The sequence below is a fragment of the Limnohabitans sp. Rim28 genome, from assembly GCF_000293865.2.
Classification (GTDB): domain Bacteria; phylum Pseudomonadota; class Gammaproteobacteria; order Burkholderiales; family Burkholderiaceae_C; genus Limnohabitans_A.
This window is the reverse complement of sequence record NZ_ALKN02000004.1, coordinates 1-114956: the sequence shown is the minus strand read 5'-3', so window position 1 is coordinate 114956 and position 114956 is coordinate 1. Positions and strand designations below refer to the sequence as shown.

Here is a 114956-nt window from a genome sequence, read left to right as displayed (position 1 = left end):
GCCCAAGAGATCGCGGCCAAGCATGCGCTGCGTCCCCGTTCGCAGGCCGTGCTCAGAAAGCATGCCCAAACCTTCAAACCCTTGCAGCTGTTCACGGTGGACGAAGTGTTTGGCTCCTTTGCCGAAGCGCAGCGGGTGCACTTCAACGACGGCGGTCAGTTCGACAAGATTTACACCGTCAAATAAGTTCCCGCCATGACCGCATTGCCCATCGCGGCGCCCGCCAAAAAGCGGGTGCCCGCCAGGGTCTTGCCCGGGTTCAACCTGACCCTGGGCTTCACCCTCTTTTACCTGTGCTTGATCGTGCTGATCCCGCTGTCGGCGCTGGTTTTCAAAACCTTCACCCTGAGCTGGGACCAATTCTGGGTCGCGGTGACAAGCCCTCGCGTGATGGCGTCTTACCGCTTGACCTTTGGCGCATCGCTGATTGCGGCGCTGGTCAATGTGGTGTTTGGTTTGCTGGTGGCTTGGGTGCTGGTGCGCTATGACTTTTTTGGCAAAAAGATCGTGGACGCGCTGGTGGACTTGCCCTTTGCGCTGCCCACCGCGGTGGCGGGCATTTCGCTCACCGCGCTGCTGGCAGGCAATGGCTGGATTGGCCAATACCTGGAGCCACTGGGCATTCAGCTGGCCTTCAACCCCAACGGCGTGGTGATCGCTTTGATTTTCATCGGCCTGCCCTTTGTGGTGCGCACGGTGCAGCCGGTGCTCGAAGACACCGAAAAAGAACTCGAAGAAGCGGCCACCTGCCTGGGCGCCACACGCTGGCAAACCTTCAGCCGGGTCATTTTCCCGACCATTGCACCGGCACTGCTGACCGGCTTTGCGATGGCATTTGCGCGGGCCATCGGTGAGTACGGCTCGGTCATCTTCATCGCGGGCAACATGCCCATGGTGTCCGAGATCACGCCGCTGATCATCATCGGCAAACTCGAGCAATACGACTACGCGGGTGCCACCGCTGTGGCCTTGGTGATGTTGGTCATCTCGTTCATGTTGCTCTTGGTCATCAACGGCTTGCAAACCTGGCAACGCCGCCGTTCGGGAGCTTCGTCATGAGCCCAACCCTCACCGCCAACAAGGTCCAGGCGGGCACCACCGTGGCCCGCTGGATTCGCCGCAGCCTGATTGGCCTGGCCCTGGCTTTCATGTTTTTGTTTCTGGTCTTGCCACTGGCTGCGGTGTTCACCGAAGCCCTGCGCAAAGGTCTGGACGCTTACCTGGAGGCGCTCAAGGAGCCCGATGCCTGGTCGGCCATTCGCCTGACGCTGATCGTGGCGGCCGTGGCAGTGCCGCTCAATTTGGTGTTTGGCGTGGCGGCAGCCTGGGCCATTGCCAAGTACGAGTTCAAGGGCAAGTCGCTGTTGACCACGTTGGTGGACTTGCCGTTTTCGGTGTCGCCCGTGGTGGCGGGCCTGGTCTATGTGCTGGTGTTTGGGGCCCATGGCTGGTTTGGCCCCTGGCTGCAAGCCAACGACATCAAGATCGTGTTTGCGGTGCCCGGCATCATCCTGGCCACCGTGTTTGTGACCTTTCCCTTCATTGCGCGCGAGCTGATTCCGCTCATGCAAGCGCAAGGCAGCGAAGAAGAACAAGCGGCCATCGTGTTGGGTGCCACAGGTTGGCAAACCTTTTGGCGGGTCACTTTGCCCAACATCAAATGGGGTCTGCTGTACGGCGTCATCTTGTGCAACGCGCGCGCCATGGGCGAGTTCGGTGCGGTGTCGGTGGTGTCGGGTCACATTCGGGGGCAGACCAACACCATGCCTTTGCACGTGGAAATTCTCTACAACGAATACCAGTCGGTGGCTGCTTTTGCCGTGGCTTCACTTTTGGCTTTGCTGGCACTGGTGACCTTGGCCATCAAGTCCTTCATTGAATGGCGTCATGCCCAAGAAATTCAAGCATCGGCCAACACCCCGCCCGAGCAGCCCGCCCACTGACTTCACCTTGAGATTCTGGTTTGAAACATGAGCATCGAAATCCGCAACGTCCACAAACAGTTTGGTGACTTCACCGCGCTGAACAACGTCAGCCTCGACATCGAGTCGGGCGAACTCGTCGCCTTGCTGGGGCCATCCGGCTGCGGCAAAACCACCTTGCTGCGCATCATCGCGGGGCTGGAGACGGCCGACCAAGGCACCATCGCCTTCAGCGGCGAAGACACCACGCATGTGCATGTGCGCGAGCGCCAAGTGGGTTTTGTGTTCCAGCACTACGCCTTGTTCCGCCACATGACGGTGTTCGAAAACGTGGCTTTTGGCCTGCGCGTCAAGCCGCGCAACCAACGCCCCCCCGAAGCCGAAATCAAACGCAAAGTGCATGAACTTTTGGGCTTGGTGCAACTCGACTGGCTGGCCGACCGTTACCCCTCGCAATTGTCGGGCGGTCAACGCCAACGCATTGCGCTGGCCCGTGCGCTGGCGGTTGAGCCCAAGGTGCTGCTGCTGGACGAGCCCTTTGGCGCTCTGGACGCCAAGGTGCGCAAGGAACTGCGCCGCTGGCTGCGCCGTCTGCACGACGAGCTGCATGTGACCAGCATCTTTGTGACGCACGACCAGGAAGAAGCGCTGGAAGTGGCCGACCGCGTGGTGCTGATGAACAAGGGCCACATCGAGCAAATTGGCTCGCCCCAGCAAGTGTGGGACCACCCGGCCAGCCCCTTTGTGTATGGCTTTTTGGGCGATGTGAACTTGTTCCATGGCCGCGCGCACGAGGGCGAAATGCTGATCGGTGCCGACCAGCATGCCATACGGCTGGAGAGTCCCGAGCACGGCCAAGTGCAAGACGCCAAAGCCTTTGCCTATGTGCGCCCGCACGACTTGGATGTGACGCGTTACACAGCGGGCATGGCCCACACCGGCATCGTGGCCAAGCTGACCCGCGCCATTGTGGTGGGCCCCGTGGCCCGTTTGGAACTGGAGCCGGTGGAGACGGGCATGTTCGGCAAAGACGCGGTGATCGAGGCGCAGTTGTCGGCATCGCAATACCGCCAGCAAGACTTCAAGGAGGGTGAGACTTTGGTCTTGACACCGCGCAAGGCACGGGTGTTTGTGGAAGGCTGAGCCTTGGGTAAACCCGTTGGGCGGGGCGTAACGGTCGAGTGCGCAAGCGTCTTCGGGTAAGCTTTGCAGATCACTTTCAAGGATCTGCCATGAGCGAACCTTCTGCCTTTGGCTTTGGCCAATTCGTGCCGGGTTTTGATTTTTTACAAAACCTGTCCAAAACCGCCTCGGCCGCCCAGCCCGCAGCGGCAGCTGGCATGCCCGGCATGGCCAGCTGGGTGGCCCCCACGCTCAGCATTGAAGACATCGACAAGCGCATCCAAGAGTTGAAATCGGTGCTGTTTTGGTTGGAACAAAACACCACCGCACTCAAAGCCACCATCCAGGCGATGGAAGTGCAAAAAATGACCTTGACCACCTTGCAAAGCATGAACGTCAACATGGCCGATTTGGCCAAGGCGTTCACGGCCAAGCCCCCGGTCAGTGAGCCTGCACAGGCCACACCTGACGACACCGCCGACACCGCCAGCGCATCCAAATCTTCGCTGTTCAGCCCCAAGCCTGCGCCGCAAGCGGCACCCGCACAACCCACACCCAGCGAAACGCCCGAGGAAGAGACCCGGCAAACCCTGGAAGCCAAGACCGCTGAATCGGCGAGTCAGCCGGCCGTGGACCCGATGCAATGGTGGGGCGCATTGACCCAGCAGTTTCAGAGCATTGCCTCCGCCGCTTTGAAAGACGTGGCGGGCGAAGCCATGAAGGCCGGCATGAACGCCAAAAACACCACGGCCAAAGCGCCCCGCAAGCCCGGCGCGTCATCCACCGCTCGGGGGCAACGCGCCAAGCCCTCATCTGCGAAACCTGCCAAACCCGCTGCGACGGCCAAATCGGTCAAGCCCGTCTCGGTCAAAAAATCTGTGGCCAAGCCAGTCACTCGTGCTGCACGCAAAACCGCTCTGAAGTAAGTTAGCCATGAAGTTGTTTCCTTGTGGCCATGCCACGCACCCACAGTGGCGCATGGCCGCAGGCTTGGTCTTGGCGCAATTACAAGCCCAAATGGCGCTGCCCGATTACGCAACGCAACCCCGCTTGGGCCTGCTGTACATCACAGACCATTACGCACCCCATGCGCAGGCGCTGCTGGACCATTTGCGGCAGGCCTTGCCCCAAGTGCCCGACTGGGCAGGCACGGTAGGCATCGGTGTGGCGGTCAACAACGCCGAGTACTTTGATGAACCGGCCATGGCGCTCATGCTGTGCGACCTGACGGCCGAGCAGTACAGGGTGTTTTCTGGCGTGTCACCCCTGCCGACAGATTGGGCGAGTGCGGCACTGGTGCACGCAGATCCGAACACGCCCGACCTGGCCGAGCTCCTCCAAGAGATGGCGAGCCGCACCCAACAAGGCTATTTGTTTGGTGGTCTCAGTGCCAGCCGCACACGCAGCGTGCAGTTCGCAGTGCGCGCCGAAGAGGCAGGCGGAGCAGAAGTACACGGCGGTGTGCTGGAAGGCGGTCTGAGCGGGGTGGCTTTTGCGCCAGATGTCTCTTTGATGTCGCGCGTCACGCAAGGCTGCCAGCCTGTGGCACCTGAGCGCGAAATCACCCAATCCGAAGGGCATGTGGTGCTGCAACTGGCGGGCGAACCGGCACTCGATGTGATGCTGGCCGATTTGGGCATCAGCCTGCGTGAACCTCAAAAGGCCATTGCTGTCGTGCGGTCCACCTTGGTGGGCTTGAGCGCGGCAGGGCATTCGGGCGTGGGTCGGACCGGCCATTTGGGCAACGATGTGCGGGTGCGGCACATCATTGGGCTTGACCCTCAGCGCCAAGGCGTGGCCGTCGCAGAAAACCTAGAGGCCGGCATGCTGCTGACCTTTTGCCGCCGCGATGTGCAAGCGGCGCGCGCTGACTTGGTGCGCGTGTGCGCCGAGATTCGAGAAGATTTAGAACCCGAGACGCTGTCGATCGAAGCCATCCATGCGATGAGCGACAACCCTTTGCCCACCTTGCCCACGCCGGGTTTGCGCATCGCCGGGGCGGTGTATGTGAGCTGCACCGGCCGAGGCGGCCCGCATTTTGGGGGCCCTAGCGCCGAGTTGCAAATCATTCGCCACGCTTTGGGCGATGTGCCCTTGGTGGGGTTTTTTGCGGCAGGAGAAATTGCCCGTAACCAGCTGTACGGCTACACCGGGGTCTTGACGGTGTTCACGACACCTTGAGGTCGCGTACAAGCGCAGGCCCAAGAAGCATCAGCTCACGCCTGTGGCCATTTGCGCCGGCCCACTTCTTGAATCATGTGCTTTTTAAAAGCCAAAGCCAACGGTGACAGTTTTTTGCTGGCCGGGTGGACGATGTGCCATGCCGACGACACCGGGAAACCCTCGATGTCAATCACACTCACACCGTTTTCTTTTTTGTGCCCGTGTAAAGCATGACGTGACACCACGCCCAAACCCAAGCCCCCAGCAACCGACTCCTTGACCGCTTCGTTGCTGCCCAGCTCCAAGCGAACGTCTGGGCGAAACTTCATCTTCCGGAAAAACTGGTCAGCGGCCATTCGCGTGCCCGAGCCTTTTTCTCGGACGATGAAACGGCGCTGCGCCAACTCGTGCAAACCCACCTGCGTGCGTTTGGCCAAAGGGTCGGCGTTGGGGGCAATCAGCACAATCGGATTGGGCATGAAGGCCTCGTCACCCAAATCCATGTCTTTGGGGGGCATCGACATGATGTACAGGTCGTCCAGGTTTTCGCGCAATCGGTGCACCACCCCGTCGCGGTTCAAAATTTCAAGAGACACGTCGATGGCCGGATGTTTGGTGCAAAAGCTGCCTATCAAATGCGGCATGAAGTACTTGGCCGTGCTCACGACCGCCACCCGCAACTTGCCCCGCGACAGGCCTTTGGCTGCATCAACGTTTTGCTCAAACGCGTCCCAGGTCTGGGCCACGGCTCGGGCCGTAACCGCCAGCTCCTTGCCCACATCGGTGAGGTAAATCTTTTTACCAATCACCTCGTAAAGCGCCAGACCCACCGACAAACTCATCTCCTTGAGTTGCATCGAGGCGGTGGGTTGCATCACATGCATCACTTTGGCGGCGGCACTCACGCTGCCCGTTTCGGCCAAAGCCAAAAACAAACGCAATTGACGAAACGTGACATTCATAGATTTTTACCTATAGCTGACTGCATAAGAATCGATTTTACAAGACACCGCCAAGTTTTTAAGATCGCATCAAGGAATAACAAATGCAAAACCTGATCGATCCCGCCATTCTCTTTTTCATCTTTGGCGTGCTGGCCGGCACCGTCAAATCGAACCTTGAAATCCCACCTGCCATTTCGCGCTTCTTATCGCTTTACCTGTTGATGGCTTTGGGCCTCAAGGGCGGCTTTGCACTTTCACAATCGGGCTTGACCGCCAACGTGGGCATCAGCTTGGCCGCCGCCGTCGGCCTGGCCATCGTCATTCCCTTGATCGGTTACACCATCTTGCGGCGCTTCGTGTCTGGTTTTGATGCTGCTGCGGTTGCGGCCACTTATGGGTCGGTCAGCGCGGTGACTTTTGTCACCGCTGTTCAATTCCTGGAAAACCAAGACATTGCCTATGGTGGCCACATGGCAGCGGCGATGGCCTTGATGGAATCGCCCGCCATCATCTTGGCCGTGGTGTTTGCCAACTCGCTGCGCCAAAAAGCAGCCAAGGGTGCCGTGGCCTCTGTCGACGGCACACCGGCGCCCAAAAACGGTGTCTCGGTCGGCAAGATCCTGCACGAGTCCTTCACCGACGGTGCGCAATTGCTGCTGTTGGGCGCCATGGCGATTGGCATGATCACCGGCGACGAAGGCAAATCGGCCATGCAGCCGTTCTCGGTTGACCTGTTCAAAGGCATGTTGGCGTTCTTCTTGCTCGACATGGGTTTGATGGCGGCCCGCAACCTGCCGCAGGTCAAAGGCAAGTCGCCGGTCCTCGTCGCTTACGCCATCGTGGGCCCCATGGTGCACGCCACCATGGCTTTGGGCCTGGCATTTCTGCTAAATTTGTCGGCTGGTGATGGTGCCCTGCTCATGGTCTTGGCGGCCAGTGCGTCTTACATCGCGGTTCCGGCGGTGCTGCGTTACGCACTGCCAGAGGCCAACCCCTCGCTTTATTTCGGTCTGAGTCTGGGCATCACCTTTCCCTTGAACATTGTGTTCGGAATCCCCATCTATGTGGCTGTGGCCCAAGGGGTTCTCATGTAAGGTTGGCATGGACAGATTGAAAGAGCGCACTGATCTGGCTCGCCGCGTTGCGTTTCTCACGCAACACGGCAAACAAGATTTGGTCAAAGCCCCCCTAGAGTCGGCATTGGGCTGTGAACTGGTGCATACCGACGCCTATGACACCGACCAATTGGGCACCTTCACCCGCGAGATCGCTCGACCAGGCTCACAACTCGATGCGGCACGTCGCAAAGCCCAGATCGGCATGACCCTGACGGGCGCTCCTGTCGGCCTCGCCAGCGAAGGCACTTTCGGCACAGACCCATTTGGCGGCTTCATGCCGTGGAACACCGAACTTCTTTTATGGGTCGACCCCGCACACCCACTGGAAGTGACCGGCATAGCGCACGGCCCTGCGCAAAGCTTACACAGAACCGTCAACAGTCTGGACGAATTGATGCGGTTTGCCCAAGACGCCAAATTCCCCGAGCACCATTTGGTGATGCGCCCGGAACACGAGGACCATTTGCAGATCGTCAAAAACATCCATGACGAACAAACATTGGTGCGAACATTTGCACAACTTCAAGCTGCATCGGCCAACGGCTTGGTGTTTGTCGAAAACGACTTGCGCGCCTTTTGCAACCCCACAAGGCAAGCGCTCATCCGCAAAGCCTGCGACGATTTGATCCGCAAATTGCAGTCGCTCTGCCCACAATGCCAAAGCCCTGGCTTTTGGGTTCAATCGCGAACAGCAGGTTTGCCGTGCAGCGCCTGTGGCCAAAAAACACGGCTCCCCATTGCAGAAGTGTGGCACTGCAAGCCGTGCCAACACGAAGAGCAACGTCCTTTGGCTTCAGCGGCTTGGGCTGACCCCAGCCGCTGTGACTTTTGTAACCCTTGATGCCTGGCGCCCAGGCCACGTTCAAAGCGAACGCATCAGGCCGCCGTCGATGCGAAGGCTTTGGCCCGTGATGTAGGCCGCCCCCTCTGACGCCAAAAACGCAATGGTGGCCGCCACTTCTTCGCTCGTGCCATAACGCTGCATGGGCACACTTTGGCGGCGCTGTTCCTGAGCGGGCAGGCTGTCGATCCAACCGGGCAGCACGTTGTTCATGCGCACGTTGTGCACGGCATGCTCGTCGGCAAACAGTTTGGTGAAGGCGGCCAAGCCCGCACGGGCCACGGCCGAAGTCGGGAACATCGAACTGGGCTCGACCACCCAGGCGGTGGAGATGTTGACGATGGACCCCGCCTTTTGCTGAACCATGATGGGCGCCACCAGACGCACAGCGCGCACCACGTTCATGAAATACATGTCCATGCCCAAATGCCACTGCGCATCGGTCAAGTCCAGTAACGGACCCTTGGGGCCGTGGCCTGCGCTGTTGACCAACACATCGATCCGGCCCCAACGCGCCATGGTTTGATCGACCAGCTTTTGCAGGTCTTCGGGCGATTGGTTGGAGCCGGTCAGGCCAATGCCGTCCAACTCGCGTCCCAGCGCCTCGCCCTTGCCGGACGAGGACAACACCGCCACATGAAAACCGTCTTGCGCCAGCTTGCGCGCTGCGGCCGCACCCATGCCACTGCCGCCCCCCACCACCATGGCCACTTTGTTGCTCATGCTTTGCTCCTTGTTTGTGTGAATTTTCGAACCATCCGGCCAGACCACTGGCCCAAATCATCCAGGTAAGTGAACACCACCGGGATCACCAGCAAGCTCAGGACCGTGCTGGTGAGCAGGCCACCGATCACGGCAATCGCCATGGGCGAGCGAAAGCTGCCATCGGCCGCACCCCAGCCCACGGCAATCGGCAGCATGCCCGCACCCATGGCGATGGTGGTCATGACGATGGGGCGTGCGCGCTTGTGGCAGGCGTCTAGCAGCGCATCCCAACGGCTCATGGCCGGCACAGCAGGGCGGTCGCCCTCGGCGGGCTTGCCACGCCGCGCTTCAATCGCGTACTCCACCAGCAAGATCGAGTTTTTGGTGGCGATGCCCATGAGCATGATCAGGCCAATGAGGGAGGGCATGGAAAAACTCTTGTCCGCGATCAAGAGCCCTACAAACGCGCCCCCCAGCGACAGCGGCAATGCCGCCAAAATCGTGATCGGGTGCAAGAAGCCTTTGAAGAGCAACACAAGCACGATGTAGATGCACAACACGCCGATCATCATGGCCAGGCCAAAGCTGGCGAACAGTTCGCCCATGACTTCGGCGTCGCCCACCTCCACGATCTTCACCCCCGGCGGCAGGCTTTGCAAGGCCGGCAGTTTTTGTACCGCCTGCGTCACGTCACCCAAGGGCATGCCCGACAGCTCAATCTCGAAGTTGATGTTGCGCTGGCGGTCATAGCGGTCGATCACGGCCGGGCCGCCGGCCACCTCAAGGCTGGCCACTTGGCTCAACATGACGGGGCCACGGCTGCCAGGCACCATCAAGCGCTCCAGCGTGGCCAGGTCTTGCCGTGAAGCATCGCCTAACCTGACCACGATGGGCACTTGGCGCTCGGACAAATTGAGTTTGGGCAGCGCTTGGTCATAGTCGCCCAAGGTGGCGACGCGCAAAGTGTCGCTGATGGCGGCGCTGGTCACGCCCAAGTCGGCGGCCTTGGCAAAGTCAGGGCGCACCGCGACCTCGGGCCGCACCAAACTGGCCGTAGAGGCAATGGAGCCCAGGCCTTGGATGGTGCGCAGGTCACGCTCGACCGCCATGGCGGCGGTTTGCAGGGCCTGCGGATCTTCGCCGGTGAGCACCAACACGTATTTCTCACCCGAGCCGCCCAGGCCCACCTTGGTGCGCACCCCGGGCAGTTGTTGCAAGACGGTGCGGATGTCGTTTTCAATCGCTTGCTTGCGCGGACGGGTCCCGCGCTCGGTCAGTTGGATGGTGAGGGTCGCCTTGCGCACTTCGGCAGCGCCGCCAGCGGCAAACGGGTCAGCGCCTGCACTGCCGCCACCAATCGTCGTGTAGACGCTGGTCACGTTGTCCACCGTCATGAGCAAGTTGCGCGCATGCTCGGCGCTGGCCTGGGTCTGCGCCAGGCTGGCGCCCGGAGGCAACTCCACATAGACCTGGGTTTGAGAGTTGTCGTCAGGTGGAATAAAGCCCTTGGGCAACAAAGGCACCAGCATGATGGAGCCGACGAAAAACAAGGTGGCCAAAACCATGGTGACCCAGCGGTGGCGCATGCACCAAGTGGCCCAGACCATGTAGCGTTTGAGCCAACCGGGCTCGTGCGCCGCCGTGACGATGGGCTTCAAGATGTAAGCCGCCATCATGGGCGTGAGCACCCGCGCCACCACCAAGGAAGCAAACACGGCCAGCGATGCCGTCCAGCCAAACTGCTTGAAGAACTTGCCCGGGATGCCGCTCATGAAAGCCGTGGGCAAGAACACGGCGATCAAGGTGAAGGTGGTGGCGATCACCGCCAAACCGATTTCGTCGGCCGCTTCCATGGCCGCCTGGTAGGGCGACTTGCCCATGCGCAAATGGCGCACGATGTTCTCCACCTCGACGATCGCGTCATCCACCAGCACCCCGATCACCAGGGACAGCGCCAACAATGTCACCACGTTGATGGAAAAGCCCAGATACGCCATGCCAATGAAGGCCGGGATGACCGAAAGCGGCAGCGCTACGGCTGAAACAAAAGTCGCCCGCCAGTCGCGCAAAAACAGCCAAACCACCAGCACCGCCAAAATCGCGCCCTCGTAGAGCAAGACCAAAGAGCCTTGGTATTCCTCTTCCACCGGGGTCACGAAGTCAAAGGCTTCGGTGATCTCGATGTCAGGGTTTTGCAGTCGGTAATCGGCCAAAGCCTGGCGCACCAAACGCCCAACGGCCACTTCGCTCTCGCCCTTGCTGCGCACCACTTCAAAACCCACCACGGCTTGACCGTTCAGGTTGGCGGCAGAACGGGGATTGGCCAGCGTGTCACGCACTGTGGCCACTTGGTCCAAACGGATATGGCCGCCGCGCGATGTGGCCAGCTCAATCTGGCCAAGCTCTTGCGCCGTCTTCACGGTGGCCAAGGTACGAACAGGCTGCTCACCCACGCCCAGATCCATGCGCCCGCCAGAACCCTCTTGCTGCACTTGCTTGAGCTGACGCGAGACCTCGGCCGCGGTGATGCCCAGCGCCTGCAAACGGTTCACATCCAAGGCCACCTGCACTTCGCGCGTCACACCGCCCACACGGTTGACGGCACCCACACCACGCAAGGACAAAAGCTTGCGGGTGATGTCTTTGTCAACCAGCCAGGACAAGGCCTCGTCATCCATCCGCGCCGAGCGCACGGTGTAGGCCAGCACCGGGGTGCCCGCCAGGTTGAGTTTTTTGACCACCGGGTCGCGCAGGTCACCCGGCAAATCGGCCCGCACGCCCTGAATGGCCGAGCGCACATCGTCCACCGCTTCTTGGCTGGGCTTTTCCATGCGGAACTCGGCGGTGATCGACACCACGCCGTCTTGCACCTTGGTGGTGATGTGCTTCAAACCCTGCAGCGGCGCCAACGCGTTTTCGAGTTTGCGCGCCACATCGGTTTCGAGCTGCGAAGGCGCAACACCCGGCAAACTGGCGGTCACCGTGATGGTGGGCACATCCAGGTCTGGAAAGTTTTGCACTTTCATCGATCCGAAAGCGATGAAGCCAGCCACCGTCAGCAGCACAAAGAGCATGACGGCCGGAATCGGATTGCGGATCGACCAGGAAGAGACGTTGAGCATGACGTCCCTTTATTGGCTGGCGGGCTGGGTGGCAGATGCTGCCTCGACCACGCGCACCGTGTCGCCGTGGTTCAAGAAAGCGCCACCACTGGCCACAACACGGGCATCTGCTTTGAGACCACCCATCACCTCGACACGGTCTGCACTTTGGCGTCCGATTTGCACCTTGAGTTGACTCACCTTTTGATCGGCCCCAACGGTGTAGACATAACTGAACCCATCTCGCACCACCACGGCAGTTTGGGGCACGGTCAGGGCCTGATTTTGGCCCAGCACAATCTCGCCTTGGGCGTACATGCCGGCGCGGGCACTCCCGGTTTGTGCTGGCAAATCGACATACACCAGCGCATTGCGGGTTTGCGCGTCCACCGAAGGCGCGATCATGCGCACCTTGCCTTGCAGCGCCTGACCGCTGGCGGCCTTGATGTGAACGGGCGCGCCGACCTGAATGCGACCGATCTCCGCAGCGGTGACCTCAGCCCGCCACTCGATGCGACCCTGGCGAATCAGCCGAAACAACTCCACGCCCGCGCCCACCACGCTGCCCACCGTGGCCTGGCGGGCCGAGATGACGCCCGCATCGGGTGCCAGCACTTGGGTTTGCGACAAACGCACGCCTTGCAACTGCACCATGGCACGCGCCGATTGCATGCGGGCCACCGAGGCAGCTTCCGCGGACAAGGCTTGGCTCAGCTGCGCACTGCTGATAAATCCTTGTTGTTGCAAACTGCGGGCTCGCTCGGCTTGGGCTTTGGCCTCCTGGCTGCTGGCCGTGGCTTCGGCCAAAGCCGCTTCAGCCTGCGCGAATTCAGCGCGCAATGTGTCGGCCTGCAAAACAGCGAGGACATCGCCGCGCTGTACGCGGTCGCCCACGTTCACACGCACTTCGGTGATCTTCAGGCCGTTGGCCTCGGCGCCAACAATGGCCTCTTGCCAAGCCGCCAAGTTGCCGTTGGCTGTGATTTTTTGGGGCATATTGCCCATTTGTGGCGTCACCACCACGACGCTCAAAGAGGGCTTTGCCAACGCCTGAGGTCGCGCGTCTTGGGCAAGCCCTGCCAACGGCCATCCCCCCGCCAAAGCACCCACTACGACCCAAATTCCAACATCGTTTCTCGTCATGACTCTTCTCTTGATGGCCAACCTGGCGCCTGGCGCTCAAGGCTTCAAGGGTTGGCATTTAAAAACCCAGGCAAAGTTCAGGCGTTCATTCCATCACAGTTCGCCACAAGGTCAATACCGCCTCGCGCTGCTCAGCCAAGGTGGCCATGGGCACATCGGTGGGCTCTTCGTTCAAACGGGCACGGTGCTGAACACGGCGCAGTTCACGGTAAGCGTTGGCGGCCGCTTCACCAACGCCCGAAGGCAACAAGCCAGCCTGTTCAGCCCTTTGCAGCAATGCGATATTGCCCACGTTGTCCGCCAACTCAGGATGCTGTTTGGTGTGCAACAAAACCAGATATTGCACGGCAAATTCGGCATCGACCATGGCGCCAGGGCTGTGCTTGACATCAAATCGGTCCGCCTTGACCGGATGGCCTTGGTGAACGCGTTCACGCATGGCCACGATTTCTGCTTTCAAACTGAGGGCATCTCGCGGTGAGCCGATCACCGAATGGCGTACTTGGTCAAACTGGGCCGACAAACTGGGCAAGCCCATGACAAAGCGAGCACGGGTCATGGCTTGGTGCTCCCAAGTCCATGCGGTGTTGCTGCCACGTTGTTGCTGGTAATCGGCATAGGCCTGAAACTGCGTGACCAACATGCCTGCACTGCCATTGGGGCGCAGGGCGGTATCGATCTCATACAGATCACCCTCACCGGTTTTGACGGTCATCCAATTGATGAGCTTTCGCACATAGTTGGCATAGATTTCCTGAGCCCGCTCATCGGTGTCTTCGTACACAAACACAATGTCCAAATCGCTGCCATAGCCCAGCTCCTTGCCCCCCAACTTGCCATAACCAATGATGGCAATTGCGGGCGTTTCGCGGTGACGATTTTTCAGCCGATCCCAACACCAGCGGGCGGTCACGCGCAACACCGCATCGGCCAAGGCGCTCAGGTCATCGGCCACTTGCTCCACCGTGAGCACCCCCTCCACATCGCGTGCCAAGGTGCGAAACTGCTCGGCATGATGCGCGCGCCTCAACAGGTTCAGCAAGCTTTCTTCGTCGTCCTCGCCTGTGCGTTGCAAGGCGATCAAACGCGCTTGCAACTCGCTCTCAAACTCTTGGGCATCAAAACGGCTGCTGAAAAGATTGCCCCCGGCCAATTCGTCGATCACGCCAGGGTGTTGCAAGAGATAACGGGCTGGCCATTTGGCCGCACCCAACAGGCGCAGCAACCGCTCATGCACCGATGGACGCTCAAGCATCAGCGCCAGATAGCTTTCTCGGCGCAACAAGGGCTCAATCCACTCCAGCATGCGCAAAACGGCATCTTCGGTCACGCGTCCGACATCCAGCCATTGCGCCGTGCGCTGCAACAAACGCACAAGGCGTCCACGGGCATCATCGCGCAAGGCTTGCACCCGTGCGTTGTCCACCCACAAAGCCAAACGGGCGCGCACTGAACCGCTGAAATCGGTCAGTACCGCATCCAAGTCGGCGTGCTCTCGGGCACTTTTCCCGGTTTTGCCGTTGCAACCCTTGCAATCTCGGTCACCACCCAACAGGGTGTCAAACTCTTGCGCGACCACCTCACGGTGGGCGTCCAGTTCTGACAAAAATGTACACGTGCTGTCATGGCCCAGCGTTTGCGCGATCCAGGCCAGGTCGTCGTCTCGGGTCGGCAAAACATGGGTTTGCTGGTCATCCAGGTACTGAATTCGGTGCTCGACTTGGCGCAAAAACACGTACGCTGCACTCAAGGCCTCGGCGGTGGCCTGTGGCATGAGGCCCGCCTTGGCCACGCGCTGCAAAGCATCCAAAGTTGGCCGTGTGCGCAACTCGGGGAACTGCCCACCACGCACCACCTGCAAAAGCTGCACGGTGAACTCGATCTCACGGATACCGCCACGCGACAGCTTCACATCGTTCGCACGTTCCGGGTGACCGGCGCTGCGCTTGGCTGCGTGGTCGCGAATTTGCTGGTGCAAGGTCCGCAAGGACTCAAACACGTTGTAGTCAAGGTAACGGCGGAACACAAAGGGCAAAACCACCGCCCGCAGTGCTTGGGCAGAACCATTGCGTGCTGCGCTGCGCGGGGCCACCACACGGCTTTTCATCCAAGCAAAACGCTCCCACTCGCGCCCCTGCACCAGCAAATACTCCTCCAGTGCGTCCAAAGACACCACACTGGGTCCAGAATTGCCGTTGGGGCGCAGTGCCAAATCGACCCGGAACACAAAGCCGTGCTCCGTGGTGTCGCCAATCAGGGCATACATGCGCTTAACGGCACGGGTGAAATACTCCTGGCAGGAGACCTTGTTGCGACCTTCGCTATTGCCAAGGGTCTGACCGTCTTCGTCATACACATAAATCAGGTCAATGTCGCTGGAGACGTTGAGTTCGCGTGCCCCCAACTTGCCCATGCCAATGATCCACATCTCTGCGCGCTGACCACCGTCCTTGGTGGGCGCACCGTGCAAGGCATCCAAGTCGGCAGAAACTTGCTGCCATGCCATGTCCAAGGTCACTTCGGCCAACCAGGTCATGCTGCGGGTCACGCTGTCTAAGGACGCCTGCCGCGCGCAATCGAGATGGGCCAAACGCTCCAGTGTGAGTTGGCGCAAAACCCGAAGCGCGGCGTTGGTGTCGAATCCTTTGCGCACCAAGGCCTCAAAGCATGCCTTCAGGGTCTCCCGGGTCGGAGCACCCGGCTCAAGCAGCGGCAAAACATCGGCATAACGACGGTGCAAACGCTGGACAAAGCGGGAATACTGGTGCGCATCGGTCAGGGTCAGCGGCGAAGCGCCATGACCCAACGGGGCCACAGCGGGGACACTGACATCCATCGATTGGCTGCGGGTCATAATTCCTGCTGACTTTCTAATTCGTATGTTTGTGCCGCAACCACCCGCTTTGTCCTCCATCGAACCCCGTCTTCAGCGCTGGCTGACCAGACTGGTTCGACTGTTTTTGTGGAGCTTGCTGGTCACAGGTCTGGTGCTGGGCATGACCTGGGCTGGCTTGCATTTTTGGATTGTGCCGCGAATCGACGAATTCCGCCCCGCCATGGAACGCCTTGCCCGTCAATCTCTGGGTATACCGGTTCGGATCGGCGCCGTGACTGCGCAAAGCACCGGTTGGGTGCCCTCTTTTGAGATGCGCGACATCGAATTGCTGGACAGCGAAAACCGTCCTGCATTGCTTTTGCCCAAAGTCATCGTGGCGCTGAGTCTGCGCTCAGCACTGCTTTTAAAACTGGACCAACTGGTGATGGATGCCCCCGAATTGGACGTTCGGCGAACGGCTGATGGGCTTTGGCAGTTGGGTGGCATCACTTTAGGACGAACCGGGGAGATTGATTCTGCCGCGGCAGACTGGCTCTTTTCTCAACGCGAGCTTGTGGTGCGGGCAGGCGTATTGCGCTGGCATGCGGGTGATCTCACAGACCACAACAGCGCCCCTGCCGTTTTGAAGGACATGGATCTGGTCATCCGCAACTCGTCACGAACGCACAGTTTGCGCTTGGATGCGACGCCGCCGGCCGCCTGGGGGGAGCGTTTTGTCCTGATGGGTCAATTCAAGCGAAAGGTTTTGTCGACACATGCCAGCCGATTTGCCGATTGGTCAGGACAAACGTATGCGTTTTTCCCAAAGATCGATTTGGCCCCCATACGTTCAGCCATCGAAGCTGATTGGACCGGCGACTTGGGTCAATTGCAGGGCCAGGGGACTTTGCGGTTTTGGGCGGACCTGGACAAAGGGCTGTGGCAAAGTGCGATGGCCGACGTCAGCCTGGTGGGACTGCAAGCGCGACTCAGTGCACAGGGTTTGCCCTTGGCTTTTGAGCGCTTGTCTGGGCGCTTAGGCGTTCAGGTTCACAAAGAGGGGTTTTTCGCCCACACACAAGGCCTGTCCTTCGTCAACGACGAAGGCCTGCAATGGCCGGGTGGCAATGTCTCGCTGGACTACACCGCGGCTCAGGGTCCACGTCCGGCCAGAGGTCTTTTGCAGGCCGATCAACTGGACTTGCACGCGCTGCGTGAACTGGCCCTGCGTCTGCCACAGGCCTCCGCCATTCACCCGGCTTTTCAAGCGCGCGATCTGTCGGGCTTGGTCTCACAGCTTCACCTGCGATGGCAAGGTCAATGGCCGCAACCCGAGACCTACGAAGCCAAAGCCAGCATTCAAGCGCTACGCTGGCAACCCGATGCACAGGGCTTGGCCACCTCGCCCACCTCGTCCACCTCGCTATGGGCCAAATGGCCTGGGGTTCGCGGCGCCGATGTGAACTTGGATGTGCGCCACGATGGCGGACAAGTGGATGTGCGCATGGGCCAGAACAGCGCGATCTGGCTGCCGGGTGTTCTGTCACCGGCTGAGGTGCCCCTGCAAAACCTTCAGGCCAGTGCACGCTGGACACGCTTGTCGCGTCCAGAGGGCAACGCTTGGGAGGTGCCGTCATGGACGCTGAAGATGACCAATGCCGACCTGCAAGGCGAATGGCGCGGCCAGTGGACCAGCTCGCCCGATGGGCCTGGCGCATTGACGCTGGACGGCAAAATTGACAAGCTGAATGCCGCCGCCGCCCACCGCTATTTGCCAGTCGGACTGCCCGCCTCGGTTCGGGACTACCTGCGCGACGCCTTGCTCAATGGCACTTATGCCGACGTCAACGTCAAAGTCAAAGGCGACTTGGCCAAGCTCCCGTTCAAAGACCCCAAAGACGGCGAATTCCGTTTTTCAGGACGCATCAAAGACGTGTCCTTGGACATGGTGCCCCCCGCCTTGCTGCCCCCTGGCGGCGCCCCGTGGCCACGCCTCGTCAACTTGCAAGGCCGACTCCAATTTGACCGTGCGGGCATGCGTTTGAGCGAAGCCAGCGCCCAAGCCGGCGAGGGGGGGCAAGCCGTCATGCTGACCGCGCCGCTGGTGGAAATCGCCGACATGACCCAGCAAGCTTTGCTGCAGGTGCGCGCCGAAAGCACCAGCAGCGCGCCCCAAGTCTTGAGACTGATTCAACAGTCGGCGCTCAACGCCTTGCTGTCTGAGGCGCTGGCCGAAGCCCAGGTGCGCGGGGACATGCAAACCCGGTTTGAGCTGCGCTTGCCTTTGCTGAGCCTGAAAGAAACCCAGGTGAAAGGCAACGTGTTGTTCAAGGGCGTCGATTTGCGCATGCAGGCCGAAACCCCTTGGCTGGAAAACATGCAAGGCCAATTGCAGTTCCAAGAAACAGGCTTTGATCTGCGCCAATTGCAAGCCCAGCTTTGGGGTGGGCCTGTGTCACTGGAGGGCGGCATGCGCCCGTCCAGCAGCAACCCCGCTTCGTCAGCACGCATCGAGTTTCAGGCCCGTGGCCGTGTGAGTGCAGAGGGGATGAGAACAGCCAAAGAGTTCTACCCACTGGACTGGCTGGCGCAACATGCGCAAGGCAGCGCCAACTACACCGCGCAGCTGGCGTGGCGGGACGGAAAGCCTGATTTGTCCGTCAACAGCAACTTGGAGGGCATGGCGGTTCATCTGCCTGCGCCGCTGGGCAAATCTGCGGCCGGCACCCGGCCGCTGAACATCGTTTTGCGTTCACAGCAGGAAAAGTCCGGTCCACATGACCACATCCAGGTGACTTTGGCCGACACAGTGCGTGTGGCCTATCTGCGCAATTTATCGGGCAAAGTGCCTCAGGTGGTGCGCGGTGTTTGGGGTGTTGGCATCCCTGCCCAGCAAATGCCAGCATGGCCGGATTCGGGCGTCTCGGCCCAAGTGGTGCTTGACCAACTGGACGTGGACGAATGGCTGGCTCTGATGCCTGAAACCACCAGCTTGCCCGCCAATGCACCCAGCGGCAAGTCGCCCAGCTCAGCGCCGGCTTGGCAAAGCTACCTGCCCAACCGCATGGGCCTCAAAGCCAACACGCTGACGGTGAACGACCGCAGCTTGCACAGGGTGACCGCGGGCGGCACCCGCGATGGCGCGCAATGGCGTGCCAACATCGAAGCCCAAGAGGTATCCGGCCACATCGGTTTCCTGCAGTCGTACACCGGCCAAGCGGGTCAGCTCTTTGCCCGCTTGAGTCGCTTGAACCTGCCACCCGCAGAGGTCGCCAAAGTCGAAGCGTTGCTGGAAGCACCACCCACCAAGCTGCCTGCTTTAGACGTCGTGATTGACGCGCTGGAGCTGCGGGGCATTCCACTCGGCCGCGTAGAAATTGAGGCGGTCAACCAAGAGTCCAGCCCCAGCCGCCAGCAGGCTGGACAAGAATGGCAGCTGAAAAAGTTCAACGTGCTGTTGCCCGAAGCGCAGCTGAAAAGTACCGGTCGTTGGTTGGCCACCCCAGACGCCAATGCACGGCGCAAAACCGAAATGAATTTTGTTCTGGACATTCAAGACGCCGGCGCCTTGCTCACGCGCTTGGGCACGCCCAATGCCTTGAGGGGTGGCGTGGGCCAACTGGCGGGCACGGTCAGTTGGCAGGGCTCCCCTTTGGCGCTGGAGTACCCCAGCATGAATGGTCAATTCGAAGTCCGCATGGGGCGCGGACAGTTTCTCAAGGCCGATGCAGGCGCCGCCAAATTACTGGGTGTTCTGAGCCTTCAGGCATTGCCCCGACGCTTGTTGTTGGATTTCAGGGACGTATTTTCCGAGGGTTTTGCTTTTGACGCTGTCCGTGGCGATGTGGGCATCACCCAAGGCACGGCTCACACGCGCAACTTGCAGATCAAAGGCGTCAACGCCTTGGTCTTACTGGACGGTCAAGCCAACATCGCGCAAGAAACTCAAAAGCTGCGCGCCCAAATTTTGCCGATGGTTGACACCAACACCACCTCGTTGCTGGCGGGCCTTGCATTGAACCCCGCTGTGGGGCTGACCGCCTTTGTGGCCCAATGGCTTTTGAAGAACCCCTTGTCTCGGGCTTCAAGTCAAGAGTTCATCATCGACGGGAGCTGGGGCAATCCCCGCGTCACCCGGATAGACAACCGCCCATGACAACCACCACACAGCCTGACTTGGCGGATTCTCCTCTGCGGCGAATCACCTCTTGGTGGCACGCCTTTGAAGAAGCCTTGCCCGGAGGGCGCGGCCGACGCACACTGTGGTTGGCCTTGATCGCTTTGGTGATGGGGGTTTTGATCACTTTGGTCTGGTTGGCCGGACGTTACGAAGCCAGTCAACTGCAAGCCGAACTGGAAGGCGACACGACGGAAGCTGTGAGTGATTTGCGGCGACAACTGACGCGCCAAACCCAAAGCCTGCAAGGCTTGCAATCCAATACGCCCCTTGAAACGTTCTGGAACACCGAAGCCCAAGCGCTTTTGCGTGAGCACCGGGAGTGGCTTCGGATTGAAGCACGCGACCCCGAGCTGAACCTGAAAAACCAGGTGGACTCCCCCCTGCACAAACCGATCTTTAAACGTGTCTCGCGCACAGATTCGCTCAATGAAACCGTGCAAGCGTGTGCCAAAGCACGTCGTATCAATGGTCCCAGTTATTCCAGCTCCTACTTTTTGCCGCAAAACGATGGCATCGGTTTTGAAGTCATGGAAATGTGTTTGCCCGCGACACAAGATGGTGTGTTGGTCGGCTTCACCATCGTGACCTATGGCTTGCAAGGCCTGCTCAATGAGCTCTTGGGTGACAGCTTTGGCCGCCGCAACGAAATCTCGTTCACCGAGCCGGATGGCACCCGTCTGGCCATTGCGGGCAGCCAAAGTCGAGGTCTGCGGGTCTTCACTTCACAACAATTGGTGAACCTGCCTGGCAACACCTTGGTGCTGCGCATGGACGGGCGACGTGGCGAGGCCAGTATTTTTCCGAATGTCTTGACCGCCTTGGTCACCGCCATGTCCATCGCCTTGCTGACGGTGATGGTGCTGTTGGTCAAAGACTCCAGGCGGCGCTTGAAGGCGGAGAGGGACTTGGCAGAGGCCTTGGCTTTTCGCAAAGCCATGGAGGACTCGCTGGTGACCGGCCTTCGGGCGCGCGACCTGGAAGGGCGCATCACTTACGTGAACCCGGCCTTTTGCCAAATGGTGGGGTTTGAGGCCGAGGCACTGACGGGGCGCAATGCACCCATGCCGTACTGGCCCCCCGAAATGGTGGACGAATACAAGCAGCGCCAAGCCATTCGTTTGGCCGGCAACGTGCCGCCACGCGAAGGTTTTGAGTCGGTGTTCATGCGCCAGGATGGCACGCATTTTCCGGTGCTGATCATCGAGGCACCTTTGATCAGCGTACAAGGCGAACAAACCGGTTGGATGGGCGCCGTGATTGACATCAGCGAGCAGCGTCGCATCGAAGAGGTCTCTCGCGCCAGCCAAGAGCGCCTTCAGGCCACCGCCCGCTTGGCCACGGTCGGCGAAATGGCCTCTTTGCTCAGCCACGAACTGAACCAACCCTTGGCCGCCATCGCCAGCTATGCCAATGGCTCTTTGAATCTGCTGCAAAACCCATCGGCCGTGCCGCAAACCCTGGACGATGTGCACATGGCACTGCGCCGCATCGCCGAACAAGCCGACCGGGCTGGTCGGGTCATCAACAGCGTGCACGATTTTGTTCGCCGTCGCGATCAAGACCGCGAAGCCTTAGCGCCAAAAATGTTGTTTGACGCTGTGGCCCCCTTGGTTCAACTGCAAGCCCGCAAACTGCGTGTCACCGTCCATACCCACATCGATCCTCAGTTGCCTGAAGTGATGTGCGATCGCACCATGGTTGAACAGGTTTTGTTGAACCTGGCACGCAACGGCATGCAAGCCATGGACAAGCCCGATTGCTCAGACCGAAGGCTGTTGCTCAAAGCGCGCCGAGCAGCCTCCAACGCCGAACAAGCCTGGGTCGAATTTTCAGTGACCGATGTGGGCGAAGGCATCAGCGAAACCGTCGCCAGCCAATTGTTCACCCCCTTCTTCACCACCAAAGCCGAAGGCATGGGCTTGGGTTTGAGCCTGTGCCGGACCGTGGTGGAGCAGCACGGTGGCCATTTGGAGTTTGAAGCGCTGGCGCCCAAAGGGACTGTTTTCCGTTTCACCTTGCCCGTCAAGGCCGCCTTGCTTTTGGATAAGATCCCCGCATGAATTTCACCGACACGCCCACCGTTTTCATTGTGGATGACGACGCGAGCGTGCGTGAAGGCATGGCATGGCTGCTGCGCACCCGCCGCTTGCTGAGCGAGTCCTTTGAAAGCGCAGAGTCCTTTCTCAACATGCTGCAAAGCAACTTTCAAGACACCGGCAATGGTCCATCCTCTGGACAACACTGGCCTCGCCAAGCGGCCTGTGTTTTGTTGGATGTGCGCATGCCCGGCATGAGTGGATTGGCCTTGTTTGAGCAGCTTCTGAGCAGTGGCATGGCCCAAGCATGGCCTGTGATTTTTTTGACGGGTCATGCCGATGTGCCCACCGCTGTCGACAGCGTCAAACGCGGCGCTTTTGACTTTTGCGAAAAGCCGTTTTCAGACAACGCTTTGGTCGACCGGATCGAACAAGCGCTGCATTTGTCACAAGAGCGTTTAACGGCCCGAAAAGAACAGCAACGCCTGCAATCGCGCTTGCTGGAATTGACCGAGCGTGAACGGGATGTGATGCACCTGGTGGTCGAAGGCCTGCCCAACAAACTCATTGCCGACCAACTCGACATCAGCGTGCGCACCGTAGAAGTCCACCGCGCCCGCGTGTTTGACAAGATGGAGGTCAAATCAGCGGTTGAGCTGGCCAATTTGATGCGGAGCCTGTCGTGAAAAGGGCGCGCGCCTCAGACCCCTTGACGCTTCGCCGGCACCTGATAACTGGCTTGGGGCTGACTTGGCTGAGCCTGATCACCGCTTGCTCGACAGCACCGGTTTCGCGGCCTGCCGAGCCTGCAGCTCAAACCCCTGCGCCCTACAACAAGGTGCGCAACGACTTGGCCTTGTTTGCTTTGTCTTTGCTGGACACCCCCTACAAATGGGGCGGTCGCGGCCCGGCCACTGGCTTTGATTGCTCAGGCTTGGTGGCACACATTTACCGTAAAGGCGGCGGCATCGCCGTCAAAGGCACTTCGGCCGAGCTGGGCCGCAAATCAAGGCCGATTGATCGATCAGCCCTTTTGCCGGGCGATTTGGTTTTTTTCAACACCTTGGGCGCGCGCCATTCACATGTCGGTGTGTATGTGGGTGGCGGGCGATTTGTGCACGCCAGCAACCCGCGCACAGGCGTTCGCGTAGACCACCTCAGCAGCCGATACTATGCGCAGCGCTTTGAAGGCGCGCACAGCTTGCTGGAGTGAGCTTGCGCCCTGTCTGAAGCCTTGACGGCTTGCGTCTTTAAGGCTTCGGCCCTTTGGGTGGTGGCGTTTTGGCCTCTTTTTCAGCCTCAGGCAATTCACCTTTGTTGCGGCCGGAAAACATGGTCCACCAGACAATACCCACCAAAATCACCAAGGCCAGCAAAGCTTCCAACAAAATCAGACCCATGCAAGCACCCCGTTATTTGTCCCGCCGCCCGCCATGGTTCGGCTTGTTTGTGGCCGCGATTGTAGGCACCCTGAGCGCTTGCTCTGTGGCCCCTGTGCTGCATGCCCCTGAACCTGCAAGTCCATCGGTTCAAGCACCCGCCCCCGCTGAGATCCCCCGCACTTTGCCCGAGCCCACTTTGCCCGCGCCCATCCTGCGCGAACAAAGCCGCTGGGTCCCTGTTCAATGGTCGGAGTTGCCTGGCCTGAACACCGATGCCATCCACGAAGCCTGGCCCGCCTGGCTGCAAAGCTGCCAACGACCCGGCCCCACTTGGAAAGCCCTGTGCCCCGAGATCGCCCAACTGGCCAACGCCCCGATCGAGCAGCAACGCCGATGGATGCGCGAAAACCTGCAGCCCTACCGCGTGGAGTCGCATGAACAACGTGCTGCGGGTTTGCTGACGGGCTATTACGAGCCCGCCTTGGTCGGTTCGCGCCAAGCGCAAGGCCACTTCAAAGTGCCCTTGTATGCGGTGCCCAGCCAATTGGGCCAACGCAAGCCTTGGTACACGCGCCAAGAGATCGACACCTTGCCCGCCGCCCGCGCCGCTCTGCGCGGCAAAGAGTTGCTGTATTTGGCCAACCCGGTGGATGCGATGGTCCTGCACATCCAAGGCTCCGGCTTGGTGAATGTGACGGAACCCGATGGCCGCCAGCGCTGGGTGCGCATGGCCTACGCCGCCACCAACGACCAGCCCTACATCAGCATTGGCCGCTGGTTGCTCGACCGCAAACTCATCACCGACGCCAGCTGGCCCGGCATCAAAGCCTGGATCGACCGCAACCCATCACGGGTCAACGAGCTGCTGTGGCAAAACCCGCGTGTGGTGTTCTTCCGCGAAGAAGCGCTGCCCGTGGGCACCACGCCGCCAGGCCCCAAAGGCGCACAAGGCGTGCCGCTCACGGCCGAGCGCTCGATTGCGGTGGACCGCCGCAGCATTCCCTACGGCACCCCGGTGTGGGTGAAATCCACCGGGCCCCAAACCAATCTGGACAGGCTGGTGCTGGCCCAAGACACCGGCACCGCCATCGTGGGTGCGGTACGGGCCGACTATTACGCGGGCTCTGGCCCAGCAGCGGGTGAATTGGCGGGGCGCCTCAAGCAACCCCTGCAAATGTGGGCCCTGTGGCCACGCTGAGCCGGATGCTTTGGACCGAATGTCTTTGACCGGATGACTTTGACCTGCCGCCCCGGCTGCGCCGCCTGCTGCACCGCACCGTCCATCTCCTCGCCCATCCCCGGCATGCCCCAAGGCAAACCCGCGGGCGTGCCCTGCGTGCAACTGGACGAACAGCTGCGCTGCAAGATTTTTGGGCAACCCGAACGGCCTGCGGTGTGCGGGCAACTGCAAGCTTCGGTGGAGATGTGTGGGGCTGTGGAAGATGGCGGCGTGCATGCCCGGGCTTGGCTGATGCGGCTGGAGGAGTTGACGCGGCCGGGGTGATTGCTCGTCGATGATCTCAATCACTGATTGACGCCAAGAAACCGTGCGATTCCCTCTTCAATCTTCACAACAAGCGACCCATCCACCCCTTCAATCACTTTTTTATTTTTGGCATAGCGCGATAAGTTTGGCGGTATCAAAGGTTTCGTTGGGGTCAAGTCCATTCATCAGGCTTGTGTCGAGTTCGCTCACTTCCTCTGGGTTGGCACGGTCAAACGCCTCTGCCTGGAGGGCGCGTTCGTGCATGTACTCATCCACATTCGGGAGGTTATCCTCAAGCAGCTTGCAAACAAACGCGCTTCGCTGACCGACAGGGATCGCGTTGCGAAAACGCCGTGCAAGCCCTATGGGGAGGTGGATAAGAACTTGAGTGGTCATGATGGCGAGCATTAAAAATTGATATCGATATTATTTTTTTATGGGCATAAACAACGTCAAGTTTCAATTTTTGACGTTCCCCATGGCAAACCTGCGGGTGTGCCTTGCGTGCAACCTTACGAACAACATCACAGGGAAACGCCAGCCGAATAAACCAGGATGAATGCCCCCACCAAGGAACCAAGGGCACCCACCATATTCCCCAGATAAACAAGCCGTGCCAGGCCCTTGGCCCCAGTGGCAAGGCCCCTGTCTTTGGTGATGGCGGCGAGTGGCGTGGCCACGCAAAAAGCATATGACGAAACAATGAGACACAGCGAGACTGCCCAAGCCAAAGGTTCAGTCTTTGCCACCATCGGGAGCACGGCGGCCACTGAAAAAATGAGTGCGGCACCAAGAGACAAACTTTGATGCGCCACACGCCAGGAGTGGATGACCTGGTCTGACGCATTGGCCTTGATGGCGCGCGCATATGGCGCACCCAGCAGCAAAGCGAAAAGCAAAACAATGGTTCCGTGGAAGGCGAGGTGCTGTGCGGCTTGGTTCATTTTGTGTCTGCGAAGGTATCTTGTTAGAAGGGCTAATGCTGGTGTGAACGGTTAGACGCTGCCCTCTGACTCAATCACGAGAATGCGTGCAGGTCCAAGCGGATGAGCGACATGCTCGGTGCCAACCGATGCGAAAAAATGTCGCCGACTTTGAGCGTGACGGATTCCTCTGTGCCATCCACTCGGTAATGCATGCGCACCTCCCCATCAAGAACTACAAACACCTCTTCGCCGTCATTGGTGTGCCATTTGTACGGTAGGTCGGTCCAGTGCAAGCGGGTCGTGATGCCGCCCATATTGGTATTATCCAAGGCACCCCATGGGCGCGAAGCTGTGAAATCACGTGATCGAATGACTTGCATGCGTGCTTCTCGTCGCGGCTAAATTTTGATTTAAAAGGGCATTGACGGCAGGGTGCCAAACCGGTTTTGATGGCCTGCCTTTGATACTCACCATCAGCGAGGAGTTAAGCAACACCAAGAAACGCTGGCTTGGTTTTAGGTTCAAGGTTAAAGATATATTCCACTACCCCCTCGCGTCGTGCGCGATCCACCGTTGCGCCAAAGTCCGTCATACCTGGTACCGGCGAACTTCGAGTTTTCACCTCTCGCCAATTGAGCGGCTTATCGCCTGATGAGTACCAGTTAAGCAGCCTAACTAAGGCCATGTGCGCAAACTTCCTCTCGTCGTCTTGAACCGTGAAACGAAAGTGCATATGAGAAGATGTGTGCTCCTGATCCTCTTCAAGATCACTGATAAAAAAGAGTGTTTGCACATCCGATGAGAGGTCTCGGCGCTCCTTACCGTGGCCGTCGATGTTCAACGCGTCGTCGATAACCGTATTCCACTCCTCATGCACTTCTGAACCGTTACGAACTGAAGAGAGCAATTTCTCTTTATGCATGCGTAAGTGCAACCCGCCACCCTTGAAAAGGGTGTATAAAAAGTCGCCAGCTAGGATTCCAAGCAAGTTTTCCGACATTGCTTTGCTAAAGCAAATGTTGTAATTAAATTCTGCCAACTCCATCTGAGCTATGTCAAACAGCGACCAGACATCGTGAAACTTCCAAGCGACTAGCATTGGAAGACCTTGAAGACTGGCGTAAGCCTTGAGTTGTGCGTAGTACTCAGGCTTGAAAGAGAGTTTATTCTCTCTGGAAGACTTGACTTCAATCAGAGTGGGAATCAGGCGACCGTCTCGCGTGAAGGTTGCAAAGAGGTCGGGCACCCGATAAGTCGCCCTGGACGATGGCGGCGACTGTGTTTGATCTAACTTGTGAACAAGAACACAATGGCCTAACCACGAACAAACAACCGCAAATTCGTCCTCGCGGGGCAGACCGATGTGCAAGCGGTTTACGCGCGAAGCAAGAAGTTCCGCGTTACAGTTCCAGTCTAGCTGCGAAAGCGCCTCATGAAGGAGATAAGGTAGATCGGGCGGCGGATCAACTGGCATAGTACGTTGTTGTTTGGTCTAACGTGCAAGTTAGCCTTGGCAGTGAAGAATGGCGAAGTTTGGACAGAATGAAATGGAAATTTAACAACGGCATACACCACCGCTTCCGGCTGAACATATGGTTAGTTCCACTCAAAGAATATCGGAGAGGGCTTCCCATCCTTTGTGTACTAGCTGGACAAGCTTCTCACCCTTCAGAGCAACGTCAGTTGCTTTGCTGAGCGTTGCCCAGGCAGAGGAAAGTTTACTGAAAGCCGAAGACGACTTAAATGGCGCAAGTTCATCCTTAACCTCAAAAATCTCACCCATAGCTGCTCTACGGGCATCGCGAAGAGCCTTAGCACCCACGATCAAGTATTCCGATAGTGCCCTATCAATCAGCTCGATATGGTGCTGTATCAACTGCCGCAGTCGCAATGGTGTTTCTGCATCGTCAACTGTTGCTCTTAGCTCTTCAACTTTCTGTCGGATATCTTCGAGCTCATCAGTCGATATCTGACTCTCCTCATCAGACAGAATCTCTGCGCAAAAGGTAAGCGCTGTTAGTACATCCGGCGTCAGGTTTTGCTTAACTTGAATCCAACTAGCGGTCAGCATCAACGGGGAAATCGCTTGCTCGATGCGTGCGAATGCATTTTCGTAAGTTCTCTTTGAAAAGTGAGCCTCCGCCAGTCCAGCAGCCACCAAATCAAGTTCGCGGTGCATTGCATGCACTAATTCAGCAACCCGCACCGCTCTTCGATTTGGATCGTCGTCCATCACGCCCAGCAAGTTTGCCCAAGCCTCCACCGCTTGAATATGTTCTTGCTGTGTAAATGCTTTCTCCAGAATACACAAAAGTCGCGTTGCAGCGTTTAGTTTATTGGCCATAAAAGTGTAGTTTTGTGGGCTCAGCTTAGATGCTGTGTGGATCCGTCGAGATATAAAAGCCGAGGTCAGCGACTGCCTGCCCGCCCGCCTTTCTACGCATGACTTTAACTCAAAATTTATTACTTAATTGTGCATTTTTTCATGTTAATGGTCGTCCAAACGATAGCGTTGCCGTCTTCCCCAGAGCGCACTTGGCCCCATCCAGCCGATCGCTCTCCAGTCACCAACACGTCAACCAACCCCACCAGCAGCCGCTAAGCTGAACACCTTTTGCTGACCTGCGGAGCACGGACATGGCGTTTGAGATTCCTTCTTTGAAAGACAGCGTTCACCCCGACGAATGGCAGATCCGGCTGGACTTGGCCGCGTGTTACCGGCTGGTGGCGCTCTATGGCTGGAGCGACTTGGTGTTCACCCACATCACCGCCAAATTGCCGCACTCGGTGGCGGGCGATGCGCACCAGTTTTTGATCAACCCCTATGGGCTGATGTTTGACGAGATCACCGCGTCCAGCCTGGTGAAGGTGGACATGCAGTGCAACAAGCTGCACGACAGCCCCTTCCCGGTGAACCCGGCCGGCTTTGTGATCCACAGCGCGGTGCACGAGGCGCGGGCCGATGCCGGTTGCGTTTTGCACACCCACACGCGGGCGGGCGTGGCCGTCAGCGCGCAGGCGCATGGCGTGTTGCCCATCAGCCAGCAAAGCACCTTTGTGCTGGCCTCGCTGGCCTACCATGGCTACGAGGGCGTGGCGATTCACGACGAAGAAAAGCTGCGCCTGCAGGCCGACTTGGGCGATGCCAATTTCCTGATGCTGCGCAACCATGGCCTGCTGACGGTGGGCAAAACGATTGCCGACGCCTTCTTGTCGATGTACACCTTTGAGAACACCTGCCGCATCCAGGTGGACGCGCTGGCAGGGCAGTCGGGCCCGAAAGACCTGACGGCGGTGGACCCGCAAATCCTGACCGGCGTGGCCCACGCCTTGCGTGTGCAAACCGGCGGCTTGGGCGGCGCGTTTGTTTGGCCTTCGCTGCTGCGCAAACTGCAACGCGAAAGCCCGGACTACGCGCTTTGAGCGTGTGCGCCCCCGATGCTTCTGACGCCTTTGAATGGACACCATGACCTCCTTGTTTGAACCCTGCCAGGTGGGCAGCATCGCTTTGGCCTCGCGCATCGTGATGGCCCCGCTCACGCGCAACCGCGCACCCGGTGCTTTGGCCAATGCCCGCATGGCCACCTATTACCGGCAACGCGCCAACCCGGTCACGGGGGCGGGTCTCATCGTCACCGAGGCCACCGCCATCAGCCACCAAGGCCAGGGCTACGCCGACGTGCCTGGCATCTGGAGCGAAAGCCAAGTGACCGCATGGAAGCAAGTGACCGATGCGGTACACGCCGAAGGCGGCAAGATCGTGGTCCAGTTGTGGCATGTGGGCCGGGTCTCGCACACCAGCTTGCAGCCCGGTGGGGCGGCGCCTGTGGCGCCATCGGCCCTCACGGCGCAAACCAAAACCGTGCTGCTGGTGGATGGGCAGGCCCAATTTGTGCCCACGTCCGAGCCACGTGCACTCGATGCCGCCGAGCTGCCGGGCATCGTGCAGGACTACCGCCGCGCTGCGGCCAACGCCATCGCCGCCGGGTTCGACGGCGTCGAGGTGCACGCGGCCAACGGCTACCTGATCGACCAGTTTTTGCGCAGCAGCAGCAACCAGCGCAGCGACGCGTATGGCGGCGCCATCGACAACCGCGTCCGCTTTTTGCAAGAGGTGATGCAAGCCATCGTGGCCGAGATTGGTGGCCCGCGCACCGGCATCCGCCTCTCGCCCGTGACACCCGCCAACGGGGTGAGCGACGACCAACCGCAGCCTTTGTTTGAGCATGTGGCGCGCTTGCTGGCCCCGATGGCGTTGGCTTTTGTGCATGTGATTGAAGGCTCCACGGGCGCAGCGCGTGACCACCAGCAAGGCGACAAGCCCTTTGACTACGCCGCTTTGCGCCAGGCCTACACCCAGGCAGGCGGGCAGGGCGCATGGATGCTGAACAACGGCTACGACCTGGCCTTGGCTGACCAGTCACTCGCCGGCGGTGCTGACCTGATTGCCTTTGGCCGCCCTTTCATTGCCAACCCCGACTTGGGCGCACGCCTGCGCCAAGGCGGCCCCTTCAACACACCCGACCGCGCCACTTTTTACGGCGGGGGCGATGCGGGCTACACCGACTACCCGTTTTTGCCCAAAGCTTGAGGCCATCTCTGCTGGGCCAGCACGGCGCGGTTCATGGGGTTTGAAACAGCAGGCCTGCTTTCAACCCACGGCCTTCGTCGGCTGTCTCCAAAAACAATTGCGCCCCCATGATGCGGGCGTATTCAGACACAATGGCCAAGCCCAAACCGCTGCCATGTTGAAGCGCTGGCCCCTCCTCGCCCTGAACCCAGCGTTGCAGCAAGCGCTGGCGTTGAAGGGGTTCAATGCCCGGGCCGTTGTCATGCACCCAGACGCCGCATTGCCCCAGGCTGGGGTTTGAAAACAGCTCGACCGTGACGCGCCTGAGCGTACCGGCCGGCGTCAAGCCATAACGAAACGCGTTGTCGATCAGGTTGTCCATCACGCCTTCGATCAAGGCCCTTTGGGCCAAGACAGACACGGCACCGCGCTCGTCCAAGCCACTGGCGCCCAAATCGATGCCCAAAGCATCGGCGCGGTGCAGGTGCCGCATGATGCTGTCGCGGATGACCTCGTCAAGCTTGACGGGTTCTGCCATGGATTCTTGCGCCTCTTGAACCAGGGCGATGGCCAACAACTGGTTCATCAAATGGCTGGCCCGTTCTTGACTGAGTGCAATTTTTTGCAGTTGTTCACGCCAGACAGCAGGGTCTGACTGAGACAGCGCATAGTCGGTCAAGGCTTTCATGCCCGCCAAGGGCGTGCGCACTTCGTGGGCCACGTTGCCCGCAAATTCTTTTTGTGAACGAACCCCTTTTTCGATGCGCAGCAGCAATGCATTGATGGCCTCACTCAGGTTCTGCATCTCTGCCGATCTGTTGGACACGAACACGGGCTTCAGGTCACGCACGTCCCGCAGGGCGACGGCGTTTTGCAAATCGGTGAGCGGTTGCACGTCTTGCTGAATCTTTCGCCGCAACCACCAAGCCAGGCCCAGCAACAACAGCAATTGCGGCACCATGGACAAAACCAACAAACGCTGAAAAAAAGCCACTTGGCTGTAGGTGGTTTGGGCGACCACCACTTTGAAGGCTTGCGGCACCTGGCGCATCAAAACGACAGCGCGCAAGGTTTTGTTGTTGAACGCCATTTCTGTGAAGGTGAAGTTTTTCAGATCGTCCAACGGGGGCATTTGCAATCCGGCATGGCCCGCCAAAAAACGGCCGTCATTTGAAAAGACCGCAAAGTACAAACGCTCACTTTGGTCGAACAACAAGGTGCCCATTTCGTTGGCGGTCAGGCCCAGTGTCAAACCACCACTTTCAGTTTGGCGCACATGGCTTGCCACCGCATACGCATCGTCCAACAAGGCCCGATCAAACGCTTGCTGCGTGAAGAAACGTGCCACCGCAAACGCCAACAAAGTGCCGATCAACCAGGTCAAGGCCAAAGGCACGATCACGCGCCTGAGCAAACGCTGCAGCAAAGTCCGAACGGGGGGGGTCATGGCCGTTCTTCTTCCATCAAATAACCCAAGCCCCGCAATGTTCGAATGGTGGCACCCGAGTTCAAAATTTTCTTGCGCAGACGCGAGATGAAGGTCTCCAGCGCGTTGTCGACCAAGGCCTCGTCAAAGTCTGAGAGCTTGTCCGACAGTTCTTTTTTGCTCAGCGTGCGGCCCGGTGGCGACATGAGTTCTGACAACACCTCAAACTCCCGTGCTGGCAAGTTCAATGGCTGGTCATGGACCAACACCCTTCGGCCTTTGCGGTCCAGCACCAAATGGGCCAATTGGGTGGTGCTGTCTTCACCTTGACTGCGCCTGACCAAGGCACGCAGCCTGGCATCGACTTCTGCCAAGTCGAAGGGTTTTCCGAGGTAGTCGTCTGCACCGGCATCCAAACCGGCAATGCGCTCATCGGTTCGATTGCGTGCGGTCAAAACCAGCACCGGTGTTTTGTCGCCTTTGTGCCGCCTCTCTTGCAGCAAATGAAGACCATTGGCTGGAACGGCCGTTTGGCTGTCGCTGCTGGGCAAATTCAAATCCAGCAAAACAGCGTCATAACACTGCACATGCCACATGTATTTGGCGGCTGACAAATCCCCTGCCACATCCACACGGTGCCCCTTGTCCGTCAGACTTTGCTGCACAACGCTTTGCAATACCTTGTCGTCTTCAATCAAAAGAATGCGCATGTGGACTGTGTCTTTGGTCAGGTGCTGGTCAGGCTTGGCGAGCGATAACCGAGCCATGAGCATACGACATCGATTTTGCGTGAAGGCTTCATGGGTTGGGTTTGCCGTTTTGGTCAGCACGGGCACATGGGCCAACGAACCCCTGAGTTTGGAAATGGTTTTGGAGGCCGCGCGTCAGCACCCTGATGTGCAGACGAGCGCTCGTCTTTTGGACGCTGCGCGTGCCGATGTGTTGGCGGCCAATCGTTCGCCCGCGCCGACATTGTCTTCCTCGGCTTCGACGGTGGATGTCAAAAATGGCCAGTCGTTCGGTTCGACCTTGAGTCCTGCAAAACTGAACAAGTCTTTGGGCGTTGATGGTCTGTGGGAGAGGGGTGGCAAGCGCGCTTTGCGAACCGACAAAGCCCAGACCCTCGTTCTGGTCGCACAAGCTGAAAGGCAAGAAGCGCTGGTCATTCAGCAAATGGCGGCGCAAATGGCGTTTTATGAGTTGCTGACCGCCCATCAGCGTTTGGAGGTCTTTCGCGATTTGGCGCAAAGCGCCGAGCAGTTGGCCAAAACGGCCGACTTGCGGCTCAAAAATGGTGATTTATCGGCCCAAGAAGCGGCGCGAACCCACATTGAGGCGGCGCGTGCCCAAGCAGAGACACAAGTGGCCATGCTGGAATACCAGCAAACCAGCCTCAGCATTGGGACTTGGACCGGTTTGAAGCGGCCCGCAGGGGGCTGGTCGGTGCAAGTGCAGTGGCCAAACACCAAGCCATGGGGTAGCCTGGCCATGACAGACATGGTCAATGGGCCTTGGTTGGAGGCGCGCAGTGATGTGACCGCTGCGCGTTTGGGGGTCATCGCTGCCCACCAAAATGTTGCGCTGGCACAGGCGCTTCGCGTCACAGACCCCACTTTGGGAACCTCCATTGAAAACACACCCGATGGCTTTGGCAACACCGCCAAAGTGATGGGCGTTCGGATCTCCATACCCTTGGTTCAGGCGAACCGTTACGACGGTGAAATTGGCCGGGCAACAGCAGAAGCGGCGGCCAGTCAAAACCTACTGGACCGGACCCGACAGCGCGCTCAAATCGAGATGCTCAACTGGTTGGAGACCAGCCAAGCTCAAGCAGAACGTCTGCAAATTTATGAAAAAGACCTCTTGCCACGCGCCCTTCGCGTGGCCGAGCAAACCGAAATGGCCTACCGAAAAGGTGGCTTGTCCCTGACCGAGTTGTTGGATGCACGGCGAACCCTCAGAGCCGTGCAATTGGATGTTTTGAATGCTCGCAATGCCTATGCCAAAGCCTGGACCTATTGGCAACTGCGCATGTCTGCAACGACGCCCTGATCCATCCCGCCCCTTTTGAAAAGCCTATCCCGTGATCACTCATTCCCGCTCTTTCATGTTGACTTTGCTGCTGGCCACGTTGGTGATCGGTGGTTGCTCCGAACCCGTCAGCCCCAAACCCAGCTTGGCTGGACCGGTCATTCAAGGCGACCAACTTCAGTACCCGCCTGAGCACCCCCAAGTTGCCCTGTTGACCACCACGGCTGCGGTGATGGCCACCGACATCCCGGTCGATTTGCCCGCCCGCATTGTGTGGAACGAAGAGCGAACACAGCGTGTGTTTTCTGCGTTTTCAGGGCGCGTCAACAGCATCGATGTGAGCATGGGGCAATCGATCGTGAAGGGACAAGCCTTGGCGCACCTCTCGTCGCCTGAATTTGGTGCAGCGCAGGCCGAGACTTCTCTGGCCCAAACCAACTTGAGCTTGGCCACGCAGGTTTTAGACCGACAGCAATCTCTTTTTGAGTTGGGGGTCGTTGCCCGAAAAGATGTTGAGCAAGCCACCGCCGAGACGGCCAGAGCGCAAGCCGAGTTGAAACGGGCGCAGGCCAAAACCGACCTGTACGGCAGCAGAAACGCGGCCAACCAACAATTGGCGTTGCGCAGCGATGTTCCGGGTGTTGTGGTTGAACGCAACATCACACAGGGACAAGAGGTCAGGCCTGACAACGTCAGCCAAGCTTTGTTTGTCATCTCAGACCCCAGCAAACTTTGGGTGCAAATCGATGCGCAAACACCCGACATGGTGGATTTAAAACCCCATGCACAAGTTGATCTGGTGGTGCCCTCCTTGTCTGACCAGGTTTTCAAAGCCACCGTGTTGAACGTGGCCGACCAAATTGATCCGGTCAGTCGCTCCATCAAGGTTCGCGCCTTGGTCGACAACACCTCGCGTGTGCTCAAAAGTGAAATGCTGGCCCGCGTTCGTTACACACGCAAGATCAGTCAAGGTGTCGAGGTGCCCGCCAGCGCCGTTTTTCTGATGGGCAAGCAACACATTGTTTTTGTGCAAACGTCCAAGGGTGTTTACGGCCCGCGCCAAGTCACACTGTCGCAAGAGGGGCCCGTCAAAGTGGTGCTGAGCCAGGGCTTGCAAATTGGCGAAGAGGTGGTGGTTCAAAACGGTTTGTTGTTGGCGCGTGAACTGCGCATTGCCAAGGAATCAGCCGCCATCACCGGTGCGGCCAAGCCATGAAAAAACTGATCCATTACGCGCTGAATCAGCCCCTGTTCATCGTTCTTGGGACCTTGCTGTTTGCCATGGCGGGCGTCATTGCATTCAAAAATCTGTCGGTCGAGGCGTTTCCGGACGTGACAGACACACAGGTGACGGTGATTGCTTTGTACCCAGGGCGTGCTGCCGAGGAGGTCGAAAAACAAGTGAGTTTGCCGATTGAGGTGGCTTTGGCAGGTTTGCCCAACGCCATCCGGGTTTTTTCTCACACCCAGTTTGGCCTGTCGTTCACCGTGGTCACGTACAACGACAATGCCGATGTCAACATCGTTCGGCAGCAAGTCAATGAGCGGCTCAGGGGGATTGATTTACCCCCCGGCGTAGAGGCGAACATCGCACCCAACGCAACCCCCGTGGGTGAGATCATGCGATACCGCCTGCGGGGCGACGGATTGACGACCACCGAGCTGCGAACTTTGCAAGACTGGGTCGTTGAGCGTGGGCTGCGCCAAGTGGCGGGTGTGGCGGACGTGGTCGCCATGGGGGGTTTCATCAAGCAATATGAAGTTCAACCTGATTTGGAAAAACTCCGGTCACAGCGCCTGACTTTGCAAAATCTTTTGGAGGCCCTTGGCAGAGGCAATGCCAACGCAGGTGGCAGCTATGTGGCACAGGGTCAGCAACAGTTTGCGATTCGTGGGATTGGGTTGCTGCGTTCACCTGAGGAAATTGGCCAAATCGTTTTGGCCACTCGGAATGGCACGCCGGTCTTGGTTCGCGATGTGGCGCAGGTCAAGATTGGCGCAGTGCCCCGACTGGGTACTGTGGGTCAAGACCAAGACAACGACATCGTCACGGGCATCGTCATCATGCGCAAAGGTGAGAACCCCAGCGTTGTCTTGAAAAATGTCAAAGAGCGGCTCGAAGAAATCAATGCGCGCGGTCTGCCCAAGGGCGTTCAGGTCGTTCCCTTTTATGACCGTTCTTGGTTGATGGAGAAGACGCTCAAAACTGTTTTCAAAAATTTGGTCGAGGGAGCCCTGCTGGTTTCACTGGTGCTTTATATTTTTCTCTCGAACATGCGCGCCACGCTGGCGGTGGTGGCGGTCATTCCGCTGTCCTTGTTGGCCACATTCATGGGCTTGAAGTTCATGGGTGTCCCCGCCAACTTGCTGAGCCTGGGGGCCATGGATTTCGGCATCATCGTTGACGGCGCCGTGATTGTGGTCGAAAACATCATGCACAGACTGTCTGAGCGCGGTGAAGGCATGAGCGACAAAGAGCGCAAGGCGCTCATCATTGAAGCCACCAACGAAGTCGGGCGACCCACGGTTTTTTCGATGTTGATCATCATTGCAGCGCACATCCCGATCTTTGCATTGCAACGCCATGAAGGCCGTATTTTTCAACCCATGGCCTTGTCGGTCACGGCCGCCCTCATTGGGGCCTTGATCATTTCTTTGACCTTGGTGCCTTTGCTGGCGTATTGGATGCTGCGCAAAAAACTGCCCCACAACGACAACAAGGTGGTGGCCAAAGCCAAAGAAATTTACACACCCACCTTGAACTGGGCACTGAACCACCGTCGACACGTTGTCGCCATTGCCTTGTGTTGCTTTGGCCTGTCCATGGTGGCCGCATCCAGGTTGGGGTCAGAGTTTTTGCCTGAATTGAACGAGGGCACCATTTGGGTCAACGTCAGGTTGCCTGCCAGTGTTTCGAATGAAGAGGCGGCCAAAGTTTTGCGTCAAGTCCGCGATGCCCTTCTGCGCATTCCCGAAGTCAAAACAACGGTTTCGAAAGCAGGCCAACCCGAAGATGGCACAGACCCCAAAACCATCAGCATGGCCGAGGTTTTTGTGGACTTGAAGCCCCAGGACACCTGGCGCACAGGTCTGACCCGCGAGCAGTTGATCGACGAAATGAACGATGCTGTTTCTGCACTCCCCGGCATGGAGCCCACCTTCTCTCAACCCATTCGCGACAACGTGCTGGAGTCCATCTCACAAATCGATGGGCAAATTGTGATCAAGATTGCAGGGGATGACCTGAACGTTTTGAAACAAACCGCTGAAGCCATTGAAAAGGAAGTCAAACAAGTCAAAGGGGTCAGCCGTGCGGCCATTGATCGTCAGGGTGACTTGCCACAACTCCTGATCCACATCAACCGTGAGCAAGCGGCGCGCTATGGCTTGAACGTGGGCGATGTGCAAGATGTCATTGAGACTGCGCTTGCCGGAAAAGCAAGCACCACCCTGTGGGAGGGCGAGAGAAAGTTTGACGTCACTGTTCGTTTGCCCCAAGAACGCCGAAGCATTGCCGAATTGGCGGCCATACCGGTGCCGACGTTTGATGGTGGCTCTGTCCGGTTGGACCTTGTCAGCACGATTGAGCAAACCAGTGGTGCCATGAACATTGCCAGAGAATCCGGACAACGCACTGTGGCGATTGGCATTTTCATCAAGGGCCGTGACATGGGCTCCATCGTCAACGACATGAAGGCCCGCATCGAGAAAAACGTCAACATTCCAGCCAATTACAACGTCAAATGGTCTGGCGAATTTGAAAATCAAGAGCGCGCCATGGAGCGCTTGTCCGTTGTTGTGCCCATCTCTTTGTTGCTGATCTTTGTTCTCTTGTTTGATGCCTTCAAATCCATCAAGAGTGCTGCACTCATTCTGATCAATGTGCCCCTGGCCATGATTGGGGGGTTCATTGCCTTGTGGATCTTCAACATCCCTTTGTCCGTCTCAGCGGCCATTGGATTCATTGCGCTTTCAGGTCAAGCCGTGCTCAATGGCGTGGTGATGTTGACGGTGTTTCAACAGCTGCGCAACGCGGGCTGCCATGTTTTGGATGCTGTCAAGCAAGGGGCGATGCAACGCCTGCGCACCGTGCTGATGACGGCCATGCTGGCGGCCTTGGGTTTGTTGCCGATGGCCATGAGCCGGGATATCGGCTCTGAAACACAACGGCCGTTGGCCATCGTGGTGATTGGTGGCTTGATCTCTGCCACCTTGTTGACCTTGTTGGTGTTGCCTGTTTTGTACGCCTCTTGGTTTGGCAAAGACACGCCCAAACCTGTCGGCATTGACTGAGCCCAAAACAGTTCGCTCATGGTTTCCACCTTTTGAGCAGCAACGCATTGGCCATGACGCTCACCGAACTGAGCGCCATGGCCGCACCCGCCATCATGGGGTTGAGGTAACCCAAGGCGGCCAGAGGAATGCCCGCCACGTTGTAAGCAAAAGCCCAAAACAGGTTTTGACGAATCTTGGCCACCGTGCGGGCCGAGATATCGAGTGCGGCGCCAACCAAAGACACATCCCCTCTCATCAGGGTGATGCCCGCTGCGTGCATGGCCACATCGGTGCCTGTGCCCATGGCCATGCCCACGTCAGCAGCGGCCAGTGCAGGGGCGTCGTTCACCCCATCGCCCACCATGGCGACAACGTGCCCATTGGCGCGCAGTTTTTGCACCTGCGCCGACTTGTCGCCGGGCAGCACATCGGCCAGCACCTCTCCCGCTTCTGGGCGCAAGCCCAAGCGGCGTGCCATCGCTTCGGCGGCGGCTTGGTTGTCACCCGAAATCATCACCAGCTTCAGGCCGCGATCGCGCAGCGCGGTCAAGGCTTGTGCAGCGCCCGCTTTGGGTTCGTCGCCAAACCCCATGAGCAGCAGCGCTTGCAGGCCTGTGTCGGTTCGCTCGGCCAATGCAGACACGCTGGCACCTTGCGCCTGCAAGGCGTCGATGTCTGGCTGCCAAACACCGATGTCCAGACCTTCTTCTTGCAGCCAGCGCAAACTGCCCAGCAACAGCCGCCTGCCGTCCACATGGGCCACCACGCCTTTACCGGGCACGGCCGTCAGGTCCTGCGCGGCGGGACCTGCCAAGCCCAGCTTTTCAGCCGCGCTGACCACCACTCGCGCCAAGGGGTGTTCACTGCCGCTTTGCACGCGTGCAGCAAAAGCCAAGGCCGTTTGGGCATCGTGCCCGGGTGCCGGCACATGGGTCAACAAGCGCGGTTGGCCCACGGTGAGCGTGCCGGTTTTATCAAAGGCCACTGTTTGCACGCGGTGCGCCAATTCCAGCGCCTGCACGTCTTTGATCAAGATCCCGTGCTTGGCGGCCACGCCCGTGCCCGCCATGATGGCCACGGGTGTGGCCAGGCCCAGGGCGCAAGGGCAGGCAATGACCAACACGGCCACCGCGTGGATGAGCGCCGTTTCAAAGTCGGCGCCCGTCGCCATCCAGGCACCCAAGGTGAGCAGGGCGATCAACAGCACCACAGGCACAAAGACTTCGGCCACTTTGTCCACCAAGCGTTGAATGGGGGCTTTGGCCGTTTGTGCGTCCTCGACCAAGCGGATGATGTGCGAGAGCACCGTTTCGTGGCCCACGGCCGTGACGCGCATGAGCACACGCCCTTCGCCATTGATCGACCCACCCGTCAAGGCCGCACCTGGTGCTTTGGCCACTGGCAAGGGCTCTCCGGTCAGCATGGACTCGTCCACCTGGGTTTGGCCCTCGACCAATTCGCCGTCCAGTGGAAAGCGCTCTCCGGGCCGCACCACAATCCGGTCGCCCACCAAAATTTCGTCCACGGGCACATCGATTTCTCCGTCATCGCCCAGCCAGTGCGCCTTGTCCGGACGCAAAGCGTGCAAGGCCCGAATCGCTTCGGTGGTCTGGCGCTTCGCGCGTGTCTCCAGCCATTTGCCCAGCAGCACCAAGGTGATGACCACGGCCGATCCTTCAAAGTACAGGTGCGGCGGATGCCCTTCGTGCGCGGTGAGCCACAGCCAAACCGACAAAGCCCATCCGGCGGTGGTGCCCAAGGACACCAGCAAATCCATGTTCCCCGTGAGCGCCTTCAGGGCATGCCAACCGGCTTTGTAAAAGCGTGCGCCCAACACGAACTGCACGGGCGTTGCCAGTGCAAATTGCAGCCACGCGGGCAGCATCCAGTGCTGACCCCACAACTCGGCCAACATGGGCAGGACCAATGGCGTGGTCAGCAGCAGGCCCACACCGATTGGCATGAAGCCTGCCCAGGGTGATTCACGGCCTGCTTCGGCTTGTGCTTCGGGTGTGCGGGGTTCGTACCCGGCGTCGCGCACCGCACGGCGCAAGCGTGCGTCGGTCACTTCGTTTGTGGCCACTTCGATGCGGGCCGATTCGGTGGCGAGGTTGACCGTGGCGCTGAGCACACCGGGCATTTTTTTGAGGGCTTTTTCGACCCGCGCCACACACGATGCGCAGGTCATGCCGCCGATGCCGATGTCGTAGGCGATGGGTGGTTGGTTCTTGATCTGTGTCATGGCATGAAGTCCTTGATGGTCTATGCTCAGACCAGACCCCAAAGGGATCGTGTTCAGTTCATTGGAGAGGATGCATCATGAACCAAATTTTCACAGTTGAGGGCATGACGTGTGGCCATTGCGAGAAAGCAGTCACCAAAGCTTTGCTGGCTTTGGATGCGCACGCCACGGTGGTGATCGACCGCACACACAACAAAGTGCAAGTCGATTCAGAAAAAAGCCGCGAGGCTTTGGCCCAAGCCATCACCGACGAAGGTTACCGCGTAAGCGTTTGAATTTTTTAACCCACCGGGAGTTTCACATGACCAAAAACATTGGCGGTACCGAACGCATCATCCGCATTGTGGGCGGCCTTATTTTGATCGCACTGGCTGCCACAGGCACCGTGGGCGTTTGGGCTTGGCTGGGTCTGGTGCCTTTGGCCACAGGCTTGATGGGCTGGTGCCCGCCTTACAGCTTGCTGGGCATCAACACCTGTAAGCATAAAAATACCTGATTGCATGTCACAAGCATCGCCGCCGCCCGAGCCTCCAACAAGCCGCGCGCGTTTGAACTTGCCTGACGTTTTGCCCATTGACGGCAAACAACCGCTGTATTGGCTTTACTTGGGACTGAAAGACATTGGCCATTCACCTTGGCTGAGTTCGGCCCATGGTTTGGCGATGGCCATTGGGGGTGGCTTGATCACTTGGCTGGCCCATGACCGGTTCTGGTTGCTGGCCAGTGCGGTATCGGGCTTTTTGGTGGTAGCACCTGTCTTGGCCACCAGCTTGTATGCCATGAGCCGGGCCATTGAAAGAAACGAAACCGTGAACCTGCGGCTTTTGTTCAAGACTTGGACGCAATGGCAAACGCTTCAGAACAACGAATCCGTGAGTTACTGGTGCCTGGTGCGTTTTGGTTTGTTGTTGGCCCTGGCGGGCACAGGCTGGGTCTTGACTTCATCGGCCTTGATCACTTTGCTGGCCCCAGTGCCCATCCACACCCCCATGGATTTCATTCGCCATGTGGTGCTCAATCCTGACAGTCATTTGTTTGAGCTGTGGCTGATGTTGGGTGGCCTGATGGCTGCGCCGGTGTTTGCGTCCAGTGTGGTGGCCATGCCCTTGTTGCTGGATCGCCAACTCAACACCTTACAAGCCGTACTGACCAGCTGGAAAGTGGTTTTGACCCATCCATTGCCCATGGCGCTGTGGGCCTTTTTGATCATGGGCTTGAGCTTGTTGGGCCTTTTGAGTTTGTTCATCGGCCTGATCGTGATCGTGCCCATGCTGGGCCATGCGTCCTGGCATGCCTACCGCGATTTGGTGGACACCCGTGATGTGCCTGAGCGCATGCCTCGCCAAGAGGCCGTGTGATGTGGCAGATCACAGAAGAACAATTTGCCTGGTTTGGTCTGACCATCGGTATTTCAGCATTCATGCTGTACATGGTGTTCATCGTCTTGCACTTGGCATGGACGTCCAAAGCCGGTAAGTTTGGCACCTTTGTCATCTTTCTTGGCTTGGCTTTTGGCTTGTTGGGCTTTGTGGCCAAAGGGGTCATCCAGTGGTGGATCGATGCCTAAGCCTTGGCCTGTGAAAAGCTGTGGATAAAATAGCTTGATTCATTGACTTATCCACAGCTTGATCCTTTTCCAGAAAGTTGTTCATTTTGGACAGACAGAACAAAAGCAGGGCCACACACATGTTTAAAAGCAAGACAAGTCGTTGTCAGCATTGAACAAATGATGCTTGTCCACAATCGATGCCATCCCTTACTACTACGACTATTTAAAGATATAAAAGAATAAGAAGATAAGAAAGAAGAAGTGCGCTGTTAAGATTTGTGTTTTTCAACAATCCAAGACACCATGGCAAGCGTCACCGAAGATCCGACACTTCCCTGTTACGACATCAAAAGCGCCGAACTGTCCTTGGTTTCTTTGCTGCTCAGAACCACCGACATTCAGATTCTGGCCAAGGCTTTGGCTCAGCAAATGGCAGAGAGTCCAGGGTTTTTTGACCAAGATCCCGTCATCATCGATGTCTCCGCTTTGGATTTGGCCCCAGGTGAATTGTTGAACTTGATCGATTTGAACGATGTGCTTCGTCAAAACGGTTTGATCCCTGTGGGCATCAAAGGGGCCCATCCGGCACTTTTGGAGTTTGCCAAGGGCCTTGGCTTGGTCGATGGTTCAGACGCCCGTGTGAGGCGTTCTGTGGCCATTGCTGAGCCTCAAGCACAGGTCAGCACGCAAGCCAAAGAACCACTTCGCGCCGATGAGGCCCAAGGTGCCTTGGTGATTGATAAACCGTTGCGTTCAGGGCAACAGGTCTATGCAAAAGGCAGGGACTTGATTGTTTTGGCCATGGTCAATGCGGGCGCAGAAGTCATTGCCGACGGGCATATCCATGTTTATGGTGCTTTGCGAGGTAAAGCCATTGCAGGTGCTCGTGGTAACACCCAAGCCCAAATCTTTGCCCAGGTGATGGCGCCTGAATTGATTTCTATTGCCGGTGTTTACCGCACCAGTGAAAACGCCTTGCCCAAGGACGTCTTGGGCAAGGTCGCCCAAGTTTGTTTGCAATCTGGCCCTGATGGGGACAAATTGTTGATCACTGCTTTGCAATCCTAATTTTTATCCAGCCCAAGAAAGTTTTACATGGCAAAAATCGTTGTTGTGACCTCTGGCAAAGGTGGTGTGGGCAAAACCACAACCAGCGCCAGCTTCGCCACCGGCCTGGCCCTGCGGGGTTTCAAGACCGCTGTCATTGACTTTGATGTGGGTCTGCGCAATCTGGACTTGATCATGGGCTGTGAGCGCCGTGTGGTTTATGACCTGATCAATGTGATCCAGGGCGAAGCCAATCTGAACCAAGCCCTCATCAAAGACAAGCAGTGTGACAACCTGTTTGTGTTGGCGGCTTCACAAACCCGTGACAAAGACGCGTTGTCTCAAGAAGGCGTTGAAAAAGTTTTGAACGACCTGAGTGGCATGGGTTTTGAGTACATCGTGTGTGACTCGCCTGCTGGCATTGAGACAGGCGCTTTGATGGCCATGCACTTTGCCGATGAGGCGCTGGTGGTGACCAACCCAGAAGTGTCTTCTGTGCGCGATTCAGACCGTATTTTGGGCATGTTGGGCAGCAAGACCAAGCGTGCCATCGACGGGTCAGAGCCCATCAAAGAGCACCTGTTGATCACCCGTTACAACCCGAATCGGGTTGAAGAAGGGCAGATGTTGTCGCTCCAAGACATTCAGGATATTTTGCGCATCAAGCTGTTGGGCGTTATTCCTGAAAGTGAAAACGTGTTGCAGGCTTCTAACCAAGGCACCCCTGCGATTCACATGGCCAACAGCGATGTATCCGAAGCTTACAAAGATGTGATTGATCGCTTTTTGGGCGAAGACAAACCGATGCGCTTTACCGAAGCTGAGAAGCCAGGTTTCTTCAAACGTTTGTTTGGAGGCAAGTGAACCATGTCGTTTCTTTCCTTCCTGTTGGGCGAAAAGAAGAAAACCGCCAGTGTGGCCAAAGAGCGTTTGCAGATCATCTTGGCCCATGAACGCAGCGGACGCAATGTGGCCGAGCCCGATTACCTGCCTGACTTGCAACGCGAGTTGGTGGCGGTGATCAGCAAGTACATCAAGATCAATCCCGAAGACATCAAAGTCAATCTAGAGCGTCAGGACAATCTGGAAGTGCTCGAAGTCAAAATTGAATTGCCTGATGCGCGTTGAAAATGGACACCCGTTCAAAGGTGAACAATTTCCATGACCTGATCACCGACCCAACTTGCACCGTGGTTCGTGTGCGCAGCCAGAAAGCCACCTGAAAAGGTGGCTTTCTTTTTATCACCGTGTTTTCAATGAGTCCCACATCGACCGCGCAGCACGGATGTTGCGCTCTTTGACATGGCCAAAACCTTTGATGGTTTCAGGGACACGGGCCACGTCCACTGCATGAGCGTGTGTGCTGTCAGAGAGGTTTTCCAGCACCTGATCGATGTGCTGCATGTATTCGCGGATCAAGGCACGTTCGGTCACGCGCTCTTCGGTTTTGCCAAACACATCCAGTGCCGTGCCACGCAGGCCTTTGAGTTTGGACAGCAATTTGAAGCCGGTGAGCATGGCAGGGCCAAACTTGCGTTTGACCAATTCACCTTTGGCATTGCGTTTGGACCACAGGGGTGGGGCCAAGTGGTAGTTCACTTTGTAATCACCTTCAAAGCTGTCGTTGATGCGTTCCAGAAAACCCGTTTGGGTGTGCAGCCGTGCAACCTCGTACTCGTCTTTGTAGGCCATGAGCTTGTACAAATGGCGGGCCACGGTTTCGGCCAGGATGGTTTTGCCCAAAAGGGCCTCCGTGGCACGCACACGCTCGACGATGCTTTGGTAGAGCTGGGCGTAAGTGGCATTTTGATAGTCCGTCAAACGGGCCATGCGGTTGGCCACGATGTCTTCCAGGCTGTCATGCTTTTTGAACGTGATGACTTGCGCCGGGCGGATTTCTTGCATGAGTGCACCCAGGTGCTGCGCAGCATGCCGCCCCCACTCGAAGGCGGTCAGATTGTTCTTGACCTGCACGTCGTTGAGTTCGATGGCGCGCACCAGCGATTCGTGGTGCAAAGGCACCCAGCCTTTTTGCCAGGCGTAACCCAAGATCATGGGGTTGACGTAAATCGTGTCACCCATGAGTTGCTTGGCCAGTGTATCGGCGTCAAAAGCGCCAATGCCCTCCACACCCACGTGTGCCGTGATTTCGGCCACACACTGCTCAGCTGGGTTTTGCCAGTTGCCGTTTTTCACAAAGGCGGCAGTGGGCGTGCCGCTGCTGTTCATGGCCACATGGGTGCGGCCTGCGCGCATGCGCAAGGTGGTTTCCTTGGAAGCGCTGACGATGGGGTCACACCCGATGATGAGGTCGGCCGCTGCCATGCTCACGCGGGTGGTGCGGATATCGTTTTGCGTGTTGGCGATCAGGATGTGGCTCCAGGTTGCCCCCCCTTTTTGGGCCAAACCCGCCGAGTCTTGCGTGACGATGCCTTTGCCTTCCATGTGCGCGGCCATGCCCAGCAGCTGGCCGATGGTGATCACGCCGGTGCCGCCAACGCCCGCGACCACGGTGCCCCAAGGCTCGGTAATGGTGGGCAAAACGGGCTCTGGCAAAGGGCCTAAGCTGGCGGGGTTGACGGTGGTGCTGGCGGATGACGATTTCTTTTTGAAGTTGCCGCCCTCCACCGTGACAAAGCTGGGGCAAAAGCCTTTGAGGCAACTGGTGTCCTTGTTGCACGTACTTTGGTTGATGGTGCGCTTGCGGCCGAGTTCGGTCTCCAAAGGCTCTACTGACAAGCAATTGGATTGCACGCCGCAGTCGCCGCAACCTTCACACACTTCTTCGTTGATCATCACGCGCACGGCCGGGTCGACCATGGTGCCGCGCTTGCGGCGGCGGCGTTTTTCGGTGGCACACGTCTGGTCGTAAATGATGACGGTGGTGCCTTGGATCTCTCGCATCTCGCGCTGAATGCGGTCGAGCTCGTCGCGGTGGAACACACGCACGCCTTCGGCCAAAGCCACGCCTTCGTATTTTTCGGGTTCGTCGGTGACCACGACGATGCGCTGTGCGCCCTCGGCTTTCATGCTCATGGCGATTTGCACCACGCTGTGGCCTTCAGACCGCTCGCCCACCGGCTGCCCGCCAGTCATGGCCACGGCATCGTTGTACAAAATCTTGTAAGTGATGTTCACGCCTGAGGCCACGCTTTGGCGCACGGCCAGAATGCCGCTGTGAAAATACGTGCCGTCGCCGATGTTGGCAAAGATGTGGGGGTCGGTACAGAACGGCTGCTGGCCACTCCACGGCACGCCCTCGCCGCCCATTTGGGTGAAGCCCGTGGTGCTGCGGTCCATCCAGAGGCTCATGAAATGGCAACCAATGCCCGCCATGGCGCGCGAGCCTTCGGGCACTTTGGTGGAGGTGTTGTGCGGGCAGCCCGAGCAGAACCAGGGCGTGCGTTCAGCAGCGGTACCCAAGCTCAGCGTTTGCAGAGAGGTTTCTTTGGCGTCCAACAATGCGAGGTGCGCGTCGATGCGGGCGGTGGTGTCGGCATCGAGGCCGAGTTTTTTCAGGCGCTTGGCAATGGCCCGTGCAATCAGCGCGGGCGTCAGGTCGGCGTTGGCACGCAGCAAGGTGCGTTGGGTCGGATTGGTCGTCGACCATTCGCCGCCAGAGGTGTCGCCCTCGGCCTCGTCGAACTTGCCCACGATGGTGGGCCGCACATTGTCGCGCCAGTTGTACAACTCTTCCTTGAGTTGGTATTCGATGACTTGACGCTTTTCTTCGACCACCAAAATTTCGCGCAAGCCTGTGGCGAACTCGCGGGTGGTTTGTGCTTCGAGCGGCCAGACCACGCCCACCTTGTGCAGACGGATGCCCAGGCGTTGGCAGCTGGCATCGTCCAGCCCCAGGTCGAGCAGGGCCTGACGCGTGTCGTTGTAGGCTTTGCCGCTGGCGATCAGGCCAAAACGGTCGTTCGGCCCTTGGATGACGTTGTGGTTCAGCTTGTTGGCGCGGATGTAGGCCAAAGCCGCATACCACTTGTAATCGAACAAACGGGCTTCCTGTTCGAGTGCGGTGTCGGGCCAGCGGATGTGCACGCCGCCGGGCGGCATGACGAATTCGGGCAAGACAATTTGCACGCGCTCGGGGTCGATGTGGGCGGTGGCACTGGACTCGACGATTTCCTGGATCGTCTTCATGCCCGACCAGATGCCGGCAAAACGGCTCAGCGCAATGGCGTGAAGGCCTTGATCGAGGATGTCTTGTACGCTGGCCGGAAAGAAAACCGGCAGGCCGCAGGCTTTGAAGATGTGGTCGCTCTGGTGGGCGGCGGTGGAGCTTTTGGCCACATGGTCATCGCCCGCCACGGCCAGCACGCCGCCCCAAGGCGTGGTGCCGGCCATGTTGGCATGTTTGAAGACGTCTGAGCAACGGTCCACCCCGGGGCCTTTGCCGTACCAGATGCCGAACACGCCATCGAACTTGTTGGTGCCGGGGGGCGCAAAACCCAGTTGCTGCGTGCCCCACAAGGCGGTGGCCGCCAACTCTTCGTTCACGCCGGGCTGGAACACGATGTGCTGGGCCTTGAGGTGGTCTTTGGCCTTCCACAGCGATTGGTCGTAACTGCCCAGGGGCGAGCCCCGGTAGCCGCTGATGAAGCCCGCCGTGTTTTTGCCCTGCAGCGCGTCGCGTTGGCGTTGCAGCATGGGCAGTTTGACCAGGGCCTGCACGCCGCTCATGAATGCGCGGCCCACATCGAGGCTGTATTTGTCGTCCAGCGTCACGGTCTCTAAAGCCTGGCGAATCGATTCGGGCAATGGGGCGTTCATGGTCTGTCCTGCGACTGAAATGGATGACACAGTGTAGGGCGGGCTGGCCGACAAGTGCTTGCTTTGTGTGACAGGATTTGCCCTATGTGGAAAACCTGCACACCCGTTTTGCATGGGGTGAGGTCAAGGCCTCAGGGGCCTTGCCTTTGAAGGGGAACAAACAACGGTCAGGGCGACCAAACCCGCAAGTCAAGCGTTTGCCAGCATGAGCCTGCTGGCAAGCGGTCAGTCGATGGTGGCGCCGGAGTCTTTGACAATCTTGGCCCAGCGGGGCAGGTCGTCACGCACCAGCTGGGCGAACTGCTCAGGCGTGGATTTGAAGGCTTCGCATCCCACGCCGGCCAGGCGTTCCTGCACGTCTTTTGAGTCGAGGGCCTTGGCGATTTCAGCGTTGAGCTGTTGGACGATCGCTCGGGGCGTTCCCGTCGGCGCAAATACGCCATACCAAGGGGTGGCGCCAAAGTCCTTGAGGGTCTCGCCAATGGTGGGGGCCTCTGGCAGCACGGGCAGGCGCTTGGGATTGACCACCCCGAGCACCTTCATTCTGCCGGAGCGGATGAATGCGATGGAAGAGGGCAGGCTCTGCACCGAAACCTGTACCTGCCCGGCCACCAGGTCGGTGGCCGCGGCGGCGGCCCCCTTGTAGGGCACGTGGGTCAAGTCAATGCCGGTGGCTTTGCCCAGCATCTCGCCGATCAGGTGGTTGAGGGTGCCGTTGCCAGCCGATCCAATGTTGATCTTGCCGGGTTGCTGCTTGGCCAGTGCAACCAGTTCGGCGGTGTTCTTTGCGGGAAAGCTCGGGTGGGCCACCAACACATAGCCTGCGGTAGCGACGCTGCCCACGGGCTCGAAGTCCTTGATCGGATCGAAGCCGGTGCTCTTGTAGAGCGCCGGATTGATGACCATGGCGCTGTCGGCGGTCAACAGCAGGGTATAGCCATCCGGCCGTGTCTTGGCGGCTGCGGATGTGCCCACGTTGCCCCCGGCGCCGGTGCGGTTTTCCACCACAAAGGACTGGCCCGTCTGCTCGGAGAGCCTTTGTGCAATCACCCGGGCGATCGTGTCGTTGGCACCACCGGCCGCCTGGGGCACGATGATGGTGACCGGCTTGGCGGGGAATTTGTCTTGCGCCAGCGCGGGGGCGCCAACGGCCATGCACAGGCTCAGGGCCAAAAGGGTTCTGCGTTGCAGGAACATGAATTTTCCTTATAAAAACAATCAGAGATGCGGGCAAACAGCCCGGTGGTGGGTGAAAAACAGCGGATTGGATCCACCACAGATTAGCAGAAAACATCTTTGAGGCTGCGGACAATCGTGGGTTTCATAGGGGCTCGACAGCCTCAAATTTCATGCGTGCGGCGCAGCAAGAGCGATGGCTTTCGAGGCGTTTCTTTGGGTCTGTGTTCAAGCGCTTCACCGAAAACACCCTGCCTGTAAAATAAGCAGCTTCAGTCGACTCAGCGGCAGGTCGACTCCGTGGCGCAGGCGGCGCCCATTTTGGGCCCTCAAAGGGCAGACGTTCATGCTTTACCCTCAAGAATTCGATGTGATCGTGGTCGGTGGCGGCCATGCCGGAACCGAAGCCGCGCTGGCGTCTGCACGCATGGGCTGCAAAACGCTTTTGCTCAGTCACAACATAGAGACGCTGGGTCAGATGAGCTGCAACCCGTCCATTGGTGGGATTGGCAAGGGGCATTTGGTCAAAGAGGTGGACGCATTGGGCGGTGCCATGGCCTTGGCCACCGACGAGGGCGGCATCCAGTTTCGCATTCTGAACAGCTCCAAAGGCCCGGCCGTGCGCGCCACCCGCGTCCAGGCCGACCGGATTTTGTACAAAGCCGCCATCCGCCGCATGCTCGAGAACCAGCCCAATTTGTGGCTGTTCCAGCAAGCGGTCGATGATTTGATGGTGGAGGGTGACCGGGTGGTGGGCGCGGTCACGCAAGTGGGCGTGCGTTTCCGTTCGCGCACCGTCGTGCTGACGGCCGGTACCTTCCTCGACGGCAAGATCCATGTGGGCTTGCAAAACTACGCGGCGGGCAGGGCGGGTGATCCGCCAGCCCTCAGCCTGTCGGCGCGCCTGAAAGAGTTGAAGCTGCCGCAAGGGCGCCTGAAGACCGGCACACCGCCGCGCCTGGATGGCCGCACCATCGATTTTTCCAAATGCACCGAGCAACCCGGCGATGGCGTGCCCGGCGGCATGAACCCCGAGGGCGGGGTGCCGGTGTTCAGCTTCATGGGCAACGCGGGCATGCACCCGCAGCAAGTGCCGTGCTGGATCACCCACACCAATGAGCGCACGCACGAGATCATCCGCTCCGGCTTTGACCGCAGCCCCATGTTCACCGGCAAGATCGAGGGGGTCGGCCCGCGTTATTGCCCGAGCGTGGAAGACAAGATCAACCGCTTTGCCGACAAGGACAGCCACCAGATTTTCCTGGAGCCCGAAGGCTTGACGACCCACGAGTTTTACCCCAACGGCATCTCGACCAGCTTGCCCTTTGACATCCAGTACGAGCTGGTGCGCTCGATGAAGGGCCTGGAAAACTGCCACATCCTCAGACCCGGTTATGCGATTGAATACGATTACTTTGACCCGCGCGCTTTGAAGAACAGCTTTGAGACGCGCCAAATCAACGGCTTGTTCTTTGCTGGCCAAATCAATGGCACCACCGGCTACGAAGAGGCAGCCGCCCAGGGTTTGTTTGCCGGCATCAACGCCGCCCTGCAATGCCGGGGAGATGCCGCCTGGTTGCCTGCGCGCGACCAAGCTTATTTGGGCGTCTTGGTCGACGACCTGGTCACGCAAGGTGTGACCGAGCCTTACCGCATGTTCACCAGCCGGGCCGAGTTCCGCCTGCAGCTGCGCGAAGACAATGCCGACGCCCGCCTGACCGAAGTGGGGCGCCAGATGGGCCTGGTCGACGATGCCCGCTGGGATGCTTTCAGCCGCAAACGCGATGCTGTTTCACGTGAAACAGAGCGTCTCAAGTCGGTCTGGGTGAACCCGCGCAATCTGCCAGCAGCCGAGTCTGAGCGGGTGTTGGGCAAGGCGATCGAGCACGAGCACAACCTGTTCGACTTGTTGCGAAGACCCAACGTCTCTTATCCTGACCTGATGTCTTTAGACGGTGGGCGCTTGGCCAGTGCCGATGTTTCACGTGAAACGCTGGGCGACTTGAGCCCGTCGGTGATCGAGCAGGTGGAAATCGCCGCCAAGTATTCGGGCTACATCGACCGCCAAAAAGGCGAGGTGGAGCGCGCTGCGTTTTACGAACACCTGCGCTTGCCCGAAAGTCTGGACTACATGCAGGTGTCGGCCTTGTCGATCGAGGCCCGCCAGAAGTTGGCCAAGCACCGCCCTGAAACCCTGGGCCAAGCCTCGCGCATTTCGGGCATCACGCCCGCCAGCGTGTCGCTGTTGTTGATTCACCTGAAGAAGGGTGGCTTCAAGGGCTTCATGCAAGCTGCCAGCGATCGGGCAGAGATGGACGTGCAGGCATGAGCGTGAATTTGGAAGAGGGCCTGCGCTCAGGCGCCAAAGCCCTTGGTCTGAGTTTGTCGGATGAGCAGTTCCAGCGGCTGCTGGCTTATTTGGCGCTCATTCAAAAATGGAACAAGGTTTACAACCTGACGGCGTTGCGAGACCCTTCAGACATGCTGACCCACCATTTGCTGGACAGCCTGACGGCCATTGCGCCATTGTCTCGACATGCCCAGGGCCAGCCGACCAGGGTGCTGGATGTGGGGTCGGGCGGCGGCTTGCCCGGCGTGGTGCTGGCCATTTGCATGCCCGAATTGAGCGTGAGTTGCGTGGACACGGTCGCCAAGAAAGCCGCTTTTGTGCAACAAGTGGCGGTGAGCCTGAGGCTGCCCAACTTGCGCGGCTTGCACGCACGGGTCGAATCCTTGACCGATCCCTACCAGGTCATTTGTTCCCGCGCATTCGCATCCCTGCCCGACTTCGTGACTTGGTCGCGCTCGGCTTTGGCCGAAGGTGGCGTTTGGATGGCCATGAAAGGCAAGCACCCACAAGACGAAATCACCGCCTTGCCGGCCAATGTGAGTGTGTTTCACGTGGAACCATTGACCGTGCCAGGGCTGGATGTGGAGCGATGCATGGTGTGGATGCGCCCCGAGCCAACTTGAGCCTTTGTTTCCGCAAGCCTTTTGGCTGTTTTAAACGGATTTTGTACTGCCAAGTTAAGGCCGTGGTTTCGGGTGTTTCACGTGAAACACCCTGAAAAGAGTCCGCGTCAGCGGACGGCCCATCACTTACACTCGCAAGAATAACCCCGGAAAGAAAGCCGTTCATGTTTTTTGGCATCTCTGACTACAGCGCCTTTGTTGCCGCCATCGTCCTGTTCTTGGCCATCCCTGGCCCTGGTAATCTGGCCTTGATCACCTCCACAAGCAAGGGCGGAATGGCCGGCGGTTTGGGCGCCACATTGGGTGTGATTGCAGGCGACCAGGTGTTGATGTGGATGGCTGTGGCGGGTGTGGCCACGGTGTTGGCCACATACCCGGCGGCATTCGTGGCCGTGCAGTGGGTGGGGGCCTTGTATTTGGCTTGGCTGGGTTGGGTGATGTTGATGGCCAAGCCGGGCGACGCCCCGGTATTGAACATTCGCCCTCGGCAGTATTTTCAGCAGGCGTTGGCCATCACCTTGCTTAACCCGAAGGCGATTGTTTTTTACATGGCGTTTTTTCCTTTGTTTGTGGACCCCAGTGTTCATCGGGGGTGGATCAGTTTTGCCGTGATGGCGGCAACCATCGCTTTTCTGACGTTTTTGTATGGTTTGGGCATGACCTTGCTGACACGCCATTTGGCATCACGCATGCGTGCAAATCCCCGCATTGGCCGTTGGCTGGAAAAGCTGGCCGGTATTTTTCTCATTGGTTTTGGCGTCAAGTTGGCCATTTCCAAATAAATTGGACGACTCACCATGGCCAAAATCATCTGCATTGCCAACCAAAAAGGCGGCGTCGGCAAAACCACCACCACGGTCAACCTGGCGGCAGGCCTGGCCAAGCAGGGGCAAAGGGTTTTGTTGGTGGACTTGGACCCGCAGGGCAACGCCACCATGGGCTCGGGCATCGACAAACGAGAGGTCGAACTTAGCGTTTATGACGTCTTGCTCGAGTCGGCCACCGTCAAAGAGGCTGCGGTCAAGGCCGACAAATGCGGCTACGACGTGCTCAGTGCCAACCGTGAACTGGCGGGCGCTGAAGTGGAATTGGTGCAATTGACACACCGGGACCAGCGCTTGCGCTCAGCCCTCTCACAGGTGGATGCCGATTACGACTTCGTGTTGATCGATTGCCCACCGTCCTTGTCCATGCTCACACTCAACGGCCTGTGTTCGGCCCATGGCGTGATCGTGCCGATGCAGTGCGAATATTTTGCGCTGGAGGGGCTGACCGATCTGGTCAACACCATCAAGCAGGTGCATGCCAACCTGAACAAAGGTCTGAAAATCACAGGTTTACTGCGCGTCATGTTTGACCCTCGAGTCACCCTGCAGGTGCAGGTGAGCGACCAGCTCAAGGCACACTTTGGCAACAAGGTGTTCGACACCGTGATTCCGCGCAATGTGCGTCTGGCCGAAGCGCCCAGTTATGGTTTGCCAGGCGTGGTGTTTGACCCCTCGGCCAAGGGCAGTCAGGCTTATGTCGAGTTCGCTCGTGAGTTGGTGCAGCGCGCACCATCGCTCTGAATGCCCGCCACAGTCTTGATCTTGCCGGGCTGGCAGGGCAGCGGCCCGGACCATTGGCAAATGCGTTGGGCGCGCCTGCATGCTTACAACGTGGTTGAACAAAACGATTGGCTCAACCCCTTGCGTGGCGACTGGATGGCACGCTTGGACGAAGCCGTCATCGATGCACCAGGCCGTGTGGTGTTTGTGGCGCACAGCTTGGGCTGTATTTTGGTGGCGGCTTGGGCGGCGGTGTCGCGGCACACCCAACGCGTGCAAGGGGCTTTGTTGGTGGCACCCGGTGACACCGAAGTACCGCACATGCGAGACCGCTTGCCCGGTTGGTCGCCTGTGGTGCGCCAGCGCTTGCCTTTTCAATGCGTGCTGGTGGGCAGCCAGGACGACCCGTATTGTTCGTCAGAACGCGCTCAGGGTATGGCCCAAGACTGGGGTGCCCAGTGGGTAAACCTGGGCCAAGCGGGGCACATCAACGCCGAATCTTCTTTGGGCGATTGGCCGCAAGGCCATGCCCTTTTGCAAACACTCTTGAAGGATTGACCATGGTCACCAAAAAACCCAAAGGCCTTGGCCGAGGACTTGAGGCCTTGTTGGGCCCAACGGTCGAAGATGCACCCGATACCGCGTCGTATGCCGAAAGTGGCTTGCCCAGCCAACTCAAGTTGGACCAAATGGTGCCCGGCATGTACCAGCCCCGCACCCGCATGGACGAGGGCGCTTTGTACGAGTTGGCCGAATCCATCAAGGCCCAAGGCATCATGCAGCCGATCTTGGTGCGCCAGCTCAAAGAGGGCGAGCACGCCGGCAAATACGAGATCATCGCGGGCGAACGCCGCTTCAGGGCCTCGCGTTTAGCGGGCTTGGACACGGTTCCTGTTTTGGTGCGCGACGTGCCCAACGAGGCCGCCGCCGCCATGGCCTTGATCGAGAACATCCAACGTGAAGACCTCAACCCGTTGGAGGAGGCCCAAGGCCTGCAACGCCTGATCAAAGAGTTTGGGCTCACTCACGAAGCCGCCGCGCAGGCGGTGGGGCGTTCGCGCAGCGCAGGCAGCAACCTGCTGCGCTTGTTGAACCTGGCCGAACCGGTGCAAACCATGCTGATGGCCGGGGACCTGGACATGGGCCATGCGCGGGCCTTGTTGTCCCTGGACAAGGCGGCGCAAATCACCGCCGCCAACCAGATCGCGGCGCGCAAAATGTCCGTCAGGGAAGCGGAAAGTCTGGCCAAAAAGTTGAGTGCCGAATTCAATCTGGTGACGCAAAAACCGAAAAAGGAAAAGTCCCGAGACATTCGCCGCATCGAAGAAGAGTTGTCAGACATCCTGATGGCCGAGGTGGAGGTGCGTGTCAAGAAACGCGTCAAGCGCCTGGGCCGGATGGAAGAGCTCGGTGAATTGAGCATTCAGTTTGGTTCGCTGGACGAGCTCAATGGCCTGATCGAGCGGCTGCGCAACTGAGTGACCCGAGCCATGAGATTGCTGGAGTCAATCCTTCGCGGCTGGCGATCCAGGTCCTTCGGTTGGACCACGGCGCCGCTCCAGCGAGAGCAAGTGCTGGCCTTGTGCATTCTCATGGTTTTGGGTGGCTCGATGTTGTTTTATCTGCTGCCCCAGCAGATCTATGACCCGCGCGCCAATTTGTGGTCAAGCCTGTTGTTGTTCGCCTTGATGCCGCTGATTTGGGTGCGGCACCTGCACTTTATCGTCGCCAATCTGGCCCTGTTGATCTTCGTGTCGCTCGTGACCTACATCGCGGTGAAGACGGGCGGCATCAGCTCACCTGTCATGGTGTACCTGATGGTGTTGGCGGTGCCCACCCTGTTTTTCTTGGGCGTTTGGGGTGCCGCCGTCTGGATGCTGCTCGTCTTGAGCATTCAAGTGGGCTTGCTGCTGGCGACACTGCAGGGCGGCTTGATCCAGCCCATGCAGACGCAAGGCACGGTCTTGTGGACCTTGCTCAACCACGTCTTGGCCTGCATCATGATGATGTGGATGCTGTCGCTTTTTGAGCACTCGCACCGCTCGCAATTGGCGGTTGTTCAAGCGCGCAACCTCGAACTGGAGGCCGCGTCCGCGCAATTGATGGCGGCGCAATCGCACAAAGACGAATTTGTGGCTGCTGTTGGGCATGAGTTGCGCACGCCCATGAACGCGATCCTGGGGCTCAACGGCTTGCTGCGCGAGGAGCTGGCGGATAACCCCGCTCATGTCGACACCGTCGAGCACATCCGCCACTCGACAGAGCACTTACTGAGCGTGGTCAACGGCATTCTGGATTTCGCCCAGTTGCAGGCTGGCCGTGTCCAGCTGTTTCCCGAGCCCATTGCCTTGCAGGCCTGGCTGGCCGCCTTGCTGCCCAAGTTCAGAGCGCGTGCCCGAGCCAAGGGTCTGGATTGGCACGTCCAGGTGGCGCCGCAACTGCCCGCAGAAATCTGGCTGGATCGCCAGCGGCTGTCTCAGTTGCTGGAGCACTTGCTCGACAACGCCATCAAGTTCACGGCCCAGGGCGGCATCACCTTGCGCTTGCAATGGCAAAACGAGTGCCTGCGGGTGGAGGTGCAAGACACCGGTCGCGGCGTGGCGCCCGAGCGGCACACGCACATTTTCAACCGCTTTGAATCTGCCGACATGGCGACCCACCAGGCTTTTGGCGGCACGGGTTTGGGCCTGAGCATTTGCGAGCGCTTGGTGGTTCTGCAAGGCGGCCGCATCGGGGTGCACAGTGAGGTGGGACAGGGTGCTTTGTTCTGGTTTGAGTTGCCGTTGCAAGCGTCTACGGCCGCGCTGCCCGTGGCGCCCGTGGCGACGGCACAGTGGCCTGGTCAGGCCCCCTTCGATGTGCTGGTGGTGGACGACAACGCCATGAACCTGATGGTGGCGCAACTGCAACTGCGCAAGGCTTGGCCATTGGCGCGCATCACCACTGCCGCGTCGGGCGCCGAGGCCTTGACCAAGATCCAGGCGCAGCCGTTTGACCTGGCCTTGATCGACATGGTCATGCCCGAGATGGATGGCCTGACGCTCACCCGCGCTGTGCGGCAGTTGCCACGGCCGCTGTGTCATTTGCCGGTGATCGCCCTGACGGCCAATGCCAACCCGGTCGATCGCCAGCGTTGTCTGGATGCGGGCATGAACGAAGTGCTCTACAAACCCATGGACCCCGAGCGCATGGTGGAGACGGTGTCGCAAGTGATGGCCGCGCAGCAGGTGTTGCCATGAGCGTGGCCCGTTTGAAGGACTGGGTCCAACGCGTCTGGGTGCCGAAATTGCCTCAGGCCTTTCAGCAGGGCAAGATGCCCTACCTGTTTGGCTTTGAAGTCGTTGTCATTCTGACGGCGTTTGGTTCTGCGCTGCTCGACCCCTATCCGCAAATCACCCAGTCTGTCATCGTCTTTTGCCTGATGTTGACGGGCCAGTTGGTGCTCATTGCCCGGGGCATGCCCTTGAACCGGGCCATCCATCTGGCCTGCACGATTGGCGTGTGCTTCTTGATCCATGCCACTTGGGCAGCTGGCGGTGTGCATTCGCCCAGGCTGTCGTGGTTGCTGATCGTGCCGGTGATTCCCTTTTACATCATTGGGCCGCGCGCCGGCTATGGCTGGTTGGCCGTGGTTTTCGCGGCGCAATTGCTGATGGCTTTTTTGACCGATCGGGGCTGGCTCGCACCGGCACAGACCCTTGACACCGATGCCTTGACCCTCTTTTCATTCTTCATCCTTTCGGTGGCCAGTCTGATTTTGCTGTTCGTACCACTGTTGTACGACAGGCAGTACCAGATCGCCTTGCGCGAGGGCCGGGCACGCCAAAAAGAACTGGAGAACAAGCAGGCGGAACTGCTGCAGGCCCTGGAGATGCGCGAGCACTTCATTGCTTCGGTGAGCCACGAATTGCGCACGCCCATGAACGCCATCCTGGGCTTCAGCAGTCTCTTGACGAAAGAGGTGCAACACAAGCCGCGGGCTATGGAGATCCTGGATCACACCCGCCAATCGGCCGACCATTTGCTGACCGTGATCAACGACGTGCTCGACTACTCGCAGTTTTTGACGGGGGGCCTGACGGCACACGCCGAAACCTTTGAATTGCGCGAGACGGTCCGGCACGCCTTCGACTTGTTCACGCCCCGTGTGCAAAGTATGGATCTGAATTACCGCTGTGAGATCGCCGATGACGTGCCGCAATGGGTCCGCACCGACCGCCATCGGCTGATGCAAATCCTGGTCAACCTGTTGGGCAATGCGCTCAAATTCACTCATCAGGGGGAGGTGGTTCTGCGGGTGCAGTGCCATTCCACGGGCGTGCAGTTTTCGGTGCAGGACACGGGCATCGGCATTGCGCTGCATGACCAGCCCCGCATTTTCAGCCGTTTCATGCAAGCTCAGGGCGATATCCAGAAGCACTACGGTGGCAACGGGCTGGGCTTGGCCATCACGCAAGGCTTGGTGGAACTGCTGGAAGGCGAGATCGGGTTTGACAGCACTCCGGGCCAGGGCTCGCGCTTTTGGTTCACTCTGCCGCTGCAGGCTCAGTCGCCTCCCGCATCGGTCAAGGGACCCGTCGCCAGGGCGCTGCAAACCGCCGACCAGGCCTGGCAATTTTTGGTGGTGGACGACCACCGCCTGAACCGCTTGTTGGTCAAGCAGGCACTGAAAAATGCTTGGCCGAACAGCGTGGTGGTCGAGGCAGAAAATGGCGCCAACGCGCTGACGCTGTGGCGCGCACAGCGCTTTGATCTGGTGTTCATGGACATGCTGATGCCGGTCATGGACGGGGTGCAGGCCACGCAAGCCATTCGGCAATCGTTCACGTCCCATGGCCTGGCGCCGGTGATCGGTCTCACTGCGAATGTGAACCCCCAGGACTTGGCGCGCTTCAAGGACGCGGGCTTGAGTGCTTTGCTGCTCAAGCCCTTCGACCCGGTTCAGCTGTGCAACGAGGTTGAGGCCTTGTTGTTGCGCGGTGCGCCCCGCGCACCGGTGCCTCCGGGCTGAATTTTTTTTGTCAAAGGTGTAAGGGAACGCATGAGCTCCGTCTGGCGTGATCTGTCGTTGTCGACCGGGGTGGCCGGTTGTGTGGCGGTGCTGGTGGGCTTCACCAGTTCTGCGGCGATTGTGTTCTCGGCCGCGCAAGCCCTGGGTGCCACGCCGGCCCAAACCGTGTCCTGGATCTGGGCCTTGGGCCTGGGCATGGGCATCACCAGCTTGGGCCTGAGCCTGTGGTACCGCCTGCCGGTCCTGACGGCCTGGTCAACCCCTGGTGCGGCGGTGCTGGCGGTGACCCAGGGCGTGAGCTTGCCGGAGGCCACGGGCGCTTTCATGGTGTGCGCGCTGCTGATCATGGCGGTGGGCTACAGCGGCTGGTTTGAACGCCTGATGTCCCACATCCCCTTGGCACTGGCCAGCGCCCTGTTGGCCGGCGTGTTGGCGCGCTTTGCGCTGGACGCGGTAGGGGCCGTGGTGCAAGCGCCTGTGCTGGTGATCGCCATGACCGTGGCCTATGTGCTGGGCCGACGCGGGTGGCCGCGCTGGTCTGTGCCCGTGGTGTTGCTGGTGGGCATGGGTGTGGCCGCTTTGCAAGGCCAGTTGAACGTGTCCAGTGTGGCCTGGACCTGGGCCATGCCCGTGTGGGTGAGCCCGGCCTGGAGCTGGACGGCGATGGTCAGCGTGGCCCTGCCGTTGTTTGTGGTCACCATGGCCTCTCAGAACCTGCCGGGTGTGGCCGCGCAGCGGGCTTCGGGTTTCGACATCCCGGTGTCCCCAGTGGTTGGGGCGACCGGTTTGGCCAGTTTCTTGCTGGCCCCTTTTGGCGGCTATGCGCTCAACCTGGCGGCGATCACCGCCGCCATCTGCATGGGCAAAGAGGCCCATCCTGACCCGAGCCGCCGGTACACGGCATCGGCGGCGGCGGGTGTGCTCTACATCGCTTTGGGCTTGGCGGGTGGCACCATCGTCAGCCTGATGGCGGCGTTTCCGCAGGCGCTGGTGTTGGCGGTGGCCGGTTTGGCGTTGTTGGGCACCATGGCCGCCGGTTTGGCGGTGGCCGTCAAGGACGAGCAGCACCGCGATGCCGCCGTGCTGACCTTTCTGGTGACGCTGTCGGGTGTCACGGTGGCTGGCGTGGGCTCGGCCTTTTGGGGTGTGGTGGTGGGGGGCCTGGCGCAGTGGTTGTGGACACGGCGCCCAAGTGCGTCCAACTGATACGGCCCACCCACCCATTCAGGCGCATCGCCATCGGGACATCCTTGAAGTTCAGGATGGGGCAAACCCGGTTGGGGGGTTGTCAGGATAGATATGTAATCCATGAAGGAAAACAGGCGAGAAGGTGGGTCGTGTACCTCAGTGGAAAACAAACAACGCTGCTGAGCCACATCATGCAGACGCTGGCCGAGCCCCATGAAGAACGGGAAATCCGTGAAATCATGGGCGACTTGGTCATGCAATTGCTAGGGGCACAGTTTTATGCCAGTTACGTCTGGCAGCCAGGATCATTGAGCTTTGCACAGGCCACCCAGATCAACATGGATCCGATGAACCTTCGTGCCTATGAAAGTTATTACCAGTTCCATGACCCCATCACACCCCTGATGCAGCGCTATCAGGTGGCTGTTCGTGCAACCGATGTGATTGCCCATGAAGACCTCAAAAAAACCGAGTTCTTCAATGACTTCTTGAACAAGGATGGTCTCTATTGGGGTGTGAACCTGTACGCATGGCACCAAGGACAAAACCTGGGCGACATGCGCATCTGGCGTGACAAGCGGCGTGAAAACTTTTCCCTGGATGAGCTGCGCCTGTTGGACATGCTGCAGCCGGCTTTCGTGACGGCATTGGCCCGGGCACAAAGGCCGAGCCAGCGCAATGACGTGCTGCTCAATACCTTGTCGCAGCGCCTGACGCCCCGTGAGCAAGATACGGCACGCTTGGTGATGCTGGGCTTGACGGACAAGGAAATCGCGCGGAACTTGCAAATTTCAAGCACCACCGTACGCACACATTTGGAAAATGCTTTCCGCAAAGTGGGCGTCAGCAACCGTGCGGCACTGGTGCACAAGTTGAGAATCTGATGGCGCTTGCCTCCTGACTCTGCAGGATGGTTGAGCACAGATGGGCTGCCTAGCATGCAAAGAACGTCCATTCGGGCGTTTCAACATCCAAGGAGACCATCATGACCCCTAATGCATCACGTCGACATTTTTTCAAAAGCACGGGCGCTGTATCAGCGGCCGCCATGTTGGGTGGCGTGGGCTTGACAGCCTGTGGTGGCAGCAGTGGCGCGGCGGCAATGAGTGCAGACGAACAGCTGGCCCTCACCGCTACGCAGGCGCTGGCCGCCTACAAAGCAGGCAGCTTGACCGCCACCGCCTATGTCACCAACTTGATCAACCGCGCCAAGTCATTGTCTGAGCTCAACGCCATGATCAGCATCGACGAAGCCGGTGCCTTGGCTGCGGCCAAACAGGTCGATGCCGACCGCGCTGCAGGCAAAACACTGGGCGCGTTGGCGGGTTTGCCGATTGTGGTCAAGGACAACATCAACACCAAAGGCATGAAAACCACGGGCGGCACCTCATCGCTGCGCAACTTTCAGCCCAAAACCAACGCGCCTTCTGTACAGAAACTGCTGGATGCAGGCGCCATCATCTTGGGCAAGTCCAACCTGCATGAGTGGGCCTTTGGCATCACCTCGACCAACTTTACCTTGGGCATTGACCCCATCACCAAAGAAGCCAGTCGCCCTTGCAAAAACCCCTATGACACCACACGCATCCCAGGCGGCTCTTCGGGCGGTACGGCGGTGGCCGTGGCTGCGCGGTTTGCGCCAGTGGGCCTGGGCACGGACACAGGTGGCTCGACCCGGGTGCCCGCATCGTTTTGTGGCATTGCAGGCTTTCGCCCATCGGTGGGTGAAGGCGCGGGCAATGGCCGCCGTTACCCAGACACCGCCAACGACGCGCTACCGATCAGCACCACACGCGACACCGTCGGCCCCATGGGCCGCACCGTGGCCGATTTGGCTTTGCTCGATGCCGTCATCACGGGCGGTACTGTGCCCACAGCCAAAGCGCTCAAGGGTCTGAAGATCGGTATTCCCGCCGCCTTCTGGACGGACCTTGATGACGGCGTCAAGACAGTCGCCGATGCGGCCAAGAAAAAGCTGGCCGATGCGGGCGTGGTGTTTGTCGATGCCGACTTGACCGGCATCATGGCGCTCAATGATGCGATCTCTTTTCCGATTGCTTTGCATGAACCTGTCGCTGCGATTCCAGCGTACTTGAGCGCCAACAGTGCACCCGTCACCACCGTGGCACAAGTGCAGGCCGGATTGGCCAGCCCCGACGTGGTGGGTGCTTTTGGTGCGATTGCGGGTGATGTCTTTGCCGCCGCCTATGCCGCGGCCATGGTGCCCACAACAGGGGGCCGGGCACAACTGCAAAAACTTTACAAAGACTATTTCACGGCGCAAGGCGTAGAGTGCGTGTTGTTCCCAACGACCCTCTTGGCTGCGCCCAAGATCGATGCTGCGGCTGGCTCCAGTTCAGGGAAACTCCCCTACACCGTCGGCGGTGTGGCGAAACAAACGGCACGCGACACCTTTGGCACTTGCATTTTTCATACCGACCCTTGCACCAACGCCGGCATTCCCAGTCTGTCAATTCCCGCGGGTCTGACAGCGGGCGGTTTGCCTGTGGGCATGGAGATCGATGGCCCACTGGGCTCTGACGCCAACTTGCTGGCCATCGGCATGGCCATGGAAGCGGTGTGGGGTTCGGTCAAGGCACCGGCGCTCTGAGGCCCTGACCTGCGCCAAGGCCTGCGACCAGGCCTTGGCGCATGCTCACATCGAGAAAATCTTCCCCGGGTTCATGATGTTGTGCGGGTCCAGCGCCCGCTTGATGGTGCGCATCATGTCCACCGCGCCCTCGCCGGTTTCGGTGCGCAAGAAGTCCATCTTGTGCAGGCCAATGCCGTGCTCGCCCGTGCAAGTGCCGCCCAGACGCAGGGCGCGGCTGACCAATTGCTGGTTCAGCGCTTCGGCGGTTTCGCACTCTTGAGGGTTGTTCGGGTCGATCAGATAGCCGAAGTGGAAGTTGCCGTCGCCCACATGGCCGACCAAAAAGTAGGGCAGGCCGCTGGCATCGGTTTCGGTGATCGAGTCGAGCAGGCAGTCGGCCAGGCGGCTGATGGGCACGCAGGTGTCGGTGCTGATGGCGCGGCAGCCGGGCTTGCTCTGGATGGCCGCAAAGTAGGCGTTGTGCCGTGCGGTCCACAAGCGCGTACGCTCTTCGGGGGTGGTGGCCCATTCAAAGGCATTGCCGCCAAACTCGCTGGCGATTTCTTGGACGGTTTCGGCTTGTTCCTTTACGCCCGCGGGCGAGCCGTGGAACTCCATCAGCAGCATGGGCTCTTCGCGCAGGCCCAGTTTGGCGTAAGCATTCACCATGCGCACCGTGTTGTGGTCGATCAGCTCCACCCGGGCAATCGGCACGCCCAGTTGGATGGTCTGGATGACCGCCCGTACCGCCGCCTCGATGCTGGGGAAGGAGCAAATGGCCGCCGAGATGGCTTCGGGCAAGGGGTACAGGCGAACGGTGACTTCGGTGATCACGCCCAGCGTGCCTTCGCTGCCCACCATCAGGCGTGTCAGGTCGTAGCCGGCGCTCGACTTTTTGGCACGGGTGCCGGTGCGGATGACTTCGCCGGCTGCGGTGACCACTTCCATGGCCAGCACGTTCTCGCGCATGGTGCCGTAGCGCACAGCGTTGGTGCCGCTGGCGCGCGTGGCGCTCATGCCGCCAATGGTCGCGTCCGCGCCGGGGTCGATCGGGAAGAACAGCCCGGTCGATTTGATCTCTTCGTTGAGTTGCTTGCGCGTCACGCCCGGCTGTACCGTCACCGTCAGGTCTTCGGCGTTGATGGACAGCACTTTGTTCATGCGCGTCAGGTCGATGCTGATGCCGCCTTGCACCGCCAGCAAATGGCCTTCGAGCGAGGAGCCCACGCCAAAGGGGATGACCGGCACCTTGAATTCGGCGCAAAGTTTGACGGCGTCGGCCACGTCCTGGGTGTTTTCGGCGAACACCACGGCAGCCGGTGGCGGCACATGGGTGAAGGCCGATTCATCGCGCCCATGCTGCTCGCGGACCACCAGCGCGGTCGAGCAGTTGGTGCCAAAGCGGGCTTTGAGGGCCGTCAAAAACGCTTCGGGCACGGCGCGTTGCGCGATTTCGGGGGCCAGATGGGCGGCTGCGGTGGGGGCGTTCATGGGTCTCTCCAGTAGCATCGATGGGGCGGCAGGGCGAACCCACCAGACATGCGAAAACGCAGTTTACGCCGCAAACAGTGGCCATGCTGTCCTTTGTCAGACAAGCCAAGGGGACTTGGCCGACAATCGACCATCTCTGTAGGCGCCCACCCTGTGGGCGATTTCTGCAAATCCTGCAGCCTTGAGCGAACAAAAAGAGAGAGCAAACCCATGGGCAACCGACTCACACAAATCGCCACCCGCACCGGCGACAACGGCACCACCGGCTTGGGCAACAACCAGCGCGTGTCCAAAAACAGCCTGCGCGTGCACGCCATGGGCGAGGTGGACGAACTGAACTCGCACATCGGCCTGCTGCTGTGCGAAGACATGGCGGCCGACGTGCGCGAACTGCTGGTGGAGGTGCAACACCAGCTTTTCAACCTGGGGGGTGAGTTGTCGATTCCCGGTTTTGAGCTGCTCAAAGAAGAAGCTGTGGCCGCACTGGACGAGGCCTTGGAAAAATACAACGCGCAGTTGCCCAAGTTGGAAGAGTTCATCTTGCCCGCGGGCTCACGCGGTGCCTCGCAAGCCCATGTGTGCCGTACCGTGGCCCGCCGCGCCGAACGTGCGTGTGTGGCTTTGGGCAATGAAGAGGCCATCAATGAAACCCCGCGCCAGTACCTCAACCGTCTTTCAGACCTGATGTTTGTGCTGGCCCGCGTGCTCAACCGCATGAACGGCGGCGACGATGTGTACTGGAAGAGCCAGCGCATGGCGAAAGACCCTGTCGCCTAAGTGCGTGTTTTCAGGGTTTTTGGGGTGACAGCGCGATGTGCCCACTGCTACGCTGTTCCCTATGAATACCGACAAAACTGTTTCGGCCCCAGCGCCCCATCGGCCTCAGATCCGGCTTTACCAAAACTGGCTGCGCGATGAACGTGGCCTGAGCTTTGCCACTTACAACGACTTGTGGCGTTGGTCGGTCACCGAGCTCGACGCATTTTGGCAAAGCATCTGGGACTATTTTGATTTTCAGTCGCCAACCCCCCACACCGCGGTGCTGGCCAACAACGTCATGCCGGGGGCCAAGTGGTTCACCGGGGCCCAGACCAATTACGCGCACCAGGTGCTGCGCCATGTGCAACCCGCGCACGAGGCGGGGTTTTTGGCCGTCATCAGCCACAACGAAAAGGGCCTGCGCCGCGAGGTGACCTGGCCCGAGCTGCGCCGCCAAGTGGCCGCCATGGCCTTGCACCTGCAAGCCCAAGGCATCCAGCCGGGTGACCGGGTCGCCGCTTACATGCCCAACATCCCTGAGGCCATGGTGGCGTTTTTGGCCACCGCCAGCATTGGTGGCGTGTGGAGCATTTGTGCGCCGGACATGGGCACCAACGCGGTGCTGGACCGGTTCAAACAGATCGAGCCCAAAGTGCTCGTGGCCGTGGATGGCGTGAGCTATGGCGGGCGCGACTTTGACCGCATGCTTGTGGTGCAAGAGTTGCAAAACGCTTTGCCCAGCGTGCAGCATGTGGTCATCCACGAAAACTTGGGCACGCTGGATTTGGCCAATTGCGATGTGGGGGCCAGCGTGCAGATGTCGGCCATCACCGCGCGAGACGACGCCCAGGTGCACGCCTTCGAGCCCATGTGGCTGCCCTTTGACCACCCGCTGTGGATTGTGTATTCGAGTGGCACCACGGGCCTGCCCAAACCCATCGTGCACGGCCATGGCGGCACCGTGATCGTGGCGCTGGCCAACAAGATCCTGCACAACGACATTGGCTGCAGTTACCAGTCCAACAGCTGGGGCGAGCGTTTCCATTGGTACAGCTCGACCGGTTGGGTCATGTGGAACGCGCAAGTGGCTGGTTTGCTGAACGGCGTGACTTGCGTGATTTATGACGGAAACCCCGGCGGCAGCAAAGACAAACCGGACTGGGGCATTTTGTGGCGCATGGCGGCTGAAGAAAAAGTCACCTTTTTTGGTGCTGGCGCGGCTTTCTTTGCCAACTGCCAAAAGGCGGGCGTGGACATTGCCCGCTGTGGTGATTTGTCGCGGGTGCGCGCCTTGGGCACCACAGGCTCACCCTTGTCGCCCGAAACCCAAAGCTGGGGTGTCGATCAATTCAAGGCCATCGGCACCGATATTTGGTGGTGCAACATTTCAGGCGGCACCGACTTTGCGGGTGCTTTTGTCGGCGGTCATCGAGAACTCCCCCAAGAGCCCGGCGTCATGCAGTGCCGCGAATTGGGGTGTGCGGTCGAAGCCTGGAACGAAGCCGGTGAACCGGTGATCGGCGAAGTGGGCGAGCTGGTCTGCACCCAGCCCATCCCGTCCATGCCACTGTACTTCTGGAACGACAAGGGCAACGCCCGTTATCTGGCCAGTTATTTTGAGATGTACCCCGCAGGCCACGGCCGCATGCCCGGTGGCGGCGACGGGCCGGCCAGCATGGGCGGTGTCTGGCGGCATGGCGACTGGCTGCGCATTGGCAACGCGCAAGGCGAGGGTGAAGGCTGCGTGATCTTTGGCCGCAGCGACGCCACCATCAACCGCTATGGCCTGCGCATGGGCACCAGCGAGCTGTACAGCGCGGTCGAGGCCCTGCCCGAAGTCATGGACTCGATGGTGGTGGACCTGGAATACCTGGGCAAGGAAAGCTACATGCCCCTGTTTGTGGTGCTGCGGCCCGGCACAACACTGGACGACGCGGTCAAGGCCAAGCTGAACAACGCCATCAAGGTGGCGCTCAGCCCGCGCTTCATCCCGAACGACATTTTTCAGGTCGCCGAGATTCCGCGCACCCTGTCTGGTAAGAAGCAGGAGCTGCCGATCAAGAAACTCATGCTGGGCCAGCCGCTGGAAAAAGTGGTCAACAAAGACGCCATGGCCAACCCGGGGTGCCTGGATTGGTACGTGGCCTTGGCCAAAGCGCACCTGGCCAAAACCTGAGTCGGGCGGTGGTCTTTTTGTAGGAGCCCAGCCTGAGGGCGTAGGGGATTGCCTTGAAAGCAAAACGGCGTGCCGCTCTCGCGTACACGCCGTGTGGTTGGGCGCAGAACCCCCATCAGTTTTTGTGCAACTCCGCGTTCAATTCGCCCCAGCTCTTGTTGCGCGGGATGGCGTGCAAAGCGCCCGACTGTGAATCGCGGCGGAACAAAATGCCGTTTTTGCCGGACAGTTCTTTGGCTTTCATGACCGAACCGTCGGGCATTTGCACGCGGCTGCCGCCCGTGATGTAGCAACCGGCTTCGACGATGCAGTCGTCGCCCAGCGAGATGCCGATGCCGGCGTTGGCGCCCAGCAGGCAACGCTTGCCGACCTTGATGACCTCTTTGCCGCCGCCCGACAGCGTGCCCATGATGGAGGCGCCGCCGCCGATGTCGCTGGCGTCATCCACCACCACGCCGGCGCTGATGCGGCCTTCGACCATGCTGGCGCCCAAGGTGCCCGCGTTGAAGTTGCAAAAGCCTTCGTGCATGACGGTGGTGCCGCTGGCCAGGTGCGCGCCCAGGCGCACGCGGTCGGCGTTGGCGATGCGCACGCCAGACGGGATCACGTAGTCGGTCATCTGCGGGAACTTGTCCAGGCCCTTGATCTCCAGCACGCGGCCGGTGCCACGGGCTTTCAACCGAGCAGCAGGCACATCGGCCAGGGCACACGGACCAAAGTTGGTCCAGGCCACGTTGGGCAGCAGGCCAAAAATGCCGGTCACGTTGGCGCCGTGCGGCAACACCAGGCGGTGGCTCAGCAAGTGCAGGCGCAGGTAGGCGTCGTGCGTGTCGGCGGGCGCGTCGGCCAAGCTTTTGATTTCGGTGCGCACGGCGACCACGGTGGCATTGCGCACGGCGCACGGGGCCAAGGCCTGGGCCACGTCAGCGCCCAGCGCCGCCACGGCTTCGGCCTGGGTCAGGCGGGTGCTGCCGCTGGCGGCCACATCGGCCGCCAGTTCGGGGGCGGGGAACCAGGTGTCCAGCACGGTGCCGTCAGCGGCGATGGTGGCCAGGCCCGTAGCGCGTGCGCCGGTGGTTTGGAATGTGCTCATGGTGTTCTTTGCTGCAAATGCTTAAAACCCTCGATTATCGGGGAGGTCAATTGTTCTGGCCAAGAGGGGGTGTTTTGCTCGGCTTGTTGGCGAGGCCCCAAACCTTGGTGACAGTTGCAGCCACCCAGCCAAGAGAGGGTGGCTTAGGATGACATGAGAGGAACCGATGTCAGAGCCTGATCGATGGTGCTGGGTTGTTCAGATCAGCACACATCCGAGGGGTGCTTCGGAACCATAAGAGCTGGGCCATCGGCCCGGCTTCACCTGACAGCCATTTCGGAGGTGAATCATGATCGACCGCCAATACATTGGCCACAGCATGCCCGCTTTTGAGGTGTTGGTGGAAAAAGGCCGTTTGCGGTTTTTCGCCAAGGCCACGGGTCAGACCGACCCCATTTATACCGACGAAGCCGCAGCCCAAGCGGCGGGGCACCCAGCCTTGCCCGTACCGCCCACGTTTTTGTTTTGTCTAGAGTTGGAGTCGCCCGACCCGGCTGCGATCCGCAACCTGCTCGGCATGGACTACCGCAAGCTGCTGCACGGCGAGCAGGGCTTCACCTTCCACCGCATGGCTTATGCGGGCGATGTGCTGCGCTTTGAGCAGCGCATTGAAGACATCTACGACAAGAAGGGCGGCGCACTCGAATTCGTCGTCCGCAAAACCCATGTCAGCAACCAGCGTGGCGAGCATGTCGCCGATCTGCGTGCTGTGACGGTTTTGCGCCACGGCCCCAGCGCATAAGGAACACCCCATGACACTCCTCTCCTTGGATGCCCTGCAAGTGGGCGATGCCATTCCCGCGCTGGAGTTGCCGCCCGTTTCGCGCCTCACGCTGGCGCTGTACTGCGGCGCTTCGGGCGACCACAACCCGATCCACGTCGACACCGACTTTGCTGCCATCGCGGGCTTGCCCGATGTGATTGCGCACGGCATGTTGTCCATGGGCTGGCTCGCCCGCTTGCTCACCAACTGGGTGCCGCAAACGGCGATTCGGGACTACAGCGTGCGCTTTGCCGCCATGACCCAGGTGCACGAAAAGATCACCTGCACAGGCCAAGTGACCGAAAAGTTTGAAGTGGGTGGCGAGCGCCGCGTGCGCTTGTCGCTGACCACCACCAACGCCGAAGGCCAGATCAAATTGTCCGGAGAAGCCGTGATTGCGCTGACATGACCATGACCCACACATCCTTGCTCCAATTTGAGGTGACCGAACAGGTTGCTACCCTGACCTTCAACAGCCCGACCAAGCGCAATGCGCTCGAGCCCGCCATGCGCGAAGAACTGGCGGCTGCCTTGCAACACATCCAGCAAGACCGCAGCATCCGTGCCGTGATCCTGACGGGCGCGGGCGGGCACTTCTGTTCGGGCGGTGACCTGAAAAACATTGCGGCCGCCAATCTCGACAACGGCGGCTGGCTCCAGCGCATGCAGACCCTGCATGCGTGGTTGCAGGTCTTGCTCACGCTCGACCGCCCGGTCATTGCTGCGGTCGATGGCGCGGCCGCGGGTGCGGGCTTCAGCCTGGCTTTGTCGGCCGACTTTGTGCTGGCCACACCACGCGCCTGGTTCAACATGTCTTTCCTCAAGGTGGGGCTGGTGCCCGATGTGGGCGCGCTCTACACCTTGCCGCGCGTGGTGGGCGTGCAGCGTGCCAAAGAAATCATGCTCTCGGCCCGCGACATCGACGCGCAAGAGGCCTTGCGGCTGGGCATCGTGATGGAGCTGCACGAGCCGGACCAGCTGTTGCCTCGGGCGCAGGCCATGGCCCGCAGTTTTGTGGGCGCGTCGCCTGCGGCTGTGGCGCTCATCAAGCGCAGTCTGAACAGCGCTTTGGGCGGTGGCTTGCAGGACATGCTGAGCGCCGAAGCGCAAGCCCAGTCTTTGGCCGCAGGCACCGCCGAGCACCGCGAAGCCGTCAACCGCTTTTTGACCAAGCAGCCGCCCTTGTTTGCTTGGCCGGCTCTGGAGAAAAGCTGAACCCGGGCCCAAGGGCTTACCCTGAGTTCGGCATTGCGAAAGACCCGCTTCCGCATTGGCAGATTGTTTGAAATCCTTGAACACATCAAGATGCATCAACCCCCATGGGGTGCGCAGACCCTGAAAGGCCCGCACCCCGGCACCCGCAGGAGAACAACATGAGCAAGGCAGGACTGGTTCAGGACAAAGTCGTGGTGGTCACCGGCGCAGGCGGCGGCATTGGCCGCGACATTGCGCTGGCCATGGCCCGCGAAGGCGCCCGGGTGGTGGTCAACGACATTGGCGCGTCCGTCTCGGGCGAAGGCCAAGACGCCGGCCCCGCCCAACAGGTGGTCAATGAAATCCAGGCCCTGGGCGGTCAGGCTGCGGCCAACACCGACAGCGTGTCTGACGCCGCAGGTGCGGCCCGCATCATCCAAACGGCCATCGACAGCTTTGGCCGCATCGACGTGGTGGTCAACAACGCAGGCATCTTGCGCGACCGCTTCTTCCACAAGATGAGCATGGACGAATGGGACGCCGTGCTCAAAGTGCATTTGTACGGCGCTTTCTACGTCAGCCGCGCTGCAGCCCCGCACTTCAAGGAACAAGAAAGTGGCAACTACATCCACATGACCTCCACCTCGGGGCTGGTGGGCAACTTTGGTCAGGCCAATTATTCGGCGGCCAAGCTGGGCGTGACCGCGCTGTCCAAATCGATCGCGCTCGACATGCAAAAGTTCAATGTGCGCTCCAACTGCATTTCGCCTTTTGCATGGAGCCGCATGATCGGCTCGATCCCGACCGAGACGCCCGAAGAGCAAGCCCGCGTCGAGCGCATCAAGCAGATGACCCCCGCCAAGATCGCGCCCATGGCCGTGGCCCTGGCCAGTGACGACTCGGCCCATGTGAACGGCCAGGTTTTTGCCGTGCGCAACAACGAGATCTTTTTGATGAGCCAGCCGCGCCCCATCCGCTCGGTGCACCGCAGCGAAGGTTGGACGCCGCAATCGGTGCTGGACCAAGCCATGCCCGCCCTCAAATCCAGCTTTTTTGACCTGGAGCGTTCGGGCGATGTCTTCAGCTGGGACCCCATTTAAATCATGACCATGTCAACGATGCAACAAGACACCGGTGTGCTGGCACAGCACCAGGCCGCGCTCGATGCCGGCCGTTTCACCATCCAGCACTGCCAGGGCTGTGGCCAACATGTTTATTTCCCGCGCGAGGTCTGCCCGCACTGCGGCAGCGAGGCGCTCGCCCTGGTGGATCCGAGCGGTCTGGGCACGGTGTATTCGGTCACGACGGTCCGCCGCAAGCCCGACGCAGGCGGTGACTACAACGTCTGCCTGATCGACTTGGACGAAGGCGTGCGCCTGATGGCCCGCGTGGACATGGAACCTGTTGACGCCGTGCAGGTGGGCCAGCGGGTGCAGGCCCGCGTGGTGGTCGACAAGGGCCAAGGCCTGGTGGTGTTTGACCCGGCCAGCACAGAGGCCACGTCGGTGAAGCCCGTGCCCCGTGGCCCGGCGGCATCGGCTGCGGTGCACACCTCATCGGGCCTCAAGGCTTTGCGCGGCAGCGCCGCCATTGCCGGGGTGGCCACCTTTGGCTGTGGCGAGGCCACGGGCTTCACCGAGATGGAGGTGTTGGCCCGCGCTGCGCGTGCGGCCGTGGCCGATGCCGGTTTGAAGATGAGCGACATCGACGGCCTGTGCACCGCCAGCGTCTTGTCCACCATGTGGCCCATGCCCGTCACGGAATATCTGGGCATCAACCCGCGTTACATCAACGGCACCATGCTGGGCGGCTCCAGCTTTGTGGCGCACCTGCTGCCGGCCATGATGGCTTTGCAGTCCGGCCAGTGCAATGCGGTGCTGGTCTGCTACGGCAGCACGCAGCGCACGTCCACTTTTGGCCGTGCCGAGATCGCGCAAGCGCGCCGCGTGATGGACCCGCAGCCTTACGAAACCCCTTACGCCCCGATGCAACCGCTGAGCGCCTATGCGCTGGCCACGCGCCGGCACATGCACCAATACGGCACCACACGCCGCCAGCTGGCCGAGGTGGCGGTGGCTGCGCGCGCCTGGGCGCAGCGCAACCCTGAAGCCTTCATGCGCGATCCGCTGTCCATCGACGATGTGCTCCAAGCCCGCATGGTGTCTGACCCCTTGTCGGTGCGCGACTGCTGCTTGGTCACGGACGGCGGCGGTGCCTTTGTGCTGGTGCGCGCCGAGCGTGCGCGCGATTTGCCCCAAAAGCCGGTCTACGTGCTGGGCAACGCCACCGCCAACTGGAACCGCCAGATCTCGTCCATGCACGACCTGACCGTGACGGCGGCCAACCAGTCGGGGCGCGAAGCCTTTGCCATGGCCGGCCTCACGCCCGCCGACATGAATGTGGTGCAGCTGTACGACGCCTTCACCATCAACACCTTGCTGTTTCTGGAAGACCTGGGCTTTTGCAAAAAAGGCGAAGCGGGTGCCTTTGTGGAGGGCGGCGGCATCGCGCCCGGTGGCCGTTTGCCGGTCAACACCAACGGCGGCGGCCTGTCGTGCACGCACCCTGGCATGTACGGCATCTTCACCGTGATCGAAGCCGTGCGCCAGTTGCGCGGCGAAGGCGGCGAGCGCCAAGTGCAAGGTGCGCAGACCGCGCTGGCCCACGGCAACGGCGGCACGCTGTCGAGCCAGACCACCGCCATCCTCGGCACGTTTGAAACCTTGTGAGCAAGCCATGATCCGAGACCCCGACACCTTTGAAGCCCTGCTCGACTCGGTGCGCCGTTTCGTGCGCGAGCGTCTGGTGCCTGCCGAAAACGAAGTGGCGCAAACCGACGAGATCCCCGAAGCCATCGTGCAAGAGATGCGCGAGATGGGCCTGTTTGGCCTGACCATCCCCGAGGCCTATGGGGGCCTGGAACTGACGATGGAAGAAGAGTCGCGGCTCTTGTTCGAGCTGTGCAAGACCTCGCCCGCCTTCCGTTCGGTGATCGGCACCACGGTGGGCATCGGCTCGCAAGGCATCCTGATGGACGGCACCGAAGAACAAAAAGCCCATTACCTGCCCAGGCTGGCCACCGGCGAGTTGTCCGCCTCGTTTGCGCTGACCGAACCTGAAGCGGGCTCGGACGCGGCTTCGCTGCGCACCACCGCCATCCGAGGCACGGACAGTGCGGGCGAGCACTACATCGTCAACGGCACCAAGCGCTACATCACCAACGCGCCGCACTCCAAAATTTTCACGCTCATGGCGCGCACCAACCCGGCCGACAAGGGCGCAGGCGGCGTGTCGGCCTTCATCGTGGACGCCCAGTCGCCTGGCATCAGCTTGGGCAAAAATGACCAGAAGATGGGCCAAAAGGGCGCCCACACCTGCGACGTGATGTTTGACAACGTGCGCGTGCCCGCCGCCAACCTGATCGGTGGCCAAGAAGGTCGGGGTTTCAAGACCGCGATGAAAGTGCTCGAAAAAGGCCGCATCCACCTGGCGGCCGTGTGCGTGGGCGTGGCCCAGCGCATCCTGGATGACGCCTTGCGCTACGCCATCGAGCGCAAGCAGTTTGGCCAGTCGATCGCCGAATTCCAGCTGGTGCAGGCCATGCTGGCCGACAGCAAGGCCGAGCTGTATGCGGCCGAGTGCATGGTGATCGACGCCGCGCGCAAGCGCGACGAGGGCCGCAACGTCTCGACCGAGGCTTCGTGCTGCAAGATGTTTGCGTCCGAGATGTGCGGCCGGGTGGCCGACCGCGCGGTGCAGATCCTGGGTGGCGCGGGCTACCTGTCCGAGTACGGCATCGAGCGCTTTTACCGCGACGTGCGTTTGTTCCGTCTGTATGAGGGGACAACCCAGATCCAGCAAATCATCATCGGTCGCAACATGGTGCGCGAAGCGCACGCTTGAGGCCAGCAAGACCATGAAAACCCGCGTCACCGAATCACTGGGCATTCGCTACCCCATCATTCAGGGGGGTATGCAATGGGTGGGCAAGGCCGAGCTGGTCTCGGCCGTGTCCAACGCGGGCGGCTTGGGCGTGCTCACGGCCCTCACCCAGCCCACACCTCAGGCGCTGGCGCAAGAGATTGCCCGCACCCGCACGCTCACCGACCAGCCGTTTGGGGTGAACCTCACCATCTTGCCCTCGATCAACCCGCCGCCTTATGCCGAGTACCTGCAGGCCATCATCGACAGCGGCATCAAAATCGTGGAGACCGCAGGCAACAGCCCCAAGGACTTCATTGGGCGCATGAAGGACGCGGGCATCACCATCGTGCACAAGTGCACCTCGGTGCGCCACGCCCTGTCGGCCGAGCGCAATGGGGTGGACATGATCAGCATCGACGGCTTTGAATGCGCAGGCCACCCTGGCGAAGACGATGTGCCGGGCCTGGTGCTGATTCCGCTGGCGGTGCAGGCGCTCAAGGTGCCCGTGATCGCCTCGGGCGGCATTGCTGACGGGCGCGGCATGGCCGCCGCCATGGCGCTCGGGGCTGAGGGCGTGAACATGGGCACGCGCTTTCTGGTCACCCAAGAAGCGCCGGTGCACGACAACATCAAGCAGGCCCTGGTGGGTGCCACCGAGCGCGACACAAAACTGATGTTCCGCACGATGCGCAACACCACCCGCGCATGGAGCAACGCTGTTTCGCAAGAAGTGGTGGCGACTGAAAACCGCGAAGGCGGTTGCACTTTTGAAGACATCCGCCACCTGGTCGCAGGCCAGCGCGGCAACCAGGCCCTGCAATCGGGCGACGTGAACGGCGGCGTGGTGGCGGCGGGCCAGGTGATTGGCCTGATCGACGATGTGCCCACTTGTGCCGACTTGATTGAGCGCATGGTGGCCGACTGCCGCGCTGCTCTTGCGCGCGCGCAGGCCTGGTCGCATCCCCTTGAGCGCGGCCCCAACCGATCACCCCCAAGCCAGCAACCATGAAAAACCCAGGAGACAAACCATGACAAAAACCTCATCCACCCAGCGCCGCTTACTGATGGCCCTTTTGGGGGCGGTGTGCACCACATCCGCCCTGCCTGTGTGGGCCCAATCCACAGGCAACAACACGGTCAAGCTCATCGTGGGTTACGCCCCAGGCGGGCCCGTGGATTCATCGGCGCGCGTGTTTGCCCCGGTGCTCAGCCGCGAACTGGGCCAGCCCGTGATTGTGGAAAACCGGCCCGGCGCCGGCGGTGCGGTGGCAGGCAACACCGTGGTCAAGTCTGCGGCCAATAGCCTGGAAATTTTCTATGCCGCCAGCCCCACCATGACCATCAGCCCCCATGTGCTCAAAGCCATGGCCTTTGACCCGCTCAAGGACATGACCCCGCTGGCGACCATCCTCAGTTATGCCAACGTGCTGGTCATCAACCAAAATCAACCGTTCAAAACTTTGCCCGAGTTGGTCGCCTTTGGCAGAGCCAATCCCGGCAAACTGGCCTATGGTTCGGCGGGCATGGGCGCATCCAACCACCTGAGCGGCGAGTTGTTTGCGCGCCGTGCGGGCATCACCATGACGCATGTGCCCTACAAGGGCAACGCCCCGGCCATGACCGACGTGATGGGCGGGCAGATCCAGATGATGTTTGACATCGTGGGCGGGGCCAAGGCCCACATCGACAGCGGCAAGGTCCGTCCTTTGGCCGTGACCTCCAAAGAGCGCAACCCAGCCCTGCCGCAACTGCCCAGCATGACCGAGTTGGGCATCCGCGATTACGACGTGGGTGGCTGGTACGGTCTGTATGGCCCGCTGGGCATGAACGCAGAGTTCAGCCAGAAGATCACGTCCGCCACTGCGCGCGCTCTGCAAGACCCCGAGCTGAACAAGCGCTGGGTCGATCAAGGGTACGTGATTTGGAATGCCAAGCCCGCCGACCTCGCCGACCGCATGCGCCGCGAACACGCTTTGTGGGCGGAGGTCACCAAAGGCATGACCTTCGAATAAAACATGGCTTTGCAATTGAACTCACCGCACACGCGCATTCATCAGCTGTTTGATGAACGCGTTGCACAGGCCCCTGAGCACCTCTTTTTGTATTTGACGCCAGGGGTGATGACGCTGGGCCAGTTGGCCCAGCAGGTGGACTTGCTCGAGGCCGAGCTGCGCCAAGCGGGTGTGCGTGTGGGCGACCGTGTGCTGGTGGCCGCCGAAAACTGTCCCGAGCATGTGGCCCTGGTGCTGGCCTGCAGCCGTGTGGGGGCCTGGGCCTGCGGGGTCAATGCCCGCGTGACGGCGTCTGAGCTGGCGGGTTTTGCCGTCAAGGCCGATGCGCGTGTGCTGTATTTCACGGTGGGTGTGTCTGAGGCGGCGCGCCAGCATGCGCAGCAACACGACACCCAAGAGAGCGTGCTGCCTGGCTTGCGGCGCGCAGCCGTCATGCTGCAGGCCACGGCTCAAACAGGCGATTTGGCTGAACAGGTGGCCGCGATCATTTTCACCTCGGGCACCACGGGCCAGCCCAAGGGGGTGATGCTCACGCACGCGGGGCTGTTGCAGTTTGCGCGCGTCTCGGCGCAGTCGCGCCAACTGGGACCGGCGGACCGGTCGTACGCCTATTTGCCCATGACGCACATTTTTGGTCTGGGCACGGTGCTCATGGCCTCGCTGCACGCGGGCTCGGGCCTGCTCATGCGCAGCCAGTTTGACCCGGCCGATGTTTTTGACGCGCTGGCCCATCAAGGCCTGACGCAGCTGCAAGGCCCGCCGGCCATGTTCACCCGTTTGCTGACCTGGCTTGACGACCAGGGCATTGCACACCCGGCCGCACCTGACCTGCGCTACGTCTACACCGGCGCAGCGCCGCTGGACCTGAGCGTCAAGCAGGCGATCGAAACGCGCTTTGACAAACCCTTGCACCACGGCTATGGCCTCTCGGAATACGCGGGCGCTTTGACGCTCTGTCGCCTGAACGAACGGCGTTCGGACACCAGCGCGGGTTACTTGGTCGAGGGGGCCGAGCTGCGCATCATCGGCGCCGATGGCCAAGACCTGCCGGTTGGCGAGACCGGCGAGATTTGGATGCGCGGCGTGGGCTTGATGCCCGGTTATTTCCGCGACCCCGAGATCACCGCGCAGGTCATCAAGTCCGGCGGCTGGTACGCCAGCGGCGACCTCGGCCGACAAGACGCCGATGGCGCCTTGCAGGTGGTGGGGCGTCTGAAGGAAATGATCATCCGCTCGGGATTCAATGTGTACCCCGGCGAGGTCGAGGCCGTGTTGTTGACCTCGCCCGGCGTGCAAAAAGTGGCGGTGGTCGGCCGCAAGACGGCCGATGGGAACGAAGACATCCTGGCCTTCATCGAAGCCAAGCTCGGCGTGCAGCTGGACCTGCAGGCCCTGAAGGCCCATGCCCATGAACATTTGTCGCCTTACAAGCGGCCCACCACCATGGCATTGGTGCCAGACATGCCCATGACACTCAGCGGCAAAGTGCTCAAGCGCGAGCTGCTGGAACAATGGGCCGCTGCTCAAGTGCACAAGGCATGACCCCGCTTTTTAACTTACAAGGGCGGGCTTTCACAAAGACAGACGGCCTCCCGGCTCCAACTGCGCGAAGATCGACCCCATGACAACCCTCTCTCATTTAGACGCAACCCAAGTCGCGCACCTGCGCAGCTGGGAAGGCCGCAGTGAAGTCTTGACCGACGAGATCGTGGCCGCCCCGCTGCGTGGCCAAAGCGCCCTGCTTGACCGCGACGACGCGCGCCAAGCCGCGGGCAGCGACGTGCCGCCGCTGTGGCATTGGCTGTACTTTTTGCCGCAGGCCCCGCAAAGCCAAATCGGGCCGGATGGCCACCCCTTGCGCGGAGGTTTTTTGCCGCCCGTGCCCTTGCCGCGCCGCATGTGGGCCGGGGGCCGCCTGCAGTGGCAAACCGATAACCCGCTGCGTGTGGGCGATGCCGCGCAAAAGCAGTCACGCATCGCCTCGGTCAAACACAAATCGGGCCGCAGCGGCGACTTGCTGTTTGTTGAGGTCGAACACGCTTTCAGCAATGCCCAGGGCCTGTGCCTGACCGAAACCCACGACATCGTGTACCGCGCAGCCGCTGTGCCTGGCGCGCCCGAAGTGCCGCCCACCGCCGCCGAGACCGGCGCGCCTTGGCAGCGCGAGTTCGTGCCCGACCCGGTCTCGCTGTTCCGGTTTTCGGCGCTCACCTTCAACGGCCACCGCATCCACTACGACCGCAGCTATGTCACGCAAGAAGAAGGCTACCCCGGCCTGATCGTGCACGGCCCGCTGATCGCCACCTTGTTGGTGGACCTGTTGCGCCGCCAAGTGCCTGGCGCCTGCTTGGCCTCGTTCCAGTTTCGCGCGGTGCGCCCCACTTTTGACCTGCACCCCTTCCGACTGAATGGCCAGCCTTCTGCCGACGGCAAGACGGTTGCGCTGTGGGCCTGCGACCACGAAGGCTGGCTCACCATGCAAGCGCAAGCCACGCTGGCCTGACTTTTTTACCGATATCCAAACCATGCACACCTCACCCGACCCATACCAAGACATCCGCGACGCTGTGCGCGCCCTGTGCGCGCAGTTCCCTGACGAGTACCACCGCAAGGTGGACGAAAAACGCGGCTATCCCGAAGAATTTGTGGACGCCTTGACCAAAGCCGGCTGGATGGCCGCGCTGATTCCACAGGAATACGGCGGCTCGGGTCTGTCCATGGCCGAAGCCTCGGTGATCATGGAAGAGATCAACCGCTCGGGCGGCAACTCGGGCGCCTGCCACGGCCAGATGTACGTGATGAATTCCATCGTGCGCAGCGGCTCTGACGCGCAGAAAAACACGCTTTTGCCCAAGATCGCCACCGGCGAATTGCGCATCCAGTCCATGGGTGTGACCGAGCCCACCACCGGATCGGACACCACCAAGCTCAAAACCACCGCCGTCAAGAAAGATGGCCGCTGGGTCATCAACGGCCAGAAGGTCTGGATCTCGCGCATCCAGCACAGCGACCTGATGATCTTGCTGGCCCGCACCACGCCCGCCGACCAGGTCACCAAGCGCTCCGAAGGCTTGTCATGCTTTCTGATCGATTTGAAGCAGGCCATCGGCAATGGCTTGACGGTGCGCCCGATCTTGAACATGGTCAACCACGAGACCAACGAGCTGTTCTTTGACAACCTGGAGATTCCCGAAGACGCGCTTTTGGGCGAAGAGGGCAAGGGCTTCAAGACCTTGCTCGACGGCCTGAACGCCGAGCGCGTGCTGATCGCGGCCGAGTGCATTGGCGACGGTTACTGGTTCATCGACCGCGCCACAAAGTACGCCAAAGACCGTGTGGTGTTTGGCCGCCCCATTGGCCAAAACCAGGGCGTGCAGTTCCCGATTGCCGATGCCTTCATCGAACTCGAAGCGGCCAACCTCATGCGCTGGAAAGCCTGCGAAAAAATTGACGCCATGCAAAACGCCGGGGCCGAAGCCAACATGGCCAAGTACCTGGCGGCCAAGGCCAGCTGGGAAGCGGCCAATGTCTGCCTGCAAACCCATGGCGGCTTTGGCTTTGCCTGCGAGTACGACATCGAGCGCAAGTTCCGCGAAACCCGCCTGTACCAAGTGGCCCCGGTCTCGACCAACATGATTTTCAGTTATGTGGCCGAGCACATCCTCGGGCTGCCCCGTTCGTTCTGAGTCAGGGTGAAAACGATGACAAGACCTCTGGACGGCATCACCGTTGTCTCTCTCGAACACGCCATCGCCGCGCCCTTTTGCACGCGGCAACTGGCCGACTTGGGCGCACGCGTCATCAAGATCGAACGCCCCGGTGCGGGCGACTTTGCGCGGGCCTACGACACGCGGGTGCGCGGCCAGTCCTCGCATTTTGTGTGGACCAACCGCTCCAAAGAAAGCCTGACGCTGGACCTCAAAAACCCAGAGGCCATGGCGGTGCTGAGCAGCTTGCTGCAAAGCGCCGATGTGCTGGTGCAAAACCTGGCCCCCGGTGCGGCTGCTCGCATGGGTTTGTCGTTCGAAGCGCTCAGCCCTGCGCACCCCAAACTGATCGTTTGCGACATTTCGGGCTATGGCGAAGACGGCCCTTACCGCGACAAAAAAGCCTATGACCTGTTGATTCAGAGCGAGGCGGGCATGCTGTCCATCACCGGCACGCCCGAAGACCCATCCAAAACCGGCAACTCGATTGCCGACATCGCGGCCGGCATGTACGCCTACAGCAACATCCTGTCGGCCCTGTTGTTGCGCGGCAAAACTGGCCAGGGCAGCCACATCGATGTGTCCATGCTCGAAGCCTTGGCCGAGTGGATGGGCTACCCGCTGTACTACGCCTACGACGGTGCCACGCCGCCACCACGCAGCGCGGCTTCGCACGCGAGCATCTACCCCTATGGCCCGTTTGCGGCAGGCGACGGTGGCACCGTGATGCTGGGCCTGCAAAACGAGCGCGAGTGGAAAGTATTTTGCGAGGTGGTGCTGGGCGATGCTGCTTTGGCCAACGATCCGCGCTTTTGCACCAATGCCTTGCGCAGCGACAACCGTGCGCAGCTCAAGCAACTCATCGTGGGCATGTTCGCCCGCATGACCACGCCAGAGGTCGAGGCACGGCTGGACCAGGCGCAAATTGCCAACGCCCGCATGAACGACATGGCTGGGCTTTGGGCCCACCCGCAGCTCAAGTCGCGTGAACGCTGGCAAGACGTGGGCTCGCCAGCGGGCAACATTTCGGCGTTGTTGCCCCCCGGGCGCAACAACCGCTACGACTACCGCATGGACCCCGTGCCCGCCGTGGGCGAACACACCGAGGCCATCTTGCGTGAGCTGGGTCTGGACGATGCAGCCGTGCAAGCGCTGCGCACGAACAAAGCCATCTGACCCCGCCATCCCCAACAAAACACCCAGAGACCGCCATGACACACAGCACGTCATCCCACACCGCCCAACTCGCGGATTTTGCCGCCAACCTCCGGTTTGAGGACATTCCCGAGCCGGTGGTCCGCAAGATCGAAGACCTGTTGGTCGACTGGTTTGGCTCGGCTGTGGCCGGGCATGGCACCCGGCCTGTCGAGACCATCACCCGTTTTGCACAGGCCATGGGCGCTGCCGAAGGCCCCAGCGAAGTGATCATCAACCGCGCGCGCACCAGCCCCTATCTGGCGGCGATGGCCAATGCGGCCGCCTCGCATGTGGCCGAGCAAGACGACGTGCACAACGGCTCGGTGTTCCACCCGGCCACGGTGGTGTTTCCGCCCGCTGTGGCCGTGGCACAGGCCTTGGGCGCCAGTGGCCAACAGCTGTTGGCCGCATCGGTGGTGGGTTACGAAGTCGGCATCCGTGTGGGTGAATTTTTGGGGCGCTCGCATTACCGCGTGTTCCACACCACGGGCACCGCAGGCACCTTGGCCGCTGCTGCTGCTGTGGGCCATTTGCTGGGCTTGAACGCGCAGCAAATGCAGCACGCGTTCGGTTCGGCGGGCACGCAGTCGGCAGGTTTGTGGGAATTCTTGCGCACGGCTGCCGACAGCAAGCAGTTGCACACCGCGCACGCCGCGGCGGCGGGTTTGATGTCGGCTTATCTGGCCCAAGATGGGTTCACAGGCGCGGCTGATATTTTGGAAGGCCCACAAGGCATGGCTGCAGGCATGTCGAGCGACGCCGACCCGAGCCGCTTGGTGGACGGCCTGGGCACGCGCTGGGCCACGGCCGAGACCTCGTTCAAGTACCACGCCAGCTGCCGCCACACGCACCCAGCGGCCGATGCGCTGCTGCACGTGATGCAGACCCACGGCCTTCAGCGCGATGACCTCGCGAAGGTCGTCACCCACGTACACCAGGGTGCCATCGACGTCCTTGGCCCCGTGGTGCAGCCGGTCACGGTGCACCAGAGCAAGTTCTCGATGGGCACCGTGCTGGCGCTGGTGGCGCAACACGGCCACGCGGGCCTGACCGAATTCGACCGCGACTTTTTGAGCCCGCCGACACAGGCCCTGCGCGACAAAGTCAGCATGGTGCTCGACGCTGAAGTGGACGGCGCATACCCCAAGCGCTGGATCGGTAAAGTGACCGTGACCACCACCGATGGCCGCGTGCTGCACGGCCGCGTGGACGAGCCCAAGGGCGATCCGGGCAACACCCTTTCGCGTCAGGAAATCACCGACAAAGTCCTGCGCTTGGCCGCCTTCAGCGGTGGCGCCACACCCGAAGCCATGCGCCGCAGCGTGGACGCGCTTTGGCATGTGGCCAGTTGGCCCAAAGTGGGCGCCCTCTTGTCATGAGCCAGTCCGCCTTGTCATCGCCCCTGGCGTTGGCGCGCAGTTTTTTGTTTGTGCCGGGCCACCGCCCCGAGCGCTTTGCCAAGGCCTTGGCCAGCGGTGCCGATGCCGTCATCATCGACCTTGAAGACGCCGTACCGCTGGACGCCAAACTTGCAGCGCGCGCTGCCTTGATGGCGGCTTGGCCTGACTTTGAACTCGCCCAGTGCGCCCGCCTGCTGGTGCGTGTGAACCCGTTTGGCACGCCCTGGCATCAGGCCGACTTGTCCGCTGTGGCCAGCCTGAGCGGTTTGGGCGCGGTCATGTTGCCCAAGGCCGAAAGCCCTGAGCAAATCGCGCATGCGGTCCAGACCAGCGGCCTGCCTGTATTGCCCTTGATTGAGAGCGCCGAAGGCTTGGGCCAGATGGATTGCATGGCCCGCAGCCCGGGTGTCTTGCGCTTGGTTTTGGGCCACATCGACTTGCAAGCCGATCTGGGCTTGAGTTGCGGCCCCGACGAAGCCGAGTTGGCGCCGGTGCGCTTGGCACTGGTCGTGGCCTCGCGCCGCGCCGGCCTGCCCAGCCCGGTGGACGGTGTGACCACGGCCACCACCAACGCCGAGGTGTTGGCCCGAGACGCCCAGCGCAGCCGGCGCTTTGGCATGGGGGCCAAGCTGTGTATCCATCCTGCCCAAGTGGACGGCGTGCATCAGGCTTTGGCCCCGACCGAGGCTGAGTGCGACTGGGCCCGTCGCGTGTTGGCCGCCGAAGTGGCGGCAGGCGGCGGCGCGTTCAGTGTGGACGGCAAGATGGTCGACCCGCCGGTGCTGCTGCTGGCGCGCAAGCTGCTGCAACTGCACGAGCGCTGACCCCCGAGGGGGCCCACCCCGCTGGCACAATCCCACCATGTCTGTTCATTTCGATCTGGTGGATTTGCGCCTCATGGTGCGGGTGGCGGAGGCCAACAGCCTCACCAAAGGGGCTGAGGCCTCGCACATCTCGCTACCTGCGGCCAGCACGCGCATCAAAAACCTCGAAGAAAGCATCGGCGCCAAACTGCTCAACCGCCACAGCCAGGGCGTCACACTCACGCCGCCGGGCCAGGCCTTTGTGCACCGCGCGCGGTTGGTGCTGGGGCAGATCGAACACCTGCGCGGTGACTTGCAGGAATACGCCAGCGGCATCAAAGGCCACCTGCGCGTGTACGCCAACACCACGGCGCTGGGCGAGTTTTTGCCCGAGGTGCTCAAGCGCTACTTGGCCACGCACCCCGATGTGAACATTGACCTGCAAGAAAAGCTGTCGAACGAAATTGTGCGCGCCGTGATCGATGGCAAGACCGACATCGGCATCGTGGCCGGATCGGTGCGCACTGAAAACCTGCAGACCCTGCCTTACCGCTCAGACAGTCTGGTGCTTGTGGTGCCTGAGGGTCACCCTGTGGCCGACTTGCCCAGCTTGCAACTCACCGATGCGCTGGAGTTTGACCATGTGGGCCTGCACGAAGCCAGCGCCTTGCACGGGTTTTTGAACCGCGAATGTGAGCAACTCAACAAGCCACTCAAGGTGCGCATCCAGGTCAGCAGCTTCGAGTCGGCCTGCCGCATGATCGAAGCCGGTGTCGGCGTGGGCGTGCTGCCCGAATCGGCCGCCCGCCGCCACGCCCGCAGCATGGCCATCTGCCTGGTCCCCTTGTCCGACGCCTGGGCCTTGCGGTCCATGCAAATTTGCATGCGCAATCTGGACGAACTGCCCAACTTTGCGCGCGACTTGGTGGAGCTGCTGTCAGAGGATGCGCGGCAGGTGGTGGCTCAAGACTAAGCCTGTTTGCAGTGAGCGTGATGGTTGGCCTTGTCCTCTTGCATGCTGGGTATGCGCACAGTTGGGCGCTTAGAAATTGTCGACACAGATTTCAACCCGGCGCGTGTTGCGCCAGCACAAGGGCGGCCCTTGATTGCCAGCCTTTGCCAGATGCCCGCCAGCGCGCCAGGGCTGCCTCATCCAGTCTCAGCGTGGTGGGTACTTTCACGGTGGCCTGCTTGCTGCCTGTGGGCCGACCCCGTTTGGCTTTGATGGTTTGAAGTTCCTCAGGCGTATACGTGCGTGCGGCTTGGCCTTGTTTGGCCTGCATCAGGCTCAAACGCACACTTTCTGCAAATGCTGCGGTTTCGGCGTCCATTTCAACCGGTTTAGGCTTGCTCATCGTAGGCTTCCTTCCATGTATTCAAAACTTGAGCGGGTATGTTGTCGAACTTGGCTTTGACATAAACCGCGACCAGCACGATGTCACCTTTGGGCAGTCGTGTGTAGTAAATCACCCTCGCACCGCCGCGTTTGCCCATGCCTTGGCGAGACCAACGCAGCTTTCGCAGCCCTCCGGTTTGTGGGATCACATCTCCCGCTAACGGATGCTCACTGATGAAAACCGCGAAATCTTCGCGCTCTGATGGCGTCCAAATGGCTTCCACCATCGACTGAAAAATGGGTGTTTCGATCACGGTCAGCATATTTAATTGTACATTGAATTAAATCATTTCATGAGATGCCTATCAGCACCCGTGAAGCAAAGTTGTTTGCAACATCAACGTAAAAATCCCAAACTGAACACGTGTGGGCGCAGCTTGTCGGTCAGGGCTTGGTAGGCAGACTCAAAGGGCTTGAAGTTGACCGGGGCGGTGCTGCCCTTGATCAGCGCGGTCATTTCGGTGGATTTGACGAGCCTAGGCAGCGTGGCGACTTTGCGGGCAGCACCTCCAGCAGCTCCATCCATGGTCCAGCGACAATCAGCGCTCAACCTATTAACACCATGCACATCAAGACCTCCTCCCTCCTTTCCGTCCTCCTCGTCGTCGCTGCTGGCGTTCTGCTGCCCAGCGCATCCACATTTGCGGCCAAACAAGCCGCAGGCAAAAACACGGCGAGCAAGGCCCCTGCCGCCAAGAAGGCTGTTTCCGGCAAAAAAGCTGTTCCCAGCAAAAAAGCGACGCTCGCCGCCAACGCTTTACCCCCTTTGGCGGCCGAAGTCGCGTTGGCCGGCAACGCGCCCGCCCTGCCTGCCAAAGCTTGGTTGCTGATGGATTACGACTCTGGCCAAGTGCTGGCTGGGGCCAACGTCGACGAAGCCTTGCCGCCCGCTTCGCTCACCAAAATGATGACCAGCTACATCGTTGAGCAGGCCTTGCGCACCGGCAAACTCAAGCCCACTGACTTGGTCACCGTGAGCGAAAACGCTTGGTGCCGAGGCACCAGCGCCGAGTCGTGCATGTATTTGCCACTGAACAGCCAGGCCACCGTGATGGACATCTTGCGCGGCATCATCGTGCAGTCGGGCAACGACGCGTCCAAGGCGATTGCCGAGCACATGGCGGGCTCCGAAGCGGGCTTTGCCAAGTTGATGAACGCCGAAGCCCAACGCCTGGGCATGACCCAGACGAACTTCGTCAACCCCACCGGCTTGCCCGATCCGGCACACAAATCGTCTGCGAAAGATCTGGCCATCCTGGCGCGTGCCATCATCCGCGACGGCGCGGAGTTCTACCCCATCTACGCCGAGCGCGAGTTCAAGTACAACGGCATCAAGCAAGGCAACCGCAATGCCTTGCTTTACACCGACCCCAGCGTGGACGGCCTGAAAACCGGCCACACCTCAGAGGCCGGCTATTGTCTGGTGACATCCGCCAAGCGCAACGAGATGCGCCTGATCTCGGTCATCCTCAACACCCACAGCGCCCAAGCGCGTGCAGACCTGACGCGTGAGCTGCTCAATTGGGGCTACAGCCAGTTTGAAAAAGTCACGCCCATTCAGCCCAGTGCGGTGGTCGCCAACGCCAAGGTCAGCTTTGGCAAGACCGATGCGGTGGCCGCTGTGCTGGGCGCGCCGTGGATGCTGACCATGCCGCGCGGCCAATCCGTGCAGACCCAGTTCGAGCTCAAGCCGGGCCTGGAAGCACCCATCGCCAAAGGCGCCGTGATCGGCAAAGTGGTCGCCACAGCGAACGGCAAGCCGGTGGGTGAAACCCTGCTGGTGGCGCAGGCCGAAGTGGAACGCTCTGGCTGGTTGCTGCTGGCGTGGCAGAAAGTGACGCACTTGCTCGGCAAGTGAGCGTTGAGCTTCACCACCACCCGCCCATGCACCCGATCCGCCAGGTTTTCTCCGCCTGGCAATTTTGACCGGGTGATCGTCAAGCAGATGCCGTCTTTAAATCAGCGCCAGGGATAACACGGGGAAGGCGCAGACCAAAACCAGTACCGCCAACATCGCCCCGAGAAATGGCATGCAACCGGCAAAGATGCTTTCCACGGAGATCTTGGGGTCGTTCAAGGTCGATTTGACCGTGAACACCGAGATGCCGAAGGGCGGTGTCAGCAGGCCCATTTCGACAGCCAGCACGGTGATCACGCCGAAATGGATCAGGTCAAAACCAAAGCTGGCGGCAATGGGCGCTGCCACCGGCGTCATGATCAACAAGATGGAGCTGGAGTCCAATATCATCCCCAGCAGCAGCACGATCCCGATGTACAAGGTCAGAAAGCCATACGGTCCAAGACCCGCGTCACGCACCAGATCGCTGATGGCGACAGGGACACCCGCCACACTCAGCATGCGGCTGTAAAAACTGGCCGCCACCAGCAAGATGAGGATGGTGCACGACACGCTGCCGGTTTCGTGCAAAACCTGCCAGAGTTTGCCTTTTCCCAAAGATCGTCGCATCAAGGCAATGACCAGGGCGCCAAAGGCGCCCACACCACCCGCTTCGGTGGGTGTGAAAAAGCCACCGTACAGCCCCCCCAACACCAAGGCCACCAGCGCAGCAATGGGCACCAGCTTGCTGAACATTTGCAGCCCGGTCAGGGTCACTTCGATCTGACGTCCCCGCAGCAACTGAGATTGCTGTTGAGGATCAAAGACCCGACCTGGCGTGAACCGCGCCATCATCATGATCATCACGGCGAAAACGATGGCCAGCAAGAAGCCCGGAATGACGCCAGCCACAAACAATTTGCCAATGGACTGCTCGGCCAACACGCCGTAAATGATCATCAGCAAGCTGGGCGGGATCATCATCCCCAACACCGAGCTGCCAGCCACGGTGCCGGTGGCAAAGGTGGTGCGGTAACCGTGTTTGACCATTTCGGGCACGGCCACCCGGGTGAACACCGCAGCCGACGCGATGGAAACCCCGGTGACCGCTGCGAACACCGTGTTGGCGGCCACCGTGGCCACACCGAGGCCGCCTTGGAGCTTGCGAAGCAAGACTTCTGCGACCGTGAACGTGTCCTTGCCGACGTTGGAAATGCTCACCAGCAGCCCCATCAGCACAAACAACGGAATGGTCGCAAACACATAGTCGGCCACGCCGTTGTAGGCCGACATGTAAAACAATTTGATGGCCATGTCGAGGTTGTCTCGAACCAGCCAGACACCAGCAAAACCAACTGCCAGCAAAGCCACGCCAATGTGTATGCCAAGCAGCACCAGAATGACCAGCACACCAATGAGCAAACCGCCCATGCCTAAATCGCTCATACGCCACCTCCCAGTGGATCATCAGCTGGCCCTGTGGACCCTGGTTGTTTCAAGAGGCCAGGGATGCTCATCAAGTAGCACAGGGCGCCGACGGCAGAACCGGCCACGAGCAAGCCACGGAAGGGCCAGGCCGGGACGCTGTACACGCCCTGTACGCCATAGAACTCGTTGCTGGTCCAGGAGTTGCTAAATTCCGACCAACCAATCCAGGCCAAGGCCGCAAACAAGCCAGCACCCACCAGGGCATTGAAGACATTGAGCGCCACGACACCTTTGGCCGAGCGCTTGCCGATGAAGTTGAGCAAAAAGTCGCTGCGCGTCATCCGGTTGCTGCAAACGGCCGCAGCCAGTTGAAGGAAAACAATGGCGCCGACCGAGCGCGACGAGAACTCAGCCACCCCGGTGATGGGGCGATCTAAAAAATCACGACCAATCACATCGGCGACCACCAGCGCCATGATCAGGAAAATCCAGACCGTGCCAACAGATGCCAGGACATTGGCTGGAAATTCCAAGGGGTGCCGCTGTGCAGCAGGTGTTTCTGTTTGGGGGTCGGCATGCAAGATGGGCTCCTCGTGTGGATGAGCAAATGGGCTGCAGGGCCCTCCATTGGAGGGGGCCCTGCAGCCATCAACGCGGTCAAATGGTGGGGGTCAGCGGGCCGCTTTGTCCCAGTCACGCAGGGGCTTCACACCGCGAGCGCGCAATTCGTCAAAGTAGGCGCGAAGCACGGACTTGCCCGCATCGCCCGTGGTCTGCAACCAGGGGGTGACGATGTCGGGCAGGCCGTTGATCCACTTGGCACGCTCAGCGGCTGGAAGGTCGCTGACCTGAAGGCCGGCGGCGCGCATGGTTTCCATGGCTTTCACAGCAGAGGTGGTGACATGCTTGCCGTGGGCAACCGATGCGGACTTGCCCGCCTTGACGAAGGCTTCCTGAACTTCCTTGGGCAATTTGTCAAAGAAGCTTTTGTTGGCGGCAACGCTGCCGAAGTACATCGCGCCCACATCCACGCGTGTCAAATACTTGGCCACTTCGTAGACACGGGCTGGACCGATGCCGCTGGCAAAACTCAGGGCGCCTTGGGTCACACCCGTCTGAATGTTGGTGTAGTAAGTGGTCAAGGCGCCTTCAACGGGGGTGGCGCCGGTGTCGCGCATCCAGTTGGCCGAGGTGCCTGGTGCATGGATTTTCTTGTTTTGCAGCGCGGCCATGTTGGTCACGGGGAAGTTGGCGTAAATGTCGTAGGTGTCGGTGATGAGCGACGACAGAGGCACCATGTTCTGCGCAGTCCAGCTGGCCTTGAGTGCTGGGTGCGTGTCGTTGAGCTTGTCGAAAATGCTGATCAGCAACTCGTGGTTGGTGGTGGCGAACGGTGTGAAGTAGGTGACGTTCTGCAAAGGCATGGCAGAGTTTTCCCAGACGGTACCGACCATGCCCACGTCCACAATGCCGTCCTTGACGGCCGCGCGTGTTTCAGAAAACTTGTAAAGCGTTCCGCCGTAATTTTCGCGCCAGCGCACTTCAAACTTACCCCCGCCTTCTTTGAGCAGCCGGTCTACTTCGGGCTGGAACACCTCTTTCATGGCGTAGGCCCAGATGTTGGTGGTCGGATGGCTAGCACCGATGTTGACGTTGATGCGCTGTTGGGCGACTGCATTGCTGGCAGCAGTTGCGCAACCGAGCGCGATCAACCCGGAAAGGGCCAACTTGTTGAGTTTCATGCGTTCTCCTTTTGGTTGAATAGCGGCAGTCCATTGCCGCGCTGTGATTGCCGCAGCCGCAAGGCTGCAGCGGGGTGAAAAATGTTCATGGCTTCCGTTTTCTTGGACCGCCAGGGGTCTTTGACGCTGCCGAAATGGTGGGTTGACCGAACAAGGTCTGACTGGCGATCAGATAGCCCAGCACGCGGTCATGGACCAATGAATGGCTGAAACGTTCGGGGGCTTGATCGTTGGCCACACCTTGGCCGTAAATCCAGCGCCGCATTGCGATGTAAAAAAAGCCGCCGTGCAATCCCATCAGCAGCTCCAACTCGCGTTCGCTGGCTTTGGCGCGGCTGCTCACGCCGCGAAAGCGTCTGGTTTCGCGGATCAGGCGCGGGAACAGTCGCTGGCGAAGCAGTGAAAAGAACCGGTCGGTGATGTCGTGATCGGAAAGGCCCGAGAACACCAAGATGCGGGTGAACTCGCGGTTCAACGCTGAGTTGATGTAATCGTCGTAAAAGCCGGTGAGTTTTTCTTCGGGCGATTTCTCAGGGTCATCCAGCAAGGTTTCCCAATCGGGGTTCCAGCGCCCTTCGAAGACCTCCAGGTAAACCCGGTCGATCAAGGCTTGTTTGGTGGGAAAGTAATGGTAAAGAAGGGCATGTGTGACACCGATGCTGCGGCCCAAATCACGCAGCTGGGCGCCGAATCCGTTCTGCGCAAAAAAGCCAATGGCGCCGTCCAAAATTTGCCGTTCACGCTCGGCAACACACAGCCGCCGCCGCATTCGCGGAGGCTCGCACGCCAACCCAGCAGCGGGGTCAAGCGCCCGATCAGGGTTTGTCTGTATGGGCATGCTATTTACCGTATGGTCAATTTGGAATAGGATTATTGAACGCATGGTAAACAAAGCAACCCCGTGAAAACCCCAAAGATGACCCCATGGAATTGACAGGTGACGTTGTAATTAATGCGGCTCGGGCACGTGTTTGGATGGCACTGAATGATTCAGCGGTCCTGACGGCGTGCATTCCCGGCTGCGAGGCTGTGGAGCAGGTCGGGCCCCTTGAAAAGACCGCCCGCATGATGGTCAAGGTCGGGCCGGTTCGTGCCAAGTTCAGTGGTCGAATTGTGATGAGCGACGTGATCGAAGCTGAAAGTTGCGCCATGACTTTCGAAGGGTCTGGCGGCGCAGCCGGTATGGCCCGTGGTCGCTCGCAGGTCCAACTCAGCGATGAAGGCGAGAACACACGTTTGCACTACACGGTTCAGGCCTCGGTGGCGGGCAAGCTGGGTTTGGTGGGGGGGCGCATGATTGATGGCGCTGCCAAGCAGATGGCCGATCAGTTTTTCAATGCCTTCCAGTTGCACCTTGCGCCGGCCCAACCGGATGCCGACCAGCTGACGACAGCGCCTCACACGCCTGAAGCGGCCCCAGTGAGTCCAGTGGCCGCCCATGCCCGTAGCGCAGATTTGACAGTGACCGGTGCGACGGTTGCCCAGCCGCCCACCAGCAAATCACCAGACGACATGGAATGGTTGCGCGTGAAATGGTTTGCCTTGGGGGTATTGGCCACAGCCGTTGGCGTGTGGCTCGGCGCCCAGCTCTGAGGCAGGGCCTTGTTTGGCCAGTATCAAACACAAAAAATTGGAAGACCTACCGTGAAATCAGCTGCATTTGATTACGTCAAGCCCGCCGCGATGGCCGAGCTCTTCGAGTTGCTCCAAACCCACGGGGATGACGCCCGAATTTTGGCGGGCGGACAGACCCTGCTGGCCACGCTGAACATGCGTTTGTCTGAACCGCAACTGGTGATTGACATCACCGGACTGAATGAGCTGCGGGGCATTCGCCAGGAGGGCGATCGCCTCTACATTGGCGCGCTGACCACGCACACCGACATTGAAAACAGCCCCTTGGTCAGCCAGCATGCCCCGATGCTGGCGATGGCCGCCCCTCACATCGCCCATCGGGCGATTCGCAACGCAGGCACTTGGGGCGGATCGATTGCCTATGGGGACCCTGCGGCGGAATGGCCGTGTTGCCTTTGCGCCATGGATGGCCAGATTCACCTGCAAAGCCCCAGTGGACGTCGTCAGATTTCGGCCACCGATTTTTTCGTGGACTTGTACACGACCGCACTCGCGCCGGATGAAGTCGTTGTGGGGGCCGATGTGCCAATGGCTGGCCAGGCCGACTGGTTTGCTTTCGATGAATTGGCACGGCGCCATGGCGATTACGCGGTGGCAGGTTTGGCTGTGGCTGCCCGCTTCCAGGGCACGGTGGCCCAGCATGTGAATCTGGCTTTTCTGGGCATTGGTGCGATCCCTTGGCGTGCAAGCCGAACCGAAGCCTTGCTTGCGGGCAAGACGCTGGACGCTGCAACGGTGGAGATTGCGGTGGCCTCACTCAAGGCCGAGCTCGACCCCCTCCCAGACCTGACCCACAGCCCCGAAACCAAGCGGCATTTGGCCACCGTACTGGCGCGCCGTTTGCTATCGGCTGCACATGCCAGCCGCAGCGCGATTGCTGTCTGAACTATTACGCGAGAAACCCATGGCATCTCTTCAAACACTTCACGTTGAAGTCAACGGTCAAGCGCAAGTGCGCAGCGTGGCACCACGCCAGCATTTGGTGGACTTCATCCGAAACGAATTGGGCCTCAAAGGCTCACATCTGGGTTGCGAGCACGGTGTTTGTGGCGCATGCACCGTCGAGGTGAATGGGCGCATCGTGCGCGGTTGCCTGACGCTGGCCGTTCAAGCCGAAGGTGGCAAGGTCCGTACGATCGAAGGCCTCAGTGCCGATGGTGATGTGCGTGACCTGCAAGAGGCATTCGTCAGGAACAACGCCTTGCAGTGTGGGTTTTGCACGCCGGGTATGGTGATGGCAGCCAAGGAGCTGTTGGAGGCCAAGCCCGATGCGACCCGGGAAGAAGTGCGTGAGTGGATGAGTGGCAACTATTGCCGCTGCACCGGCTACCACGCCATTGTCGATGCCATTTGCGAAACCCTGGCCGAGCGCGCCAAGAACGCCTCCAGCCATCCATCCAAAAAGGTGAGCGCATGAACACCGCCACACAGAACATGTTGGGACACGCTGGGTCCGAAGTGCAGGATCCCTCCAAGGTCAGCCAAGCAGAAAAGCCTTTGCACGCTTTGACCGAGGACCCCCGCTACATTGGTCAAAGTGTTGAACGCCCCAGTGCCCGCAAATTGGTGCAAGGCCAGGGCACCTATATTGACGACATTGAAATGCCCCGCATGGCCCATGTCGTCTACTGGCGCAGCCCTGTCGCGCATTGCAAGATCATCCGCATTGATGCCGCTGCCGCGCGCAGCATGCCTGGGGTGATTCTGGTCGCTGATGGCCATGACCTGGCCAAAATATGCAAGCCGTGGGTGGCGGTTCTGGGTCATCTCGCGGGCATGAAATCGGCACCGCAGTACCCCTTGGCCTTGGACCGTGCCTGCTGGCAGGGTGAGCCGGTGGTGGCCATCGTTGCAGAGACGCGCGAGCAGGCTGAGGATGCGCTGCAGCTCATCCATGTCGAGATCGAACAATTGCCAGCGGTGGTGGACATGGAAACCGCACTCGACCCGGCCACACCCCTCATCCATCCGGAGCTGGGTGACAACCTGTGCTTTACCCGCAAGCTGAATGTGGGCCAGGTTGACGAGGCTTTTGCCAATGCCGACGCGGTGGTCGAGACCACCTTTGAATTCGGACGACACACCGGCGTCACTTTGGAGCCCCGTTGCCAGATTGCCGATTGGAACGTTGCCGATCAAAAGCTGACGGTGTACCACTCCTTCCAAGCACCGCACATGATGCAGGACCTGTACGCCAGGCAGTTTGACCTGCCAGAGCACGCAGTGCGGGTGATTTGCAAGGACGTGGGGGGCTCGTTTGGCATCAAGGTGCACGCTTATCCGGATGACTTTGCCACGGTGGCTTTGTCGATGATGTGCCGACGCCCGGTCAAATTTGTGGCCGATCGCATCGAGAGTTTTACCAGCGACATTCATGCCCGTCACCACCGCGTCACTGCCCGCATTGCCGCCAGCAAGCGCGGAGAGATCCTGGCTTTCGAGATGTACGACCTGACGGGCATTGGTCCGTATTCCATGTTCCCGCGCACCAGCGCGATCGAAGGCAACCAGGTGGTCAATTTGGTGGGCGGCCCTTACAAGCATGCCAACTACCGGGCGCACTTGGATGTGGTGTTTCAAAACAAAACGCCAACGTGCCAGTACCGCGGGGTGGGCCACCCTATTGCCTGTGCCGTGACCGAAGGATTGGTCGACCAAGCAGCGCGGGCCATCGGCATGGACCCGCTGGAGTTTCGCAAGAAGAACGTGATTCCCGACGATGCCTATCCCGCCACAGGGGCCAGCGGTATCAAACTCGAAGTCTTGTCGCATGAGGCCTGCCTGAGCAAGATCGAGAAGATGATGGATTACCCACGTCTCAAGGCAGAGATTGCCCAGTTGCGTGAACAAGGCATTTACCGTGGCATTGGCTTTGCCACGCTGATTGAGCTGACCAACCCGAGTGCGGCCTTTTATGGGGTGGGTGGTGCGCGCATTGCTTCTCAAGACGGCTGCACGATCCGTCTGGATCCCTCGGGTGCCATCAGCGTGAGCGTGAGCGTGGGCGAACAGGGCCAGGGCAATGACGGCATTTACCGACAGATTTCGGCGGATGGGGTCGGCGTTGATCTTGAAAAAGTCCGACTCATCATGAGCGACACCGATGTGACGCCCTATGGCGGCGGCACTTGGGCCTCGCGCGGTGCGGGTGTGGGCGGTGAGGCGGTTTTGCTGGCCTCCCAAGCACTGCGCGCCAACATCCTCAAGTTGGCGGCTGTCATCCTCAAGCGCAGCGAGGCCGAATTGACCGTGCGCCGTGGCCATGTGGTGGACGCCCAGACGTTGGAGTCGGTGCTGGACTTTGCCGAACTTGGCCGCATTGCCTATTTCCGCTCCGATCTTTTACCCAATGACTTCACGCCGGAGCTGATGGTGACGCGCCACTATGCCCAGCGCGACTACCCTTTCATCTTCACCAATGGTGTGCAGGCCTCTTATGTGGAAGTGGACCCGGACACCGGTTTTGTGAAGCTGCTCAAACACTGGGCGGTCGAGGATTGCGGCCGCGTGCTCAACCCCAAACTCGTGGACGAGCAAATTCGCGGGGCCATTGTGCAGGGCATCGGCGGCGCGCTGTTTGAAGAGTGCCTGTACGACGAAGAAGGGCTCATGCGCAACGCCAACATGGCCGACTACCTGGTGCCCATGAGCGGTGAAATGCCCGACATCGAGGTGGCGCACGTGCAGACACCCACACGCAGCAGCCAGCTTGGGGCCAAAGGCGCAGGCGAGGCAGGCACTGCGGGTGCACCTGCAGCGGTCATGAATGCGATCAACGATGCGCTGGCGCCCTTCAAGGCGCAGCTTTGGTCGCAACCGATCACGCCAGAGAAAGTACTGCGCGCCTTGGGTCGGGTGACCTGAGCGCGAACTTGCGAACACGGAGGGACCGTGTCGGAGCACCTCAACGGTTCAGGTTCACCACCACGCGAGCGCGCAAATCGGCCCGGGTCATCGCTGCAGCAGTGAGAAGCCGCACATCACAGCGACGCGATGGAATGGCGGTTCAGCAACAGGCGGAGGGTTGACCTGCCCACCTCAACAGTCACTTCAGGCGGCCTGAAGAAGGTTCACGCCTTGCCATTCGCCTTGCAGCACCAATTGCTTGATGGTCTCCCGCAGTTCGGCGCGAACGGCGGCTGCAGCTGGCGACAGCTGCTCTGCGTCGACCGAGTAGATGAAATTCGCTCTGCGCATGTTGGCATCCGAAAAAGCCAAGGTGCGCCAACCTTCGCGGATGCGTCCATCCACCAGGGCTGCCGACATGGGCTTGATGGTGGCACCCATGCCATCGCGCACGCAGGTCATCAGCAATGACAAGGAGTCGACCTCGGCCACCACGTGAATGGACAAGTTGCGTTGCTCGAACTCGCTGGCAATTCTTCGGCGCAGTCCGTGGATGCTTGTGGGCAGTATCAGCGGCAAATCGGCTGTGTCAGCGCAGCTGAGTTTGACGCGTCGCGGTGGCACCAGATCGCTGTCTTCCGGCAGCATCACGAACAACTCCTCTTCGACGATCGGCTCTGCAGGCAAGTCGGGCACCGCGTCCCTGCTGAACAGAATGGCCAGATCGAGCTGGCCTGTGCGCATCATTTGCGCCAAGTGCCCACTCATGCCTTCCACCACGTTCAGCACGATGCCTGGAAAGCGCTCCCGTATACGGCGCATGAACGGTGCGCCAACAGCACAGACGGTGGTTGCCGCCAGCCCCACAGACACCATGCCGTGCACGGTGCCCGGCTCCTGTCGTGCCACGGACAAGGCCTGGTCCAGTTGCCGCAGGATGAAGCGCGCATGGTGATGCAAGGCGGTCCCGTTTTCAGTGGGCGTCACCCCTTTGGCTGTGCGAATCAACAAGGACTTGCCAACCTCGGCCTCGAGTTTGGCGATGTGTTGGCTGAGTGCGGGCTGGGCCACATAGAGTTGGCGCGACGCTTTTGCCAGACTCCCGCTTTCCACAATTTGGACAAAATATTTGAGCTGTCGCAAGTCCATGGGATGTTCCTATAAGTTTTTCAGAATGCCTCGGTATAAGAATAATGTATATCCCATCTCGGAAAACAGTATTTTCCAAGGGGTGTGCTGCTTCCTATGATCTAGAAGCAGTTTTTATCAATACCCCTTTGAGGAGACAAGCATGGATGAAAAGCAATCGCTCAAGTCAGTACACAGCCCAGATGTACAGCGCCGTAAATTACTCAAGACAGGCACGATCTTGGCGGGAGGTGCAGCCCTGACCCATCCCATGCTTGCCATGGCGCAAACCGGACCGATACGCGTCGGCCACCTGACGCCCATGACAGGTTTCTTGGGCGCACTGGGCGAATACGCCGTGCAGGGCATCAAGATGGCGGTTGAGGAGATCAATGCCGCAGGCGGCCTGCTGGGTCGTCAGGTCGATCTGATCAGTGAGGACTCGGTCAATCCACAGACGGCAGCGTCCAAAGCGCAGCGCATGATCGAACGCGACAAGGTGGAGTTTTTGATGGGCGAGATTTCCTCCGCCTCCGCTTTGACCATCGCCCAGGTTGCGGCGCGCAACAAAACCATGTTCATGAGCATTGGTGCCAGATCCGACACCTTGCGGGGCAAAGATTGCAACCGTTACACCTTTCACGTTGACATCCCGGTGACCGTGATGGTCAACGCCGCCGGGGAAGCATTGGCCCGAGAAGGTTACGTCAAAGGGAAAAGAATCTACACCCTGACATCGGACTATGTCTTTGGCCATGACCTGTCCAAGGCGGCGAAAGCGTTTTTTGCCCGCAACAATGGCACCGTGATTGGTGAGGAGGTGGTGCCGACCGATTTGACCGACTTCAGCGCGCAACTCATCAAGATTCGCCAAGCCAGGCCCGACTTGATCGCCACCAACCTGGGCGGCAATCAGGTCACCAATTTCGTCAAGCAGTACTCGGAATTTGGCATGAAGTTTCCGGTCGCAGGCTTCAACCTCAACACCGCAGATGCATGGGCGGCTGGCGAGGACAACCTGGGCGGCATCTGGCCCACGGTTTGGCACCACGAAATCAAGACGCCGGGTACCCAGGCTTTTGTCCAGAAATTCACCAAGAAATACAACCGCATCCCCGAAAACCACGCCTGGATTGAATACGTGTCGATGATGATGCTGGCCCAAGCCATACGCGAAACCAAATCGGTCGACACCGAAAGAATCATCAAGTACTTCGAGTCGGAGGCCCAGTTTGACATCCTCAAATTGCGCAAGGGGTATTTCCGCAGCTGGGACCACCAGTTAATGCAAGAGGCCTATCCTTTCACGGTCAAACCCAAAGGACAGGCCAAGCACAAGCAAGACTTTTTGCTGTTTGGTGAAGCGGTTCCGGGCGCAAACGAGCCGCTCGAAAAATTGGCGCCACCCCGATCCGAAAACCTCTGCAAGATGTAACTGGGCTTTTGCCTGACCAGGCTGGCGCTGCTTGCAGGCAGCGCCAGCCCCAAGGCTGCTGAACGGATCCCATGGAAATTGTTTATTTGCTCGAGCAGGTCGTGAATGGCCTTGTGCTGGGAGGCTATTACTTGCTTCTGGCGATGGGTTTGTCGCTGATCTTCAGTGTGGGCGGCATCGTCAATTTGGCGCACGGTGCCTTTTATGCGCTGGGTGCTTACCTGTCCTTGGAGGTCATCAAGCACGCAGGATTTGGTGCCAGCTTGTTCATCACGCCTGTGTTGGTCGGCTTGATCGGCATTGCCTTTGAGCGCTTCCTGTTGAGGCGTTTTTACACAGCCGATCCCATTTTGAGTTTGCTGGTCACTTTTGGGCTGGCCATGGTTGCCGAACAGGCGCTGCGCATGATTTGGGGATCGGCCCCCCTGCCGTCCAGCATGCCGCCACAATTCAAAGGCAACTTGATGCTTGGCGAGTTCATGTTTTCCAAGTACCGACTCTTCATTCTCGCTGTGGTGATCTGCGTGATGGCGGGCATTTGGCTGTTGCTTCACAAGACGTCCTTTGGCCGTGTGGTGCGTGCCGGAATTCAAAAGCCCGACATGGTGGCGGTGCTCGGTATCCGCCTGCAGCCGTACATGATGACCGTCGTGGTGCTGGGGGTGGCCAGTGCCGCGCTGGGTGGCGTTTTGTTCGGTCCCATTGCCATCGTTCACCCGGCGATGGGCACAGAAATCATGACGGTGGCTTTTGTGGTGGTGGTCATTGGTGGCCTGGGCAGTTTTTGGGGTGTGGTGCTGGCTGCATTTCTCGTCGGTGTGGTCAGGGGCGTCACGACCCATTTCGCGCCCGCCGCCAGCGAAGCTTCCATGTACATCTTGATGTTCCTTGTTCTCATGCTGCGGCCGCGTGGTTTGCTGGGCGAACGGATCGAACGCTTTGAGTGAATCACCCATCACCATGACAAAAATCTTGAACCCCCACCATCGACCACTCTGGATTGGTGCGATTTCTCTCGTGCTTCTGCCGTTTTGCATGCAGGGGATTGGCTTGACCCTGGATGTGGCAACCGTGGTTGTTATTTTGGCGATTGCAGCGATGGGTTTGAATTTGCTGGTGGGTTATACCGGCTTGGTTTCTTTCGGCCACAGCGCCTGGTTTGGCATCGGCGGCTACGCTGCAGCATTGGCGCAGCTGCATTGGTTCAAGGACCAGATCGTGCTGCCCTTTGCGTTTTCCTTGCTGTTCACTGCCACGCTGGCATTGTTGGTGGGCTACCTCATCTTGCGTCGACGCGGGGTGTATTTTTCGCTGCTCACACTGGCTTTGTGTGCGTTGACATTTGCCATCTCATTTCGCTGGACCAGCCTGACTGGCGGCGAAGGTGGATTGGGCGGCATCGAGCGAGGTTCGCTCGGCCCCATCGATCTGAACAGCCATTTGAATTACTACATCTTGACCGCAGTGATTGGTTTTGCGGTTTTATGTTTTCTGCTGCGCATTGTGCGCTCGCCTTTCGGCCATGTGTTGGTGGCCATCCGCGAGAACCAGCAACGCGCGACTTTCCAGGGCTACGACATCGACCGGTACAAGTTGCTGGCCTTTGTGCTGTCGGCAACCATCACCGGCTTGGCTGGCGCACTGGTGGTGTTTCTTCACCGATTGGCCGCAGCCGAATCGACCACCGTGGCGTTCTCCGGTGAGCTTTTGGCCATGGTCGTGATCGGCGGCATGCATAACTTTTTAGGCCCTGCCCTGGGTGCACTTTTCTTCTTGCTGTTTCGCGAACTGTTTTCCATGTACACCAACAACTGGTTGTTGTACTTCGGCCTGATTTTCGTTGGCTTCATTATCTTCTCGCCCAGCGGCCTGACCGGCATATGGGCCAAGTTGCAGCAGCGCTTCAACCCGCCACCGGAAGAAGGCGCTGCGATGAGCCAGCGCAAGATTTACGAGGGCTTGCCGCTGCCCGAATTTCTGCGCCCCACCCGTGTTGAAGGGACGGTCCTCGAGGTCAAGGCGATTTCCAAAAGTTTTGGCGGAATTCAGGCGGTTCGAGACAACAGCATGGATGTCCAGGCGGGGCAAATTCATGCATTGATCGGACCCAATGGGGCGGGAAAGACCACGACGTTCAATCTGATCTCGGGCATGTTTGTGGCCGATTCGGGCACGGTTCAATTGCATGGCCGGGCGATTCACCAGTTAACGCCCTATGACATATGCCAGCAAGGGCTGACAAGGTCTTTTCAAATCACCAACCTGTTCAAGGGCTTGACGATTTACGAAAACCTGCGTCTTTCGGTGCAGGGCCGCCATCCATCGCGCTTCAATTTTTGGCGCGACATCGATGAATTCCCGGAGATTCACGCGGAGACCCACGAGCTGATGAAGTTCCTGGGCCTGCAAGGCATGGAAAAGGTCACCGGCGCGGACCTCTCCTACGGCGGGCAACGGCTGGTGGATCTGGGCATTGCCTTGGGATCCAAACCCCAAGTCTTGCTGATGGATGAGCCCCTGGCGGGTTTGGCGGCAGCCGAGCGGGAGCGCATTTCCCGGCTTGTCAGCACCATCGCCAGCAACATACCCGTGCTCATTGTCGAACACGATATTGACCGTGTATTGGCCCTGTCGCACAAGGTCACGGTGATGAACCAGGGCGAGGTCCTGATGAGTGGCTCACCCGATCAAGTGCGCACAGATGCCCGCGTTCAGGAAATTTACACCGGCACGGGCACACCGCCCGTCAGCGGACGCGGCGCACAGAATCAGGCTGCGCGCGCCCTCGTCCTGGACTTTGATCAGGTCAATGCGTATTACGGCAAGAGCCACATCCTCAACAGCGCCAGTCTGCAAGTGCATGAGAACGAAATCGTCGCCCTGCTCGGCAGGAACGGTGCAGGCAAATCGACTTTGTTGAAAAGCCTGATCGGCCTGGTGCCGCCGGCCAGCGGTCGAGTGGTGTTCAACGGTCGCGATATTGCCGGGCTGGGTGCGCCCGAGATCGCCCGCTTGGGCATTGGTTATGTACCGCAAGGCCGAGGTCTTTTTGCTGGAATGACCGTGCGGGAAAATCTGGCGCTTGGACGATTGGCCCGAGCGACCGACGGCAAGCAGGGCGTGGTCTGGTCAGAGGCGCAAATTTTGGAGTTCTTCCCGCGTCTGCAGGCGCGAATGGATGTCGCCGCCGACTTCCTTTCAGGCGGGGAGCAGCAAATGGTGGCCGTGGCCAGAGCGCTGTCGGGCAATGTGCGCTTGCTGTTGCTGGATGAACCCTTCGAAGGACTGGCACCCACGGTGGTGCAGGAGCTCTTCACCGCGTTTGACAAACTGCGCCAGCACGTTTCCATCGTCATCGTTGAGCACAACCTGGACCTTGTGCTGGCCCTTGCAGATCGGGTATTTGCACTCGAGAGAGGGGCTGTGTTTCATGAAGGCCCGGCCGAGCCGCTGTTGACCGACATCGAGTACCGTAAAAAGATCCTGTGGTTGTAAAACCATTTAAAAACGACCTGAAACATGCATGCAAATCAGAATGGATAAATCATGAAATCAGACAAGCCTTTGAAGGCCATCGTTCAGAAGATGGCGCAGATGCCCTGGAAGGAATATCCAGGCCATTTTGGCGGTGCGCTTTCCAAGGAACTGGCCGGTCCAGAGACGGTGGGCAGCAGCCGAGTTGACTTTCGCATCTCGCGCTATGCCCCCATGGCCTATGTGCAAGAGCATCAGCATCACATCCAGGAGCAGGTGTACTACGTGCTGGAGGGAGAGGGGGTTTTGACGCTGGATGACGAGTCGCACCTGATGCGGCCCCATGACTACGTCTATGTCCCACCCGGCGTGCGCCACAGCTTCACCAACACCGGGCTGGACGGCTTGGTTTTTCTGGTCATCACCACGCCCGCATCCGACGAGGAACAAGAGGTACGCTAATCATGCCCAAGAACAATTGCTTGCTCTTTACAGCCGAGTTGCCAACGTATGGCTTGCTGATGGACGGCCGCTGGGTTGAAGGCAGCGGTCCCCGCGTCCCCGTCCTTGACAAGTACAAGCGGGTCCCCGCCGCCGAGTTGACCACCGCCGATGCCCATCAAGTGCGACAGGCCGTGGATGCTGCACAAGCGGCATTTCGCGCGGGCGCCCCTGTGGCCTATGAGCGAGGTGCCATATTGGAGCGGGCGGCTGTCTTGATGGAGGAAGCCACATCGCAGTTTGTGCAGGCCATGCAAATTGAAGCAGGATTCACACAAAGCGATGCCCAAGGTGAGGTGCGTCGCTGCATTCAGACCCTCAAGCTGTCTGCCGAAGAAGCCCGTCGGCTGGCAGGCGAAGTCATCCCCCTGGCCGGGGCGCCTGCGGCTGCCGGTCGAATGGGTTTCACGGTGCGTGTGCCGCTGGGTGTTGTGGCCGCCATCACGCCGTTCAACTCGCCATTGAACACCGTGACGCACAAGGTGGGCCCCGCTTTTGCGGCGGGCAATGCCGTGATCCTGAAGCCTTCTTCATTCACACCCATGACGGCTTGCATACTGGCCGACATCCTCCTGCAGGCGGGCATGCCCAAGGGGTTTTTGAGCCTGTTGCCTGGCAGTGGTGAAGTGGTGCGTGCGCTGCAGGCAGATCCGCGTGTGCGCTTTTTTGCCTTCACCGGCAGCACCGAGGTGGGGCGCCAGATTCAGCAGGCTGCCGGCCTGCGGCGCACGCAGATGGAACTGGGCTCCATCGCCTGCACCATTTTGTGTTCTGACGCCAACTTGAACAATGCACTGCCGAAAGTCGTGAACGCGGGTTACCGCAAGGCAGGACAGGTCTGCACATCTGTTCAGCTGCTGCTGGTGCACCGGTCCTTGTTGTCCGAAGTCGAGGACAAGTTGAGCCGCATGGTCAATGAGCTCAGCTTTGGGGACCCCCATGACCCCCACACTTTTGTCGGGCCCGTCATCAGTGAGGACAATGCCATCCGCATCGAGTCCTGGATTGATGAGGCCTTGGCCAAAGGTGCCCGCCGACTGTCTGGCGGCCAGCGACAGGGCTCGGTGGTGCCGCCGACGCTGCTGACCGATCTGCGTGACGACATGCGGGTCAGTTGCGAAGAAATTTTTGGGCCCGTGGTGTGCATTGTTCCCTTCGACACCCTCGAGCAAGCCATTGAGCGTGTCAATGCCACACCCTATGGCCTGGCCGCAGGGATCTTCACCAATGGGCTGTCGGAGGCCTTGGCGGCAGCCCACAAACTGGATGTGGGTGGCGTGCACATCAATGAAACCTCCAGCTCGCGTGTCGACTTGATGCCCTATGGGGGCACCAAAGACAGCGGCTTTGGACGGGAAGGCCCGCGCTATGCTGTGCACGAAATGACGGAAGAAAAAATCATCACCATCACCGTTGGCTAATCACCAACCCAACCGAGAGCACCATGGCAATAATGAAAGGTGGCGAGCTCATCGCCCAATACCTCGTCCAAGAAAAGGTACCCTATATCTTCGGTATCTGCGGTCACGGCAATGTCGGAATTCTGGATGCACTCTATGACGTCAAGGATCAGCTGCAGCTGATCTCACCGAGGCACGAACAATGTGCGGGACACATGGCTGACGCCTATTTCCGCGTCAAGCACAAGCCGGTGGCCACTTTGACATCGACCGGTCCAGGATCGGCCAACATGGTCATGTCCTGTGCAACCGCACTCTCGGATTCTTCGGCTTTCCTGTGCATCACATCCAACGTGCCCACATCCCAGCACAACCGCGCGCCCTTCCAGGAGTTGTACAAGCACAACCAGGCCGACTTTGCGCAGGTCATGCGCCCCGTGGTCAAGCGTGCTTTTCAACCCTCGCGGGTTGACATGCTGCCACTGGCGCTGCGCCAGGCCATGGACACGATGGTCACGGGCAGGCCCGGTCCGGTGAACTTGGACATCCCCTACAACGTGTACCAGGAAGAAGCCGACGTCGAATTGCCCGCGAGTTCCCACATCCACCGCATGCACCGTCCGGGCGCCAGCGACCTGGATGTCGCCGCCACACTCGATCTGCTGGCCAGCGCACGCCAGCCGGTGATCTTCATTGGGCATGGTGCCACGCTCTCAGAAGCCGGACCCGAAATCACCGAGCTGGCTGAGCGGCTCCAAATCCCTGTGATCACGTCGCCCAACGGCATGGGCGCCATCCCGGGAGATCACCCTCTGGCACTGGGCTTCATTGGCCGCAACGGCGCTTACCCTGCCAACGAGGCTGGCCGTCGTGCCGATCTGGTGATCACGCTGGGCACCCGGTTCGATGACCGAAGCTCTTCCAGCTGGCATGAGGGCTATTCTTGGAACTTTCCCAAGACGAAGCTGATCCATGTGGACATCGATCCGCAGGAGTTGGGGCGCAACTATGCCCCCACACTGGGGATCATTGCGGACATCCAGGTTTTCGTGCGGCAACTGCTCAATGCCTTGCCTGAACGCGCCGACATCGTGGCCGTCAACCATGCGCCCTGGGTGGCGCAGGTGCAAGGCTGGCAGAGGCAGTGGGAGACCTTCGTTCGCCCCCATTTCGAAGACTCCACCAGCCCCTTGCGCCCGGAGTTTGTCGTGGGGACTTTGCAAAAAATCCTGCCGGATGACGTCATTCTTGCGCTGGATTCAGGGGTGCACCACAACTGGTTCATGCAATTTTGGCAGGCCAAGCGCCCTCAAAGCATGCTCAACAGCTGGGGATACTCCAGCATGGGCTTTGGGGTTTGCGGCGTCATGGGCGCGCAACTGGCCGCGCCCGACCGACCCTGCGTCGCGGTGGTCGGCGATGGGGGCTTCACCATGGCACCGTATGTGCTGTGCACGGCCGTGGAGTACAACCTGCCCGTGGTCTGGATCGTGTGGAACAACTTTGCCTGGGGCGCCATTCGCGACCTGCAGTACGGCCTGTTCAACGGGCGAGAAATTGGCACCGCCTTCTACAAGGGGCAAAGTGGCGAGCGCTACAACCCCGATTTTGCTGCCTGGGCCCGCGCTTGCGGTGCCGATGGGTACACGGTCACCAGGCCGCAGGATTTGGCCATGGCGGTCGAACAGGCGCTCAAGAACAAAAAGCCTTGCGTGATCGATGTGCATGTGGACGCCGATGTGCGACCGCCTTCCACCGGCACCTGGCAGCTGCCTCCCACGCCCTACAAGGAGCCGGTGTACGGCCAGCCCTGGAAGCCCTGAGTACGGGCCATACACGGCACAGGGTGCTGACAAGGTCCTCTGAATTTTTTGACGGAATCCATTTTTGAAGGAAAGTAAATGAGCAAGAAAATCGCCCTGGTTTTTGGTGGCACGCGGGGTATCGGTGCGGCCTGTGTGCACAAGCTGGCCGAAGACGGCTTCGATGTGGCATACACCTACGTCAGCAGCGCCCCCCATCTGCCGACCACCATCGGTTCATCGACGACCCGGGGCTACCCGGTGGACATCCGTGACGCAGCGCAGGTGGCCAAAGTGTTTGCCGATGTGGCCAAGGATTTTGGCAGCATGCCGACATGCGTTCTCGCCAATGCCGGCATCAATGTGCCCCCGGGCCCATTGGCACAATTTGATTCGGAGTCTTTCCGAAAGCTGGTCGAGATCAACATCGTGGGCGCCTTCAATGTGCTGAGTGCGGCCGCCAAGTGGGTGGTCGATGGGGGCACCATCATTGGCCTGACCACATCCATGGTTCGGGTCGGCGTTCCGGGTGGCGGGCCCTACACCGCCAGCAAGGCGGCCGTTGAAAGCCTCTTGCGCTCCATGGCCAAGGAGTTGGCTGCACGACGCATCCGTGTCAATGGTGTCGCACCCGGCCCCGTGGACACCGATCTGTTTCGGGCGGGTAAAAACGAAGAGGCCTTGGCCCGTTCGGCAGCGCTCAGTCCCTTCAACCGGGTGGGTCAGCCTGCCGAAGTCGCCGAGGTGGTCGCTTTCCTGGCCTCGGACAAGGCATCGTGGGTGCATGGGCAGATTGTCCAACCCAACGGTGGCATGGTGTGATGCTTGTATTGGGTCTTCAACCTGGGTGAGAGCCAAAAATGCGCATCGCTGTTTTCACCAAGAATTACACCAACCCCGCTTACAGTGCAGCGCGTCTTGGCGCAGAGCGCGCCGCTGCCATCTTTGGCGATGAGGTCCTGCACTTTGTGCCGACCAAGGGCGACGATCCTGCAGAGCAAAGTGCGCTCATCCACCAGGCGCTGAGCTTGCAACCCAGACCGGACGTCTTCGTTTTTTCGCCTGTGCACCCCAGCAAGGTCGATGCGGCCATTCAAGAGGTGGTGCAAGCGGGCATCCCCATGATCGGCTTTGTCAACCCCATCCTTTGCGCGCCCATGGTGAGTTATGTCAGCTCGGATGACTACCATTTGGCGGGGGCGATATCGCGCTACCTGTTCAGGCATTTAAGAGGCCGCGGTCGTGTCCTGGTGGTCACTGGGCCCGTGGACTCTTTCACCAGCCTAGAGCGTCTTCGGGGGTTCCAAGACGCAGCCAGCGAAGAGCCCGGCATCGAGCTGGTGGGGCAGCTTGCAGGCGACTATGTGCGTGAAGTGGCGGCGCAGCGAACAGCCGCCTGGCTGAGCGCGAATGGCGCGCCGGACGGGGTGCTGGTGGCCAATGACATCATGGCCATTGGGGTGCTCGATGCCCTGGACGCTGCCGCAAAATCTGCCGCGGTCGTGGGCGTGAACGCCATCCCGCAAGCGATTGAAGCCATTGGCGCCGGCCGCATGTTGGCCACAGCCGATTTCAACGCGATGCAAATGGCCTACCTGGCGGCCGAATGTGCGGCCCGGCATCTCCGAGGCGAGCGCGTGCCGCTGTCGATCGAGCTGCCAGTGCAGGTGGTGGACAAGCGCAATTACTCGAACTGGAATCTTCCATACGAGCAACGTCCAGTGATCACACTCGAACAATCTAGGGGCAAGACATGAAGCGCGCAATTCTGAAAGCCTTGGTCATTGGCCTGTCCTTGCTGGGCAGCGTCAGCTTTGCACAGGACTACCCTGCCAAACCCATCCGCATCGTGGCCCCCTTCGCACCGGGCGGTGCAGTGGATATTTTGGCCCGCATACTGGCCGAGCGCTTGGGCACGCTTTACGGTCAAAACATCATCGTGGACAACAAGCCGGGTGTCAGCGGCCACCTGGGTGCACAGTTCGTGGCCAAGTCACCCGCGGATGGCTATACCCTGATGGTGGGCACCATCGGGATACACGCCGCGCATGCGAGCTACAGCAAGCTCAACTACAAGCCAGCGGATGAGCTTCAGCCCGTCATGGTCATTGGCGAGTCGCCCAACGTGGTGGTGGTTCCGGCCCAATCCAAGTACAAGAACTTTGCGGATTTTTTGGCTGAAGCCCGCACCAATGCCGGAAAAATCAACTACGCATCCGCTGGCCCGGGCTCTTCGGTGCACATGGTGACCGAACTTTTTCAGCTGGCCACGGGCCAGCGCATGAACCATGTGCCCTACAGGGGCAGTGGTCCGGCATTGGTGGATCTGATGGGGGGACAGGTGGATGTCATGTTTGACAACATCTCTTCGGCGATGCCGCACATCCAAAGCGGCAAGTTGCGCGTGCTGGCGGTCACCGGGCCCAAGCGTGACCCACGCTTGCCAGAGATTCCCACCATCGCCGAGTCTGGGGTCAGCGGCTACTCGGGCACGTCATGGTTCACGCTCGCTGCCCCGGCAGGGCTGCAAATGCCCCTGGTCGAGAAGCTCAATCGGGATGTGCAGAGGATTTTGGCCAACCCCGAAGTGCGCGCGCGGTACAACCAGTTGGGCATCGAATATGAGCCCAATTCGCCTGCACAGGCCAAAGCATTTTTTGTCACAGAGACCCACAAGTGGAACCGCGTGATCGAAGCCGCCAAACTGCAACTCGACTGAGGAAAACCATGCTCAATTCATTCCAAAAATGGCTGTGCACAGTGGGCCTGCTGGCAGGTTCGACGTTCGCCTTGGCGCAAGACGTGTACCCGAGCAAGCCCATCAAAATTGTCGTGCCTTACTCCGCGGGTGGCCCCGCTGACCTGCTCGCTCGGGGTGTGGCAGAGAAGCTGGGGCAACGCCTGGGCCAAGCGGTGGTCATCGACAACAAGCCCGGCGTGGGCGGCCATACAGGCGCAGAACAGGTGGCGCGTGGCCCAGCGGACGGCTACACGCTGGTGCTCGCCACGATTGCCCACAATGGCGCGGTCAAGCTGTACCCCCAACTGCGCTACGACCCGGCCAAAGAACTCAAGCCCGTGATTTTGTTGGCAGAGGCCCCCAGCATTCTGATCGTCAAAAACGATCTTCCGGTTCGCTCAGTTCAGGACTTGCTGACATTGTCCCGTGCGCAGCCTGGCAAATTGACCTACGGGTCTGCGGGCAATGGATCGGCCATGCACATGGCCGCCGAGCTTTTCCGATTCATGGCCAAGGTGGACTACACCCATGTGCCCTACCGTGGGGGCGCTCCAGCCATGGCCGACCTGCTGGGTGGCCAGATTGACATGCTTTTCGAAAGCCTTGGCACCGCGCACAGCCAGCTCAAGGGTGGCAAGGTGCGTGCGCTGGCCGTGACCGGTTTGTCACGCAGCCCCAGCCTTCCAGACGTTCCGACGGTGGCCGAGTCGGGCGTTGCAGGCTATGCCTCGGTGCCTTGGTACACCATTTCAGTGCCCAGCGGGACGCCCGTGCCTGTCATCAACAAACTCAATGCCGAGATCAACCTCGTGCTGAAAGACAAAGACCTGCTGCAGCGCTGGGAGGCCCTCGGTATCTCGGCATTGGGTGGAACGGCAGCCGATGCCCTGCGGCGCAACGAGGTGGAGACCGCCAAATGGGGTGCCGTCATTGATGCCGCCAAAATCAAACTGGATTGATCCCACAGCATGTCTAACGAACAGTTGAACTGTGATGTTCTCGTGGTGGGCGGCGGTGGCGCCGGCCTGGCTGCGGCCATTGAAGCGCGCGATCAGGGCGCCCATGTTTTGTTGATTGAGAAAAACACGGCGCTGGGGGGGTCGACCGCGTGGTCGATTGGCTCGGTCACCTCCAGTGGCACGCGCTATCAAAAAAAGCGCGGCATTGTGGATTCGCCCGAGGACCATTGGGCCGACATGCCCGGCTTTGCCGGTGATCTGGATGCGCGTGACAACGCGCCATTGCGTCGCATCTTGTGTGAAGAGATTCCCGCAACCTTTCAATGGCTCCTGGACTCCGGTGTGCATTTCATGGGCCCCATGCCCGAGCCCCCGCATCGTCAGCCGCGCATGCACAATGTTTTGCCCAATTCCCGGTCATTCATCTACCACCTGAAGAAACGCGCCCTGCGCGCAGGGGTCCAGATTCGGACCGGCCTGAGGGTGACCGAATTGCTGCAAGACGGTGAACGCGTCACAGGTGTCGTGGCGCAAGGGGTCGATGGTCCCTGTTTGATTCGCGCGAAAGCCGGTGTTGTGCTGGCTGCAGGTGACTTCACCAACGACCCCCAATTCAAAGCCCGGTTCATGGGCCCCCAAGAGGCCAAAGTTGAAGGTGTGAACCAGACTGCCACGGGTGACGGACAACGGATGGCAGAGGGCCTGGGCGCGCGCATTGTCAACGGTGACCTGGCCTTGGGCCCAGAGATCCGGTTCATTGCACCGGCCAAGGAGAACTGGATACGCCAATTGCCTCCATGGCGGTGGTTGGCGGTGTTCATGGAGTGGGCGCTGGAGCATCTGCCCCAGTCCATCCTGCGCCCCTTCATGATGAAATTCCTGACCACTGCGCTGGCACCTTCAACGTCCCTGTTTGAAATGGGTGCCATCTTGGTCAACGCCCAAGGTGAGCGCTTAGGCAATGAATTGGACCGCCCTGCCTGGCGCTTGCCCGATCAGACCGACAAAGCCGGATTCATTGTGATCGATGCCGCTTTGGCCAAGCAGTTTTCAGCTTGGCCGCACTACATTTCAACGGCCCCAGGCATTGCCTACGCCTACGTGCCCGACTACCGCCAAAACCGCCGCGATGTCTTCACCGAGGCCCACACCCTGGAGGCATTGGCCCAGCGGCTGAACATGGATGCAGCCACACTCCAACGCAGCGCTGCGCAGGGGCCGGTCCGGCCATTGGGGGATGGTCCTTATGTGGCTTTGGGACCCGTTCGCTCTGTCTTTGTGCACAACGAAGGGGGCCTCGCCGTCGACACCGAACACCGGGTGCTCAACGCGAGTGGGGTGCCGATTGCTGGCCTGTATGCCGCAGGCTCAACGGGTCAGGGCGGCTTGTTGCTCAAGGGCCACGGCCACCACTTGGCGTGGGCCTTCGTTTCCGGCAGACGAGCCGGCCGGTTCGCCGCTCAAACCATGGCAGCTCAGTCCAACTGAATGCCAGAGCTCTTGACCACGGTCCCCAGCCTCTCGATTTCGGAAAGGATGAAGCGATCGAATTCGGCAGGTGTACCCGGTGCCACGGCGACGCCCTGATCGGCCAGCGTCTTGACCACATCGGGATGGCGCAACGCACGGCCTACATCTGCCGCAATTTTCTCGGTCACCAGCTGGGGCGTTTTTGCAGGTGCCACAAGCCCATACCAGTGGTCATAGACACAACCCGGCACGAAGTCTGAAATGACCGGCACATCGGGCATGACGGCCGCACGACGTGCGGTGCTCACGGCCAGCGGTATGAGCTTGTTGTCGCGGATAAAAGGCAGTGTGAGGCCCAGCGGTGACCAGTAGAGCGCAGATCGCCCTGCCGCTGTGTCCACCAGTGCATCGCCCGTGCCCTTGTAAGGCACGTGCACGATGTCAAGCCGGGCCATGGCCTTGAACATCTCTCCGTTGAAGTGGGTACCGCTGCCCACACCCGCCGATGCGAAATTCAAAGCGCCGGGTTTGCTGCGAATCAGCTGCAGCAACTCGGGTACCGTTTTGACACCCAAAGAAGGGGCGACCACCAGCACATTGGGCACGCTCGTGCCAAAAGTGACACCACGAAAATCTTTCAAGGTGTCGTAAGGCAGCTTTTTGTAAAGGGTCGGGTTGATGGCGTGCGATGCAGAAGTGAAGAGCAAAGTGTGGCCATCGGCATCTGCCGTGGCCACTCCCCGGCTGCCGACCGTTCCGCCGGCACCAGGCCGGTTGTCCACAATCACCGGCTGCCCCCATGTCTCCTGGACGCGGCGCTGGATCTCCCTGGCCACAATATCGACCTGGCTACCGGCCACAAAGGGAACAATGATCCGAACGGTTTTGTTCGGGAACCGGTCCTGCGCCCTGACCAGTCCGGGAAGTGCCAGGCTCAGGGGGGCCCCGATCACCAAGTTTCTGCGTGTGCTGGAAGTCATCTTGTCTCCTGTTTGTTTTGTTGAAAATTGCGTTGCGCTTCAAGTCAGCGCGGCCATACCGGCCTGTGCCACTTCGGCGTCTTGTGAAGACAGGACGCCCGATACACCGATGCCGCCGACGACTTGACCATTGCGCACCACGGGGAATCCTCCCTCCAAAGGCGTGACACCGGGGACCGCCAGAAAGCGCAAACCCTCTCCGCCTGCCCGAATGCCGTCCTGGAACATGCGGGTGGGGCGACGAAAGTTCACAGCGGTACGCGCCTTGCCCGTGGCGATCTCCATGCTGGAATGCTGTGTGTTGTCGAGTTTCTGGGCCATCAGAATGCCGCCGCTGGCATCGGCGATGACGATGGACACAGGCCACTTCATGTTTTGGGCATAGCGCTCGGCCGCTTGCATCATGCGTTTGGCATCTTCCAGCAAAAGGGTTGGGCCATACGGTAGAGGTGCGTCAAGGACGGGGTCGTTGTGTGAGCTCATGTGAAAAGAAAGTGTGTCGATCTGGCCAGGAAAAATGGATGTGAGGCATGGGGTTTTGACCCAAACGATTCTAGGAGTGCATGGGGGCCAAGCGGTACTACAGAATAGCTTTAAGGGCTATAACGGCGCCCTATAGCTGGTCGATCGACCAGCAAGGAGCCCCCCAACAGGCATGAGGTCTGAATGCCGATTCAGACGGCATTGGCGTTGGTCCGCTTTCGCAGGGGGCAGGCGCGTTCAGCGGTTCACGTTCACCACCACGCGACCGCGCACCTGACCCGCCAAAATTTCTGAGCCCAGACCGATGGCCTCGCCCAGACCCACTTCGCGCGTCATGCGCTCCAGCTGCGCGGTGTCCAGGTCTTGGGCCAAACGCGCCCAGGCGGCTTCGCGCACCGTGCGTGGGGCCATCACGCTGTCGATGCCCGCCAGCGTCACGCCGCGCAGAATGAAGGGCGCCACGCTGGACGGGAAGTCCATGCCTTGCGCCAAACCGCAGGCCGTGACCACGCCGCCGTATTTCGTGCTGGCGCAGGCGTTGGCCAGGGTGTGGCTGCCCACCGTGTCGACCACACCCGCCCAGCGCTCTTTGGCCAGGGGTTTGCCGGGGGCAGACAGCTCTGCCCGGTCCATCACATCGGCCGCACCCAGCTGGCGCAGGTAGTCGGCCTCTTGCAGGCGGCCGGTGCTGGCCACCACGCGATAACCCAGCTTGGCCAAGAGCGCAATCGCCACGCTGCCCACGCCGCCGCCTGCACCGCTCACCAAAATGTCGCCGCTGGCGGGCGTGACGCCGTGCTTTTGCAGCGCCATCACGCAGAGCATGGCGGTGTAGCCTGCGGTGCCAATGGCCATGGCCTGGCGGGGTGTGAAAGCATCCGGCAGCTTCACCAGCCAGTCACCTTTCAAGCGCGCTTTTTGCGCCAGACCGCCGCTGTGGCTCTCGCCCACGCCCCAGCCGTTGAGCACGACGGGGTCACCGGCTTTGAACAACGGGTGCTGGCTGTCGGTCACGGTGCCCGCCAAGTCAATGCCGGGCGTGAGCGGGAACTTGCGCACCACGGGCGATTTGCCGGTGATGGCCAAGCCGTCTTTGTAGTTGAGGGTGGAGTAGTCCACCTGCACCGTCACGTCGCCTTCGGGCAATGCGCTGTCATCCAGCGTTTGCAGGGTGCAGCGGTAACCGGCGTCGTCTTTGAGGATTTGCAGGGCTTGGTAAGTCATAGGGTTCCTTCAAAAAGCGAAAAAGTTCACGGGTGATGACGGGCGATTATTTGCGGTTGACCAGCACAATGCCCACGGCCACCAGCCCCAAGGACAGGGCCAGCGTCAGGGTCACGGCTTCGCCCAGCCAGAGCATGCCAAAGAGCAAGGCGAACAGCGGCGTCAAAAATACAAAGGCCGAAATTTTGGTGGCCGGGTAATGGCCCAGCATCCACATCCAGGCCAAATAGCTGGCAAACGCACCGACCACGGTTTGCACCGCGACCGAACCGATGGCAAAGTTGCTCCAGGGGCCATTCCAAGGCTCACCCATGCCATGTGAAACACCCATCAACACCACGGTGCTGATGGCCAATTGGTAAAAAAGCAGCTTTTCAGCCGAGATGCGCGTCAAGTTGTATGCGCGGATGGCCACGGTGGTCAGGCCCCACAAAGCGCCTGCGGCCAAGCCCATCAAATCGCCCATGGCGCCACCGCCACCAAAGCCTTCGCGCAGCGCAAATACCACGGCCGCAAAAGCGCAGGCCATGCCCACCCATTGCAGGGGTTTCAGGCGTTCAGTTCGGATGAAGACGGGCAGCAGTGCGGCCACCCAAAAGGGAGAGGTGTACAAAAACACGGTGAGCCGAGAGGCGGTGGTGAGCTGTAACCCCATATAGAGAAAGGCGAATTCGGCGGCAAACAAACAACCCACCAGCAAGCCAGCCCACAAGCTGCCGTCGCGCTCAAACAGGCGAACACCCCGCCACTGGCACCACAGCCACAGCAGCAGCGTGGCCCCCAGGCCGCGCACTGCCGATACAAAAACGGGCGGTAATTCGGCCACAGTGGCTTTGACCAAGACCTGCTGAAAGCCCCAAAACATGCAGCACACCAAAAGGATGCCCACAGCCAGGGCGTCCAGGTTTTCTTTGCGGGGGCGGGTCGATGCGCTCATGTCAGCGATTGTGCCGTCACCAGCCCACGCCTTCTGTCACCCGTGGTGTGTGCGGCGTTTCTGGATAAACAGGGAGAATCGACCTCAAACCATGCCCCAAACCCTCTGAAGCCTTTGCCCATCATGTCCCAACCCAACGCGCCTTGGTCGCGCCGCGATCTGAACCGCATGGCCTTGGCTGCGGCCTTGGCCCCGTGGTGGACGCCGGGTGTGCAGGCGCAAAGTGCGCCGCCACGTTGGCAGGTCAATCCTTTTGCTTGGGGTGTGGCCAGTGGCCAACCGCAGCCGGGCGGTGTGGTGCTTTGGACGCGTTTGCGCTTGGACGACGCCGATGCCGCCAAGCGTGCGCAAGCCACAGAGGTGGTGTGCGAGCTGTTTGCAGACGAGGCTTTGCGCCAACCGGTGCGCCAGTGGCGGCTGAGTGCCGAGGCCAGCCGAGGCCATAGCGTGCACGTGCTGGCCGACAACCTGCAGCCGGGGCGGCACTATTGGTACCGCTTTGTCAGTGGCCATGCCGTCAGCCCGGTCGGGCGCACCCGCACCAGCCCGGCCTTGACCGAACCGGTGCGCCGTTTGCGGCTGGCCCTGGCGTCGTGCCAACATTACGAGCAAGGCCACTATGCGGCGCACCGGCACATCGCCGCGCAAGACCTGGATCTGGTGCTGTTTGTGGGTGACTACATCTACGAAAGCAGCAACAAGCAACACAAAATCCGCGCCCATGAAAGCGGCATGCCTTATTCGCTGAACGAGTACCGTGCCCGTCATGCCCATTACAAGTCAGACCCCGATTTGCAGGCCAGTCATGCCGCCCACCCCTGGCTCATGACCTGGGACGACCACGAGGTGGTGAACGATTACGCCAATGATCTAGACCGCAATTTCACCGACCCGGGTGTGTTTTTACAGCGGCGGGCGGCAGCGTACCAGGCTTACTTTGAACACATGCCCCTGCGCTTGGGGCCTGATCCTCAGCAGCCTAGCCAGATGCGCATCCACGACCGCATGGCCTGGGGCACGCTGGCCGATGTGTGGACTTTGGATTGTCGCCAGCACCGCGACCACCATGCTTGCCCCGACTTGATGCGCGGTGGTGGCCGTGTGGTGATGGGCTGCGATGCCCTGAACGATCCTGCGCGCAGCATGTTGGGGCTGCCCCAAGAGCAATGGCTGACGGCGGGTTTGACCCAAAGCCAGCGGCGCTGGAAATTGCTGGCGCAATCCACCCTGATGGCCACCAGCGGCTTTCAGACGCCTTTGGGCCGCAGCGCTTTCACCGACGGTTGGGACGGTTACCCGCAAGCGCGCACGCGGCTGTTGCAAACCATTGCGGATGCGCGTTTGAGCGATGTGGTCATGTTGGGGGGCGATGTGCACGCCAATGTGGCTGCCCAGTTGCGTGTGCAGCCGGGGGATGAGCGCTCGCCTGTGGTGGCCAGTGAGTTGGTCACCACCTCGGTCAGCACTCGGGGCATGTCGTCCAAGGTGATGGCGCAAATACAGCGTGACAACCCGGACATTCGCCATGCCCGGTCCGACGAACGGGGTTACACCCTGATCGATGTCCGGCCTGATCGCCTGGAGGCGCAATTCATGACCACGGCGCATCCTGTCATGCCCCAAGCCGAGTTGGGCGTGCAAGCGCGTTGGACCGTGCGCCAAGGTGTGGCGGGGGTGGTGCCCGGCAGTTGAAAAGCCCCGCCGGTATACAAGGGTAACCCTTGAGTCA

Annotated in this window: 100 protein-coding genes and 2 pseudogenes (1 of these 102 running past the window's edge); 72 read left to right on the top strand and 30 right to left on the bottom strand. The window is 60.0% G+C overall.

Annotated features, from left to right (window positions below; translation table 11 throughout):
* The 6 genes from B472_RS06230 to B472_RS06205 form a co-directional block, all read left to right on the top strand.
* A protein-coding gene (locus B472_RS06230) for a sulfate ABC transporter substrate-binding protein (protein ID WP_019426158.1) crosses the window boundary here: on the top strand, positions 1-186 show its 3' end. 807 nt of this gene lie to the left of the window's left edge; 186 of the gene's 993 nt are visible here — the last part of the coding sequence; the start codon falls outside the window, past its left edge; the stop codon is at positions 184-186.
* Positions 187-195: 9 nt separating this feature from the next.
* Positions 196-1059: a sulfate ABC transporter permease subunit CysT gene (cysT, locus tag B472_RS06225; RefSeq protein WP_019426157.1), complete on the top strand. Its 864-nt coding sequence runs from the start codon at positions 196-198 to the stop codon at positions 1057-1059.
* Positions 1056-1943 (top strand): sulfate ABC transporter permease subunit CysW, encoded by an 888-nt coding sequence (cysW, locus tag B472_RS06220; RefSeq protein WP_019426156.1) that lies wholly within the window; start codon positions 1056-1058, stop codon positions 1941-1943. Before cysT ends, cysW begins: the two co-directional genes overlap by 4 nt.
* A 27-nt stretch (positions 1944-1970) precedes the next feature.
* On the top strand, positions 1971-3065 hold the full coding sequence (locus B472_RS06215; protein WP_019426155.1) for a sulfate/molybdate ABC transporter ATP-binding protein: 1095 nt from the start codon (positions 1971-1973) through the stop codon (positions 3063-3065).
* A gap of 89 nt (positions 3066-3154) precedes the next feature.
* Complete coding sequence (locus B472_RS06210; RefSeq protein ID WP_019426154.1) at positions 3155-3970, top strand: PhaM family polyhydroxyalkanoate granule multifunctional regulatory protein; 816 nt, start codon at positions 3155-3157, stop codon at positions 3968-3970.
* 7 nt (positions 3971-3977) lie between these two features.
* Entirely contained in the window at positions 3978-5225 is a 1248-nt protein-coding gene (locus tag B472_RS06205; protein WP_019426153.1) for an FIST N-terminal domain-containing protein, read from the top strand.
* A gap of 35 nt (positions 5226-5260) precedes the next feature.
* On the opposite strand, the gene B472_RS06200 is transcribed toward B472_RS06205, so the two are convergent.
* Positions 5261-6169 (bottom strand): LysR family transcriptional regulator, encoded by a 909-nt coding sequence (locus B472_RS06200; RefSeq protein WP_019426152.1) that lies wholly within the window; start codon positions 6167-6169, stop codon positions 5261-5263.
* 83 nt (positions 6170-6252) lie between these two features.
* Between B472_RS06200 and B472_RS06195 the strand changes: the two genes are divergently transcribed.
* Positions 6253-7245 (top strand): sodium-dependent bicarbonate transport family permease, encoded by a 993-nt coding sequence (locus B472_RS06195; RefSeq protein WP_019426151.1) that lies wholly within the window; start codon positions 6253-6255, stop codon positions 7243-7245.
* A gap of 7 nt (positions 7246-7252) precedes the next feature.
* The gene (locus B472_RS06190) at positions 7253-8110 is read left to right on the top strand and encodes a DUF6671 family protein (protein WP_019426150.1); all 858 of its coding nucleotides are present in this window, start codon (positions 7253-7255) and stop codon (positions 8108-8110) included.
* A gap of 21 nt (positions 8111-8131) precedes the next feature.
* Here the strand turns inward: B472_RS06190 and B472_RS06185 are convergent, their stop codons facing one another.
* The 4 genes from B472_RS06185 to glnE all read right to left on the bottom strand — a co-directional run bounded on the left by B472_RS06185 (position 8132) and on the right by glnE (position 15913).
* A complete protein-coding gene (locus B472_RS06185; RefSeq protein WP_019426149.1) occupies positions 8132-8833 on the bottom strand; it encodes an SDR family oxidoreductase in 702 nt (233 codons plus the stop codon).
* Positions 8830-11937, bottom strand: coding sequence for an efflux RND transporter permease subunit (locus B472_RS06180; protein ID WP_026039393.1), 3108 nt, complete (start codon positions 11935-11937; stop codon positions 8830-8832). The genes B472_RS06185 and B472_RS06180 overlap by 4 nt, the downstream gene beginning before the upstream one ends.
* Positions 11938-11946: 9 nt before the next feature.
* Positions 11947-12999: an efflux RND transporter periplasmic adaptor subunit gene (locus B472_RS06175; protein WP_019426147.1), complete on the bottom strand. Its 1053-nt coding sequence runs from the start codon at positions 12997-12999 to the stop codon at positions 11947-11949.
* Positions 13000-13144: 145 nt separating this feature from the next.
* Positions 13145-15913: a bifunctional [glutamate--ammonia ligase]-adenylyl-L-tyrosine phosphorylase/[glutamate--ammonia-ligase] adenylyltransferase gene (gene glnE / locus B472_RS06170; protein WP_019426146.1), complete on the bottom strand. Its 2769-nt coding sequence runs from the start codon at positions 15911-15913 to the stop codon at positions 13145-13147.
* Between the two features lie 25 nt (positions 15914-15938).
* On the opposite strand from glnE, the gene B472_RS06165 reads away from it, so the two are divergent.
* The 4 genes from B472_RS06165 to B472_RS06150 are packed head-to-tail and all read left to right on the top strand — an operon-like array spanning position 15939 to position 23303.
* Positions 15939-20030 carry a YhdP family protein gene (locus tag B472_RS06165; protein ID WP_019426145.1) on the top strand — a complete coding sequence of 1364 codons (4092 nt, stop codon included), beginning with the start codon at positions 15939-15941 and terminating at the stop codon, positions 20028-20030.
* A complete protein-coding gene (locus B472_RS06160) occupies positions 20027-22114 on the top strand; it encodes a sensor histidine kinase (protein ID WP_019426144.1) in 2088 nt (695 codons plus the stop codon). The genes B472_RS06165 and B472_RS06160 overlap by 4 nt, the downstream gene beginning before the upstream one ends.
* On the top strand, positions 22111-22776 hold the full coding sequence (locus tag B472_RS06155) for a response regulator transcription factor (protein ID WP_019426143.1): 666 nt from the start codon (positions 22111-22113) through the stop codon (positions 22774-22776). Before B472_RS06160 ends, B472_RS06155 begins: the two co-directional genes overlap by 4 nt.
* Positions 22773-23303, top strand: coding sequence for a C40 family peptidase (locus B472_RS06150; protein ID WP_238147392.1), 531 nt, complete (start codon positions 22773-22775; stop codon positions 23301-23303). The genes B472_RS06155 and B472_RS06150 overlap by 4 nt, the downstream gene beginning before the upstream one ends.
* A gap of 37 nt (positions 23304-23340) precedes the next feature.
* Here B472_RS06150 and B472_RS17215 read toward each other — a convergent pair whose 3' ends face one another.
* Positions 23341-23490, bottom strand: a complete 150-nt coding sequence (locus tag B472_RS17215; protein ID WP_019426141.1) for a hypothetical protein — start codon at positions 23488-23490, stop codon at positions 23341-23343.
* On the opposite strand from B472_RS17215, the gene B472_RS06145 reads away from it, so the two are divergent.
* Both B472_RS06145 and B472_RS06140 read left to right on the top strand, forming a co-directional pair.
* Complete coding sequence (locus B472_RS06145) at positions 23489-24670, top strand: MltA domain-containing protein (protein WP_019426140.1); 1182 nt, start codon at positions 23489-23491, stop codon at positions 24668-24670. The genes B472_RS17215 and B472_RS06145 overlap by 2 nt on opposite strands.
* 33 nt (positions 24671-24703) lie before the next feature.
* A complete protein-coding gene (locus B472_RS06140; RefSeq protein ID WP_019426139.1) occupies positions 24704-24976 on the top strand; it encodes a YkgJ family cysteine cluster protein in 273 nt (90 codons plus the stop codon).
* 102 nt (positions 24977-25078) lie between these two features.
* Here B472_RS06140 and B472_RS06135 read toward each other — a convergent pair whose 3' ends face one another.
* The 5 genes and pseudogenes from B472_RS06135 to B472_RS06115 all read right to left on the bottom strand — a co-directional run bounded on the left by B472_RS06135 (position 25079) and on the right by B472_RS06115 (position 28228).
* Positions 25079-25354, bottom strand: coding sequence for a hypothetical protein (locus B472_RS06135; RefSeq protein WP_133176075.1), 276 nt, complete (start codon positions 25352-25354; stop codon positions 25079-25081).
* Between the two features lie 128 nt (positions 25355-25482).
* Positions 25483-25902, bottom strand: coding sequence for a hypothetical protein (locus B472_RS06130; RefSeq protein WP_019426137.1), 420 nt, complete (start codon positions 25900-25902; stop codon positions 25483-25485).
* 51 nt (positions 25903-25953) lie between these two features.
* Positions 25954-26264 (bottom strand): annotated as a pseudogene (locus tag B472_RS06125) (cupin domain-containing protein).
* Between the two features lie 104 nt (positions 26265-26368).
* Complete coding sequence (locus B472_RS06120; protein WP_026039389.1) at positions 26369-27358, bottom strand: hypothetical protein; 990 nt, start codon at positions 27356-27358, stop codon at positions 26369-26371.
* A gap of 132 nt (positions 27359-27490) precedes the next feature.
* Positions 27491-28228, bottom strand: coding sequence for a hypothetical protein (locus tag B472_RS06115; protein WP_019426135.1), 738 nt, complete (start codon positions 28226-28228; stop codon positions 27491-27493).
* A 293-nt stretch (positions 28229-28521) separates the two neighbouring features.
* On the opposite strand from B472_RS06115, the gene B472_RS06110 reads away from it, so the two are divergent.
* Positions 28522-29307, top strand: coding sequence for a class II aldolase/adducin family protein (locus B472_RS06110; protein WP_019426134.1), 786 nt, complete (start codon positions 28522-28524; stop codon positions 29305-29307).
* A 43-nt stretch (positions 29308-29350) separates the two neighbouring features.
* Positions 29351-30475, top strand: a complete 1125-nt coding sequence (locus tag B472_RS06105; RefSeq protein WP_026039387.1) for an alkene reductase — start codon at positions 29351-29353, stop codon at positions 30473-30475.
* Between the two features lie 31 nt (positions 30476-30506).
* Here the strand turns inward: B472_RS06105 and B472_RS06100 are convergent, their stop codons facing one another.
* Positions 30507-31901, bottom strand: coding sequence for a sensor histidine kinase (locus B472_RS06100; RefSeq protein WP_019426132.1), 1395 nt, complete (start codon positions 31899-31901; stop codon positions 30507-30509).
* Positions 31898-32590, bottom strand: coding sequence for a response regulator transcription factor (locus tag B472_RS06095; protein ID WP_026039386.1), 693 nt, complete (start codon positions 32588-32590; stop codon positions 31898-31900). The genes B472_RS06100 and B472_RS06095 overlap by 4 nt, the downstream gene beginning before the upstream one ends.
* Before the next feature lie 55 nt (positions 32591-32645).
* Here B472_RS06095 and B472_RS06090 point away from each other — a divergent pair, with 55 nt between their 5' ends.
* Genes B472_RS06090 through B472_RS06080 form a run of 3 tightly spaced genes read left to right on the top strand, consistent with a single transcriptional unit; the run spans position 32646 to position 38204 of the window.
* Positions 32646-33932 (top strand): TolC family protein, encoded by a 1287-nt coding sequence (locus B472_RS06090; protein WP_192877855.1) that lies wholly within the window; start codon positions 32646-32648, stop codon positions 33930-33932.
* Positions 33933-33987: 55 nt separating this feature from the next.
* Positions 33988-35127, top strand: a complete 1140-nt coding sequence (locus B472_RS06085) for an efflux RND transporter periplasmic adaptor subunit (protein WP_019426129.1) — start codon at positions 33988-33990, stop codon at positions 35125-35127.
* On the top strand, positions 35124-38204 hold the full coding sequence (locus B472_RS06080; RefSeq protein ID WP_019426128.1) for an efflux RND transporter permease subunit: 3081 nt from the start codon (positions 35124-35126) through the stop codon (positions 38202-38204). The genes B472_RS06085 and B472_RS06080 overlap by 4 nt, the downstream gene beginning before the upstream one ends.
* 16 nt (positions 38205-38220) lie before the next feature.
* Here the strand turns inward: B472_RS06080 and B472_RS06075 are convergent, their stop codons facing one another.
* Positions 38221-40428, bottom strand: coding sequence for a cation-translocating P-type ATPase (locus tag B472_RS06075; RefSeq protein WP_019426127.1), 2208 nt, complete (start codon positions 40426-40428; stop codon positions 38221-38223).
* A gap of 77 nt (positions 40429-40505) precedes the next feature.
* On the opposite strand from B472_RS06075, the gene B472_RS06070 reads away from it, so the two are divergent.
* The 7 genes from B472_RS06070 to minE all read left to right on the top strand — a co-directional run bounded on the left by B472_RS06070 (position 40506) and on the right by minE (position 44152).
* On the top strand, positions 40506-40703 hold the full coding sequence (locus B472_RS06070; RefSeq protein ID WP_019426126.1) for a heavy-metal-associated domain-containing protein: 198 nt from the start codon (positions 40506-40508) through the stop codon (positions 40701-40703).
* 26 nt (positions 40704-40729) lie between these two features.
* Complete coding sequence (locus tag B472_RS06065; protein ID WP_019426125.1) at positions 40730-40924, top strand: DUF2892 domain-containing protein; 195 nt, start codon at positions 40730-40732, stop codon at positions 40922-40924.
* Positions 40925-40928: 4 nt separating this feature from the next.
* On the top strand, positions 40929-41786 hold the full coding sequence (locus B472_RS06060) for a DUF2189 domain-containing protein (protein WP_019426124.1): 858 nt from the start codon (positions 40929-40931) through the stop codon (positions 41784-41786).
* Positions 41786-41995, top strand: a complete 210-nt coding sequence (locus B472_RS06055; protein ID WP_019426123.1) for a DUF2788 domain-containing protein — start codon at positions 41786-41788, stop codon at positions 41993-41995. Before B472_RS06060 ends, B472_RS06055 begins: the two co-directional genes overlap by 1 nt.
* 285 nt (positions 41996-42280) lie before the next feature.
* Positions 42281-43045: a septum site-determining protein MinC gene (minC, locus tag B472_RS06050; protein ID WP_019426122.1), complete on the top strand. Its 765-nt coding sequence runs from the start codon at positions 42281-42283 to the stop codon at positions 43043-43045.
* Positions 43046-43072: 27 nt separating this feature from the next.
* Entirely contained in the window at positions 43073-43888 is an 816-nt protein-coding gene (minD, locus tag B472_RS06045) for a septum site-determining protein MinD (RefSeq protein WP_019426121.1), read from the top strand.
* Positions 43889-43891: 3 nt separating this feature from the next.
* A complete protein-coding gene (gene minE / locus B472_RS06040; protein WP_019426120.1) occupies positions 43892-44152 on the top strand; it encodes a cell division topological specificity factor MinE in 261 nt (86 codons plus the stop codon).
* A gap of 114 nt (positions 44153-44266) precedes the next feature.
* Here the strand turns inward: minE and B472_RS06035 are convergent, their stop codons facing one another.
* Positions 44267-47803 carry an indolepyruvate ferredoxin oxidoreductase family protein gene (locus tag B472_RS06035; protein WP_019426118.1) on the bottom strand — a complete coding sequence of 1179 codons (3537 nt, stop codon included), beginning with the start codon at positions 47801-47803 and terminating at the stop codon, positions 44267-44269.
* Between the two features lie 225 nt (positions 47804-48028).
* Complete coding sequence (locus tag B472_RS06030) at positions 48029-49000, bottom strand: tripartite tricarboxylate transporter substrate binding protein (protein WP_019426116.1); 972 nt, start codon at positions 48998-49000, stop codon at positions 48029-48031.
* Between the two features lie 325 nt (positions 49001-49325).
* Between B472_RS06030 and mnmG the strand changes: the two genes are divergently transcribed.
* The 11 genes from mnmG (at position 49326) to iaaH (ending at position 62309) form a co-directional block, all read left to right on the top strand.
* The gene (gene mnmG, locus B472_RS06025) at positions 49326-51308 is read left to right on the top strand and encodes a tRNA uridine-5-carboxymethylaminomethyl(34) synthesis enzyme MnmG (RefSeq protein ID WP_019426115.1); all 1983 of its coding nucleotides are present in this window, start codon (positions 49326-49328) and stop codon (positions 51306-51308) included.
* Positions 51305-51952, top strand: a complete 648-nt coding sequence (gene rsmG / locus B472_RS06020) for a 16S rRNA (guanine(527)-N(7))-methyltransferase RsmG (RefSeq protein WP_019426114.1) — start codon at positions 51305-51307, stop codon at positions 51950-51952. Before mnmG ends, rsmG begins: the two co-directional genes overlap by 4 nt.
* 164 nt (positions 51953-52116) lie before the next feature.
* Entirely contained in the window at positions 52117-52734 is a 618-nt protein-coding gene (locus tag B472_RS06015; protein ID WP_019426113.1) for a LysE family transporter, read from the top strand.
* Between the two features lie 15 nt (positions 52735-52749).
* On the top strand, positions 52750-53520 hold the full coding sequence (locus B472_RS06010; protein ID WP_019426112.1) for a ParA family protein: 771 nt from the start codon (positions 52750-52752) through the stop codon (positions 53518-53520).
* Entirely contained in the window at positions 53521-54057 is a 537-nt protein-coding gene (locus B472_RS06005) for an alpha/beta hydrolase (protein ID WP_019426111.1), read from the top strand.
* Between the two features lie 2 nt (positions 54058-54059).
* Complete coding sequence (locus tag B472_RS06000) at positions 54060-54977, top strand: ParB/RepB/Spo0J family partition protein (protein ID WP_026039383.1); 918 nt, start codon at positions 54060-54062, stop codon at positions 54975-54977.
* A 12-nt stretch (positions 54978-54989) separates the two neighbouring features.
* Positions 54990-56738, top strand: a complete 1749-nt coding sequence (locus tag B472_RS05995; RefSeq protein WP_081504930.1) for an ATP-binding protein — start codon at positions 54990-54992, stop codon at positions 56736-56738.
* The gene (locus tag B472_RS05990) at positions 56735-58510 is read left to right on the top strand and encodes an ATP-binding protein (RefSeq protein WP_019426109.1); all 1776 of its coding nucleotides are present in this window, start codon (positions 56735-56737) and stop codon (positions 58508-58510) included. The genes B472_RS05995 and B472_RS05990 overlap by 4 nt, the downstream gene beginning before the upstream one ends.
* A gap of 30 nt (positions 58511-58540) precedes the next feature.
* Complete coding sequence (locus B472_RS05985) at positions 58541-59716, top strand: benzoate/H(+) symporter BenE family transporter (RefSeq protein WP_019426108.1); 1176 nt, start codon at positions 58541-58543, stop codon at positions 59714-59716.
* Between the two features lie 173 nt (positions 59717-59889).
* Entirely contained in the window at positions 59890-60582 is a 693-nt protein-coding gene (locus tag B472_RS05980; protein ID WP_019426107.1) for a LuxR C-terminal-related transcriptional regulator, read from the top strand.
* A gap of 164 nt (positions 60583-60746) precedes the next feature.
* On the top strand, positions 60747-62309 hold the full coding sequence (gene iaaH / locus B472_RS05975; RefSeq protein ID WP_019426106.1) for an indoleacetamide hydrolase: 1563 nt from the start codon (positions 60747-60749) through the stop codon (positions 62307-62309).
* A 45-nt stretch (positions 62310-62354) separates the two neighbouring features.
* On the opposite strand, the gene B472_RS05970 is transcribed toward iaaH, so the two are convergent.
* Positions 62355-63782, bottom strand: a complete 1428-nt coding sequence (locus B472_RS05970; protein WP_019426105.1) for an FAD-binding oxidoreductase — start codon at positions 63780-63782, stop codon at positions 62355-62357.
* A 210-nt stretch (positions 63783-63992) separates the two neighbouring features.
* Between B472_RS05970 and B472_RS05965 the strand changes: the two genes are divergently transcribed.
* A complete protein-coding gene (locus B472_RS05965) occupies positions 63993-64559 on the top strand; it encodes a cob(I)yrinic acid a,c-diamide adenosyltransferase (RefSeq protein ID WP_019426104.1) in 567 nt (188 codons plus the stop codon).
* 61 nt (positions 64560-64620) lie between these two features.
* A complete protein-coding gene (locus B472_RS05960; RefSeq protein ID WP_019426103.1) occupies positions 64621-66717 on the top strand; it encodes an acetoacetate--CoA ligase in 2097 nt (698 codons plus the stop codon).
* Between the two features lie 115 nt (positions 66718-66832).
* On the opposite strand, the gene dapD is transcribed toward B472_RS05960, so the two are convergent.
* Complete coding sequence (dapD, locus tag B472_RS05955) at positions 66833-67810, bottom strand: 2,3,4,5-tetrahydropyridine-2,6-dicarboxylate N-succinyltransferase (RefSeq protein ID WP_019426102.1); 978 nt, start codon at positions 67808-67810, stop codon at positions 66833-66835.
* Positions 67811-68099: 289 nt separating this feature from the next.
* Here dapD and B472_RS05950 point away from each other — a divergent pair, with 289 nt between their 5' ends.
* From B472_RS05950 to B472_RS05880, 16 genes and pseudogenes are all read left to right on the top strand, one after another.
* Positions 68100-68552, top strand: a complete 453-nt coding sequence (locus tag B472_RS05950; protein ID WP_019426101.1) for a MaoC family dehydratase N-terminal domain-containing protein — start codon at positions 68100-68102, stop codon at positions 68550-68552.
* A gap of 10 nt (positions 68553-68562) precedes the next feature.
* Entirely contained in the window at positions 68563-68982 is a 420-nt protein-coding gene (locus B472_RS05945; RefSeq protein ID WP_019426100.1) for a MaoC family dehydratase, read from the top strand.
* Complete coding sequence (locus B472_RS05940) at positions 68979-69788, top strand: enoyl-CoA hydratase/isomerase family protein (RefSeq protein ID WP_019426099.1); 810 nt, start codon at positions 68979-68981, stop codon at positions 69786-69788. Before B472_RS05945 ends, B472_RS05940 begins: the two co-directional genes overlap by 4 nt.
* Before the next feature lie 158 nt (positions 69789-69946).
* Entirely contained in the window at positions 69947-70867 is a 921-nt protein-coding gene (locus B472_RS05935) for an SDR family NAD(P)-dependent oxidoreductase (protein ID WP_019426098.1), read from the top strand.
* Positions 70868-70870: 3 nt separating this feature from the next.
* Positions 70871-71200 (top strand): annotated as a pseudogene (locus B472_RS17320) (Zn-ribbon domain-containing OB-fold protein); the annotation flags it as partial.
* A gap of 72 nt (positions 71201-71272) precedes the next feature.
* Positions 71273-72496, top strand: coding sequence for a thiolase (locus B472_RS05930; RefSeq protein ID WP_026039379.1), 1224 nt, complete (start codon positions 71273-71275; stop codon positions 72494-72496).
* A gap of 7 nt (positions 72497-72503) precedes the next feature.
* Positions 72504-73670, top strand: a complete 1167-nt coding sequence (locus B472_RS05925; RefSeq protein ID WP_019426096.1) for an acyl-CoA dehydrogenase family protein — start codon at positions 72504-72506, stop codon at positions 73668-73670.
* Positions 73671-73683: 13 nt separating this feature from the next.
* The gene (locus B472_RS05920) at positions 73684-74700 is read left to right on the top strand and encodes a nitronate monooxygenase family protein (RefSeq protein WP_019426095.1); all 1017 of its coding nucleotides are present in this window, start codon (positions 73684-73686) and stop codon (positions 74698-74700) included.
* A gap of 19 nt (positions 74701-74719) precedes the next feature.
* Positions 74720-75703 carry a tripartite tricarboxylate transporter substrate binding protein gene (locus B472_RS05915; RefSeq protein WP_026039378.1) on the top strand — a complete coding sequence of 328 codons (984 nt, stop codon included), beginning with the start codon at positions 74720-74722 and terminating at the stop codon, positions 75701-75703.
* Between the two features lie 3 nt (positions 75704-75706).
* Entirely contained in the window at positions 75707-77245 is a 1539-nt protein-coding gene (locus B472_RS05910; RefSeq protein ID WP_019426093.1) for a class I adenylate-forming enzyme family protein, read from the top strand.
* Between the two features lie 79 nt (positions 77246-77324).
* On the top strand, positions 77325-78206 hold the full coding sequence (locus B472_RS05905; protein ID WP_019426092.1) for a MaoC family dehydratase N-terminal domain-containing protein: 882 nt from the start codon (positions 77325-77327) through the stop codon (positions 78204-78206).
* A 22-nt stretch (positions 78207-78228) separates the two neighbouring features.
* Entirely contained in the window at positions 78229-79389 is a 1161-nt protein-coding gene (locus B472_RS05900) for an acyl-CoA dehydrogenase family protein (RefSeq protein WP_019426091.1), read from the top strand.
* Between the two features lie 15 nt (positions 79390-79404).
* Complete coding sequence (locus tag B472_RS05895) at positions 79405-80586, top strand: CaiB/BaiF CoA-transferase family protein (RefSeq protein ID WP_019426090.1); 1182 nt, start codon at positions 79405-79407, stop codon at positions 80584-80586.
* A gap of 35 nt (positions 80587-80621) precedes the next feature.
* The gene (locus B472_RS05890) at positions 80622-81986 is read left to right on the top strand and encodes an MmgE/PrpD family protein (RefSeq protein WP_019426089.1); all 1365 of its coding nucleotides are present in this window, start codon (positions 80622-80624) and stop codon (positions 81984-81986) included.
* Positions 81983-82831, top strand: coding sequence for a CoA ester lyase (locus tag B472_RS05885; protein ID WP_019426088.1), 849 nt, complete (start codon positions 81983-81985; stop codon positions 82829-82831). The genes B472_RS05890 and B472_RS05885 overlap by 4 nt, the downstream gene beginning before the upstream one ends.
* Positions 82832-82868: 37 nt before the next feature.
* Positions 82869-83783 carry a LysR substrate-binding domain-containing protein gene (locus B472_RS05880; protein ID WP_019426087.1) on the top strand — a complete coding sequence of 305 codons (915 nt, stop codon included), beginning with the start codon at positions 82869-82871 and terminating at the stop codon, positions 83781-83783.
* Between the two features lie 91 nt (positions 83784-83874).
* Here the strand turns inward: B472_RS05880 and B472_RS05875 are convergent, their stop codons facing one another.
* From B472_RS05875 to B472_RS05865, 3 genes are all read right to left on the bottom strand, one after another.
* Positions 83875-84165, bottom strand: coding sequence for a BrnA antitoxin family protein (locus B472_RS05875; RefSeq protein WP_019426086.1), 291 nt, complete (start codon positions 84163-84165; stop codon positions 83875-83877).
* Entirely contained in the window at positions 84152-84469 is a 318-nt protein-coding gene (locus tag B472_RS05870) for a hypothetical protein (RefSeq protein WP_019426085.1), read from the bottom strand. The genes B472_RS05875 and B472_RS05870 overlap by 14 nt, the downstream gene beginning before the upstream one ends.
* 74 nt (positions 84470-84543) lie before the next feature.
* Positions 84544-84732 (bottom strand): hypothetical protein, encoded by a 189-nt coding sequence (locus tag B472_RS05865; protein ID WP_019426084.1) that lies wholly within the window; start codon positions 84730-84732, stop codon positions 84544-84546.
* 36 nt (positions 84733-84768) lie between these two features.
* On the opposite strand from B472_RS05865, the gene B472_RS05860 reads away from it, so the two are divergent.
* Positions 84769-86064 (top strand): D-alanyl-D-alanine carboxypeptidase family protein, encoded by a 1296-nt coding sequence (locus B472_RS05860; protein WP_019426083.1) that lies wholly within the window; start codon positions 84769-84771, stop codon positions 86062-86064.
* 96 nt (positions 86065-86160) lie between these two features.
* Here B472_RS05860 and B472_RS05855 read toward each other — a convergent pair whose 3' ends face one another.
* From B472_RS05855 to B472_RS05840, 4 genes are all read right to left on the bottom strand, one after another.
* A complete protein-coding gene (locus tag B472_RS05855; RefSeq protein WP_026039377.1) occupies positions 86161-87489 on the bottom strand; it encodes a TRAP transporter large permease in 1329 nt (442 codons plus the stop codon).
* The gene (locus B472_RS05850) at positions 87486-88052 is read right to left on the bottom strand and encodes a TRAP transporter small permease subunit (protein ID WP_019426081.1); all 567 of its coding nucleotides are present in this window, start codon (positions 88050-88052) and stop codon (positions 87486-87488) included. Before B472_RS05850 ends, B472_RS05855 begins: the two co-directional genes overlap by 4 nt.
* Before the next feature lie 90 nt (positions 88053-88142).
* Positions 88143-89213, bottom strand: a complete 1071-nt coding sequence (locus tag B472_RS05845; RefSeq protein ID WP_019426080.1) for a C4-dicarboxylate TRAP transporter substrate-binding protein — start codon at positions 89211-89213, stop codon at positions 88143-88145.
* Positions 89214-89298: 85 nt separating this feature from the next.
* Positions 89299-90051: a TetR/AcrR family transcriptional regulator gene (locus tag B472_RS05840; protein WP_081504928.1), complete on the bottom strand. Its 753-nt coding sequence runs from the start codon at positions 90049-90051 to the stop codon at positions 89299-89301.
* Positions 90052-90137: 86 nt separating this feature from the next.
* On the opposite strand from B472_RS05840, the gene B472_RS05835 reads away from it, so the two are divergent.
* Genes B472_RS05835 through B472_RS05820 form a run of 4 tightly spaced genes read left to right on the top strand, consistent with a single transcriptional unit; the run spans position 90138 to position 94712 of the window.
* A complete protein-coding gene (locus B472_RS05835; RefSeq protein WP_026039376.1) occupies positions 90138-90806 on the top strand; it encodes a carbon monoxide dehydrogenase subunit G in 669 nt (222 codons plus the stop codon).
* Positions 90807-90857: 51 nt separating this feature from the next.
* Positions 90858-91733, top strand: coding sequence for a xanthine dehydrogenase family protein subunit M (locus tag B472_RS05830; protein ID WP_019426077.1), 876 nt, complete (start codon positions 90858-90860; stop codon positions 91731-91733).
* 19 nt (positions 91734-91752) lie between these two features.
* Complete coding sequence (locus tag B472_RS05825; RefSeq protein ID WP_019426076.1) at positions 91753-92265, top strand: (2Fe-2S)-binding protein; 513 nt, start codon at positions 91753-91755, stop codon at positions 92263-92265.
* A complete protein-coding gene (locus B472_RS05820) occupies positions 92262-94712 on the top strand; it encodes a xanthine dehydrogenase family protein molybdopterin-binding subunit (RefSeq protein WP_019426075.1) in 2451 nt (816 codons plus the stop codon). Before B472_RS05825 ends, B472_RS05820 begins: the two co-directional genes overlap by 4 nt.
* A 186-nt stretch (positions 94713-94898) precedes the next feature.
* Here the strand turns inward: B472_RS05820 and B472_RS05815 are convergent, their stop codons facing one another.
* A complete protein-coding gene (locus tag B472_RS05815; protein ID WP_019426074.1) occupies positions 94899-95843 on the bottom strand; it encodes a LysR substrate-binding domain-containing protein in 945 nt (314 codons plus the stop codon).
* A gap of 142 nt (positions 95844-95985) precedes the next feature.
* On the opposite strand from B472_RS05815, the gene B472_RS05810 reads away from it, so the two are divergent.
* The 11 genes from B472_RS05810 (at position 95986) to B472_RS05760 (ending at position 109621) form a co-directional block, all read left to right on the top strand.
* Positions 95986-97257, top strand: a complete 1272-nt coding sequence (locus B472_RS05810) for an ABC transporter substrate-binding protein (RefSeq protein WP_019426073.1) — start codon at positions 95986-95988, stop codon at positions 97255-97257.
* Positions 97258-97328: 71 nt separating this feature from the next.
* A complete protein-coding gene (locus B472_RS05805) occupies positions 97329-98204 on the top strand; it encodes a branched-chain amino acid ABC transporter permease (RefSeq protein ID WP_019426072.1) in 876 nt (291 codons plus the stop codon).
* Between the two features lie 13 nt (positions 98205-98217).
* The gene (locus B472_RS05800) at positions 98218-100752 is read left to right on the top strand and encodes a branched-chain amino acid ABC transporter ATP-binding protein/permease (protein WP_026039374.1); all 2535 of its coding nucleotides are present in this window, start codon (positions 98218-98220) and stop codon (positions 100750-100752) included.
* Between the two features lie 51 nt (positions 100753-100803).
* Positions 100804-101193, top strand: a complete 390-nt coding sequence (locus B472_RS05795) for a cupin domain-containing protein (protein WP_019426070.1) — start codon at positions 100804-100806, stop codon at positions 101191-101193.
* A 2-nt stretch (positions 101194-101195) separates the two neighbouring features.
* The gene (locus tag B472_RS05790; RefSeq protein WP_116798600.1) at positions 101196-102653 is read left to right on the top strand and encodes an aldehyde dehydrogenase family protein; all 1458 of its coding nucleotides are present in this window, start codon (positions 101196-101198) and stop codon (positions 102651-102653) included.
* A gap of 23 nt (positions 102654-102676) precedes the next feature.
* On the top strand, positions 102677-104455 hold the full coding sequence (locus B472_RS05785) for a thiamine pyrophosphate-binding protein (RefSeq protein ID WP_026039373.1): 1779 nt from the start codon (positions 102677-102679) through the stop codon (positions 104453-104455).
* A 78-nt stretch (positions 104456-104533) separates the two neighbouring features.
* Entirely contained in the window at positions 104534-105256 is a 723-nt protein-coding gene (locus B472_RS05780; RefSeq protein WP_019426067.1) for an SDR family oxidoreductase, read from the top strand.
* A gap of 38 nt (positions 105257-105294) precedes the next feature.
* Complete coding sequence (locus tag B472_RS05775; protein ID WP_019426066.1) at positions 105295-106191, top strand: sugar ABC transporter substrate-binding protein; 897 nt, start codon at positions 105295-105297, stop codon at positions 106189-106191.
* Positions 106188-107153, top strand: coding sequence for a tripartite tricarboxylate transporter substrate binding protein (locus B472_RS05770; protein WP_019426065.1), 966 nt, complete (start codon positions 106188-106190; stop codon positions 107151-107153). Before B472_RS05775 ends, B472_RS05770 begins: the two co-directional genes overlap by 4 nt.
* 8 nt (positions 107154-107161) lie before the next feature.
* Positions 107162-108133 carry a tripartite tricarboxylate transporter substrate binding protein gene (locus B472_RS05765; RefSeq protein WP_019426064.1) on the top strand — a complete coding sequence of 324 codons (972 nt, stop codon included), beginning with the start codon at positions 107162-107164 and terminating at the stop codon, positions 108131-108133.
* A gap of 9 nt (positions 108134-108142) precedes the next feature.
* A complete protein-coding gene (locus B472_RS05760; protein WP_019426063.1) occupies positions 108143-109621 on the top strand; it encodes an FAD-dependent oxidoreductase in 1479 nt (492 codons plus the stop codon).
* On the opposite strand, the gene B472_RS05755 is transcribed toward B472_RS05760, so the two are convergent.
* The 4 genes from B472_RS05755 to B472_RS05740 all read right to left on the bottom strand — a co-directional run bounded on the left by B472_RS05755 (position 109609) and on the right by B472_RS05740 (position 113227).
* Positions 109609-110583, bottom strand: coding sequence for a tripartite tricarboxylate transporter substrate binding protein (locus B472_RS05755; RefSeq protein ID WP_019426062.1), 975 nt, complete (start codon positions 110581-110583; stop codon positions 109609-109611). The two genes, B472_RS05760 and B472_RS05755, sit on opposite strands and share 13 nt — an antisense overlap.
* Positions 110584-110622: 39 nt before the next feature.
* Positions 110623-111066: a heme-binding protein gene (locus tag B472_RS05750; RefSeq protein ID WP_050995421.1), complete on the bottom strand. Its 444-nt coding sequence runs from the start codon at positions 111064-111066 to the stop codon at positions 110623-110625.
* 237 nt (positions 111067-111303) lie between these two features.
* Positions 111304-112290, bottom strand: coding sequence for an MDR family oxidoreductase (locus B472_RS05745; RefSeq protein WP_019426060.1), 987 nt, complete (start codon positions 112288-112290; stop codon positions 111304-111306).
* A 46-nt stretch (positions 112291-112336) separates the two neighbouring features.
* Positions 112337-113227 carry a DMT family transporter gene (locus tag B472_RS05740; RefSeq protein ID WP_019426059.1) on the bottom strand — a complete coding sequence of 297 codons (891 nt, stop codon included), beginning with the start codon at positions 113225-113227 and terminating at the stop codon, positions 112337-112339.
* A 123-nt stretch (positions 113228-113350) separates the two neighbouring features.
* Between B472_RS05740 and B472_RS05735 the strand changes: the two genes are divergently transcribed.
* Complete coding sequence (locus tag B472_RS05735; protein ID WP_019426058.1) at positions 113351-114919, top strand: alkaline phosphatase; 1569 nt, start codon at positions 113351-113353, stop codon at positions 114917-114919.
* The last annotated feature ends 37 nt before the right edge of the window (positions 114920-114956 follow it).

What these genes read in the sequence shown, in the direction of transcription:
- B472_RS05800 (WP_026039374.1), top strand. Translation starts at nt 98,218, where the DNA reads ATGACAAAAATCTTGAACCCCCACCATCGACCACTCTGGATTGGTGCG.
- B472_RS06110 (WP_019426134.1), top strand. Translation starts at nt 28,522, where the DNA reads ATGGCGTTTGAGATTCCTTCTTTGAAAGACAGCGTTCACCCCGACGAA.
- B472_RS06185 (WP_019426149.1), bottom strand. Translation starts at nt 8,833, where the DNA reads ATGAGCAACAAAGTGGCCATGGTGGTGGGGGGCGGCAGTGGCATGGGT.
- iaaH (WP_019426106.1), top strand. Translation starts at nt 60,747, where the DNA reads ATGTTGGGTGGCGTGGGCTTGACAGCCTGTGGTGGCAGCAGTGGCGCG.
- B472_RS05935 (WP_019426098.1), top strand. Translation starts at nt 69,947, where the DNA reads ATGAGCAAGGCAGGACTGGTTCAGGACAAAGTCGTGGTGGTCACCGGC.
- B472_RS05905 (WP_019426092.1), top strand. Translation starts at nt 77,325, where the DNA reads ATGACAACCCTCTCTCATTTAGACGCAACCCAAGTCGCGCACCTGCGC.
- rsmG (WP_019426114.1), top strand. Translation starts at nt 51,305, where the DNA reads ATGAGCGTGAATTTGGAAGAGGGCCTGCGCTCAGGCGCCAAAGCCCTT.
- B472_RS05775 (WP_019426066.1), top strand. Translation starts at nt 105,295, where the DNA reads ATGCGCATCGCTGTTTTCACCAAGAATTACACCAACCCCGCTTACAGT.
- B472_RS05985 (WP_019426108.1), top strand. Translation starts at nt 58,541, where the DNA reads ATGAGCTCCGTCTGGCGTGATCTGTCGTTGTCGACCGGGGTGGCCGGT.
- B472_RS05865 (WP_019426084.1), bottom strand. Translation starts at nt 84,732, where the DNA reads ATGGATGGAGCTGCTGGAGGTGCTGCCCGCAAAGTCGCCACGCTGCCT.
- B472_RS06075 (WP_019426127.1), bottom strand. Translation starts at nt 40,428, where the DNA reads ATGACACAGATCAAGAACCAACCACCCATCGCCTACGACATCGGCATC.
- B472_RS06165 (WP_019426145.1), top strand. Translation starts at nt 15,939, where the DNA reads ATGTTTGTGCCGCAACCACCCGCTTTGTCCTCCATCGAACCCCGTCTT.
- B472_RS06140 (WP_019426139.1), top strand. Translation starts at nt 24,704, where the DNA reads ATGACTTTGACCTGCCGCCCCGGCTGCGCCGCCTGCTGCACCGCACCG.
- B472_RS05820 (WP_019426075.1), top strand. Translation starts at nt 92,262, where the DNA reads ATGAACACCGCCACACAGAACATGTTGGGACACGCTGGGTCCGAAGTG.
- mnmG (WP_019426115.1), top strand. Translation starts at nt 49,326, where the DNA reads ATGCTTTACCCTCAAGAATTCGATGTGATCGTGGTCGGTGGCGGCCAT.
- B472_RS05945 (WP_019426100.1), top strand. Translation starts at nt 68,563, where the DNA reads ATGACACTCCTCTCCTTGGATGCCCTGCAAGTGGGCGATGCCATTCCC.
- B472_RS05735 (WP_019426058.1), top strand. Translation starts at nt 113,351, where the DNA reads ATGTCCCAACCCAACGCGCCTTGGTCGCGCCGCGATCTGAACCGCATG.
- B472_RS05890 (WP_019426089.1), top strand. Translation starts at nt 80,622, where the DNA reads ATGACACACAGCACGTCATCCCACACCGCCCAACTCGCGGATTTTGCC.
- B472_RS05815 (WP_019426074.1), bottom strand. Translation starts at nt 95,843, where the DNA reads ATGGACTTGCGACAGCTCAAATATTTTGTCCAAATTGTGGAAAGCGGG.
- B472_RS06215 (WP_019426155.1), top strand. Translation starts at nt 1,971, where the DNA reads ATGAGCATCGAAATCCGCAACGTCCACAAACAGTTTGGTGACTTCACC.
- B472_RS05940 (WP_019426099.1), top strand. Translation starts at nt 68,979, where the DNA reads ATGACCATGACCCACACATCCTTGCTCCAATTTGAGGTGACCGAACAG.
- B472_RS05795 (WP_019426070.1), top strand. Translation starts at nt 100,804, where the DNA reads ATGAAATCAGACAAGCCTTTGAAGGCCATCGTTCAGAAGATGGCGCAG.
- B472_RS05860 (WP_019426083.1), top strand. Translation starts at nt 84,769, where the DNA reads ATGCACATCAAGACCTCCTCCCTCCTTTCCGTCCTCCTCGTCGTCGCT.
- B472_RS06010 (WP_019426112.1), top strand. Translation starts at nt 52,750, where the DNA reads ATGGCCAAAATCATCTGCATTGCCAACCAAAAAGGCGGCGTCGGCAAA.
- B472_RS06030 (WP_019426116.1), bottom strand. Translation starts at nt 49,000, where the DNA reads ATGTTCCTGCAACGCAGAACCCTTTTGGCCCTGAGCCTGTGCATGGCC.
- B472_RS05875 (WP_019426086.1), bottom strand. Translation starts at nt 84,165, where the DNA reads ATGAGCAAGCCTAAACCGGTTGAAATGGACGCCGAAACCGCAGCATTT.
- B472_RS06070 (WP_019426126.1), top strand. Translation starts at nt 40,506, where the DNA reads ATGAACCAAATTTTCACAGTTGAGGGCATGACGTGTGGCCATTGCGAG.
- B472_RS05870 (WP_019426085.1), bottom strand. Translation starts at nt 84,469, where the DNA reads ATGCTGACCGTGATCGAAACACCCATTTTTCAGTCGATGGTGGAAGCC.
- B472_RS05825 (WP_019426076.1), top strand. Translation starts at nt 91,753, where the DNA reads ATGGCATCTCTTCAAACACTTCACGTTGAAGTCAACGGTCAAGCGCAA.
- B472_RS06105 (WP_026039387.1), top strand. Translation starts at nt 29,351, where the DNA reads ATGACCTCCTTGTTTGAACCCTGCCAGGTGGGCAGCATCGCTTTGGCC.
- B472_RS06155 (WP_019426143.1), top strand. Translation starts at nt 22,111, where the DNA reads ATGAATTTCACCGACACGCCCACCGTTTTCATTGTGGATGACGACGCG.
- B472_RS06095 (WP_026039386.1), bottom strand. Translation starts at nt 32,590, where the DNA reads ATGCGCATTCTTTTGATTGAAGACGACAAGGTATTGCAAAGCGTTGTG.
- B472_RS06145 (WP_019426140.1), top strand. Translation starts at nt 23,489, where the DNA reads ATGCAAGCACCCCGTTATTTGTCCCGCCGCCCGCCATGGTTCGGCTTG.
- B472_RS05805 (WP_019426072.1), top strand. Translation starts at nt 97,329, where the DNA reads ATGGAAATTGTTTATTTGCTCGAGCAGGTCGTGAATGGCCTTGTGCTG.
- B472_RS06085 (WP_019426129.1), top strand. Translation starts at nt 33,988, where the DNA reads ATGTTGACTTTGCTGCTGGCCACGTTGGTGATCGGTGGTTGCTCCGAA.
- B472_RS05885 (WP_019426088.1), top strand. Translation starts at nt 81,983, where the DNA reads ATGAGCCAGTCCGCCTTGTCATCGCCCCTGGCGTTGGCGCGCAGTTTT.
- B472_RS05770 (WP_019426065.1), top strand. Translation starts at nt 106,188, where the DNA reads ATGAAGCGCGCAATTCTGAAAGCCTTGGTCATTGGCCTGTCCTTGCTG.
- minE (WP_019426120.1), top strand. Translation starts at nt 43,892, where the DNA reads ATGTCGTTTCTTTCCTTCCTGTTGGGCGAAAAGAAGAAAACCGCCAGT.
- B472_RS05840 (WP_081504928.1), bottom strand. Translation starts at nt 90,051, where the DNA reads ATGCCCATACAGACAAACCCTGATCGGGCGCTTGACCCCGCTGCTGGG.
- B472_RS05745 (WP_019426060.1), bottom strand. Translation starts at nt 112,290, where the DNA reads ATGACTTACCAAGCCCTGCAAATCCTCAAAGACGACGCCGGTTACCGC.
- B472_RS05810 (WP_019426073.1), top strand. Translation starts at nt 95,986, where the DNA reads ATGGATGAAAAGCAATCGCTCAAGTCAGTACACAGCCCAGATGTACAG.
- B472_RS06005 (WP_019426111.1), top strand. Translation starts at nt 53,521, where the DNA reads ATGCCCGCCACAGTCTTGATCTTGCCGGGCTGGCAGGGCAGCGGCCCG.
- B472_RS06200 (WP_019426152.1), bottom strand. Translation starts at nt 6,169, where the DNA reads ATGAATGTCACGTTTCGTCAATTGCGTTTGTTTTTGGCTTTGGCCGAA.
- B472_RS06120 (WP_026039389.1), bottom strand. Translation starts at nt 27,358, where the DNA reads ATGCCAGTTGATCCGCCGCCCGATCTACCTTATCTCCTTCATGAGGCG.
- B472_RS06065 (WP_019426125.1), top strand. Translation starts at nt 40,730, where the DNA reads ATGACCAAAAACATTGGCGGTACCGAACGCATCATCCGCATTGTGGGC.
- B472_RS05995 (WP_081504930.1), top strand. Translation starts at nt 54,990, where the DNA reads ATGAGATTGCTGGAGTCAATCCTTCGCGGCTGGCGATCCAGGTCCTTC.
- B472_RS06035 (WP_019426118.1), bottom strand. Translation starts at nt 47,803, where the DNA reads ATGAACGCCCCATTGCCCGAATCGATTCGCCAGGCTTTAGAGACCGTG.
- B472_RS05980 (WP_019426107.1), top strand. Translation starts at nt 59,890, where the DNA reads ATGCAGACGCTGGCCGAGCCCCATGAAGAACGGGAAATCCGTGAAATC.
- B472_RS06160 (WP_019426144.1), top strand. Translation starts at nt 20,027, where the DNA reads ATGACAACCACCACACAGCCTGACTTGGCGGATTCTCCTCTGCGGCGA.
- B472_RS05765 (WP_019426064.1), top strand. Translation starts at nt 107,162, where the DNA reads ATGCTCAATTCATTCCAAAAATGGCTGTGCACAGTGGGCCTGCTGGCA.
- B472_RS05880 (WP_019426087.1), top strand. Translation starts at nt 82,869, where the DNA reads ATGTCTGTTCATTTCGATCTGGTGGATTTGCGCCTCATGGTGCGGGTG.
- B472_RS05920 (WP_019426095.1), top strand. Translation starts at nt 73,684, where the DNA reads ATGAAAACCCGCGTCACCGAATCACTGGGCATTCGCTACCCCATCATT.
- B472_RS06205 (WP_019426153.1), top strand. Translation starts at nt 3,978, where the DNA reads ATGAAGTTGTTTCCTTGTGGCCATGCCACGCACCCACAGTGGCGCATG.
- B472_RS05845 (WP_019426080.1), bottom strand. Translation starts at nt 89,213, where the DNA reads ATGAAACTCAACAAGTTGGCCCTTTCCGGGTTGATCGCGCTCGGTTGC.
- B472_RS06130 (WP_019426137.1), bottom strand. Translation starts at nt 25,902, where the DNA reads ATGAACCAAGCCGCACAGCACCTCGCCTTCCACGGAACCATTGTTTTG.
- B472_RS06210 (WP_019426154.1), top strand. Translation starts at nt 3,155, where the DNA reads ATGAGCGAACCTTCTGCCTTTGGCTTTGGCCAATTCGTGCCGGGTTTT.
- B472_RS06000 (WP_026039383.1), top strand. Translation starts at nt 54,060, where the DNA reads ATGGTCACCAAAAAACCCAAAGGCCTTGGCCGAGGACTTGAGGCCTTG.
- B472_RS06195 (WP_019426151.1), top strand. Translation starts at nt 6,253, where the DNA reads ATGCAAAACCTGATCGATCCCGCCATTCTCTTTTTCATCTTTGGCGTG.
- B472_RS05785 (WP_026039373.1), top strand. Translation starts at nt 102,677, where the DNA reads ATGGCAATAATGAAAGGTGGCGAGCTCATCGCCCAATACCTCGTCCAA.
- B472_RS05790 (WP_116798600.1), top strand. Translation starts at nt 101,196, where the DNA reads ATGCCCAAGAACAATTGCTTGCTCTTTACAGCCGAGTTGCCAACGTAT.
- B472_RS05895 (WP_019426090.1), top strand. Translation starts at nt 79,405, where the DNA reads ATGACAAGACCTCTGGACGGCATCACCGTTGTCTCTCTCGAACACGCC.
- B472_RS06090 (WP_192877855.1), top strand. Translation starts at nt 32,646, where the DNA reads ATGAGCATACGACATCGATTTTGCGTGAAGGCTTCATGGGTTGGGTTT.
- B472_RS05855 (WP_026039377.1), bottom strand. Translation starts at nt 87,489, where the DNA reads ATGAGCGATTTAGGCATGGGCGGTTTGCTCATTGGTGTGCTGGTCATT.
- B472_RS06080 (WP_019426128.1), top strand. Translation starts at nt 35,124, where the DNA reads ATGAAAAAACTGATCCATTACGCGCTGAATCAGCCCCTGTTCATCGTT.
- B472_RS06055 (WP_019426123.1), top strand. Translation starts at nt 41,786, where the DNA reads ATGTGGCAGATCACAGAAGAACAATTTGCCTGGTTTGGTCTGACCATC.
- cysW (WP_019426156.1), top strand. Translation starts at nt 1,056, where the DNA reads ATGAGCCCAACCCTCACCGCCAACAAGGTCCAGGCGGGCACCACCGTG.
- minC (WP_019426122.1), top strand. Translation starts at nt 42,281, where the DNA reads ATGGCAAGCGTCACCGAAGATCCGACACTTCCCTGTTACGACATCAAA.
- B472_RS06100 (WP_019426132.1), bottom strand. Translation starts at nt 31,901, where the DNA reads ATGACCCCCCCCGTTCGGACTTTGCTGCAGCGTTTGCTCAGGCGCGTG.
- minD (WP_019426121.1), top strand. Translation starts at nt 43,073, where the DNA reads ATGGCAAAAATCGTTGTTGTGACCTCTGGCAAAGGTGGTGTGGGCAAA.
- B472_RS05965 (WP_019426104.1), top strand. Translation starts at nt 63,993, where the DNA reads ATGGGCAACCGACTCACACAAATCGCCACCCGCACCGGCGACAACGGC.
- glnE (WP_019426146.1), bottom strand. Translation starts at nt 15,913, where the DNA reads ATGACCCGCAGCCAATCGATGGATGTCAGTGTCCCCGCTGTGGCCCCG.
- B472_RS06135 (WP_133176075.1), bottom strand. Translation starts at nt 25,354, where the DNA reads ATGACCACTCAAGTTCTTATCCACCTCCCCATAGGGCTTGCACGGCGT.
- B472_RS05740 (WP_019426059.1), bottom strand. Translation starts at nt 113,227, where the DNA reads ATGAGCGCATCGACCCGCCCCCGCAAAGAAAACCTGGACGCCCTGGCT.
- B472_RS06015 (WP_019426113.1), top strand. Translation starts at nt 52,117, where the DNA reads ATGTTTTTTGGCATCTCTGACTACAGCGCCTTTGTTGCCGCCATCGTC.
- dapD (WP_019426102.1), bottom strand. Translation starts at nt 67,810, where the DNA reads ATGAGCACATTCCAAACCACCGGCGCACGCGCTACGGGCCTGGCCACC.
- B472_RS06115 (WP_019426135.1), bottom strand. Translation starts at nt 28,228, where the DNA reads ATGGCCAATAAACTAAACGCTGCAACGCGACTTTTGTGTATTCTGGAG.
- B472_RS05750 (WP_050995421.1), bottom strand. Translation starts at nt 111,066, where the DNA reads ATGAGCTCACACAACGACCCCGTCCTTGACGCACCTCTACCGTATGGC.
- B472_RS05950 (WP_019426101.1), top strand. Translation starts at nt 68,100, where the DNA reads ATGATCGACCGCCAATACATTGGCCACAGCATGCCCGCTTTTGAGGTG.
- B472_RS06180 (WP_026039393.1), bottom strand. Translation starts at nt 11,937, where the DNA reads ATGCTCAACGTCTCTTCCTGGTCGATCCGCAATCCGATTCCGGCCGTC.
- B472_RS05755 (WP_019426062.1), bottom strand. Translation starts at nt 110,583, where the DNA reads ATGACTTCCAGCACACGCAGAAACTTGGTGATCGGGGCCCCCCTGAGC.
- B472_RS05910 (WP_019426093.1), top strand. Translation starts at nt 75,707, where the DNA reads ATGGCTTTGCAATTGAACTCACCGCACACGCGCATTCATCAGCTGTTT.
- B472_RS05780 (WP_019426067.1), top strand. Translation starts at nt 104,534, where the DNA reads ATGAGCAAGAAAATCGCCCTGGTTTTTGGTGGCACGCGGGGTATCGGT.
- B472_RS05925 (WP_019426096.1), top strand. Translation starts at nt 72,504, where the DNA reads ATGATCCGAGACCCCGACACCTTTGAAGCCCTGCTCGACTCGGTGCGC.
- B472_RS05970 (WP_019426105.1), bottom strand. Translation starts at nt 63,782, where the DNA reads ATGAACGCCCCCACCGCAGCCGCCCATCTGGCCCCCGAAATCGCGCAA.
- B472_RS06190 (WP_019426150.1), top strand. Translation starts at nt 7,253, where the DNA reads ATGGACAGATTGAAAGAGCGCACTGATCTGGCTCGCCGCGTTGCGTTT.
- B472_RS05915 (WP_026039378.1), top strand. Translation starts at nt 74,720, where the DNA reads ATGACAAAAACCTCATCCACCCAGCGCCGCTTACTGATGGCCCTTTTG.
- cysT (WP_019426157.1), top strand. Translation starts at nt 196, where the DNA reads ATGACCGCATTGCCCATCGCGGCGCCCGCCAAAAAGCGGGTGCCCGCC.
- B472_RS17215 (WP_019426141.1), bottom strand. Translation starts at nt 23,490, where the DNA reads ATGGGTCTGATTTTGTTGGAAGCTTTGCTGGCCTTGGTGATTTTGGTG.
- B472_RS05760 (WP_019426063.1), top strand. Translation starts at nt 108,143, where the DNA reads ATGTCTAACGAACAGTTGAACTGTGATGTTCTCGTGGTGGGCGGCGGT.
- B472_RS05990 (WP_019426109.1), top strand. Translation starts at nt 56,735, where the DNA reads ATGAGCGTGGCCCGTTTGAAGGACTGGGTCCAACGCGTCTGGGTGCCG.
- B472_RS05835 (WP_026039376.1), top strand. Translation starts at nt 90,138, where the DNA reads ATGGAATTGACAGGTGACGTTGTAATTAATGCGGCTCGGGCACGTGTT.
- B472_RS05900 (WP_019426091.1), top strand. Translation starts at nt 78,229, where the DNA reads ATGCACACCTCACCCGACCCATACCAAGACATCCGCGACGCTGTGCGC.
- B472_RS06060 (WP_019426124.1), top strand. Translation starts at nt 40,929, where the DNA reads ATGTCACAAGCATCGCCGCCGCCCGAGCCTCCAACAAGCCGCGCGCGT.
- B472_RS05960 (WP_019426103.1), top strand. Translation starts at nt 64,621, where the DNA reads ATGAATACCGACAAAACTGTTTCGGCCCCAGCGCCCCATCGGCCTCAG.